Origin of the sequence: Actinoplanes sp. NPDC049118, assembly GCF_040648555.1 — a bacterium.
Taxonomy (GTDB): domain Bacteria; phylum Actinomycetota; class Actinomycetes; order Mycobacteriales; family Micromonosporaceae; genus Actinoplanes.
On sequence record NZ_JBEZDY010000005.1, the window covers coordinates 1 to 110,500 of the forward strand.

The 110,500-nt window shown below is 71.2% G+C and carries 110 protein-coding genes, 1 tRNA gene and 4 pseudogenes (1 of these 115 cut by a window edge); 49 read left to right on the top strand and 66 right to left on the bottom strand.

Annotation, left to right across the window (positions count from 1 at the left end; genetic code table 11):
* Positions 1 to 162: 162 nt before the first annotated feature.
* On the bottom strand, positions 163 to 2,160 hold the full coding sequence (locus tag AB0B58_RS08895; RefSeq protein ID WP_360219942.1) for a hypothetical protein: 1,998 nt from the start codon (positions 2,158 to 2,160) through the stop codon (positions 163 to 165).
* A 17-nt stretch (positions 2,161 to 2,177) separates the two neighbouring features.
* Complete coding sequence (locus tag AB0B58_RS08900; RefSeq protein ID WP_360219945.1) at positions 2,178 to 4,529, bottom strand: hypothetical protein; 2,352 nt, start codon at positions 4,527 to 4,529, stop codon at positions 2,178 to 2,180.
* Positions 4,530 to 4,901: 372 nt separating this feature from the next.
* On the opposite strand from AB0B58_RS08900, the gene AB0B58_RS08905 reads away from it, so the two are divergent.
* Entirely contained in the window at positions 4,902 to 5,186 is a 285-nt protein-coding gene (locus AB0B58_RS08905) for a hypothetical protein (protein WP_360219948.1), read from the top strand.
* A gap of 387 nt (positions 5,187 to 5,573) precedes the next feature.
* Here the strand turns inward: AB0B58_RS08905 and AB0B58_RS08910 are convergent, their stop codons facing one another.
* On the bottom strand, positions 5,574 to 6,359 hold the full coding sequence (locus AB0B58_RS08910) for a hypothetical protein (RefSeq protein WP_360219951.1): 786 nt from the start codon (positions 6,357 to 6,359) through the stop codon (positions 5,574 to 5,576).
* A 1,020-nt stretch (positions 6,360 to 7,379) separates the two neighbouring features.
* Here AB0B58_RS08910 and AB0B58_RS08915 point away from each other — a divergent pair.
* From AB0B58_RS08915 to AB0B58_RS08925, 3 genes are read left to right on the top strand one after another with little or no spacing between them, the layout of a single operon-like run.
* A complete protein-coding gene (locus AB0B58_RS08915) occupies positions 7,380 to 7,652 on the top strand; it encodes a hypothetical protein (RefSeq protein ID WP_360219954.1) in 273 nt (90 codons plus the stop codon).
* 25 nt (positions 7,653 to 7,677) lie between these two features.
* Positions 7,678 to 7,881: a hypothetical protein gene (locus AB0B58_RS08920; protein WP_360219957.1), complete on the top strand. Its 204-nt coding sequence runs from the start codon at positions 7,678 to 7,680 to the stop codon at positions 7,879 to 7,881.
* Entirely contained in the window at positions 7,881 to 8,327 is a 447-nt protein-coding gene (locus AB0B58_RS08925; protein ID WP_360219960.1) for a hypothetical protein, read from the top strand. Before AB0B58_RS08920 ends, AB0B58_RS08925 begins: the two co-directional genes overlap by 1 nt.
* A 207-nt stretch (positions 8,328 to 8,534) precedes the next feature.
* Here the strand turns inward: AB0B58_RS08925 and AB0B58_RS08930 are convergent, their stop codons facing one another.
* Both AB0B58_RS08930 and AB0B58_RS08935 read right to left on the bottom strand, forming a co-directional pair.
* Entirely contained in the window at positions 8,535 to 9,896 is a 1,362-nt protein-coding gene (locus AB0B58_RS08930) for a hypothetical protein (RefSeq protein ID WP_360219963.1), read from the bottom strand.
* A 158-nt stretch (positions 9,897 to 10,054) separates the two neighbouring features.
* On the bottom strand, positions 10,055 to 10,252 hold the full coding sequence (locus tag AB0B58_RS08935; protein ID WP_360219966.1) for a hypothetical protein: 198 nt from the start codon (positions 10,250 to 10,252) through the stop codon (positions 10,055 to 10,057).
* Between the two features lie 166 nt (positions 10,253 to 10,418).
* On the opposite strand from AB0B58_RS08935, the gene AB0B58_RS08940 reads away from it, so the two are divergent.
* The 8 genes from AB0B58_RS08940 to AB0B58_RS08975 all read left to right on the top strand — a co-directional run bounded on the left by AB0B58_RS08940 (position 10,419) and on the right by AB0B58_RS08975 (position 15,804).
* On the top strand, positions 10,419 to 10,877 hold the full coding sequence (locus tag AB0B58_RS08940; protein ID WP_360219969.1) for a hypothetical protein: 459 nt from the start codon (positions 10,419 to 10,421) through the stop codon (positions 10,875 to 10,877).
* The gene (locus AB0B58_RS08945; RefSeq protein WP_360219972.1) at positions 10,874 to 11,242 is read left to right on the top strand and encodes a hypothetical protein; all 369 of its coding nucleotides are present in this window, start codon (positions 10,874 to 10,876) and stop codon (positions 11,240 to 11,242) included. The genes AB0B58_RS08940 and AB0B58_RS08945 overlap by 4 nt, the downstream gene beginning before the upstream one ends.
* Entirely contained in the window at positions 11,239 to 11,469 is a 231-nt protein-coding gene (locus tag AB0B58_RS08950; protein ID WP_360219975.1) for a hypothetical protein, read from the top strand. The genes AB0B58_RS08945 and AB0B58_RS08950 overlap by 4 nt, the downstream gene beginning before the upstream one ends.
* Positions 11,466 to 11,867 (top strand): helix-turn-helix transcriptional regulator, encoded by a 402-nt coding sequence (locus tag AB0B58_RS08955; protein ID WP_360219978.1) that lies wholly within the window; start codon positions 11,466 to 11,468, stop codon positions 11,865 to 11,867. The genes AB0B58_RS08950 and AB0B58_RS08955 overlap by 4 nt, the downstream gene beginning before the upstream one ends.
* A gap of 408 nt (positions 11,868 to 12,275) precedes the next feature.
* The gene (locus tag AB0B58_RS08960; protein WP_360219981.1) at positions 12,276 to 14,045 is read left to right on the top strand and encodes a replication initiator; all 1,770 of its coding nucleotides are present in this window, start codon (positions 12,276 to 12,278) and stop codon (positions 14,043 to 14,045) included.
* A gap of 126 nt (positions 14,046 to 14,171) precedes the next feature.
* Positions 14,172 to 14,378: a hypothetical protein gene (locus AB0B58_RS08965; RefSeq protein WP_360219984.1), complete on the top strand. Its 207-nt coding sequence runs from the start codon at positions 14,172 to 14,174 to the stop codon at positions 14,376 to 14,378.
* Entirely contained in the window at positions 14,375 to 14,557 is a 183-nt protein-coding gene (locus AB0B58_RS08970; RefSeq protein ID WP_360219987.1) for a helix-turn-helix domain-containing protein, read from the top strand. The genes AB0B58_RS08965 and AB0B58_RS08970 overlap by 4 nt, the downstream gene beginning before the upstream one ends.
* Entirely contained in the window at positions 14,557 to 15,804 is a 1,248-nt protein-coding gene (locus tag AB0B58_RS08975; RefSeq protein WP_360219990.1) for a site-specific integrase, read from the top strand. Before AB0B58_RS08970 ends, AB0B58_RS08975 begins: the two co-directional genes overlap by 1 nt.
* Positions 15,805 to 15,867: 63 nt before the next feature.
* Here the strand turns inward: AB0B58_RS08975 and AB0B58_RS08980 are convergent.
* The 6 genes from AB0B58_RS08980 to AB0B58_RS09005 all read right to left on the bottom strand — a co-directional run bounded on the left by AB0B58_RS08980 (position 15,868) and on the right by AB0B58_RS09005 (position 22,013).
* Positions 15,868 to 15,941 (bottom strand) — tRNA-Ala (locus AB0B58_RS08980).
* A 71-nt stretch (positions 15,942 to 16,012) separates the two neighbouring features.
* The gene (locus AB0B58_RS08985; protein WP_360219993.1) at positions 16,013 to 16,795 is read right to left on the bottom strand and encodes a hypothetical protein; all 783 of its coding nucleotides are present in this window, start codon (positions 16,793 to 16,795) and stop codon (positions 16,013 to 16,015) included.
* A gap of 180 nt (positions 16,796 to 16,975) precedes the next feature.
* Positions 16,976 to 17,617, bottom strand: coding sequence for a GNAT family protein (locus AB0B58_RS08990; RefSeq protein ID WP_360219996.1), 642 nt, complete (start codon positions 17,615 to 17,617; stop codon positions 16,976 to 16,978).
* Complete coding sequence (gene glp, locus AB0B58_RS08995; protein ID WP_360219999.1) at positions 17,617 to 18,927, bottom strand: gephyrin-like molybdotransferase Glp; 1,311 nt, start codon at positions 18,925 to 18,927, stop codon at positions 17,617 to 17,619. The genes AB0B58_RS08990 and glp overlap by 1 nt, the downstream gene beginning before the upstream one ends.
* Positions 18,924 to 19,841: a UTP--glucose-1-phosphate uridylyltransferase gene (locus tag AB0B58_RS09000; RefSeq protein WP_360220002.1), complete on the bottom strand. Its 918-nt coding sequence runs from the start codon at positions 19,839 to 19,841 to the stop codon at positions 18,924 to 18,926. The genes glp and AB0B58_RS09000 overlap by 4 nt, the downstream gene beginning before the upstream one ends.
* A 51-nt stretch (positions 19,842 to 19,892) precedes the next feature.
* Positions 19,893 to 22,013, bottom strand: a complete 2,121-nt coding sequence (locus AB0B58_RS09005; protein ID WP_360220005.1) for a diguanylate cyclase — start codon at positions 22,011 to 22,013, stop codon at positions 19,893 to 19,895.
* 81 nt (positions 22,014 to 22,094) lie between these two features.
* Between AB0B58_RS09005 and AB0B58_RS09010 the strand changes: the two genes are divergently transcribed.
* The 3 genes from AB0B58_RS09010 to AB0B58_RS09020 all read left to right on the top strand — a co-directional run bounded on the left by AB0B58_RS09010 (position 22,095) and on the right by AB0B58_RS09020 (position 23,946).
* Positions 22,095 to 22,700 carry a 5-formyltetrahydrofolate cyclo-ligase gene (locus AB0B58_RS09010; protein WP_360220008.1) on the top strand — a complete coding sequence of 202 codons (606 nt, stop codon included), beginning with the start codon at positions 22,095 to 22,097 and terminating at the stop codon, positions 22,698 to 22,700.
* Positions 22,701 to 22,768: 68 nt separating this feature from the next.
* The gene (locus AB0B58_RS09015) at positions 22,769 to 23,176 is read left to right on the top strand and encodes an FmdB family zinc ribbon protein (RefSeq protein ID WP_360220011.1); all 408 of its coding nucleotides are present in this window, start codon (positions 22,769 to 22,771) and stop codon (positions 23,174 to 23,176) included.
* A 125-nt stretch (positions 23,177 to 23,301) separates the two neighbouring features.
* Positions 23,302 to 23,946 carry a hypothetical protein gene (locus tag AB0B58_RS09020; protein WP_360220014.1) on the top strand — a complete coding sequence of 215 codons (645 nt, stop codon included), beginning with the start codon at positions 23,302 to 23,304 and terminating at the stop codon, positions 23,944 to 23,946.
* A gap of 374 nt (positions 23,947 to 24,320) precedes the next feature.
* Here the strand turns inward: AB0B58_RS09020 and AB0B58_RS09025 are convergent, their stop codons facing one another.
* Positions 24,321 to 24,503 (bottom strand): hypothetical protein, encoded by a 183-nt coding sequence (locus AB0B58_RS09025; RefSeq protein WP_360220957.1) that lies wholly within the window; start codon positions 24,501 to 24,503, stop codon positions 24,321 to 24,323.
* Between the two features lie 57 nt (positions 24,504 to 24,560).
* Here AB0B58_RS09025 and AB0B58_RS09030 point away from each other — a divergent pair, with 57 nt between their 5' ends.
* Positions 24,561 to 24,893: a translation initiation factor 2 gene (locus tag AB0B58_RS09030; RefSeq protein ID WP_360220017.1), complete on the top strand. Its 333-nt coding sequence runs from the start codon at positions 24,561 to 24,563 to the stop codon at positions 24,891 to 24,893.
* 121 nt (positions 24,894 to 25,014) lie between these two features.
* Here the strand turns inward: AB0B58_RS09030 and AB0B58_RS09035 are convergent, their stop codons facing one another.
* Entirely contained in the window at positions 25,015 to 25,494 is a 480-nt protein-coding gene (locus AB0B58_RS09035) for a DUF2231 domain-containing protein (RefSeq protein ID WP_360220020.1), read from the bottom strand.
* A gap of 204 nt (positions 25,495 to 25,698) precedes the next feature.
* Between AB0B58_RS09035 and AB0B58_RS09040 the strand changes: the two genes are divergently transcribed.
* Both AB0B58_RS09040 and AB0B58_RS09045 read left to right on the top strand, forming a co-directional pair.
* Entirely contained in the window at positions 25,699 to 26,133 is a 435-nt protein-coding gene (locus AB0B58_RS09040) for a Fur family transcriptional regulator (protein WP_360220023.1), read from the top strand.
* 41 nt (positions 26,134 to 26,174) lie between these two features.
* Positions 26,175 to 27,035, top strand: a complete 861-nt coding sequence (locus AB0B58_RS09045; protein WP_360220026.1) for an oxygenase MpaB family protein — start codon at positions 26,175 to 26,177, stop codon at positions 27,033 to 27,035.
* On the opposite strand, the gene AB0B58_RS09050 is transcribed toward AB0B58_RS09045, so the two are convergent.
* The 7 genes from AB0B58_RS09050 to AB0B58_RS09080 form a co-directional block, all read right to left on the bottom strand.
* Positions 27,027 to 27,860, bottom strand: coding sequence for a PD-(D/E)XK nuclease family protein (locus tag AB0B58_RS09050; protein WP_360220900.1), 834 nt, complete (start codon positions 27,858 to 27,860; stop codon positions 27,027 to 27,029). The genes AB0B58_RS09045 and AB0B58_RS09050 overlap by 9 nt on opposite strands.
* 89 nt (positions 27,861 to 27,949) lie before the next feature.
* On the bottom strand, positions 27,950 to 28,567 hold the full coding sequence (locus AB0B58_RS09055; RefSeq protein WP_360220029.1) for a MarC family protein: 618 nt from the start codon (positions 28,565 to 28,567) through the stop codon (positions 27,950 to 27,952).
* A 52-nt stretch (positions 28,568 to 28,619) separates the two neighbouring features.
* Entirely contained in the window at positions 28,620 to 29,471 is an 852-nt protein-coding gene (locus AB0B58_RS09060; protein ID WP_360220032.1) for a PHP domain-containing protein, read from the bottom strand.
* Between the two features lie 43 nt (positions 29,472 to 29,514).
* Positions 29,515 to 30,423 carry a PH domain-containing protein gene (locus AB0B58_RS09065; RefSeq protein WP_360220035.1) on the bottom strand — a complete coding sequence of 303 codons (909 nt, stop codon included), beginning with the start codon at positions 30,421 to 30,423 and terminating at the stop codon, positions 29,515 to 29,517.
* Between the two features lie 9 nt (positions 30,424 to 30,432).
* Positions 30,433 to 30,591, bottom strand: a complete 159-nt coding sequence (locus AB0B58_RS09070) for a hypothetical protein (protein ID WP_023562582.1) — start codon at positions 30,589 to 30,591, stop codon at positions 30,433 to 30,435.
* A 130-nt stretch (positions 30,592 to 30,721) separates the two neighbouring features.
* The gene (locus tag AB0B58_RS09075; RefSeq protein WP_360220039.1) at positions 30,722 to 31,390 is read right to left on the bottom strand and encodes a DUF6758 family protein; all 669 of its coding nucleotides are present in this window, start codon (positions 31,388 to 31,390) and stop codon (positions 30,722 to 30,724) included.
* Between the two features lie 103 nt (positions 31,391 to 31,493).
* Positions 31,494 to 32,135 carry a TrmH family RNA methyltransferase gene (locus AB0B58_RS09080; protein ID WP_360220042.1) on the bottom strand — a complete coding sequence of 214 codons (642 nt, stop codon included), beginning with the start codon at positions 32,133 to 32,135 and terminating at the stop codon, positions 31,494 to 31,496.
* 466 nt (positions 32,136 to 32,601) lie between these two features.
* Between AB0B58_RS09080 and trxA the strand changes: the two genes are divergently transcribed.
* Both trxA and AB0B58_RS09090 read left to right on the top strand, forming a co-directional pair.
* On the top strand, positions 32,602 to 32,958 hold the full coding sequence (gene trxA, locus AB0B58_RS09085) for a thioredoxin (protein WP_184988854.1): 357 nt from the start codon (positions 32,602 to 32,604) through the stop codon (positions 32,956 to 32,958).
* A gap of 114 nt (positions 32,959 to 33,072) precedes the next feature.
* Positions 33,073 to 34,917 (top strand): annotated as a pseudogene (locus AB0B58_RS09090) (intein-containing Rv2578c family radical SAM protein); the annotation flags it as partial.
* Positions 34,918 to 35,157: 240 nt separating this feature from the next.
* Here AB0B58_RS09090 and AB0B58_RS09095 read toward each other — a convergent pair.
* Positions 35,158 to 36,399, bottom strand: coding sequence for an FxsB family cyclophane-forming radical SAM/SPASM peptide maturase (locus AB0B58_RS09095; protein ID WP_360220047.1), 1,242 nt, complete (start codon positions 36,397 to 36,399; stop codon positions 35,158 to 35,160).
* Positions 36,400 to 36,671: 272 nt separating this feature from the next.
* On the opposite strand from AB0B58_RS09095, the gene AB0B58_RS09100 reads away from it, so the two are divergent.
* Both AB0B58_RS09100 and AB0B58_RS09105 read left to right on the top strand, forming a co-directional pair.
* Positions 36,672 to 37,079, top strand: coding sequence for a CoA-binding protein (locus AB0B58_RS09100; protein WP_360220049.1), 408 nt, complete (start codon positions 36,672 to 36,674; stop codon positions 37,077 to 37,079).
* 112 nt (positions 37,080 to 37,191) lie between these two features.
* Positions 37,192 to 37,695 (top strand): DUF4190 domain-containing protein, encoded by a 504-nt coding sequence (locus AB0B58_RS09105; protein WP_360220052.1) that lies wholly within the window; start codon positions 37,192 to 37,194, stop codon positions 37,693 to 37,695.
* A 47-nt stretch (positions 37,696 to 37,742) separates the two neighbouring features.
* Here the strand turns inward: AB0B58_RS09105 and AB0B58_RS09110 are convergent, their stop codons facing one another.
* Positions 37,743 to 38,690: an SDR family NAD(P)-dependent oxidoreductase gene (locus AB0B58_RS09110; protein WP_360220055.1), complete on the bottom strand. Its 948-nt coding sequence runs from the start codon at positions 38,688 to 38,690 to the stop codon at positions 37,743 to 37,745.
* A gap of 178 nt (positions 38,691 to 38,868) precedes the next feature.
* Here AB0B58_RS09110 and AB0B58_RS09115 point away from each other — a divergent pair, with 178 nt between their 5' ends.
* Entirely contained in the window at positions 38,869 to 39,366 is a 498-nt protein-coding gene (locus AB0B58_RS09115) for a DUF4190 domain-containing protein (RefSeq protein WP_360220058.1), read from the top strand.
* 14 nt (positions 39,367 to 39,380) lie between these two features.
* On the opposite strand, the gene AB0B58_RS09120 is transcribed toward AB0B58_RS09115, so the two are convergent.
* Complete coding sequence (locus tag AB0B58_RS09120) at positions 39,381 to 40,007, bottom strand: hypothetical protein (RefSeq protein WP_360220061.1); 627 nt, start codon at positions 40,005 to 40,007, stop codon at positions 39,381 to 39,383.
* Between the two features lie 72 nt (positions 40,008 to 40,079).
* Positions 40,080 to 41,015, bottom strand: a complete 936-nt coding sequence (locus AB0B58_RS09125) for a DMT family transporter (protein WP_360220064.1) — start codon at positions 41,013 to 41,015, stop codon at positions 40,080 to 40,082.
* A gap of 122 nt (positions 41,016 to 41,137) precedes the next feature.
* On the opposite strand from AB0B58_RS09125, the gene AB0B58_RS09130 reads away from it, so the two are divergent.
* Positions 41,138 to 41,836, top strand: a complete 699-nt coding sequence (locus tag AB0B58_RS09130) for an HAD family hydrolase (RefSeq protein WP_360220067.1) — start codon at positions 41,138 to 41,140, stop codon at positions 41,834 to 41,836.
* Between the two features lie 20 nt (positions 41,837 to 41,856).
* A complete protein-coding gene (locus AB0B58_RS09135; protein ID WP_360220070.1) occupies positions 41,857 to 42,357 on the top strand; it encodes a hypothetical protein in 501 nt (166 codons plus the stop codon).
* Positions 42,358 to 42,373: 16 nt separating this feature from the next.
* Here AB0B58_RS09135 and AB0B58_RS09140 read toward each other — a convergent pair whose 3' ends face one another.
* Entirely contained in the window at positions 42,374 to 43,246 is an 873-nt protein-coding gene (locus AB0B58_RS09140) for a PhzF family phenazine biosynthesis protein (RefSeq protein WP_360220073.1), read from the bottom strand.
* Positions 43,247 to 43,273: 27 nt separating this feature from the next.
* Between AB0B58_RS09140 and AB0B58_RS09145 the strand changes: the two genes are divergently transcribed.
* The 3 genes from AB0B58_RS09145 to AB0B58_RS09155 are packed head-to-tail and all read left to right on the top strand — an operon-like array spanning position 43,274 to position 46,278.
* Positions 43,274 to 44,584: a magnesium transporter MgtE N-terminal domain-containing protein gene (locus tag AB0B58_RS09145; protein ID WP_360220076.1), complete on the top strand. Its 1,311-nt coding sequence runs from the start codon at positions 43,274 to 43,276 to the stop codon at positions 44,582 to 44,584.
* Positions 44,581 to 45,105, top strand: a complete 525-nt coding sequence (locus AB0B58_RS09150) for a DUF1003 domain-containing protein (protein ID WP_360220079.1) — start codon at positions 44,581 to 44,583, stop codon at positions 45,103 to 45,105. Before AB0B58_RS09145 ends, AB0B58_RS09150 begins: the two co-directional genes overlap by 4 nt.
* A gap of 21 nt (positions 45,106 to 45,126) precedes the next feature.
* A complete protein-coding gene (locus AB0B58_RS09155; RefSeq protein WP_360220082.1) occupies positions 45,127 to 46,278 on the top strand; it encodes an Mrp/NBP35 family ATP-binding protein in 1,152 nt (383 codons plus the stop codon).
* An 84-nt stretch (positions 46,279 to 46,362) separates the two neighbouring features.
* Here the strand turns inward: AB0B58_RS09155 and AB0B58_RS09160 are convergent, their stop codons facing one another.
* Positions 46,363 to 46,782, bottom strand: coding sequence for a preprotein translocase subunit TatB (locus AB0B58_RS09160; protein ID WP_360220085.1), 420 nt, complete (start codon positions 46,780 to 46,782; stop codon positions 46,363 to 46,365).
* 77 nt (positions 46,783 to 46,859) lie between these two features.
* Positions 46,860 to 48,125: a trypsin-like peptidase domain-containing protein gene (locus AB0B58_RS09165; protein ID WP_360220088.1), complete on the bottom strand. Its 1,266-nt coding sequence runs from the start codon at positions 48,123 to 48,125 to the stop codon at positions 46,860 to 46,862.
* Between the two features lie 260 nt (positions 48,126 to 48,385).
* On the opposite strand from AB0B58_RS09165, the gene AB0B58_RS09170 reads away from it, so the two are divergent.
* Positions 48,386 to 48,994, top strand: a complete 609-nt coding sequence (locus tag AB0B58_RS09170; protein ID WP_360220091.1) for an O-methyltransferase — start codon at positions 48,386 to 48,388, stop codon at positions 48,992 to 48,994.
* Here AB0B58_RS09170 and AB0B58_RS09175 read toward each other — a convergent pair.
* Together AB0B58_RS09175 and AB0B58_RS09180 are read right to left on the bottom strand one after the other, a co-directional pair.
* A complete protein-coding gene (locus AB0B58_RS09175; RefSeq protein WP_360220094.1) occupies positions 48,984 to 50,396 on the bottom strand; it encodes a leucyl aminopeptidase family protein in 1,413 nt (470 codons plus the stop codon). The two genes, AB0B58_RS09170 and AB0B58_RS09175, sit on opposite strands and share 11 nt — an antisense overlap.
* Before the next feature lie 76 nt (positions 50,397 to 50,472).
* Positions 50,473 to 50,640, bottom strand: coding sequence for a DUF3117 domain-containing protein (locus tag AB0B58_RS09180; RefSeq protein ID WP_015625691.1), 168 nt, complete (start codon positions 50,638 to 50,640; stop codon positions 50,473 to 50,475).
* Between the two features lie 290 nt (positions 50,641 to 50,930).
* On the opposite strand from AB0B58_RS09180, the gene AB0B58_RS09185 reads away from it, so the two are divergent.
* From AB0B58_RS09185 to AB0B58_RS09195, 3 genes are all read left to right on the top strand, one after another.
* On the top strand, positions 50,931 to 51,743 hold the full coding sequence (locus tag AB0B58_RS09185; RefSeq protein WP_360220099.1) for a PaaX family transcriptional regulator C-terminal domain-containing protein: 813 nt from the start codon (positions 50,931 to 50,933) through the stop codon (positions 51,741 to 51,743).
* Positions 51,740 to 52,528 carry an enoyl-CoA hydratase-related protein gene (locus tag AB0B58_RS09190; RefSeq protein WP_360220102.1) on the top strand — a complete coding sequence of 263 codons (789 nt, stop codon included), beginning with the start codon at positions 51,740 to 51,742 and terminating at the stop codon, positions 52,526 to 52,528. Before AB0B58_RS09185 ends, AB0B58_RS09190 begins: the two co-directional genes overlap by 4 nt.
* 134 nt (positions 52,529 to 52,662) lie before the next feature.
* Positions 52,663 to 53,460 (top strand): serine protease, encoded by a 798-nt coding sequence (locus tag AB0B58_RS09195; RefSeq protein ID WP_360220105.1) that lies wholly within the window; start codon positions 52,663 to 52,665, stop codon positions 53,458 to 53,460.
* A gap of 66 nt (positions 53,461 to 53,526) precedes the next feature.
* On the opposite strand, the gene AB0B58_RS09200 is transcribed toward AB0B58_RS09195, so the two are convergent.
* The 5 genes from AB0B58_RS09200 to ndhC form a co-directional block, all read right to left on the bottom strand.
* On the bottom strand, positions 53,527 to 54,084 hold the full coding sequence (locus AB0B58_RS09200) for a hypothetical protein (protein WP_360220108.1): 558 nt from the start codon (positions 54,082 to 54,084) through the stop codon (positions 53,527 to 53,529).
* A gap of 196 nt (positions 54,085 to 54,280) precedes the next feature.
* Entirely contained in the window at positions 54,281 to 54,883 is a 603-nt protein-coding gene (locus tag AB0B58_RS09205; RefSeq protein ID WP_360220111.1) for a DNA-3-methyladenine glycosylase I, read from the bottom strand.
* Positions 54,884 to 54,917: 34 nt separating this feature from the next.
* Complete coding sequence (locus AB0B58_RS09210) at positions 54,918 to 55,415, bottom strand: SRPBCC family protein (RefSeq protein ID WP_360220114.1); 498 nt, start codon at positions 55,413 to 55,415, stop codon at positions 54,918 to 54,920.
* Positions 55,412 to 55,948: a DivIVA domain-containing protein gene (locus AB0B58_RS09215; protein WP_360220117.1), complete on the bottom strand. Its 537-nt coding sequence runs from the start codon at positions 55,946 to 55,948 to the stop codon at positions 55,412 to 55,414. Before AB0B58_RS09215 ends, AB0B58_RS09210 begins: the two co-directional genes overlap by 4 nt.
* Positions 55,949 to 56,031: 83 nt before the next feature.
* Positions 56,032 to 56,409 carry an NADH-quinone oxidoreductase subunit A gene (gene ndhC / locus AB0B58_RS09220; protein ID WP_360220120.1) on the bottom strand — a complete coding sequence of 126 codons (378 nt, stop codon included), beginning with the start codon at positions 56,407 to 56,409 and terminating at the stop codon, positions 56,032 to 56,034.
* 199 nt (positions 56,410 to 56,608) lie between these two features.
* On the opposite strand from ndhC, the gene AB0B58_RS09225 reads away from it, so the two are divergent.
* The gene (locus tag AB0B58_RS09225) at positions 56,609 to 58,462 is read left to right on the top strand and encodes a 2-oxoacid:acceptor oxidoreductase subunit alpha (protein WP_360220123.1); all 1,854 of its coding nucleotides are present in this window, start codon (positions 56,609 to 56,611) and stop codon (positions 58,460 to 58,462) included.
* On the top strand, positions 58,455 to 59,516 hold the full coding sequence (locus tag AB0B58_RS09230) for a 2-oxoacid:ferredoxin oxidoreductase subunit beta (RefSeq protein ID WP_360220126.1): 1,062 nt from the start codon (positions 58,455 to 58,457) through the stop codon (positions 59,514 to 59,516). Before AB0B58_RS09225 ends, AB0B58_RS09230 begins: the two co-directional genes overlap by 8 nt.
* Before the next feature lie 13 nt (positions 59,517 to 59,529).
* Here the strand turns inward: AB0B58_RS09230 and AB0B58_RS09235 are convergent, their stop codons facing one another.
* Entirely contained in the window at positions 59,530 to 60,492 is a 963-nt protein-coding gene (locus AB0B58_RS09235) for a potassium channel family protein (RefSeq protein ID WP_360220903.1), read from the bottom strand.
* Positions 60,493 to 60,733: 241 nt separating this feature from the next.
* On the opposite strand from AB0B58_RS09235, the gene AB0B58_RS09240 reads away from it, so the two are divergent.
* Positions 60,734 to 61,240 (top strand): phospholipase, encoded by a 507-nt coding sequence (locus AB0B58_RS09240; RefSeq protein WP_360220129.1) that lies wholly within the window; start codon positions 60,734 to 60,736, stop codon positions 61,238 to 61,240.
* Positions 61,241 to 61,298: 58 nt separating this feature from the next.
* Here AB0B58_RS09240 and AB0B58_RS09245 read toward each other — a convergent pair whose 3' ends face one another.
* Positions 61,299 to 64,205: an adenylate/guanylate cyclase domain-containing protein gene (locus AB0B58_RS09245; RefSeq protein WP_360220132.1), complete on the bottom strand. Its 2,907-nt coding sequence runs from the start codon at positions 64,203 to 64,205 to the stop codon at positions 61,299 to 61,301.
* Positions 64,206 to 64,759: 554 nt separating this feature from the next.
* The gene (locus AB0B58_RS09250) at positions 64,760 to 64,975 is read right to left on the bottom strand and encodes a zinc ribbon domain-containing protein (protein WP_360220135.1); all 216 of its coding nucleotides are present in this window, start codon (positions 64,973 to 64,975) and stop codon (positions 64,760 to 64,762) included.
* A gap of 119 nt (positions 64,976 to 65,094) precedes the next feature.
* On the opposite strand from AB0B58_RS09250, the gene AB0B58_RS09255 reads away from it, so the two are divergent.
* The 3 genes and pseudogenes from AB0B58_RS09255 to AB0B58_RS09265 form a co-directional block, all read left to right on the top strand.
* Positions 65,095 to 66,660: a murein transglycosylase gene (locus tag AB0B58_RS09255; RefSeq protein ID WP_360220138.1), complete on the top strand. Its 1,566-nt coding sequence runs from the start codon at positions 65,095 to 65,097 to the stop codon at positions 66,658 to 66,660.
* 81 nt (positions 66,661 to 66,741) lie between these two features.
* Complete coding sequence (locus AB0B58_RS09260; protein ID WP_360220141.1) at positions 66,742 to 67,764, top strand: GNAT family N-acetyltransferase; 1,023 nt, start codon at positions 66,742 to 66,744, stop codon at positions 67,762 to 67,764.
* 143 nt (positions 67,765 to 67,907) lie between these two features.
* Positions 67,908 to 70,238, top strand: a pseudogene (locus tag AB0B58_RS09265) (endonuclease); the annotation flags it as partial.
* Positions 70,239 to 70,278: 40 nt separating this feature from the next.
* Here AB0B58_RS09265 and hemB read toward each other — a convergent pair.
* The 8 genes from hemB to AB0B58_RS09305 form a co-directional block, all read right to left on the bottom strand.
* Positions 70,279 to 71,268 carry a porphobilinogen synthase gene (gene hemB, locus AB0B58_RS09270; protein ID WP_360220144.1) on the bottom strand — a complete coding sequence of 330 codons (990 nt, stop codon included), beginning with the start codon at positions 71,266 to 71,268 and terminating at the stop codon, positions 70,279 to 70,281.
* A gap of 110 nt (positions 71,269 to 71,378) precedes the next feature.
* Positions 71,379 to 72,965 (bottom strand): uroporphyrinogen-III synthase, encoded by a 1,587-nt coding sequence (locus AB0B58_RS09275; protein ID WP_360220147.1) that lies wholly within the window; start codon positions 72,963 to 72,965, stop codon positions 71,379 to 71,381.
* Positions 72,962 to 73,891 (bottom strand): hydroxymethylbilane synthase, encoded by a 930-nt coding sequence (gene hemC, locus AB0B58_RS09280; protein WP_360220150.1) that lies wholly within the window; start codon positions 73,889 to 73,891, stop codon positions 72,962 to 72,964. Before hemC ends, AB0B58_RS09275 begins: the two co-directional genes overlap by 4 nt.
* Entirely contained in the window at positions 73,888 to 75,183 is a 1,296-nt protein-coding gene (locus AB0B58_RS09285; RefSeq protein WP_360220153.1) for a glutamyl-tRNA reductase, read from the bottom strand. Before AB0B58_RS09285 ends, hemC begins: the two co-directional genes overlap by 4 nt.
* Entirely contained in the window at positions 75,180 to 75,920 is a 741-nt protein-coding gene (locus AB0B58_RS09290) for a redox-sensing transcriptional repressor Rex (protein WP_360220156.1), read from the bottom strand. Before AB0B58_RS09290 ends, AB0B58_RS09285 begins: the two co-directional genes overlap by 4 nt.
* 258 nt (positions 75,921 to 76,178) lie before the next feature.
* Positions 76,179 to 76,820 carry an HAD hydrolase-like protein gene (locus AB0B58_RS09295; RefSeq protein ID WP_360220160.1) on the bottom strand — a complete coding sequence of 214 codons (642 nt, stop codon included), beginning with the start codon at positions 76,818 to 76,820 and terminating at the stop codon, positions 76,179 to 76,181.
* Positions 76,821 to 76,829: 9 nt separating this feature from the next.
* The gene (locus AB0B58_RS09300) at positions 76,830 to 77,078 is read right to left on the bottom strand and encodes a glutaredoxin family protein (RefSeq protein ID WP_360220163.1); all 249 of its coding nucleotides are present in this window, start codon (positions 77,076 to 77,078) and stop codon (positions 76,830 to 76,832) included.
* Positions 77,075 to 78,580, bottom strand: coding sequence for an AMP-binding protein (locus AB0B58_RS09305; RefSeq protein ID WP_360220166.1), 1,506 nt, complete (start codon positions 78,578 to 78,580; stop codon positions 77,075 to 77,077). Before AB0B58_RS09305 ends, AB0B58_RS09300 begins: the two co-directional genes overlap by 4 nt.
* Positions 78,581 to 78,981: 401 nt before the next feature.
* Between AB0B58_RS09305 and AB0B58_RS09310 the strand changes: the two genes are divergently transcribed.
* Both AB0B58_RS09310 and AB0B58_RS09315 read left to right on the top strand, forming a co-directional pair.
* Positions 78,982 to 79,836, top strand: coding sequence for an ECF subfamily RNA polymerase sigma factor, BldN family (locus AB0B58_RS09310; protein ID WP_360220906.1), 855 nt, complete (start codon positions 78,982 to 78,984; stop codon positions 79,834 to 79,836).
* Positions 79,837 to 80,017: 181 nt separating this feature from the next.
* Positions 80,018 to 80,860 (top strand): annotated as a pseudogene (locus AB0B58_RS09315) (DUF5667 domain-containing protein); the annotation flags it as partial.
* Between the two features lie 366 nt (positions 80,861 to 81,226).
* On the opposite strand, the gene AB0B58_RS09320 reads toward AB0B58_RS09315, so the two are convergent.
* The 5 genes from AB0B58_RS09320 to AB0B58_RS09340 all read right to left on the bottom strand — a co-directional run bounded on the left by AB0B58_RS09320 (position 81,227) and on the right by AB0B58_RS09340 (position 85,092).
* A complete protein-coding gene (locus AB0B58_RS09320) occupies positions 81,227 to 82,339 on the bottom strand; it encodes a lysophospholipid acyltransferase family protein (RefSeq protein WP_360220169.1) in 1,113 nt (370 codons plus the stop codon).
* The gene (locus AB0B58_RS09325; RefSeq protein WP_360220172.1) at positions 82,336 to 83,424 is read right to left on the bottom strand and encodes an NAD-dependent epimerase/dehydratase family protein; all 1,089 of its coding nucleotides are present in this window, start codon (positions 83,422 to 83,424) and stop codon (positions 82,336 to 82,338) included. Before AB0B58_RS09325 ends, AB0B58_RS09320 begins: the two co-directional genes overlap by 4 nt.
* Before the next feature lie 69 nt (positions 83,425 to 83,493).
* Complete coding sequence (locus AB0B58_RS09330) at positions 83,494 to 83,595, bottom strand: 30S ribosomal protein bS22 (protein ID WP_007465623.1); 102 nt, start codon at positions 83,593 to 83,595, stop codon at positions 83,494 to 83,496.
* Between the two features lie 175 nt (positions 83,596 to 83,770).
* Positions 83,771 to 83,983, bottom strand: a complete 213-nt coding sequence (locus AB0B58_RS09335; RefSeq protein ID WP_125803603.1) for a helix-turn-helix domain-containing protein — start codon at positions 83,981 to 83,983, stop codon at positions 83,771 to 83,773.
* A 188-nt stretch (positions 83,984 to 84,171) separates the two neighbouring features.
* Entirely contained in the window at positions 84,172 to 85,092 is a 921-nt protein-coding gene (locus AB0B58_RS09340; RefSeq protein WP_360220176.1) for a proline dehydrogenase family protein, read from the bottom strand.
* Between the two features lie 78 nt (positions 85,093 to 85,170).
* On the opposite strand from AB0B58_RS09340, the gene AB0B58_RS09345 reads away from it, so the two are divergent.
* The gene (locus AB0B58_RS09345; protein WP_360220179.1) at positions 85,171 to 85,707 is read left to right on the top strand and encodes a CGNR zinc finger domain-containing protein; all 537 of its coding nucleotides are present in this window, start codon (positions 85,171 to 85,173) and stop codon (positions 85,705 to 85,707) included.
* Here AB0B58_RS09345 and AB0B58_RS09350 read toward each other — a convergent pair.
* Positions 85,694 to 86,515, bottom strand: a complete 822-nt coding sequence (locus AB0B58_RS09350) for a sugar phosphate isomerase/epimerase (RefSeq protein WP_360220182.1) — start codon at positions 86,513 to 86,515, stop codon at positions 85,694 to 85,696. The two genes, AB0B58_RS09345 and AB0B58_RS09350, sit on opposite strands and share 14 nt — an antisense overlap.
* A 112-nt stretch (positions 86,516 to 86,627) precedes the next feature.
* On the opposite strand from AB0B58_RS09350, the gene AB0B58_RS09355 reads away from it, so the two are divergent.
* Entirely contained in the window at positions 86,628 to 87,503 is an 876-nt protein-coding gene (locus tag AB0B58_RS09355; RefSeq protein ID WP_360220185.1) for a hypothetical protein, read from the top strand.
* Positions 87,504 to 87,519: 16 nt separating this feature from the next.
* Here the strand turns inward: AB0B58_RS09355 and AB0B58_RS09360 are convergent, their stop codons facing one another.
* Positions 87,520 to 88,203, bottom strand: a complete 684-nt coding sequence (locus AB0B58_RS09360) for a response regulator transcription factor (protein WP_360220188.1) — start codon at positions 88,201 to 88,203, stop codon at positions 87,520 to 87,522.
* A gap of 30 nt (positions 88,204 to 88,233) precedes the next feature.
* Positions 88,234 to 89,532 (bottom strand): ATP-binding protein, encoded by a 1,299-nt coding sequence (locus AB0B58_RS09365; RefSeq protein ID WP_360220909.1) that lies wholly within the window; start codon positions 89,530 to 89,532, stop codon positions 88,234 to 88,236.
* Positions 89,533 to 89,749: 217 nt separating this feature from the next.
* On the opposite strand from AB0B58_RS09365, the gene phoU reads away from it, so the two are divergent.
* Complete coding sequence (phoU, locus tag AB0B58_RS09370) at positions 89,750 to 90,397, top strand: phosphate signaling complex protein PhoU (protein WP_360220191.1); 648 nt, start codon at positions 89,750 to 89,752, stop codon at positions 90,395 to 90,397.
* Positions 90,398 to 90,463: 66 nt separating this feature from the next.
* Here the strand turns inward: phoU and AB0B58_RS09375 are convergent, their stop codons facing one another.
* Complete coding sequence (locus tag AB0B58_RS09375) at positions 90,464 to 91,222, bottom strand: phosphoglyceromutase (protein WP_360220194.1); 759 nt, start codon at positions 91,220 to 91,222, stop codon at positions 90,464 to 90,466.
* Positions 91,223 to 91,358: 136 nt separating this feature from the next.
* Here AB0B58_RS09375 and AB0B58_RS09380 point away from each other — a divergent pair, with 136 nt between their 5' ends.
* A complete protein-coding gene (locus tag AB0B58_RS09380; protein WP_360220197.1) occupies positions 91,359 to 92,690 on the top strand; it encodes an MFS transporter in 1,332 nt (443 codons plus the stop codon).
* Between the two features lie 369 nt (positions 92,691 to 93,059).
* Here the strand turns inward: AB0B58_RS09380 and AB0B58_RS09385 are convergent, their stop codons facing one another.
* Both AB0B58_RS09385 and mshA read right to left on the bottom strand, forming a co-directional pair.
* A complete protein-coding gene (locus AB0B58_RS09385) occupies positions 93,060 to 93,557 on the bottom strand; it encodes a YbjN domain-containing protein (RefSeq protein ID WP_360220200.1) in 498 nt (165 codons plus the stop codon).
* A pseudogene (gene mshA, locus AB0B58_RS09390) lies at positions 93,551 to 94,923 on the bottom strand (D-inositol-3-phosphate glycosyltransferase). The gene AB0B58_RS09385 and the pseudogene mshA overlap by 7 nt, the downstream one beginning before the upstream one ends.
* Positions 94,924 to 94,998: 75 nt before the next feature.
* Here mshA and AB0B58_RS09395 point away from each other — a divergent pair.
* Positions 94,999 to 95,760, top strand: a complete 762-nt coding sequence (locus AB0B58_RS09395; RefSeq protein WP_360220203.1) for an SDR family oxidoreductase — start codon at positions 94,999 to 95,001, stop codon at positions 95,758 to 95,760.
* Positions 95,757 to 96,518 carry a class I SAM-dependent methyltransferase gene (locus AB0B58_RS09400; RefSeq protein ID WP_360220206.1) on the top strand — a complete coding sequence of 254 codons (762 nt, stop codon included), beginning with the start codon at positions 95,757 to 95,759 and terminating at the stop codon, positions 96,516 to 96,518. The genes AB0B58_RS09395 and AB0B58_RS09400 overlap by 4 nt, the downstream gene beginning before the upstream one ends.
* Before the next feature lie 58 nt (positions 96,519 to 96,576).
* Here the strand turns inward: AB0B58_RS09400 and AB0B58_RS09405 are convergent, their stop codons facing one another.
* Together AB0B58_RS09405 and AB0B58_RS09410 are read right to left on the bottom strand one after the other, a co-directional pair.
* Positions 96,577 to 98,142: a DNRLRE domain-containing protein gene (locus AB0B58_RS09405; RefSeq protein WP_360220209.1), complete on the bottom strand. Its 1,566-nt coding sequence runs from the start codon at positions 98,140 to 98,142 to the stop codon at positions 96,577 to 96,579.
* A 173-nt stretch (positions 98,143 to 98,315) separates the two neighbouring features.
* A complete protein-coding gene (locus tag AB0B58_RS09410) occupies positions 98,316 to 98,717 on the bottom strand; it encodes a response regulator (RefSeq protein WP_360220212.1) in 402 nt (133 codons plus the stop codon).
* 272 nt (positions 98,718 to 98,989) lie between these two features.
* On the opposite strand from AB0B58_RS09410, the gene AB0B58_RS09415 reads away from it, so the two are divergent.
* On the top strand, positions 98,990 to 99,199 hold the full coding sequence (locus AB0B58_RS09415) for a hypothetical protein (RefSeq protein WP_360220215.1): 210 nt from the start codon (positions 98,990 to 98,992) through the stop codon (positions 99,197 to 99,199).
* A gap of 94 nt (positions 99,200 to 99,293) precedes the next feature.
* The gene (locus tag AB0B58_RS09420) at positions 99,294 to 101,114 is read left to right on the top strand and encodes a HAMP domain-containing sensor histidine kinase (RefSeq protein ID WP_360220218.1); all 1,821 of its coding nucleotides are present in this window, start codon (positions 99,294 to 99,296) and stop codon (positions 101,112 to 101,114) included.
* A 3-nt stretch (positions 101,115 to 101,117) separates the two neighbouring features.
* On the opposite strand, the gene AB0B58_RS09425 is transcribed toward AB0B58_RS09420, so the two are convergent.
* From AB0B58_RS09425 to AB0B58_RS09435, 3 genes are all read right to left on the bottom strand, one after another.
* Complete coding sequence (locus AB0B58_RS09425) at positions 101,118 to 101,936, bottom strand: SRPBCC family protein (RefSeq protein WP_360220221.1); 819 nt, start codon at positions 101,934 to 101,936, stop codon at positions 101,118 to 101,120.
* Positions 101,937 to 102,010: 74 nt separating this feature from the next.
* On the bottom strand, positions 102,011 to 102,739 hold the full coding sequence (locus tag AB0B58_RS09430; protein ID WP_360220224.1) for a hydrolase: 729 nt from the start codon (positions 102,737 to 102,739) through the stop codon (positions 102,011 to 102,013).
* A gap of 136 nt (positions 102,740 to 102,875) precedes the next feature.
* Complete coding sequence (locus AB0B58_RS09435) at positions 102,876 to 104,435, bottom strand: methyl-accepting chemotaxis protein (RefSeq protein ID WP_360220227.1); 1,560 nt, start codon at positions 104,433 to 104,435, stop codon at positions 102,876 to 102,878.
* Between the two features lie 208 nt (positions 104,436 to 104,643).
* On the opposite strand from AB0B58_RS09435, the gene AB0B58_RS09440 reads away from it, so the two are divergent.
* Positions 104,644 to 105,471 carry a peptidoglycan DD-metalloendopeptidase family protein gene (locus AB0B58_RS09440; RefSeq protein ID WP_360220230.1) on the top strand — a complete coding sequence of 276 codons (828 nt, stop codon included), beginning with the start codon at positions 104,644 to 104,646 and terminating at the stop codon, positions 105,469 to 105,471.
* Positions 105,472 to 105,492: 21 nt separating this feature from the next.
* On the opposite strand, the gene AB0B58_RS09445 is transcribed toward AB0B58_RS09440, so the two are convergent.
* The 5 genes from AB0B58_RS09445 to flgK all read right to left on the bottom strand — a co-directional run.
* Positions 105,493 to 107,637 (bottom strand): glycosyltransferase, encoded by a 2,145-nt coding sequence (locus AB0B58_RS09445; RefSeq protein WP_360220233.1) that lies wholly within the window; start codon positions 107,635 to 107,637, stop codon positions 105,493 to 105,495.
* A gap of 88 nt (positions 107,638 to 107,725) precedes the next feature.
* Positions 107,726 to 107,968, bottom strand: coding sequence for a carbon storage regulator CsrA (csrA, locus tag AB0B58_RS09450; RefSeq protein WP_360220236.1), 243 nt, complete (start codon positions 107,966 to 107,968; stop codon positions 107,726 to 107,728).
* 96 nt (positions 107,969 to 108,064) lie between these two features.
* Complete coding sequence (locus tag AB0B58_RS09455) at positions 108,065 to 108,463, bottom strand: flagellar assembly protein FliW (protein WP_360220239.1); 399 nt, start codon at positions 108,461 to 108,463, stop codon at positions 108,065 to 108,067.
* A gap of 403 nt (positions 108,464 to 108,866) precedes the next feature.
* Entirely contained in the window at positions 108,867 to 109,751 is an 885-nt protein-coding gene (gene flgL / locus AB0B58_RS09460) for a flagellar hook-associated protein FlgL (RefSeq protein ID WP_360220242.1), read from the bottom strand.
* 10 nt (positions 109,752 to 109,761) lie between these two features.
* Positions 109,762 to 110,500: the 3' portion of a flagellar hook-associated protein FlgK gene (flgK, locus tag AB0B58_RS09465; RefSeq protein ID WP_360220245.1), read on the bottom strand. 650 nt of this gene lie beyond the right edge of the window; 739 of the gene's 1,389 nt are visible here — the last part of the coding sequence; the start codon falls outside the window, past its right edge; it ends in the stop codon at positions 109,762 to 109,764.

The following is a 110,500-nucleotide window of genomic DNA, read 5'->3' on the forward strand; positions in this document are numbered from 1 at the left end:
AACGCCGCCACGATCAGATCCACCATCGGCCGCCGACCCTCCAAGTTGATCACCGAATGCTGCCGGGGCAGCACGCAGAGTCGCAGACTAGCGGGCGGCGGCGATCCCCACGACATCCCCAAAGCTCGGAAGCCGCCCTGGTCACCCGATCGGCTGTCTTGGTCACTTGGTGAAGGTGAAGTACTTCCACCCGCCGTAGGTGGGGTGGTTCAGGCTGTCGCCCGAGGTGCCCGGGAGGTAGGCGGCACGCACCCGGTACCGGACACCGGTCTTGTGCGTCCCGGTGAGGGTGTAGGTCGATTTGCCCGCCGAGTTGAGCGCGCGCTTATAGTCCCGCCATTGGCGCCACCGGCCGCCGGAGTAGTACTCGAAGGACAGCATCTGGGTGCGGCCCGGGTGGTAGGTCATCGTCGTGGTGAACACCGGGTTCACCGACTTGCGCACGTGGTAGTACGTCGTCGAGCCGATCTTCGCGGTCCGGTACGCCTTCGCCACCGTCGTCGCGGCGCTGACCTTGGTCTTCAGGAGGGCCGTGACGGTGCGGGGCGCGTACCGCGAGTCGCCGGCGAAGACCGCGCTGACCGTGGTGTTCCGGGTCGGTTTCAGGCTCACGGTGACGTTGCCCGAGCTGTTCACCGTCGCCGTCTTGAGCTGCCGGTTCCCCTGGTCGGAGCCGTACGGGTTCGCCCAGATCGCCACTGTCCGGTTGCGGAAGGTGGTGCCGAGGTGAGCGGTCAGCGTGACCGTGGCGCCGTACGCGTTGACCGTCCCGTTCGGGGTCAGCGTCAACGCGGGCATCGCCTGGGACACGGCGACCCGGGCGCTGGCGGACGAGGCCTTGTGATCGCCGTCGCCCGCGTACGAGACGGTGTAGGTGACCGTGCCGCCGGCCGGCGGATGATCGGTGAAGCTGAAGGCGCCGTTCGCGCCGGTGACGACCGGCGCGAGCGCCACGCCGTTCGGCGACTCCAGGTCCGTACGCCGAACGGAGAGCACGCTGCCCGGCGGGAGCGATCCGCTGATCGTGCCGGTGACGGTAAGGGCCGCACCGCGCGTGGCACTCGCCGGCGCGCTGAGCCGGATCGCCGTCTCGGTCTTGGTCGGCGAGTCGATGACCCACAACGACTCCTCGCCGAGGACCGAACTGGTGATCGCGACCAGGCGATCCCCGCCCGGCTCCCAGGCCAAGCCGGCCAGGCCGCCACTGAAGGAATCGGTGGGAAGGTAGACCTCCCGCGCCACTGTGGTCGAACCGCCCGGGACGAGAAGCAGGTGGGCGAAGCCGGCCGTGTACGCCTTGCCGGTCGCAAGCCAGCCGTTCGAGGCCACGTCCAGGTCGATCGAGCCGTTCATCTCGATCGTGCCGGCACCGGAGAGGTTCTCCGCCGACAGGAACCCGATCCCGTTCGCGCCGCCCACCGCGAGTCGGCTGCCGTCCGCGGAGAACTCCAGTCCGCGGAAGTTGATCACATCGTCGAAGGGGAAGAGGCCGGTGGACGCGATCCGCTCCTCCGTGTCCCCGGAGACGTCGTACAGAGCGACCGGGCCGCTGGTGATGCCCGGCCCGGCGGAGACCGCGACCAGATCCGGATCGGTGGGGCTGGCGGCGATCAGCAGGGCACCACCACCGGACCACGGGTTGTAGTCACCGTGGTCGTGGAGCCGCGCGTTTCCGCTGTTCAGGTCGAGCACGCCGAAATTGGAGCCGGTGACGGTGTACCAGAGCCGGCTGCCGATCAGTGCCAGCCGGCTCGGGGCGTCCTGAAGCCGGTAGCTGTCGATCTCGGCGAGCGTGTCCGCCCGCAGGGCGACGATCTCGACCTTGTCGCGGACCGCGACGTAGACGGTGCCCGAGTCGGCGGAGAGCACGATGCCGTCAGCCCCGGGCAGGTCGCCTACCTGGGCGGCGGTCGTACCGTCGTAGTTCAGCGCGACCAGCCGGCCGGCGCTCGGATCGCTGACCAGCACGTGTCGGTGCACCGGGTCGACGACGATGTCGTTGATCGAGGTGAAGTCGGTCGTCCGGTGGCCGGGCGGGGCCGGCACACCGATCGGATCGGCCGCCGCGTCGGCGGTGCCGGTGACAACCCCGTCGAAGAAGCCGACGACCCCGATCAGGACGGCGGCCGCGACGACGGCCCGGACGGTCCTCTTGTTCACGGCGAACCCCATTCCCGTCACTTCTTGATCTTTACGGTCGCCGAGACGGCCCGGCCGTCGTAGTGACCGGTCCGCTTGACGACGACGGTCAGGGTCAGCTTCTTGCCGGACCAGGACTTCTTCAGCTTCAGCCGCCCGGCCGTTGCGACGAGTTTGCCGTTGACGCGCCACTCGTACCGGTAGGAGGTCGGCTTGGGTGACCAGGCGCCCGCCGAGATCGTCACCGTCCTACCGACCTTGACCGTCCCGACGATCTTCGGCTTGGCGGTCGCCTTCGGCGCCACGCCGTAGCCGACGGTGAGCGCGGCGGAGGTCGCCACGTTCTCCCTGTGGTTGGCGTGGCGGCCGGTCACGGTCACCGTGAGGCGCTTTCCGCGCAGCTCGGCGGGGATCGTGTACGACGGAGCGGTCGCCCGGGCGATCGGCACGCCGTTCGCGGCCCACTGGTACTGGTAGTACTCCACCGCCGGGCTCCACACGCCGGGATTCACGGTCACCTTGACCCCGACCGCGGCCTTGCCGGAGATCGACGGCTTGGTCGCCACCGCCAGCTGCGTCGGCTGCACCACCACGGCTTCGTCATAGGTGGAGGTCCGTTTCGGCGCCGAGTAGGACGTCGCCTCGAGGTCGTACCGGCCGGGCTCGACACGGGTCAGGTCGATGTCGACCGTGTACAGGTCCCGGTTCGGAGAGACCGAGCGCACCACGATCGGGGTCACTCTCTCGCCACCCCGGCTGAGCCACAGGGTGTCCTGCTGGTGCAGGGCGGTGCCGGAGATGGTGAAGGTCGCCGTCGACCCGGTCGTCAGGACGTATGGGGCAGGACTCCCGAGCCCGAAGGAGGCGTGGTTGCAGAGCCTGACAAGGGTGACGCACGCCGCCTCAGCCCGGAAGGGCCCGGCCCGCTCCGCGAGGAACGCGACCAGGGCACGGTTGCTGACCTGGGACGGCTTCGGCGAACAGGCCCAGGTGGTGCCGTCCTGGTTGCACCGGACGATCCGGCCGTCGCCGTTGATCACGTACGGCTCGGCGTTCTCCGTCGTCAGCCGGAACTCGTCGTAGAGCCCGGTCGGCACGGAGACACAGTGGGCCCGGTCGTCCGCGCCCAGCGTCCCGGTGACCGGCCCGAAGCCGTACGCGGTGGTGTCCGTGATGATGCCGCAGTCCGCAGGCGCGGAGTAGTCGAAGCCGACCGCCCAGGTGTCCAGCCGGTAGGTGGCCGGCTTCGCGGCGGCCACGATGACCTCGGTGGACGGCACCATGCAGGGAAGCGCCGGGCAGGTGTACAGCTCGCCGTCCGGGCCGAAGCGCCCGATCGTGGGTATGTCTCCGCCGCCCTGCACGCCGATCCACGAGTTGGCCGGGACCCGGTAGCACCGCACGTCGCCGGAGATGCTGATCGAGCCCGCGGTGGCCGGCCCGCCGAACGCCGTGGAGGCCGGCGCCGCGCAGCTCTCGCTGATTCCGGTGACCTGGCTGATCCGGTACCGCCCGGAGCCGGTGGCCGAACGCACCACGACCATGTGCCGGGCGCCGCCCAGCTTGCAGCCGAGCTGCTGGTACGCCGCGGCGGCCGTGTCCTGGCACACCACCCTGCCGTCGTAGTCGTAGACGGAGAGCCAGGCCGTGCCGTCGCCCTCGACCCGGTCCAGGGTGAGGATCTCCTCGCTGCCGGAGCCGCCGGCCGGAAGGTCGAAGCAGGTGACGAAGTCGGTGCCGGAGAGCGGGACGGTCGCGTGACCGGGAGCGCCGGGTACCCCCGGCGACATGTCGGCGCACTCGTTCGCCCCGGTCGTCCGCTGCACCGCGAGCCGGTACTCACCGGTCGTCCGCGGGTCCTGGGACACCACGATCAGCGAGACCGGCCCGGGGACCTGGGGCTCGCAGCCGTACACGTCGGTGACGTTGCCGGGGGTACACGGCCGCGCGTCCCAGTCCCGGATGAGCTGCACCATCGGCCTGTTCGGGTCCCCAGGTGCGAGCGTGACCTGGTAGCGGCCCGGGACGTCGGGCAGGTCCAGGCAGCGGACCTCGCCCTGATTGGCGAACGTGCCGCGGTACGCGGTGCTGAAGCCCTGCGCGGTCACGGCCTCGCAGCCGGGGCGGTTCAGGTCGACCACGGTCGCGCGGAAGGGCTCGGTGTACGGCTCGGCCGCGCCGGGCTCGGCAACCAGGTAGTAGGTGCCGGCACCCAGATCGCACCAGGCGACGGCACAGCGGAGGCTGTCGCCTTCGTAGACCGCGCTCGCGAGGGTCTTGTTGTCGGCGTCGGCCGCCCGGGCCAGGTACACCCCGCTTGCCGCGACGCTGAACCGCCGGCAGCTGCCATCCTGGAGGCGGTCGGCCGGAGCCTCGCCGAAACCTGTCATCGAAGTCACGGCACAGCCCGCCGGATTCACCGGCATCCGCGCCGGCGCCGGCGCGGAGGTGGCGGCATCGGCCGTCCTGGCCAAAAGGAAGCTCGGAACGGCAACCGCGAGCGCCATCCCAGCCGCGATCACCAGTCTTGCTGCCCGACCAGTACGCCAACGCCTCACGACGCTCTCCCCCGCTCATGATCCACAACCCGAGGATCTTCGCAGCGGCGCCGAACAACACCAATCCCTGTCTCACTAAATGGGAAGGGCCAGGTGGGAGGCGGCGACGACCCCGTTCCGTCGCTACATCGATGAGTACCCGCACTCATCTGGATCGTCGCCATGGAGCTCCGCAGCCTGGACGGATAGGGTGCCCGCGTGCCAATGACCGAGGACGACCTGCGGGCAGTCCGCAACAAGCCCGAATACAAGGCAGGGGTCTGGGCATTCCGGGTGATGCTGGCCGTACTGGCGGTGAACGTCGCCCTCTGGTCGATCGATGCGGGCCGCCTACTCTCGGGCCTGTTGTGGCTCGCCTACCTGGTGGCCGCGATCTACGGCTTCGTGCAGTTCGACCGCGCGGGCATGCGCATCTCCGGCCTCTCCGAGGATGTCTGGAGCCGTCGCAAGACCATCTACACGGACGTGTTCCGGCTCGGCCGACGGTAGCGACACCTGTTACCGGTCGGCGCACGGGATAGGGCGAATTGCACATTCACCTACCTGCGCCCCGCCGATCACCCGGCCCGTCGCGCCGCTGTCCACGACCAAGCGCCTACGTGCACTGGTGGCCGAAGAAGAATTGACGGCGGAACATCATCGACTCGGCCCTGAGGCTTCAGCGAGCCAGAATCGACCCCGACTCATACCGAACCTGCGCCCACCGGCCGAACCGGAAACGACAAGCGCTACCACCGCACCGCGGGGCTTCCGGCCAGCGTGCGGCCGTACATCAACCCCGGCAGTACAGGTGATCTTGGCGTGCCCGGTAGCAGCCCGAAAGGCCCGGGGCTACGAACCCCGGGCCTTCCGTGTGCGAAGTGCTTAAGTGCAGTCCTACTGCCGGGTCCAGGTCCAGTCCTTGATCAGCACCTCGTGCTGCGGGCCCCACGTGGCCGTGGACCCGGGCCAGAGGGAGATCGCCTCCGCCTGCAGGCGTGCCGAGACCTCGGTGCCCCATCCGCTCTTGGGCGTCTGTGAGTACGGCGCCGAGATCTGGGTGCCGTCGATGGAGAGCTCCACCCGCTGGCCGCTCGGGTCCACGAGGAAGGAGACCTGGTGCCAGGCCGTGTCCGGCTTAAGGTAGCCGGCCGCCTGCCAGGAGCTGCCGGTCCATACCCGGATCTTGCCGAAGTTCGCGTCCCACGGATTGAGTAGCCACTGGAAGGCGGTGCCGTGGTCGACCCGGGTGTTCAGGCCATCCCAGACGAACAGGCCACCCTCGACGGTCTGGGCGTTGCGGGGGCCGCCGGCCGTGGACGGCACGAAGGGCATCTGGAAGGAGTAGCTGGCCTGGTGGACGAGCGTCATCATGGACGGGTCCGTGACCGGCTTGTACGTGATGTTGTGCGCCATGATCCCGCGGTTGAGGATGTTGGCGCGCAGTCGGGAATCAGTGCTGCGATGTTCGGCGGTGATGTCGGCGTCGTTCACCGGCGTCTGGCCGGCCGCCGCATAGACGCCGTCACCGACGACGGTCGTCCAGCCCGACAGATCGGTACCGGTGTCGGTGACCGGCGTCGTGGAGGCCATGGCGGGCGCCGACAGGCTCGTCGAGGCGGCCACCGCGAGGGCCGCCGCGCCCGTGCCCAGCAGCATGAGGAAGTGTCGTCGGCCGCGCACGGCCGACTGGTTCAGGTTAGGCATGGGTCACTAATCGGCAGGCGGCCCAGCACGCAGTAGATCCTCGCCCTGTGACCCTTGCCCCGGCGCCTACCCCCTCATCGAGGGCCCGCAGTGCGCTTGCGGCGGAGCTCTGCCGGTCACGGCCGGATTTGAACCGACGGACTCTTCGTTCCCGGATGAGGGCAGGATCATGGCTCGACGTCGAGGTGTGGCTATATGACCTGCTCATAGCGTTGGTCGCCGACGGTCTGGGTAGGAACATCATCGACTCGGCCCTGAGGCTTCAGCGAGCCAGAATCGACCCCGACTCATACCGAACCTGCGCCCACCGGCTGAACCGGAAACGACAAGCGCTACCGAAACGACAAGCGCTACCGAAACGACAAGCGCTACCGAAACGACAAGCGCTACCGAAACGACAAGCGCTACCGAAACGACAAGCGCTACCACCGCACCGCGGGGCTTCCGGGGGCTCGGCCCCCGGAGCAGACAAGACGAGTGGCCCCGGTCCGCGCAACCCGCGGACAGAGGCCACCCAAACACTCGTGGAGCTGTGGGGATTTGAACCCCATACACCTCGTGACCAGCGGGAACGCGGCACAGTCGGGCACATCGGGCCGCTGAGCTGCCCGCGTGTTGCCATTGACTGACATCGTTTTACACCCGTTTCCGAGCGCTGTTGTGCCCGAGTTGTGCCCGATGATCTTTACCAGCAAGGGCTAGAGGCTTCCCGGGGCGCGGGCTCTGCCCAATCGGGCCGCGCCGCCGGCGGCAAGCACGCTCCATCGCTTGCCGCCGGCGGCGCGGTCTGATTGCCTCAGGCGCGTCTCGGGAAGCCTCCTCCCGAGCGCCCGCCGGAGGCATGTTCTTCCGGCTGGCCGCAGGCCGCCCCCGGCGGGGCCGCCGGAGGCATGGTCGTTGGGTCACATCCGCACCAACCCTCGCCCGAAAGGGTGGTGACCCTGTGCGCACAGCGCGTTAACGTCGGCCCCCAGGCCGAAACGGGCAAGGAGGGACATGGGCGCACTTTGGATCGCGAAGGTCCTCATCAGTGCGCCGACCGAAGAGAAGATCAACTCCAAGCACGGCATCACCGCAGATCAAGTCAGCGATGCGGTCACATGCATCGAAGGTCTTGACTACGTGCACCACAACGACGAAGTTCGTGGATGGCGCTGGCTAGTGAAGACACGGATCCAAGACCGCCCAGCTCTGGTTGTGCTGTACGACGCGAACGACCCGATGGGGGACGTTTACCGGCTGGGTAGTGCCTATTTCACCGATCGGTAGGCGACTCACAGGTAAGGAGTGCATCATGAGCGGCATGAGTCAGGATGAAGACTTCTACGAGGAAGACGAGCAAGTCGACGACCTCTTGGCGGCCTTCGACTCGGCGGCCGAGCGAGGGAAGACCCAGCGCCCTACGAACGGGCAGACCCACTGGCTTAACCTCGTCGGTATGGCATCCCGCATCAACGTGCAGCAGTCGGGTAACACCGCGAACCTCTTCGCCGCCTGATGGCGTCACCTCTCGACATCCAGCTCATCCTCTGCGACGCGGCCCAAGCCGATCCGACTACAGGCAAGGTCCACATGCTTGGGGCGGGCTGGTCCCGGGCTGGCACGCCTGTGTCTCACGCCATCGTCGTTCTTGCGAAGGTTCCGTGGGATCGGGCGAACCAGCGGATCCCACTCACCTTGACCCTTCGCGAGCAGGACGGCGATCCGGTGTCGTTCGTGATTGATGGTCAACCCCGGCCGGTCCGCTTCGAGGGCGCTATTGAAGTCGGCCGCCCGGCAGGCGTCCCTCCAGGCAGCCCTCTGGATGCGTCATTCGCCCTTAACGTGTCCCCACTACCGCTCAAGCCGGGGCGCTACGACTGGCTGCTTGAAGCGCCGCAGGTGGAGCGAACCGCCTCCTTCACTGTCATGGCGCCGCCGACGGCCGAAAACTTCACCTTCTGACCCTTGAACTGAGCCCCAGTCCGCCCCGCTATGCGCCGGCAGGCTGGGGCTTCGTCGTGTCCGGCGGAGCTTCACGTCTGCGCGGTCGGGGTCGACGCCGGGAGCGCAGCGGCAAGGCGTCGATCCCCGAGCCGCGCCTTGAAGACGTATAGAAAGTTCTCACCGCCGTACGCGGCTCAACGCGGCTCAACGCGGCTCAAGGCGGCCCTACGCGGCAAGGCCAAGCAGGTCCCGCGCGTGGACGTTGAAGCGCTGCACCTCGGGGACGTCGGCGAAGGGAGCCATGCGCTCTTGGAGATCGCGCACGGTGGCGATCGCGCGGGACGAGTTGACGGACGCGGCGAGGTCGACGACGAGCGTGGCCTTGGATGCGGCGGCCTCGACGTGGGTGCGCTCAAGCTCGGCGATCGCTAGGGCTGCCTCGCTCAGCGCTCCACGCCGTGCGCGGCCCTGCTGTCGGGCGACGGCGGCCGACTCTTCCGCGAACGTCTCGATCTGGTCGGGCTCTCCTAGGTCGCGGAAGCAGTGCGCGGCCTCGCCGAGGAGGTAGGGCGTGTCGATGAACTTGGCCCAGGTCGGCTCGTTCTCATGCGTGACCCTGCCGAACGTCTGCTCCGCCTGCGTGACTGCTCGCGTGGCGGCTGCGGAGTCGCCCAGCGCTGCGTGGGCGCGTCCTTCGAGGATGTGGAGGTCGGCGAGGCACGCGAGCGATTCACCCTCGACAAGGCCTCGCCGCCCCGCGCGGGCAAGCATGAGGGCCTCCCTGGGATGTCCCAGCAAGTTCGCCTGGTCTGACATGCCCGCCAGGACGTGGGCGCCAAGAGCTGAACTCTTTGACGCCTGGGCGAGGCGGAGTGCCTGGATTAGGTACCTCTGGGCTAGGCCGTGCTCACCGTCGTCGTATGCCATCCACCCGACGAGGTAGGACTGTTCGGCCGCAGCTTCGTAGAGCGCGCGCTGCACAGGGGCTTCGTGGTCGCGCTTTAGCAGCGGGAGTACGTAGCTCTGCATGTACTCGACCAGGGCGGTCCGGGCGTGTCCGCCCCCTCGCATGACGTCCATGTCCTGGAACAGCGCGAACATGTCACGGATGCCGCCGACCTGGCGCATTCCGATCTGGCGGGGACCACGGTCGGTGACTGTCTCGTCGAGCGTTGCGAGCAGCCAGTCCCGGCTAGGTGCTCCGAGTGCGGCCAGCACAAACGGGGCGCGGATGATGTTCCGTCGCTTCACGTCGGCCCTTCCCAGGTCGATGATCGTGTCTACCGTCGCGCGAGGGCTGTGTGCGTATTCCAGTCCTCGGGCGGCCAGGGTCTGTTCCTCCATCATGCCCAGATCAGATGGCGTGATCCGTCGGCCGAGGCGTTCTGATAGCGCGCGGGCGAGCAAGACAGGGACGGGCGAGCGAGGTTTCTCGCCTCGCTTGATCCAACGGTTCACGGCGGTGTAGTCGTAGCGCAGTGCGATTCCCTCAGCTAGACCGAGGTCGTTGACCCTGCGGGCTAGGCCAGCCCAAGAGAACTCGGACTCCTGGACTAGTGCAGCGAGGCTGTCGTTCTGTTCGCTCACGTGACGTTCCTCTCGTGACCGGCCCTCGTCTGACTCGACGCTACCGCCTACGGCGGCGAGACGGGTACCGGCACGTGGCCGCACGAACTTCACATGGGTCTTCACATGGTGGCAGCGAAGTCCCGGCGAGGTTCGCTTATAGCCATGATGGACAGCCGCTATCGCAGGCCTCGCACCACCGTTTTGACGGTAGCGGGCGAGACGCCCGCCGCGTCCGCGATCTCGGGGACGGAGTGCTCACCCGTCAGCCGAACCTCGCGGATGAGCTTGTCGCGCTCCCGCCGCAGGTCGTCTAGCGCGGCGGTGGCGTCGCGTACCCGCGTTGCAAGTTCGCGCAGCTCATCCAGGGTTGGCATGCGTCAAAGCATACCGGATGTCCGTCTACCGAATAAACGGCTAGTTGACTAGACGGCTATCCGCTAGCCGGTTAGCCTATAGCCAAGGCACGAAGAAGGCCCCGACGGGCTGCAACCCGTCGAGGCCGGTGCATCGATCGATCGTCCTAGCGAAGGGAGTCAGCCGATGCTGTCTCAAGGTACCTCTCCCAAGTCCCGTGACCGAGTCGGAGCGGGCAACGCCCCGGCGCTGTTCGAGTGCGCCGAGTTGGTGGAGTCGCTGCGCGCTGGTGAGCTGGCCGTGGCGCTGGACGCTTCGGGTCTGCCGCTGGTCCGGTCCATGTCGGCCGATGAGGTCGTGTGGATCGCGTCGGTGGGTGTGGCCCGGATCGGGCTGGCCGAGGTGAGGGCGCGGGACATCCGTGACCGCCGCCTGAACCTGGACCTGCTCGACGACGTGATCACGCCGGAGACCCGGACGGCGCGTCAGCGCCGGATCTGGTCGTCGCTGTCGCGCCGCAAGCTGGCGCTGGGCCTGAGCCTCTGGTTCGGCTCCCGGCACGCCATCGCCGCGTTCCGCGCGGCGAACGGCATAACCGGTGGTGCTGCGGCGCCGTCTGTCGACTCGCTGGCGGTGGCGGCATGACCGAGCAGCGGCGTCTGGATGTCACGCGTCTGCGGGATGTTCTGTTCGGGCTCACCTACGGCGAGATTGCCGTGGCGGTGGCCGCGTCGCCGGTCGACGGCGGCTCACCGGTCGACGCCGTCCGGGCCGGGCTGTCCCTGCTCGGCTATGCCGAGGTGGCGACACGCAATGCCGCGTCGCTGCGTCTGGTCAAGGCCATGCACTCTGGTCTGGACCGCCGGTCGCGGCGTGCGGCACGTGCCACCCACGCGCTGATGTGGGGCGGTGCGTCCGGTTTCGGCCGCGCGCACTCGACCGCTGAGCGGTTCTGGCGTCAGTACGACCCCAGACTCAGCCACGGCGGTTCTGTGGCGGTGGCGGCATGACGGAACTGCGTCTGCTGCGCCTGTCCCGCGGCTGGGACCCCGTGCAGTTGATCGGCCGAATGAAGATCGCGGCTGCTCGTGACGGGGTCACCCTGCCTGCGGTGTACCTGCTGGTCCGGCTGGTCTTCCTGTGGGAAAACCAGCGCAGCACGGTGCCCGGCTACTACGTGGGACTGCTGCGCCGTGTCTACGGCGAGCGTCCCGCCCTGGTCGGTGGTGCCCGATGACGGTCACCACCGACACCGCGCCCCGTGCCCTGACGGGCTGGGCGGCGCGTGACGACAGCCCGGAGGAGTTCCCGGGTGTCCAGCACGTGTGGAAGCGCCGGCGCCTGACGGCCGGTCTGAAGCAGTCCACCGTGATCCGTCGACTGACCGAGCTGGCCGCCCGGGAGGGCGTCAGCATCGCCGCGCCTGCCTCTCTGAAGACGATGTTGTCGAAGTGGGAGAACGGCGCCACCATGAGCCCCTCGTATGAGGAGCTGCTGTGCCGGATCTACGGCATCCGCTGTACCCGACACACGCGGCTGCGGCCTGCCCGCTACCGCAACAACGCCATCTATGACCGCCTGCTGCACGCGGTGCGTGCCCAGGAGTGCCCGCTGACTCAGCCGGGACTGCGGTGACCTGATGGCCCTTCGAGCTGCCGCCGCCACCTGCCAGACCACCGCGCCCGGGGCCGGAGTCTGCCCCGTCTCGGCCGCGTCGCTGGCTGCTGCCGTGCAGGCTGTGAGGTTCCGGCCGTCGGCCGGGTGGCCGCTGGTGCCGAGTCTGGCCCGTCCCGCCGCCGACCTTCAGGTCATCGGGCCGGACGCTGCACAGACCCCCGCACCCGCCGTGCCACCCGCCACGACGTACCGGCTGCCTCGCCGTGCCTGCTCCGGTCTGCTGCCCGCACCGTGTGCCCGGAGCGGGGCCGGACCGTCGGCTCCTGTGTCGTGGGTGTGTGCTGACCGGGACCGTGTCGGCTGCTCGGTGGCACCTGTCGTTGTCCGCACCGTCACCGGTACTCGCAGCAGCCTGGATATGTTGCGATGACCGCCTCGACGCTCAGCGCTGTACCCGAAGCTTCCGCTTCGGGTGCGGCCCCGTACGCCGAGCCGGACCCTGCCCAGCGCCTGGAATGGCTGTCCCGCTCCACCGACGTCCGTCTCCAGGCGGTCGCCCGCGCCGCCCGGCCGGACTACCCGGCCTGGTTGTCGCACGTCCAATCCGCGTCCGCATGCATGCGGCCGGTCCGGCTGGCCGGGACCATCGCCACGATCGAAGCCGCCACCGGCCGCGTCCTCGCCGAGCGTGCCACCGCGGACATGCCGGACGGGGTGATCTACAAGCCCTGCGGCAACCGCCGCGAGAGTGTGTGCCCGTCGTGCTCGGACCGGTACAAGCGCGACGCGTACCAGATCATCCGGGCTGGTCTGGTCGGTGGCAAGGGCGTGTCCGAGCAGGTCGCGCATCATCCGGCGGTGTTCCCGACGTTCACCGCGCCGTCGTTCGGTGAGGTGCACTCCCGCAGGGTCAAGCGGCACACCTGTGCCCGCCGGGCGGGCTGCGACTGCCGTCCGGAGCCGTGCCACGCCCGCCGCGAGATCGCGGTGTGCCCGCACGGGGTGCGGCTGGTGTGCTTCGCCCGGCACGGCGCGGAAGACCGCAACCTCGGCTCGCCGCTGTGCATGGACTGCTACGACTACGACGCCCAGGCCGTGTGGAACCTGATGGCCGGCGAACTGTGGCGGCGGACCACCATCGCCATCAACCGTTACCTGCGCCGCGTCGCCCGCGAACGCGGAATCCCTGACGTGGCAACGGTTTCCGCGTCGGGCAAGACGCGGATGGTGGCGCCGGTGCGGCTGGAGTTCGACAAGGTCGCCGAGATGCAGCGCCGCGCCGCCGTGCACCTGCACGTGATCCTGCGCCTCGACGGCGTCGACCCCGCCGACCCGGGCGCGGTCGCGTCGCCTCCGGCGGGGATCGCCGCGCAGGACCTGGTCGACGCCGTCGACCACGCCGCCGCCACGGTCGGCTTCACCACCGGCCCGCACCCGGCCAACCCCGGCGGTTGGCACATCGGCTGGGGCGACCAGGTCCTGACGAAGGTCATCAACTCCGGCACCGACGGCGGGGTCACCCACGCCCAGGTCGCCGCGTACCTCGCCAAGTACGCCACCAAGTCGACCGAGGTCACCGGCCACACCTCCAACCGGCTCAGCGACAGCACTATCACCCTGTACGCCGACCCGGACGGCAGCCACACCGAGCGCCTCATCGACGCCTGCTGGCGCCTCGGCAGCTTCCGCACCGACCCCGAACCACCCGCGGCGCTGCCCAGGGCGCGGCGGGCCGAGACTGCCCCGGCCGGACCGTTCGGCCCGCTGCGCACCGATCCGAACTGCGGCGGCTGTACCCGCTACCGGGTCTGCCCGACCTGCGCGGCCGAGCAGGCCGCCGCCGCCGACACGGCCCGCCGCACCCCGCCCGGGCCACCGGCAAGCCCGTACCTGAAGCTGCGCCGGTGGGCGCACATGCTCGGCTACGGCGGTCACTTCCTGACCAAGTCGCGCCGCTACTCGATCACCTTCGCCCTGCTCCGGGACCAGCGCGTCGTGTTCCGCCGCGCCCAGAGCACCGGGCCGGAGCGGACCGAGCCGGTCGCCGAGCCGACGACGCTGGTCGTCAACTTCCTCGCCTTCGTCGGCGCGGGATGGCACACCACCGCTGACGCGCTGCTGGCGAACACGTCGGCGGCGATGGCCCGCGAGCACCAGCAGACGGCGCGGGAGTCCCTGACTACCCCCGCCGCATGACCGGCGTTTCACCGTCAAGCCCGCCTTGACGGCCGTCCCTTGACAACTCCATAGCGGCACACCCACCACGGCCTACCCGGCCCCCGTCACTCCAGCACCGACTCAACCCGCAGGAAGGACCCGTTCATGCCCTACCGTCCCCGGCCGCTACTCGCGGTCCGCCTCATCGGCCCCGCCAACGTCGTCGCCGCACAGAAAGCGCATCTGCTCGCTCACCTCGCCGGAACCTTCGGCGACCGGGCGACCTGCCGCGCCAGCACCCACCCCGCCAGCCACGCCAACGAGATCCGCGTCTACCTCACCGTCACCAGAAAGGAGGCCCCGCCACCATGACCACCACCACGCCCGACCTCTGGTCGATCAGCCGCACCTCGCAGTACCTCGGCATCCCGGTCGGCACCCTCTACCAGTGGCGGCACCGCCGAATCGGCCCACCTGCCCGCAAGGTCGGCCGCCACCTGCGCTACGACCCCGCCGACGTCTACGCCTGGTTCCGAGGGCAGGCCGCCTGATGCCGATTGACGATCTCTGGTACCTCAAGGAGCGCGGTCCGGACAAGAAGCGGCTCAAGTCCCGGCGATACGGCCGAGGCAAACGTTGGCGCGTCCGCTATATCGACGCAGCCGGCGGAAGCCGGGAGCGGCTGTTCGACCGCAAGACCGACGCGGAAGCCTTCGACCTGGAGGCCCGGACGGGCGCCGCCCCGGAGACGCAGCTGAACCAAGCCGACCAGCGAACCACGTACCGCGAGTACGCCGAGCGGTGGCGGCTATCCCGCAGCGTCGGCCAGGCACTGGACTACCAGCGGCATCTCGACTCCCGACTCCGGCATCACCACTACCCGCACTTCGGTGACCGGCCCATCCGTTCGCTGAACGTGACGGACATCTTGGAGTGGATCGCCAAGCTGATCGCGGGCAATGCCGCGCAGCTGTCCATTCGGACGTACTTCGACGTCTTTAACAACGTCATGAATGCCGCGCTGGCCGACAAGGTCATCCTCCACAACCCGTGCCAGTCGATCAAGATAAGCACCATTCTCCGAGGGCTATCGCTCGCCCCGAAGTGGGTGCCCACGACCGATCAAGTCGTGGCGCTGCTCGACGTGGTACCGCCCAACTTCCGCCTGGCGATCCTGCTGGGCGCGGGCGAGGGTACCCGCTTGGGCGAGGTTCTCGGTATGGAGGCGGGTGACCGCTGTGTGGACGACGAAAGCGGCGTCGTCCACGTCGTGCAGCAACTCCGCTTCCACAGGAGCCACTACGGCGGGTTCTACCTCGCGCCCCCGAAGTCCGGATCGGTCGGTGACGTCGACCTGGACGACGCGGTCTCTGCCGCCTACGCAGATCACGTCCGCGACTACCCGCCGGTTGCGGTGGATCTGGTGGACATCACCCGAGGCACGCCGGACCCGGGCAAGCCGCCGACGCGGCGGGTGGTCCGGCTGCTGTTCACCGACGACCAAGGACGTCCGATCCACGATCAGGCGTGGGCGAGGCTCTGGCGGGTCTGGCGCGACGCGGCGGGGTGGCCTGTGGGAGCCACGTTCCACTCCCTGCGGCACTACTTCGCGACGCTGCTCATCGCGTCGGGCGCCGACCCGGTCGACGTACAGAAGGCTCTCCGACACGCCGGTCTCCGGACGACCTTGGAGACTTACGTGCACTGGTGGCCGAAGAAGAACCGGCGTCGCAACGTCGTGGGCTCAGCTCTGGCGGGTGCACGGCGAGAGCTACCCGGCAGGCCAGATCGGGCATGAGTTGTGCCCAATCTGTGCCTAACGATCACTGGCCAGTGTTTCCGCTGGCCAGGAGATTACAAGTGGAGCTGTGGGGATTTGAACCCCAGACCCCCTCGATGCGAACGAGGTGCGCTACCAGACTGCGCCACAGCCCCCCGGCCCCGTAGGACCGCAGCAAGGCTAACAGGTCTCCCCACCGCCCCGCGAATCACCCTCCCAAAGATCATCAAGCCGGATACGACGACCCCCGGCCGCCCGCCTCGTATGCCCGGCCGCGCAGCCCGCCGCCGCGCCGGTAGGACACCGAGCCGCCGTTGACCGCCGCCGGCAGGTCCGACGGGTCGCGGTCCAGGCCCATGGCGGCCCGCCGCACGGCTTCCTTCTGTGCCGCCAGCCGGCGCTGCGCCTCCCGGCGGGCCGCCGCCCGGCGGGCCTGTTCCCGGCGCACCTCCGCCTGCCGCGCCGCGAGCCAGGCCGCCTCCCGGGCTTCGAACCGGCGGCGGCGCTTGTCCGCGATCGCCCGGTTGCGCAGGTGTACCAGGTACATCCCGAGCAGGGTGCCGGTGACGGCGAAGCCGATCCAGAAGCCGGGGCCGACCGCGAGCACGCCGATCAACTCGATCACGTTGAGCAGCAGCAGCGCAGCGAACACCCGCCGCCGCCGGACGACTGCGGGTGTCTGCCTGCGGCGTACGGGTGGACGGCGCGCCGGCCGACGCGCCGGGACCAGCCGCAACCGCCGGGAGGGCTGTGCGGGGGCGGGGGCGGCCGACACCGGCGCAGGATCACCCGTTAGGGTCCGCGACGTAACCGCGTAGCGGCGTCCGGGGTTTACCGGTCGGCGTCCGGGCACAGTGCGAAGCCGACGGCGGCGCTGAAGCACCCGAGCCGTCGACGACGCCCGCTCCGCCGCCAGGCGCTCCGTGGCATCGTACCGGCGCACGAGCGCGGGTGCGAGGGCGAGCAACCCGGCCGCGGCGAGGACGGCGAGGAGCACCGAGGTCGGCACCCTCACCCCTCCCGTCAGCCTCGAAGGGCGTCCGGGCGGCGACCCGGGCGCACAAAAGTCCCAATCTCCCCGAGGTTACGGGCGGGAGCTGCGGAAATCGCCGCGCCGCGCCGGGGCGGTACCGTCCTGATGATCATTTCGGCACATCGACCGCGGGGCGTGTCGCGGGTGGGGGCGGGGTTACCCGGCGTTGGCGCGCAGCCGCCGCCACCTGGCCACCAGGCCGCCCTCGGCCGCGACTTCCTCGCTGGTCATCGCGAATCCCAGGTGGTCGCGCCAGGCGCCGTCGATGTGCATGTAGCGCGGGTGGTAGGCCTCTTCGCGGAAGCCGAGCTTCTCGACGACGCGGCGGCTGGGCACGTTCTCCGGCCGGATGTTGATCTCCACCCGGTGCAGCCCACCGGCGCCGAAGGCGTGATCCACTGCCAGCGCCAGCGCCGTCGGGATCACCCCGCGTCCGGCCACCCGCGAATCGACCCAGTAGCCGACGTACGCGGAACTGAACGCCCGCCGCACGATGCTGCCGAGATTGATGTGGCCGACCAGCCGCTCGCTGCCGTCGTCCTCGCGGAGGCAGACGACGAAGGGCATGCTGTCGCCGCGCCGGGCGGCGCGTTTCATGTCGCGGTAGACGTAGAGGTACGCACGGGGGGAGTTCATCTCGGACCAGGGTCCGGGCGGCGACGACTCCCAGGGGCTCAGCCAGGCCTCGTTGGCGATCCGCACCTCGGACCATGCCTGCGCGTCACCGCGGCGGTACGGCCTGAGCAGCACGGATCCGTCCGCCAGGACGGCAGGCCATCCGGGCATGGACCCCAGCATCATCGCCTCCGGTCGAGCAGCAACACGTCGACGGTCGACCCGGCAGCCGCCGAGGTGACCCGCTCGCCGAGCACCAGCAGACCGTTTGCTTCGGCGAGGCCGGACAGAGTGTACGGCCCTCCGGCGAGCGGCTGCACGGTGTAGCCGCCACCGCGCCGCTCAGCTACGTGCGCGGGGCGGAACTCGCGCAGCCCTCCGGGCGAGGAGACGGTTTCCAGCAGGTGCGCCTTCACGCTGGGCCGGAACACGGGCTCGGCGCCGGCCAGCAGCTGGATGACGGGCCGGGCCAGCACCTCGAAGCCGATCAGGGCCGCGCCGGGCTCGCCGGGCAGGCAGACGACGGGAACCTCCTCGCCGCCCACCGTACCGAAGCCGAGGGTCGCGCCGGGGCAGAGCGCCACATCGGTGAACCCGACGGTGCCCCGGCCGTGGTCGCGGCGGGACAGGACCCTGCGCAGCATGTCGCCGGGGCCGGTACCCGTTCCACCGGTGGTGATGATCAGGTCGGCCCGCAGCGTCTGGTCCTCGAGCAGCCCGCGCAGTCCCTCGGGGTCGTCGTCGCAGATCCCGATCCGGTACGCGAGCGCGCCCGCCTCCACGGCCGCGGCGGTCAGGGCGTGCGAGTTGGCGTCGACGACCTGACCGGGCTGACTGGGCCGGCCGACGTCGACAAGTTCGTCGCCGGTCGCCACCACGACGACCCTGGGACTCGGCCGAACGACGACGTGCCCGATGCCCGAGGCCGCGAAGACCGCCACCATCGCCGGGGTCACGTAGGAGCCGGCGGGCGCCAGCACCCGGCCGACGGGCAGCTCCTCGCCCGAGCGCCGCACGCCGGAGCCGCGCTTCGGCGCGTACAGGATCTCCACCGCGGCCATGCCCTGGTCGGTCCAGTGCACCGGCACGACGACGTCGGCGCCGATCGGCAGCGGCGCGCCGGCCGCCACGGAGAAGCAGGTGCCGGGGGTCAGCCGTACCGGCCGCCAGCTCGCCGCGCCGAGGTCGCCGACGACGTTGAGGCGGACCGGCCGCGGCCCGCCCTCGAACGTGCCGAAGGACGGGTGTGACCCGATCCGCCCGGCGGCGGCAAGGTCCTCCCAGCGAGCCGCGTACCCGTCGATGGCCGACTGGTCGAAGGCCGGGTACGGATGCGGGGCGAGCACGTCGTTGGCGAGGACGTTGCCGTGCGCCTGGGTGAGGTCGAGGTCGAGCGGAGGCAGCGCCCGCAACCTGCGCAAGACACTGCCCAGGTATTCGGCGAGAGGCATCAGCTCGTTGGCGGCCGCCTCGGCATCGGCCGTAGCGGTCATCCCTTGGCACCGCCGGCGACGAACTCGCCGAGCCACGCCCGGAACTCCGCGCCCAGGTCCTCGCGCTTCGCGGCGAGCTGCACGACCGCCTGCAGGTAGCCCAGCGGCATGCCGGTGTCGTAGCGGTGGCCGCGGTAGATGATCCCGTGCACCGGCGTGCCGTCCGCCAGCAGCGCGGCCATCGCGTCGGTCAGCTGGATCTCGCCGCCGCTGCCGGGCTTGGTGTCCTGGATCGCGTCGAAGATCTTCGCGGGCAGGATGTAGCGGCCGAGGACGGCCAGGTTGCTTGGCGACTCCTCGGGCGACGGCTTCTCCACGAGCCCGGTCACCTCGACGATGTCGTCGCCGCCGATGGCGGAGGGCGCCACCGAGGCGATCCCGTAGCGGGAGGTCTCCTCGGGCTTGACCTCCATGAAGGCCAGCACGATGCCGCCCGTCTGCGCCTGCAGGTCGAGCATCGCCGGCAGCAGCGGCTTGTCCTCCTCGACGAACTCGTCGCCGAGCAGCACCGCGAACGCGTTGTCGCCGATGTGCGAGGCGGCGACGCCGACGGCGTGGCCGAGCCCGAGCGGCTCGCCCTGGCGGCAGGTGTAGATGTCGGCGAGCTCACTGGTACGCCGTACGGCGGCCAGCCGCGCGAGGTCGCCCTTCTCCTCGAGCCGGGCCTCGACGTCGGGCCGCCGGTCGAAGTGGTCCACCATCGAGGTCTTGCCGCGGCCGGTCACGAGCAGGACATCCGTGATGCCCGCGGCGGCGGCCTCCTCCACGATGTACTGCAGGACCGGGCGGTCCACAACGGGCAGGAGTTCCTTGGGCACGGCCTTGGTCGCCGGCAGGAAACGGGTGGCGAGCCCCGCTGCCGGAATGACGGCCTTCACCGCTCGACGGCCGCTCGCATGGGCCTTCGTCGTCATCTGAGAGGTCACCGTACCTTCGCTCGATTCGTGCCCGGACATGCCGCGAGACTATCGGCCGCGACCCTGCCGCGGCGGCTGTGGCCCGCCGGACGCGCCTGGCGCCGCCACGTCTGTACCAGTGACATGATCGAAATGCCCTTCCGGTGCGCCCGTCGAAACCGCGGCGTCCGTCACACCTGCCGCGGGCAGCGGCACGGTCTCGGCCAGGCGATAGGTGTCTCTTCCGGCATTCTTCGCCGCGTAGAGGGCGTCGTCAGCCGCATCGAGGACCTGCTGCGCGGTGGTCCCGTGCTCGGGATAGACGGCGATGCCGATCGAGACGCTGATCGCGACCCGGTCGACGGGCTGCCCGGTCGCCGAGTCCTGCCGGCGGGGGTCGATGGGCACCGGGATCTCGCGCACGGCGGCACCGAGCCGTTCGGCGACTATCACCCCGCCGTACGCGTCGGTCTCGGGCAGCAGCACCACGAACTCCTCCCCGCCCTGGCGGAAGGCGACGTCGACCTCGCGCAACCCGATCCGGATCCGCCGGGCGAACTCGCCGAGCACGGTGTCGCCGGCGGCATGCCCGTACGTGTCGTTGACGTCCTTGAAGTGGTCCAGGTCGAGCACGAGCACGGTCAGCATCCGGCCGAACCGGCTGGCCCGCTCCACTTCGCGGCGCAGTGACTCGCGCAGGCAGCGGTAGTTCCAGAGTCCGGTGAGCGGGTCGGTCAGGGAGAGCCGCTGCGCCTCCTCGTGCACCCGCACGTTGTGCACCGCCACCCCCGCCTGCCCGGCGAAGGTCCGCAGCGTGAGCAGGTCGGCGTCGTCGAACTCGTCGCCGCCGAGCCGGTCGTAGAGGGCCAGTACCCCGAGCGTGGCCGGCTGCCCGCCGGCCATCGCGGCGCCCGGCACGAGCGGGTCGCCGACGGTCGCGGGTGCGCAGATCGGCACGGCAACGTACGTGCGGCAGGCCGGCTCGTCGAGGATGCCCGCGCCGAGGCCGCGGACGCCCCGCCGGGGCTCGCCGCTGGCCGCGACCGCGCCGAGGACGCCGGCGCCGGGCGTCAGGCGCAGCGTGGGCAGGTCGGCCTCCGGCACGTCCCAGCGCCCGGTCAGCCCTTCGGCGCAGCGCGCGACGAGCCGGCCGTCGACCGGGTCGAGCAGCAGCACGATCCCGGCCCGCGCCCCGGTCGCGGAGAGCGCGGTCTGGAGGATGACCTGGAGGATCCGGTGCAGGTCGTGTGTGCTGGACAGGGTGTCGCCGAGGATGGCGAGATGGCCGCGCAGCTGGTCGCGGCTGGCGGTGAGCGCCTGCACGTACGCCTGCAGCTCGCGGGTCATCCGGTTGAACGTGCCCGCCAGCTTGCCGAGCTCATCGTCCCGGCCGACCGGCACCCGGGTGCCCAGCTCGCCGTCGGCCACCTTGCCGACCGCCCAGGCCAGCTCCTCGAGCGGCCGGGTGGTGGAGCGGGCCAGCTGCCGGGCGACGACGACCGCGACGCCGGCGACGACCGCGACGCCGAAGATCAGGAATGCGTAGAGGGACATCGGGTCGGAGTCCGCCACCGAGACCGCGAGCGGCAGCGGCTGGCCGGGCTCGGCCGGGATTCCGCGCACCGACCGGTGCCCGCGCGCGGTCCGGTCCTCGGGCAGCGCCGCCGCGACCCGCCGGCTCACCCGGTACGGCTCCGAGCTCAGCGCCGGCCCGGCACCCGGCCCGTCGCCGGCGAGCAGCGTGACGGCGACGCCGCTGGAGGCCGCCAGCCGGTTGACGAAGCCCACGTCGAGCTGCTGGGCGGCGGAGACGGTGACGTCGCCCTGGCGGGCCCGGGCGACGATCGCGGTCGCGACTCCGCCGGCGACCGGCGCGGCGCAGTCCCGCTGGCCGGCGGGAACGCCGCCGCCGATCCGGATCTCGGAGGCGAGGCCGCGGGTGACGAGCTGGTCGGCGGCGTGCCGCCGGTCGGCCTCGGGCAGCACGGCGACCGCGTCGGCGGCGGCCTGCAACTGCCGGCACACGGCACCGATGGCGGTGCGCACCGTCGTCGCGGCATGATCGAGCCGCTCGACCGTCCGATCCCGGCTCACCGTGGCGACGGTCATCCCGACAAAGAAGGACCCGAGCAGAACCGGACCGAGCACGACCGCCAGAAATGCGGTAGTGAGTCGGCCACGCAGAGTCACACGTCCTCCTGGAAGTGGCCTTCTTTGGAGCGATGCTGACATAGTGTGCACCGTTTGCCGGTTTTCAAAAGGGGGTGTTGCATGCCGGATTTCGCCAGTGAAGCGGAAAAATCAAGAACCGCGAAGATTGCGCTGCGCGATCAACTCCTCGCCGCGCGTAGATCACTACCCCCGGAATCCCGCGCATCGGCCGCGGCGGCGGTCCAAGCCGCCCTCCAAGATCTCGTACGCGCACAGTCACCCACGATCATCGCCGGCTATGTCCCGGTAGGTCCTGAACCGGGCGGCGCCGACCTGCCGGAGGTTCTGGCGGGCCGGCTGATCCTCCCGGTGCTGCTCCCGGACAACGACCTCGACTGGGTCCGCTACGAGGGGCCGGAATCCCTGCGGCCGGGACCCCGCGGCCTGCGGGAGCCGGTCGGGCCCCGCCTCGGCCCGGAGGCGGTGGCGAGCGCCACGCTGCTGGTGGTGCCGGCCCTGGCGGTCGACCGCTCCGGCCTGCGCATGGGGCGCGGGGGCGGCTCCTACGACCGGGCACTGGCCCGCGCCGCGAACGCGTACTCCGTCGCCCTGCTGCACGACGGCGAGTTTCTGCCCTCGGTACCGGCCGAACCGCACGACCGCCGGGTGCGCGCCGTGATCACACCGGCCGAGGGCCTCAGCGAGACGGTGGACTGGACGAAATAAACTCCGATGACGGAGCATTGGCACTCCTAGACCACGAGTGCCAAGCCAGCGAGTATCACGGAGGACCAGTGCCCACGTACCAATACGCCTGCACCGAGTGCGGTACCCCACTCGAGGCTGTGCAGTCCTTCTCCGACCCGGCGCTGACCGACTGCCCGAACTGCAGCGGCCGGCTCCGCAAGGTCTTCAACTCCGTGGGCATCGTCTTCAAGGGCTCGGGCTTCTACCGCAACGACTCCCGCACCGGAAACGTGAGCGCCGAGAAGGCGGCATCGTCCACCTCCTCGGAGAGCAAGTCGGACTCGTCGTCGACCGCGGCATCCACGTCCGGTTCCTCGTCGTCGACGTCCTCGGCGCCGGCATCCTCGAGCTCGTCCTCGTCCTCGTCCTCGTCGGGCTCGTCGTCCTCGTCCTCGTCCTCGGGCTCCGGCTCGTCGGGCTCGGGCTCCGCGAAGGCGGCGAAGTCCTCCTCCTAGCAGGCCCCGCGCCCGCTGTGTAGTTGTCCACATCCCGGGGTCGTCCACAGGACGGCCGCCGGGATGTGCCGCATCCGCCTACCGTTCTGCCCGACGACGCACCCGGGGCGGTCAGGAGGCGGACGATGCGCGGGGAACCACGACTGGACCCGGTCCGCTGGCGCCGCCCGGGCCGGGCGGCGCTGCTGAGGCCGGCGGTGGTCGCGGCCCTCCTGGCCACCGCGGCGATAGTGGTGTGGTCAGGACCACAGGGCTGCGCCCCGACCCCGGCCGCCGGCGCGTCGCGCCCGGCGGCCCTACCGGCCCGGACGGGCGCGGACTGCCCGGCGGACTCCGGGAGATTCGACCGGCCGGCGTCCCCGGAACCCGCGGGCGTCGCCGATTCGGACCCGTTCGGCGCCGCCGGCGAGCCGGGCCAGGATGAGCCGACCAAGGATGACCCGGCCCCGGACGACCGGTCCACGGCCGGCGCACCGGCGGCCCGAGACCGGCCGGGAGTGCCGGCGGGAACGGTAGGAGTGCCGATCCGCCTCGCGGAACCGGCCGCCCTCCGGCTGCTCCGCCCGGGCGACCGCGTCGACCTGTTCCGGCTGACCGGCGCCGGACAGGCCTCGCCGGCCGTGGCCACCGCCGCCCTGGTCCTCGACGTGACGGGGGCCGACGACCCGGCGACGGGCGGGCTGCTGCTGGCCCTGACCCCGGCCGAGGCGCAGCGCACCGTGGCGGGCGCGGACCACGGCTACGCGGTCCTGATCCGCCCGGACGGCTGACCATGCCACCGCCTCGCGCAGACGCCACGCGCCCCGGGCAAACCCCCGAACCTCAGACGGCCAACCGCGCACCCCGGGCGTCCGCCGCGCTTCGCTGCCCGCCGGGGACCGCGAAGTGGGCACGGCCGCCCGGCCCGACGGCCATCGCCAGCCAGGCTGTGCGCTCGGCCCAGATCCCCTGAGCTCCGGCACGAACTTGGATCAGCCCCGACGCCGAATCAGACCCGCCAGCCTTGGCCATGCCCCTCCGGAACGGACGGGCGCAGCGCAGCCCTCAGCACACCAGACCCCCTTGGATTGGACCGGCGCAGTCCGGCCCCGGTGCGGGTCAGGCCCGCACGGATCGGACCGGCGCAGTCCAGCCCCCGCGCGGGTCAGCCCCAGTGCGGGGGCCGGTCCTCCAGGAGGCGATCATCGTTCGAGTCTTCGCCGCTGAAGCCCCAGCCCCGCTCGGTGTCGTCGCGGGTCTGATCGGGCAGCAGCGGCATCTCCTCGGACTCGAGGTCAACCGTGCGCTCGGCGTCGGCATCACGTTCGGGCTCGTCCAACATGTCCACGGTATGAGGGTAGGCCGCGTCGCGATGCGCCGTCGGCACCGGATGGATGTAGCGTCGATGAACGTGAGCGCCCCGACCGGTTCCGACGACGACGCATATTGGCAGCGCCCCGATGCCGAGCCGGAGCCCTTCGGTGCCGGCCGCCCGGTGCCGGCGCCCGATCCCACGCCCACCTACCAGGGACCGCCGCGCACGCCTCCGCCGTCGCCGCACTGGCGTCCGCCGATGCTCCAGAAGCCTCCGCCGCCGCGATCCATGCCGGGCCAGAACAACGACGTCCTCGACGAGTCCGAGGGCTCGGCGCGCACCGTGACCTACGGCATCGGCCTGGTGGCGGGAGCTATCGCCGTGATCCTGATGTGCCTGCTCTGCGCCCGCGTGATCTTCTGACCGGCACGGGTACCGGGCTTTCGGCGGCCGCAACCGAGCGGCCGAAGTCGTGTTCGGAGATCGGGGCCGGGGAGTTACCGTCCCGGCCGCCACCCCACATGGCGGCCGGGACGGTGGACCGTCAGGACGTCGTTCCCCAGACTGCCTGGGCTCCGGAGTCGCCGGTCCTGAACACGTAATAGCCGGAAATCACCGCGAGCGCCACCATGATCACTGCCAGTCCGAGTTCGGCTGCGCGGGGTAGCGGGCGGCTCGCCTTGCGACTGGCCAGCACGACCATGATGAGGGTCACAACGCCGAGGCCGAGCGAGAAGTAGAAGGTCAGCGTGCCGAAGCCCATGTGTTCGTCGATCGCCTCCAGGGGCGGGCCGCTCAGGCCGTTCGCCACGAGGCGGTCGTGCAGCTTCGTGCCGGACAGCATGGCCACCGCGGCCGACGCCGGCGCGGCGATCGCGAGCAGGACGGCGGCCCAGCCGATCTTCGATCGCCACCGCGGCAGGACCGCGTAGGCGATCGCGGCGAGGGCCAGCAGCGGCACGAACACCACCGCCGCGTGGACCACGAGAGCATGAACGGGCATGCCGTTGATCTGGTCGAACACGGCTACCTCCTTGGTTCGTTCGGGGATCGGGTCCGCCAGCCTAGAGATATCTGACGCCGCAAACACCCCCCCTGTCTCCGCCTACGCGCAGTGGACCACTCCGGTTCACCGGCCGTGCCGATGTTGCCGAAACGTGCCCTATCGCAGGCCACAGCCGTGCGCACGGAGGTTGAGCCGGCCGGATCGGCGTGTTGTCATGGTGTGATGTCGACGGGTGAGCAGCTGCTTCGCGCAAACGGCATGCGCGTGACGCGGCCGCGGGTGGCCGTGCTCGACGTGCTGACCCAGGGCGGCCATCTGGAGGTCGAGGAGATCACCCGGCAGGTCCGGGACCGCCTCGATTCGGTCTCCACCCAGGCCGTCTACGACGTGCTCGGCGCGCTCTCCCGGGCCGGCCTGGCCCGGCGGATCGAGCCCGCCGGCAGCCCGGCGCGCTTCGAGGCCCGGGTCGGCGACAACCACCATCACATCGTCTGCCGCAGCTGCGGAACGATCGAGGACGTCGACTGCGCCGTCGGCGAGCGCCCGTGCCTTGACCCGGGCGTCGCGCACGGCTTCGAGGTGGACGAGGCGGAAGTGACGTTCTGGGGGTTGTGCCCCTCCTGCCAGCGCGAACGCCGCGCCGATCGCGCAGCCTGAACCTGTTCAACTTTCCCGCCCGGCGTGGCACGCTGGACCCCATGGACAGCTCCCCGGACGTGGGACTCTTCGGCCCGGCCTCGGTCACGTGGAAGGTGCACAACGAACCCATCGTGACGATGGGCGGTCTGCGCTCCCTCTACCTACAGGCGCTGCACCCGCGCGCGGTGGCGGCGGTCGCACAGAACTCCGGCTACCGCGCCGATCCCTGGGGCCGTCTGAACAGGACCTCGGAGTACGTCGGCACCGTCCTCTACGGCAGCACGGCCGAGGTCGAGGCCGCCGCGAGTCGCGTCCGGCGGCTGCACGCCCGGATGTCGGCCACGGACCCCCGTACGGGTGAGAGATTCCGCGTCGACGAGCCCGACCTGCTGCGCTGGGTGCACGTGGCCGAGGTGGAGTCGTTCCTGACGACGGCCCGCCGCGCCGGCCTGAGGCTGACCGACGAGGAGGTCGACGGCTACTACACCGAGCAGCGGCGCGCGGCGGAACTCGTCGGCCTTGACCCGTCGACCGTGCCCGGCACGGCGGCCGAGGTCGCGGCCTACTACGAACGGATGCGACCGGAGCTCGGCATCACCCGGGAGGCAGCCGAGACGGCCCTGTTCCTGACCGTGCCGCCGGTGCCGAGCGTCTGGAGCAGCCGGGCGATCCGGCTGGGCCTCACGCTCGGCCCGGCCCGCTGGGCCTATCTCGGCATCGCGGGCACGGCCGTCGCGCTGCTGCCCGCCTGGGCCCGCCGGATGTACGGCGGCCTGGGCTGGCCGACCACTGACATGTCGGCGGACCTCTCGGTCCGCGGCATGCGCCTGCTCATCGGCGCGATCCTGGCCGCGGTGCCGAAGCAGTACCGGGTCACCCCGATGCGCCGCGCCGCGCTGGAGCGTGCGGGCCTAGCCTGACGCGCGCTCGAGATGCTCCACGGCCGCCCACGGATCTTTGGCCTGCGCCTGCTGCCCCGCCGGACAGGTACGCCGGAAGTCGCACCAGCCGCAGAGCGTGCCGGGATTGGTCGGGAACTCCGCGTCGGGATCTCCCCCGGCCGCCACCGCCTTCTCCGCCGCGATGATGTCCCGCGCCGTGTCCTCCGCCCGCGCCACCTGCCGCGCCAGCGACTCCTCGGTGTGCTCGTGCGCGGCGACCGTGCCCGTCGGCAGGTGGTGCAGCTCGACCCGGTGACACGGGCGCCGGAACACCCGCTGGGCCGCGTAGGCGTAGAGGGCCAGCGCCTGCGAGCCGCGGGCGTCGTCGGCGTCGAGGCCGGACCGGCCGGTCTTGTAGTCGACGATGACCGCCTCGGGCCCCTGCTCGCCGGCCCGCGAGTCGATGCGGTCCGCCCGGCCGTTGAAGGCCAGCAGGGCCGTCTTGGTCGCCACCGTCCGCTCGACGCCCAGCGGCTCGTCCTGCGGATCGAGGCCGGTCACGTAGGTCTCGAGCCAGCCGAGCGCCTTGCGGTAGGTCACTCGCTCCTGATCGACGTCGCGGTAGCCCTCGCGCACCCACGTCGCCTTGAGCAGGGTGGGCAGGGACTCCGGGACGCGGCGCTCGGGCGGCACCGAATACCAGTTCTTCAGGGCCGTGTGCACGCTCGCGCCGAGCGAGTTGTGCGCCCAGGGCGGGCCCTTCTGCGGGGACGGCCGATCAACGTAGGTGTAGCGGTAGCGGCGCGGACAGTCCGCATACGCGCCGAGCTTGCTCGGCGTGCAGACGAAGAGCCGCTCGGGCATGCCGGCGAAGCCCAACTGCTCGGGCACCGCGGCCGATCGGGGGGAGGTCCTGGGCACGTGGTAATCCTGCCAGCATCCTCCGACAGGAATCAGGGCGCCGCGGCGTAAAGCTCCACGAAGGCCGCCACGGAGTCGGCGATCAGCTGCACGGCGATGGCCGCCAGCAGCAGGCCGGCGATGCGGGTCAGCACCTCGATGCCGCCCGGGCGCAGCAGCCTGACGATGCCGCCGGAGAAGCGCAGCACGAGCCAGACCGTCAGCATGACCGCGAAGATGGCGAGGCCGATGACCGTGTAGTCGTCCATCCCGTCGGCGCGTTGCACGAAGAGCATCGTCGCCACGATCGCGCCCGGCCCGGCCAGCAGCGGCGTGCCGAGCGGCACCAGCGCCACGTTGGTCGTCCCGCCCTGCTCCGAAGGTTCGTCGGTCTTGCCGGTGAGCAGCTGCAGCGCGACCAGGACCAGCAGCAGACCCCCGGCGCCCTGCAACGCGGGCAGCTGGACGTGCAGGTAGTCGAGCAGCGTCTGGCCCGTCACCGCGAAGATCACGATGACGCCGAGCGCCAGCAGCACCGCCTGGGTGCCGGCGCGGATCCGCTCCTTGGCCGGCAGCGTCCCGGTCAGGGCCAGGAAGACGGGCACCATGCCCGGCGGGTCGACGATCACCAGGAGAGTCACGAAGGCCTCACCGAACAGCTTCAGGTTCACGAGATCAACCTAGGGGGCCGTCCGCGCATGACGTGCTCGACTGCGTCGATCGTCACCCCAGGGCCGGGACGCCGGTCGCGGCGGCGACGATCTTGGCGTACGCGTCGGGAGCAGTGCCGAACGCACCCAGCCGGACCGTCTTGTGGCTGCCGTGGAAGTCGGAGGAGCCGGTGGCGACCAGGCCCAGCCGCTCGGCGAGGGCGCGCACGTGCGCCCGCTGCTCGACGGTGTGGTCCTCGTGATCGGCCTCGAGTCCGAAGAGGCCCGCCGCCGCCAGCTCCACGATCAACTTGTCGGGGACGATGCGGCCCCGGACGGTCGCGTTCGGATGGGCGAAGACCGCGACCCCGCCGGCGGCCCGGATGGCCTGCACGGCCTCGAAAACATCAAGATCCGCTTTCGGTACGAAGTAGCGGGCGCCCAGCCAGCGCGAGGCGAACGCCTCGTCGGTGGTGCGCACCAGCCCGGCCCGGATCAGCGCCTGCGCGATGTGCGGGCGGCCGACCGAGCCGCCGGCCGCGTAGCCGTGCACCTCCGGCCAGGAGATGTCCACGCCGTCCGCGCGCAGCAGCTCGACGATCTGCTCCGCGCGCTGCTCCCGGTCGGTGCGCAGCCGGGCCAGGTCGGCGGCGAGGGCGGGCTCCTCCGGATCGAACAGGTACGCGAGCATGTGCAGCGGGATCGCCGGCTCCACTCCGTACCAGCGGCAGGAGAGCTCGGCACCGCGTATCAGGGTCAGGCCCGGCGGCCGGGCCGCCGCGGCCTCCGCCCACCCGCCGGTGGTGTCGTGGTCGGTGATGGCCATCACGTCGAGGCCCGCCTCGAAGCCCGCACGGACCAGTTCGGCCGGGGTCAGTGTGCCGTCACTGGCGGTCGAATGGCAGTGCAGGTCGATTCTGGTCACTAGAAAACGCTACCGGGTGCGCCCGGCGGCCCGGTTGCGGACGTCAGGCGTCGTCGCCCGCGTCACCGTCCTTGCCCAGCCGGGCCTCGACTGCCTGCGGTTCGTACATCTCCTCGACGACCCGCAGGTAGAGCTCGTTCGGGTTCGGCAGGTACTTGACCTCGCGCAGCGCCTGGTCCTGGCCGGCCGACTCCAGCACGAACGTGCCGTAGCTCAGCATGCGCCCGAGCGCGGACTGCTCGTACTTCATGTCGGTGACCCGCAGCAGGGGCATCATGGCCACTTTGCGGGTGACTATTCCGTTGACGACCATGACCCGCTTGTTGGTCAGGATGAACCGGTCGAAGTACCAGTCGCCGATCCGCCACGCGACCCAGCCCATGACGCCCAGCCAGACCAGCACGGCCACGGTGACCATGCCGTCGACGTTCTGCCGGGTCAGGAAGCCCGCGAGGTAGCCGAGCAGCAGGGTCGCACCGACGCCGATCAGCAGCGGGGTCGACAGGCTGACCCAGTGCCGTTTCCACTCGCCGCGGTAGCGCTCGGTCGGGAAGAGGTAGCGCGAGACCAGGGTGGTCGGCTCGTCCTCGAGCGGCAGCACCCGGCGCGGTCCACCCGGGACACCGGATCCGTCGCCGCCGAGGCCCTGAAGCTCCTCCTCGGTGAAGACGGGAGCCTCGTATTCGCCCGGATCGCGGTACTCGTCGTCGCGCGGGTCGGTGCCGTAACCGCCGTAGCCGGCGCTGGGCGAGTAGCCGGCGTCCGGCGAGTAGCCGGCGTCGGGGGCGTAGCCCGCGTCGGGCGAGTAACCGGGTCCGGGCGTGGCCGTGCCCTGGACGTACTCGGGACCGTCGTCACGGAACGCCGGATCGTCGTAGCCGAAATTCTCGTCGTCGTCCCGAGGGCGGCGCGCACCCTCATCGTCAGGTTGCCGCGGCTCGCCAGGACCCATCAGGTGATGTTAAGCGACGAGGTTGGTGAAGAACGTTCCGAAACCGCGGGCAATGTCGCCGATCGTGCTACCCAGCGACTCGAACACGGCAGCGGCAGAGTTCGGGTTGAACGCAATGAAGAAGATCAAGAATGCGATGCCAAGCCAGGTGAGAACCTTCTTGATCATGGCGGGCCTTCTCCTCCGTTGCGGGTGACGGTCATCGCCGCGGCAATACTCACGGTATCAGTTTCGTGGCTCAGTGTGAACAATGTGGCCGTAAAGCCGATACCGGTCCCCGCAGGTCAGACCATTCGGATCAGGCCCGGCCGTGCAGGTAGGGCGACGGCGCTCCGTACACGAGCTCGGACGGCACCCCGTCGGACAGGTCGTGCAGGACGACATGCTCGGCCAGGAAGTAGCCCGCGCTTGCGGGCCACGCTACCGCATAGAGCCACATTCCTTTGGCCTCACTCACATAGGCGCTTCGATCTTCCGGGGACTTGACACACCACAGTGGAGTGGGGTGCCCGCCGACCCTGATCTTGGCGTGCGGGCCGGAGTGTCCACCCGGGTCCGGGCCGCCCATCGCCTCGGCGATGAGGTAGCCGGGGTCGATCCCGGCGATGCCGGCGAAGCGGGTGCCGAGCCCGACGCCGGGACGCTCCGCGATCAGCACCAGATCGGCCGGGCCACCACCGAGCGGCTCCGGCCCGCTGCATGACAGCGCGGTCGCCTTGACGCCGTCGCGGTCGTCGCCGGCCCAGCCGACCCCGGTGACCATCCAGCCCGGCGGCAGCGGCCACGGGCACCAGAGCGGCATGTGATCGACCGTGGGCGCCGACTGCCGGAGCACGCTCTCGATGATGTCGGGGCCGATGTGCTCGGCGACGTGGAACGGGGAGATCTCGCCACAGTTGTCGCAGCGCCATTCGCTGTGCATCAGATCCGGCGGCCGGACCTGCGCAGCACAACGGGGGCAACTCACCGTGACACCCACCCTCTAACGGTGCGGGTCGGCAGGGCCCCCGTCAAGCGAATCGGCAGAACCCGGGCGCTGGGCGCGGTTCATTCATCCGAGCTGATGATCATCACTCGGGTGGCGGGCCGGCGTGAGCGCGGATCCAGGCGTGCATGGCGATGCCGCTGGCCACTCCGGCGTTGATCGAACGGGTGGACCCGTACTGGGCGATCGAGAAGACGGCGCCGCACGCCGCGCGCGCGGCCGCGGACAGCCCGGGCCCCTCCTGGCCGAAGATCAGGACGCAGTCGCGCGGCAGGGTGGCCGTCTCCATGGGCCGCGACCCGGGCAGGTTGTCGATGCCGACGATCGGCAGGCCGGCGGCCTCCGCCCAGGCGGTGAACCCCTCGATCGTCGGGTGGTGGCGCACGTGCTGGTACCGGTCGGTGACCATCGCGCCGCGCCGGTTCCAGCGCCGCAGCCCGATGATGTGCACCTCGGCCGCCAGGAACGCGTTGGCGTTGCGGACCACGGCGCCGATGTTGAAGTCGTGCTGCCAGTTCTCGATGGCGACGTGGAAGCCGTGCCGGCGCCGATCGAGATCGGCGACCACCGCCTCGTGCCGCCAGTAGCGGTACCGGTCGACGACATTGCGGCGATCGCCCTGCGCCAGCAACTCAGGGTCGTAGTGCTCGCCCTCGGGCCACTCGCCCGGCCAGGGACCGACACCGACCTCGGACTCGTCCATCGCGACGGGGTTTTCGACGACCATGGTCCAGGAGGCTAACCAGGGGCCTCGGGGCCACACCTGGGGGGAGACGCAATGAGCGGCGGGGCCCTCCCCGGCGCCCGCCGCCCACGCTCTGTTGGGAGAGAGTCTGCCTTACCCTGCGTATCTATGTGAAGAGATTTCGTGAGTGACTCAAGTCACATTTAACATTGTTACCTATTACCTTCGGTGGTGACCTGTTCGTTATCTAGCTGAAGCTGGGGGTCCCGAGACCGCCCAGGGAGGCCGCAGCTGTCGCAAACTGGACGCTACACGCCGCTTTACGATTGAGAGCGCTCTCCCTACTTTGAGTTACGATGAGTCGCCCAAGGTCAACGCCCCGAGCCGGAAATGGTGCCGCAGGCCACGTGTCACCCGGTCCGAGCCCGGGAATCATCGAGGTGGACGATGGGTTTGCACCGCACGTAGGCCCCTTTCCCGTGGCCTTCTTCCCGTGGACGGAGAGATCATGGCGACAGTCGCGCTGACCGCAGAGAACTTCGACGAGGTGACCGGCAAGGACGGCATCGTCCTTGTCGACTTCTGGGCCAGCTGGTGCGGGCCCTGCGTCCGCTTCGCGCCGACCTACGAGCGGTCCTCGGAGAAGCACACCGAGATCACCTTCGGCAAGGTCGACACCGAGGCCCAGCAGGAGCTTGCGGCGAAGTTCCAGATCAGCTCGATCCCGACGATCATGGCAGTGCGCGACGGCGTCATCGTCTTCTCTCAGCCCGGCGCCCTCCCCGAGTCGGCGCTCGAGTCCCTGATCGACCAGGTCGAGAAGCTGGACATGGACGACGTGCGCAAGCAGCTCGCCGCGAAGTAACCACCGACACTCGGGTCGTCAGCGCCGCGGACCGGACGGTCCGCGGCGCTCCCTTTTGGTGGGTTCTCCGGTACCGGGTGGACAGTCGATCGAACGTGTGTTCGAATCTTCGCCATGCGATGGTCACACCTGTCGGCCTCCACCGACGACGACTCGCTCCCGAACGCAGCGCCGGCGGCCCCACCCCTGCCGCTGGCGCTGCCCGGAGCGACCGTCCGCACGTTCGACACGCCCGGCTTCGCGGGCATGACCTTCTACGAGATCCGCGCCAAGTCCCTGATCAACCGGGTGCCCGGCGCCTCCCGGGTGCCGTTCGAGTGGACGATCAATCCCTACCGGGGCTGCTCACACGCCTGCTCCTACTGCCTGAGCGGCGACACCCCGATCCTGCTGGCCGACGGCTCGACCCGCCCGCTCTCGCAGCTGCGGGTCGGCGACGCGGTGCTCGGCACGATGGGCGCCGGACCGCACCGGCGCTACGTGCCCACCACGGTGCTCGACCACTGGACCACGTCGAAGCCCGCCTACCGGGTCACCCTGGCGGACGGCACCCGCCTGGTGGGAAGCGGCGCACACCGCTTCCTCACCGACCGCGGCTGGCGGCACATCAGCCCGGCGGAGCCCGGGCTGCCGGCCCTCGCGGTCGGCGACCGGATGTCAGGCGTGGGCCGCTTCGCCGAGGCGCCGAAGGAGTCCCCCGACTACCGCACGGGCTATCTGTGCGGCCTGGTCCGTGGCGACGCGGGCGCGCTCGCCGGATCCCGGGAGGGCGACGCCTGGATCCGCGCGGACGCCTACCTCGAGGACATACCGATGCACGTGGCGCTCCGCTGGCCGGAGGAGCCGACGGGCGGCTGGCATCGCGGCTTCCTGGCCGGCGCGTTCGGCTCGACGGGGCACGCGGACCGCCTGGCCGTCGTCTTCACCAGCCGCGACCGGGGCTTCCTCGACCGCATCACGGAGGCGCTGACCCACCTGGGCCTGCCGAGCCGCCGCCCGCCCAACGTCCAGCTGGGCGGGGTCCACTCGGTCGAGACGGCCCGCGACCTGTGGGCGGCGCTCCGCTTCCGACACCTGACCGGGGTCAGCGACGCGCCCCTCGACGCCTCGGGCATCGGCGTCCGCGGCGAGGCCCAGCTGACGGTCGCCGACATCGAGGACCTCGGCCTCACCCTCCCGCTCTACGACATCACGACCGGCACCGGCGACTTCGTTGCGGACGGCGTGGTGAGCCACAACTGCTTCGCCCGCAACACCCACACCTACCTGGACCTGGACGCCGGCCACGACTTCGACTCCAAGGTGGTCGTCAAGGTGAACGCGGGCGACCTGATCCGCCGCGAGCTCGCGGCACCGAGGTGGCGGGGTGCCTCGATCGCGATCGGCACCAACGTCGACGTCTATCAGCGCGCGGAGGGCCGCTATCGGCTGATGCCGCAGATCCTGGCGGCGCTCCGCGACTTCGCCAATCCCTTCTCGATCCTGACGAAGGGCACCCTGCTCCTCCGGGATCTGGACCTGCTGAGGCAGGCGGCGACGGTGACGGACGTGAGCCTGTCGATGTCGATCGGCTTCGTCGACGAGCGGATGTGGCGTGCGGTGGAGCCGGGCACACCGAGCCCGCGGCGCCGGCTGGACGCGGTCAGCCGGCTGACGGACGCCGGCTTCTCGATCGGCGTGCTGATGGCTCCGATCCTGCCGGGCCTGACCGACACGGAAGAGTCCATCGAGGACACGGTGGCGGCCATCGCGGCGGCGGGCGCGGCGAGCGTGACGCCCCTGCCGTTGCACCTGCGCCCCGGGGCGCGGGAGTGGTACGCGGCCTGGCTGACCCGGGAGCATCCCGAGCTGGCCGCGCGCTATCGGGACCTCTATCAGGGCGGCTCCTACCTGCCGCAGGTGTTCCAGCACGAGATCGGCGCGCGGGTGCGGATGGCGGCCCGGCGCCACGGGCTCCACCGGGCGGCGGACGGCGAGGCGCGCACGGCGCGAGTCAACGGCGTCCCGGCGGCGGACCGCCAGGACGCCGACGCGGCGGGCCGCCAGGACGCCGGCACGGCGGGCCACCAGAGCGCCGGCACGGCGGACAGCGCACCGGAGCACGGCACCGGCCGCAAGGCGGAGCCCCGGCAACTCACCCTGTTATAGGGCGCCGAGCCAGCCAGCCAGCCAGCCAGCCGGCCCGGCGTCGGGTGGCGGTCACCGGCCGCTCAGCCGGCCCAACCGGTGCAGATCGGCGGAGAGCCGCCGGCGGATGTGCCCGATCAGCACCCGCATGTCGGCGCAGTAGACGGTGGGATTGCGAAATCCCTCGCCCGGCCGGTAGCGGTGCGCGTAGTGCCCGCCGCCGCAGATCCGGTGGATCGGGCAGTCACCGCACTCCTCTCCGAGCGCGGCGAGACCGATCTGGCGGGCGACGAAGCCCGGATGCCCGAGCGCGGTGCCGAACGAGTCCGTCAGCACGTTGAGGCCGGTGTCGCACGCACCGGAGTACGCGCTCTTGAGCGAGTCGACCTGCTCTATCGCGCCGTCCGACTCGACCACCGCGACGGCCACCGGGCTGAGACCGACCTGGTCGGAACGGCTGGACCCGCCCAGCAGCAGGGTCATGATCTCCTCGAAGAGCCGGACCCGGGTCTCCCGGCGCGGCGCGCCGTACCAGCGGTCGAAGACCACGGCGAGCCAGTCGCCGTGCGGAGTCGCCTGCGCCGGCGATCTGGGCGGCGGTACCGCCCAGTTGGCGTGTGGCAGCAGAAAGTCGATGGCGGGCGGGGCATGCTCGAGCAGCCCGGTGTAGGTCGAGACCGGATCGGCCGCCGGGTTCACGGCGCACAGGAGGCCCGCGAAGCACGACCGGAACCGCGCGCTGCCCAGCAGCCCCACCGCGCGGTCGACGGCTTCGAAGCTGCCGCGACCGCCGCGGAACCTGCGGTGCAGATCATGGTCCTCCGGCCGGCCGTCGACACTCACCCCGATCCTGACCCGCTCCCGCGACAGCCGGGCGAGCGTGGGCTCGTCCAGGGTGACGGCGTTCGTCTGCATGCCGACGGAGAGCTCACAGCCGCCCGGCATGGCGCCACGCAGGTCGGCGATCAGCCGCAACAGCCGGTCGGCGCCGGCCAGCAGGGGCTCGCCGCCGTGCAGGATCACACTCACCCGGTCCAGGCAGTGCTCGCGCGCGTGCTCGCCGATGCGACCGCCGGCGGCGTTCCAGACCTCGGGGGACATCACCGCCGGCCGGCCGCGCCAGCTCTGATCGGCGAGTTCGTAGACGTAGCAGTAGTCGCAGGCGAGGTTGCAACGCTGATGCACCTTGAGGACGAATTCCCGAATGGCGGTGGGCCGCCATCCCGTCCGCCGCAGCGCCTGCACGTCGAGCAGGTCGTAGGGCCACGGTGGGTGGTCGGGCGGGATCGGCGAACGCCGGGCAGAGGTACTCATCAGAATGCGTCTCCCCGCAGATCGCCGAAGTGCGCCGTCAAGCACCGATCCCTTGTCGAGGGTCGCGCGGGCCCGGCATCCGGGAAGATCTCACCGGCCCGTCGATCGGCCGCGCTTTCCACATCGTGGCCTCCCCACACAAACGGTCGAATCGCGAGCCATCGCCGTGCGGCGCCGTTGCCACCCCGTCGTGAACCTACGCCGGTACGCGGTTGCGGTGACGCGTGGCGACCCGGCGCGGGCCCGGGCACGGCGTGGATAGAGTCGAGGGCATGAGGAGCGCACAGCAGATCCTGGCCGAGGCGAACGTCATTGCCGTGGTCGGAGCCTCGCGGGACCCGGCGAAGCCGGCGCACGGCGTGCCACTGCAGATGCTCCGGCACGGGTGGAAGATCATCCCGGTCAACCCGTTCGTCGACGAGGTCTTCGGGATCAAGACCGTGCCCACGCTTGCCGATCTGCCCGAGGCGGTGGATCTCGTCGACATCTTCCGGCCCGCCGCCGACGCGGTGGAGGTCGTCCGGCAGGCGGTTGCGATCAACGCGCCCGCCGTCTGGCTGCAGACCGGTATCGTGTCCGCGGAGGCCCGCCGCATCGCCGCCGAGGCCGGGATCGACTATGTCGAGGATCGCTGCCTCGCCGTCGAGCGGGCGGTCGGAAACCTCAGCAGGATCGCCTGATCGGCGCCCGAACGATCACGACATACGCCCGGGTCGTCCAGACACGCGGAATCGGGGCCCCCGATCTACCCATCGGCTAGTACGGTGCCGGGGTGAACGAGGAGGACCTTAGATGACTTACCCGCCCGCCGGTGGTACGCCGGACCCATATCAGCCCCAGCAGCCCTACGGGCAGCAGCCGGGCTACGACCCCACGTCGCCGTACTCGCAGGACCCGTATGCGGCCCCGGCCAGCGGCGCACCCTCGAGCGGGCAGCCATACGGCCAGCCGCCGTACGGCGCTCCCTCCAGCGGGCAGCCCTACGGCCAGCCGCCGCCCTACGGCCAGCAGCCCGGCTACGGCCAGCCCTATGCGCAGCAGCCCTACATGGGCGCGGCGCCGACCAACACGATGGCCATCCTGAGCCTGGTGTTCGCCTTCGTGTTCTCGCCCGCCGCGATCGTCATGGGCCACGTCGCCAAGAAGCAGATCCGCCAGTCCGGCGAGTCCGGCGAGGGCCTGGCCACCGCCGGCCTCTGGCTCGGCTACATCTTCACCAGCCTCTACGTGCTGATCTGCGCGTTCTACATCGTCGTCGCGGTCGTTGCGATCGGGTCGAGCAACACCACCTACTGACCGGGCGGCTCGCCCGGTGGACGGCTCCGTCCACCGGGCGAGCCGGCTCAGCGGAACTCGGCCTCGCGGACGCTGTTGCCGCCGTCGACCACCAGCATCTGGCCCGTGATGTACGACGCCGCGGGCGAGCACAGGAAGGCGATCGCCGCCGCCACCTCGTCGGGGGTGCCGGGCCGGCCGATCGGCGTGCCCAGGCCCTGCTTGATCTCTGTCACCGTGGACGCCGCCGTGTAGATCGTGCCCGGCGCCACGCAGTTGACGTTGATGCCGTCGGCGACGAGCTCCATCGCCAGCGCCCGGGTCAGGCCGACCACGCCCGCCTTCGCCGCGGCGTAGGCGGCCTCGGTCGGCAGGGCGTTGATCGGGCCCGCAGTCGCGGCGAGGTTGACGATGCGGCCCCAGCCCTGCTCGGACATGCCGCCGACGAACGCCCGGCTGCACAGGAATGCCGTGCTCAGGTTCCGGTCGATCTCCGCCCGCCACTCGTCGTAGGTGAGCTGCGCGACCGGGCGGAGCACCTCGGGGCTCGTGCGGCTGGCCAGGCCCGCGTTGTTCACCAGGACCTGCACGTCGCCGAGCTGGTCGACGACCGCGTCGGCGAGCGCACCCACCTCGGCCTCGTCCGTGAGATCCGCCACAAAGCCCGTCACCCCGAGCTCGGACGCCCGCTCGTGGATGCGCCGCGTCGTCGACACGATCGCGACGCGGGCGCCCAGGTCGCGCAGCCGGCGCGCGGTCGCGTACCCGATGCCGTCCGGGCTGCCCGCGCCCGTCACCAGGGCGACCTTTCCGTCGAGCCGCAGGGTCACGGGGCCCTCCTCGGCCTCGGCCGCGGTGTCGTCCGGTGCGAGTCCGGTCTCGGCGGCCGGATCCGGACCCAGGTCCTGCTCGGACTCGGAACTGGGCGCGGCAGACCGGGGCCGGCGGCCGGCGGCGGGGCGGGTGGCATCCCGCCTGGACCGGCTTCCGGTGGCGGAACGGGCGTCGAAGACCATGCGGCGATCCTGCCCGCTCCCGCGTGCCGGGGCAAACATCCTCGGCCGTGGCGCACGCCATTGGCGCTCGGCGACCGCACCCCGCGCACAACCGGGCACCCCGCGTACGCGGGGACTGCGGGCCGTGACAGCTGCCTCTACCCTTGCGGGCGAAGACGACGCGCCGGAGGAGGCCGCCATGACCTACCCACCGACGCCCGGTCCGGACGGCACCTACCCGCCGCCGCCGGATCCACCCGTGCAGGCCTACCAGCCGCCCCAGCCCTACGCGCCGCAGCCGTACGCCTACGGCGCCCCGGGCTACGGCACGCCGACGCAGCAGCCCGGCTACGGCCCGCCGGCCGGTTACGACTACGGCTACCCCGGCAGTCCGTACTCCCACCCGGCCGGGCCCTACGCGGGTGCACGGCCGACCGAGGGCATGGCCATCGCCTCCCTTGTCGTGTCCTGCGCCAGCGTGCTCGGCCTCTGCCTGTGGGGCCTCGGCGCAGTGCTCGGCATCGTCGGCGCGATCCTCGGCCACGTGGCCCGCCGCCGGATCCGCGCGTCCGGAGCGGGCGGCAGTGGCCTGGCCCTGGCCGGGATCATCGTCGGCTGGACCATGGCCGGCCTCGCGCTGATCGGCGCCGCATTCCTGATCTTCTTTGCGGTGGCGGACTCCAACTCCAGCTATTAGGACCCGGCCCCGGGTCAGCCGCCGGTCCGGGGCGTCGTCGGTACGGCCATCGGAACCACGGGCCCCTGCTCGACGAAGACCAGCGGGGCGTTGCGACCGTAGCGGCGCGGCAGCTCGATGCGGGCCAGGTCCACGTCGCGGGTGCCGACCTCCACCCCGGCGCCGTCGTAGCGGGCCACGACGCTGGAGATGTGCACGCCCTCGGCGCCCCAAGCCGCCAGGTCCGCCACGATCCGGTCCTGCCACCCGGTCAGGTCGGCCAGGCTGTGCAGGGCGTCACGGACCACGATGCACATGTTCTCCGCGCTGAACCGGATGAAGTCGTCGAACTCCGCGGACGGCACCCGGTAGACGATCACCCGCACATGTTGCTGGTCGACCTCCAGGCCGGCGTAGCTCGCGGCGTGGTCGGCCCGGCCGCCGGTGTCGATCCGCGCGATGGCCGCCGCCAGCGGCGCGGGCGTCGCCGGCAGGATCCGGCCGCCGACGTTCACGGTCTCGGCGGCGCGCGTGAACTCACATCCCGCCGTGGTCCAGCCGCCGGTCAGGCCGGGCAGCGGGAGGTCGGGCTCGTCGCACGCGCTCGTCACCAGCACCGCCCCGAGCAGCAGCAGGCGGAGCCGGTATCGATCGCGGCGCATCTCATCCCACCTCTCTACCGCGTGGCGCGACGGCACGCCAGGGTGCGACGACGCCCGCAGGGTTCAACGACATCAGCGATCCTCGGGATCCGCGCCGTCGGCCAGCGATGCCGTTGCCGCCCGCCGCCGTACCCGGGCGTCGCCGAGCACCACGACGGCCACCCCCGCGACCAGCAGCCCCAGCCCCGGAAGCGCCGCGGCCCGGGGCGTCTGGCCCAGCCAGGCCCAGGCCAGCAGGGCCGCGCCCGGCACCTCCAGCAGGATGAGCACGCTCACCGTCGTGGCCGAGGTCCGGTGCAGCGCATAGTTGAACATCGAGTGCCCCAGCAGCTGCGCGCCCACCACCAGCGCCAGGATCGCCGCCCAGGTCTGCTCGTCGTACCCGTGCAGCCGCACCCCGCCCACCACGCAGACGACCAGCAGCAACGCCGCGCAGGTCCCGTAGCAGACCCAGGTGTACGTCGTCGTGCTCAGCCGCGTCCGCGCCCGTTCCCCGAACGCCGTGTACACCGCCGCCGCCATCGCTCCCACCAGCGCCAGCAGGTCGGCCAGCACGGCCTGCGTTGACACCCCGACGTCGATGCCGGTCGCCCATGCCGCACCGGCCACCGCCAGCCCGATTCCCACCCAGCCGGCGGTCGACGGCCGCCGGCCCTGAGCGGCCGCGATCAGCCCCTGCCAGACCGGCTGGGTCGCCACCAACGCCGTCGCGGTCGCCACCGAGCCCAGCTGCACGCTCGGCATCCAGGTCGCGAAGTGCAGCGCCAGTGCCAGCCCCGCCAGCACCGCGAAGACGCCGCTGCGGCTGCGCAGCGTCACCAGCTCGAACCGGCGGGGTCCCGCCGTGATCGGCGTGAGCGCCACGAAGGCCAGCCCGTTACGCCAGAACGCCACTGCCAGGGCCGGTGCGGCCGCGAACGCGATCAGCGGCGCCGACGAGGACACCGCGAGGACCGCCACGGTCAGGGCCGCGACCGTGGGCAAAGCGGGCGTTGAACGCATATTCATCCCCCGCAGTCACTTCTTGCTTATCCGCAGAACAGCTCGTCACGTTTTGTTGAACGCAAAGTGATGCAGTCGTTACGCTCGCCGCCGACGCATTCGTCAAACCCCATGGAGAGTGGTCTTCGATGCCCGCGTACCAAGCGGTCGTGTTCGACTTTTTCGGCACGCTGACCCGCTCCATCCGGAGGGGCCCACAGCACGCCGACATCGCCAGAGCACTCGGCTGCGATCCCGACGCGGTGCTGAGCGTCCTCGACCGCACCTTTCAGGTACGGGCACGTGGTCATCTCGGCTCCGCCGAGGCCACCTTACGGTGGGTCACCGAGCAGGCCGGCGGCAGCCCGCAGACCGCGCAGCTGCAGGCCGCGGTGCCCGCCCGCGTCGACGCCCTGAAGGCCGACACCAGGATGCGCACCGACGCGGAGAGCGTCCTGCGGGCCATCAAGCGCCGCGGCCTGCGTACCGCGCTGATCAGCGACTGCACCCACGAACTGCCCGCGTTCCTGCCGAGCATGCCGATCGCGCCGCTGCTCGACGTGAGCGTCTTCTCGGTCGAGGTCGGCCGCTGCAAACCCGACCCGCTGATCTACCTGGAGGCCTGCTGGCGGATGCGGGTCGCACCCGAGGACTGCCTCTACGTCGGCGACGGCGGCAGCCGCGAGCTCACCGGCGCGGCGGCGGTCGGAATGACACCCGTCCGCCTGGCCGCGCCGGACCTCGCCGATCATCTGGTCTTCGACGCGGACGAGTACTTCACCGGGCTCAGCGTGCCGTCGCTGACGGCGGTCGTGGACCTGCTGGATCGCGTACCGGCGCTGACCTGAGCGCATGCGAGGATGGCCCGGTGACGACCGAGCTGGTGGCTGAGGCGATCAAGAAGGCCGGCATCGCCTGGATCAGCGTGGCCGGCGGGCCGTACCGCGGCCTCTGGGTCATGCCGCTCGACGGCACGCTGATCGTGGTCTGCGGCCCCGGCGAGCAGGACGCGCCGGACCTGGCCGGTGCGGCGCGCGCCGCCGTGCGCCTGCGCGGCGACAACGGCGGCCTCATCGTGATCGTCGAGACGCTGGTCGAGCGGCTCGCGCCGGGCAGCGAGGCCTGGACGGAGATCGCGCCGCAGCTGGCCGGCAAGCGCCTGAACGCCTCGGGCACCGCGGACGAGGTGACCGCGCGCTGGGCGGAGACCGGCTGCGCGGTGCTCCGGCTGACGCCGGCGGACGAGCCGCCGATCGCCGCGCCCGACCTGCCGGCCGACTCGGCCGCGGCCCCGCCCCGCGAGACGCCGGCGCGCGTCGTGGTCCGTAACCCCTTCCGCCTGCACCGGGCCGGCAAGCGCAAGCTCTGACGATCCGGTCGATCGGCTAGCCGATGAACGGCGGCACGGCGATCTCGCCGCGCGCCACCGGCACGACGTGCCCGCTGACCGTCGCGACGCTCGCCGAGCCACCCGCGGCCGTCACCGTGCACCGCAGCAGGGACGGCCGGTGCATCTCGACGCCCTGATGAACCGTGTAGGACGAGGTCCCGTCGCCGGGCAGCAGGCCGTTCGCGACCAGCCACACGCCGAGACCCAGCGCCGCCGAGCCGGTGGCCGGGTCCTCGGGCACGGAGACGCCCGGGCAGAAGACCCGCGCCTGAGCGGTCCGGGTCCCGGCGTCCCAGGCGAACACGCTGATCCCGGTGACCTTCAGGGCGCGGCCCCGCTCGGCGTCGGCCCAGGCCCGCGCGAGGGCGTCCCGGCGCACCGGCAGAAAGACGAACTCCAGCCCGCATCCGGCCGGGGCGGGCTGCGCCGCCCCACCCGCGAAGTCGTCGTCGGCGAGCCCGACCAGATCGAGCAGCCCGCCGACCGGCAGCGCCGCGCCGAGGGTCGGCGCGCCGCCCGTCAGGGTCGCGGAGGCGTCCGTCACCGAGACCGGCAGCAGGCCCGCGCCGCACTCCTGCACCAGCTCCCCGGGCCCGGCCAGGCCGCGCCGCGCCGCGGTCACGGCGGCGCCGATGCTCGGATGGCCGGCGAAGGGCAGCTCGGTCTCCGGGGTGAAGATCCGCGCCCGGTACGTGCCTCCGGCCTCGGGCGGCAGCACGAACACGGTCTCCGAAAGGTTGAACTCGCGGGCCAGCAACTGCATCTGGTCCCCGGCGAGCGCCTCGGCCCCGAACACCACCGCCAGCGGGTTTCCCGCATAGGGCCGGTCGGTGAACACGTCCACGATCTCGTACGCCACGGTCGACATGGTTCGACGCTAACTTAGGCTGGGGCGGTGACCATGGGGAGCAGGGTTTACCTAGCGCGGCTCGCGGCGCTGCCCGTGTTCGACCCCAACGGCGACCGGGTTGGCCGGGTACGCGACGCCGTCATCCGGCTCCGCACCACGAACCGGCCGCCGCAGGTCGTCGGCCTGGTCGCCGAGATGGCGCTGCGCCGGCGGATCTTCCTGCCGATCGGGCGGGTCACCTCGATGGACGCGGAGGCCGTCGTCCTGAGCACCGGCATGCTCAACCTGCGCCGCTTCGAGAAGCGGCCGAACGAGCTGCTGGTGCTCGAGGAGGTGCTCGACCGCCGGGTCACCGTCGAGCCCGAGGACCGCCAGGGGCAGGGCCAGCCCGGCACGGTCGTCGACCTCGCCATGGAGCTCAACCGCAACAACGAGTGGCTGGTCACCCGGGTCGCCGTGCGCCAGTACACCGGGCGGCTGGCCCGGCGCGGGCACACGTACCAGGTCGACTACGACCGGATCCGCGGGCTGGTCGGGCCGACCGACACCCAGGGCACGTCGAACCTGGTCGCCCTGCTGGAGCAGATGCGCCCCGCGGACATGGCGAACGCCCTGCAGGACCTGCCGGACGCCCGCCGCAATGAGGTCGCCGCCGCGTTCAGCGACCGGACGCTCGCCGACGTGCTCGAGGAGCTGCCCGAGCACGACCAGGTGGAGATCCTCGTGCACCTGAACCGGGAACGGGCCGCCGACGTGCTCGAGCGGATGGACCCGGACGACGCCGCCGACCTGCTCGCCGAGCTGCCGAAGACGGAACAGAGCGTGCTGCTCGACCTGATGGAGCCGGAGGAGGCGGCCCCGGTCCGGCAGCTGATGAAGTACACCCCCGGCACGGCCGGCAGCGTGATGACCTCCGAGCCGGTCATCCTGACGCCGGACACGACCGTGGCGGAGGCCCTGGCCCGAATCCGCGAGCCGGAGCTGTCCCCGGTCGTCGCGGCGCAGGTGTTCGTGGCCCGGGCGCCCTCCGCGACACCGAGCGGCAAGTACCTGGGCATGGTCCACTTCCAGCGGCTGCTGCGCGAGCCACCCTCGTCGATGCTGGGCGGCCTCCTCGACAGCGACATCGACCCGCTGCGGCCCGAGACCGGCCTCAGCGAGATCACCCGGCGGATGGCGACGTACGACATGGTGGCCATGCCGGTGGTCGACGGCGCGTACCGGCTGGTGGGGGCGGTCACCGTCGACGACGTGCTGGACCACTCGCTGCCCCGTGACTGGCGTGACCGCGACACCCATGACGACGAGACCCCGGCGATCCTGCCGGGTACACAGAACCCGGGGGCGGACGCATGACCGAGCCACGCCGGGATCGGCTGGACCAGCCCGTCGAGCCGGGCCGGGTACGCCTGCCCCGCTTCGACCCCGAGGCCTTCGGCCGCTGGTCGGAGAGCATCGCCAGATACATGGGCACGGCCAAGTTCATCGTCTACATGACGCTGGTCATCAGCGCCTGGTTCGCCTGGAACACCCTCGCGCCGGTGCGCCTGCGCTTCGACCCGTACACGTTCACGTTCCTGACCCTGGTGCTGTCCCTGCAGGCTTCCTACGCCGCACCGCTGATCCTGCTCGCGCAAAACCGGCAGGCCGACCGGGACCGCCTGACGATGGAGGAGGACCGCCGGCGCGCGGCGATGCAGAAGGCGGACACGGAGTATCTGGCCCGCGAGATCGCCTCGCTGCGGATCGCCGTCGGCGAGGTCGCGACCCGTGACTTCCTGCGAACGGAGCTGGCCCGGCTCGCGGACGAACTGGACGAGGCCGCCCATCGACGGCAGAAGCTGGAACGCAAGGAGTGGGAAGAGGAGCGGACCTGACACCGACGTAGCATGGTCGGCATGTCCGCACCCGCCCCCACCCTCGAGGACGCCGTTCAGGCGGCCCTGGCCACCGTCGACGACCCCGAGATCCGCAAACCGATCACCGAACTCGGAATGGTCAAGGGCTTCACCGTCGCAGGCGCCAGCGTGAAGGTCGAGCTGCTGCTCACGGTCGCCGGTTGCCCGCTTCGGGACAAACTGACCGCCGACATCACCGCAGCGGTCACCGCCATTCCCGGCATCACCGCCGTGGAGATCGACTTCGGTGTCATGACCGAGGAACAGCGCAAGGCCCTGCAGGCCACGCTGCGTGGCGGCGGCGCACAGGCCGCCGAGCCGGTCATCCCGTTCGCCCAGCCGGGCTCCAAGACCCGGGTGTACGCGGTGGCCAGCGGCAAGGGCGGCGTCGGCAAGTCCAGCGTCACCGTCAACCTGGCCGCGGCCCTCGCCCGGCGCGGCCTGTCCGTCGGCGTGGTCGACGCGGACATCTACGGCCACTCGGTGCCCCGGATGCTCGGCGTCGACGGCCGGCCCACCCGGGTCGAGGACATGATCATGCCGCCGCAGTCGCACGGTGTGAAGGTCATCTCGATCGGCATGTTCACCGCCGGCAACGCCGCCGTCGTCTGGCGCGGGCCGATGCTGCACCGCGCGCTGCAGCAGTTCCTCGCCGACGTCTTCTGGGGCGATCTGGACGTGCTGCTGCTCGACCTGCCGCCGGGCACCGGCGACGTGGCGATCTCGCTGGCCCAGTTGCTGCCGAACGCCGAGATCCTGGTCGTGACCACGCCGCAGATGGCCGCCGCCGAGGTGGCCGAGCGGGCCGGGGCGATCGCCCTGCAGACACACCAGCGCCTCGTCGGTGTGGTGGAGAACATGTCCTGGCTCGAGCTGCCCGACGGCACCCGCATGGAGGTCTTCGGCTCCGGTGGCGGCCAGACCGTCGCCGACTCGCTGACCAAGACCGTCGGCGCCTCGGTGCCGCTGCTCGGTCAGATCCCGCTGGACACCCGGGTGCGCGAGGCCGGTGACGCGGGCACGCCGGTCGTGCTGGCCGACCCGGAGGCCCCGGCGGCGAAGGCCCTGGACGCGGTGGCGGACCGGCTGGCCATCCGGCGCGAGTCGCTGGTCGGCAAGCCGCTCGGGCTGATGGTCAACGCCCGGCGATAGGGCTCAAGTAGCGAACTTGCATGGGTTTTCCGCTGCGGGTTGGCTCAGTAGCGAACTTGCATGGGTTTTCCGCTGCGGGTTGGCTCAAGTAGCGTCGACGTCGAACGTGTGCGGCGCCGTGGTGGGCTTGTCCGCCGCGGCGCCGTCGCCGTCACGGCGGGCCCTGAGATCGGCGGCGGAGGCGACCTCGCCGAGCTCCGACTTCACGCCGTTCAGGTCGCTCTTGACGTCGTCGAAGAGGCCCTGCAGCGGCTGGCGGATCGCCATCTCGTCCTCCTCGCTGAGCAGATGCTTGCGAATGAAGGCCTTCGGGTGCAGGTCCTGAAGCTGGATGTCGGTGCCGAGCTCGCGGCTCAGGTCGGAGGTCGCGTTCTGCGCCATGGCCCGCAGGCCGCGCAGCATCCGCAGGCCGTCGCCGATCACCTTGGGCAACCGCTCACCGAAGATCAGCAGGGCGAGCATGAGCAGCCCGCCGATCTCCCACCAGTTCAGGTTCTCGAACACGGCCGGCCTCCCTCGTCCCGTACGGGGGCAAGACTACGCACGTTCGCTGTGCGACGCCGCCCGCCCATGAGGGCGCTTCACTTCGCGTCGGCCGCCAGGGTCACGGAGGCCGTCTGCGTCTTGGTTCCGCGGCGGTACTCGACCGCCACGACCGACGACGGCGCGTACTTGCGGACCAGGGCGATCAGGTCCGCGCCGTCCTCCAGCGGGTGTCCGTCGATCTTGGTGATGACGTCGCCGGACTTCAGGCCAGCGGTCGCGGCGGGGCCGCCCTGCCCGACCGAGCGCAGCCGGGCGCCGGTCGAGCCGGTCGACCCGCCGCTGCCGCTTGTCGACACCTCGGCGCCGATCACGGTGCGCCGGGCCTTGCCGAAGTCGATGATGTCCTTGGCGACCCGCTTGGCCTGGTTGATCGGGATGGCGAAGGCGAGGCCGATGTTGCCGGCCTCGGTGTCGCTGGCGCCGACGGACCGGATCACCGAGTTGACGCCGACCACCCGGCCGGCGGCGTCGACCAGCGGGCCGCCGGAGTTGCCCTGGTTGACGGCCGCGTCGGTCTGTATCGCCGCGTAGTAGCGGACGGTGCCGCCCGGGTCGCCGGCCTGGATCGTGCGGTCCAGGGCGCTGACGATGCCGGAGGTCACCGTGTTGACCAGTGCCAACGGCGAGCCGAACGCCAGCACGGGGTCGCCGACCGCGATCGAGTCGGAGTCGCCGAGCTGAACGACGGTCAGATCCTTCTTTGCGACCTTGATCACCGCGATGTCGGACTCGGGGTCGCGACCGACCACCGTCGCGGACGCCGACGAGCCGTCGCTGAACGACACCGAGATGGCGCCCTCGGAGCCCTCGACGACGTGGTCGTTGGTGATCACGTAGCCGTCCGGGGAGACGACGAAGCCGGAGCCGATCGCGCCGGTGACCCGGACCGTGACCACGCTGGGCATCACCTGCTCGGCCACGCCGGCCATCGAGTCGGGTGCCCGCTGCGCCGCCGACGGGGCGGCCAGGGGCGCGCCGCCGAGCTGGGTACCGCCGCCGACCCCGCTGTGGGTGGCGAAGACGTAGCCCAGCGTGCCGCCGAGGCCCCCGGCCAGCAGGGCCGTGACCAGACAGATCAGCAGGATCGGGGCCATCGACCGGCGCGGCGCGTCCGGGTCCGGCACCCGCTCCGGCTGGGGGCCGCTGCTCACCGGCGCGGACGGCACCACGACTGCCGACGGCGCGTACGGATCCCGCCACGGATCGGCCAGTGCGTCGGACCACCACGGCGAACCCGCCGGCGCTCCGGGCGTGGCGGGCGGCGGCGGTTGAGGCTGGCGCCAGTTCCAGCCGTCGGTCACGTCGATGCCTCCACTCGTCGTACTGGAACCCCCGGGCTCCGCGTCCAGGATGACACGGATCGGCGACGATCATCCGGTGAGTCGGACGTCGGTTGCCGGTCGCCGCTTTTCGGCGGCGAAGTCCCCGATGCGCGAAGGGTGGGCATCGCTCTACGCTCATACCCGATGTGCACCGGTTCCGGACCGCTCATCCTCTTAGCCAGACGGAGGTCGTCATCGTCACCGAAGCCCGATCGCCCGGCGCACCCACCGCGCAGTCGATGCGGTTCGCCGAGACCTACGTCGCCGAGGACATCGTCCTGCAGACCGCGCGCAGCCTTGCCCAGGAGGTCGGCCTTGCGGCCGTGACCCCCGGCGCCGGCGCCGTGCTCAGCCTGCTCGCGGCGGCGGGCAGCGCCAAGGCGGTAGTCGAGATCGGCACCGGTACGGGGGTGAGCGGCGTCTGGTTGCTGCGCGGCATGCGGGCCGACGGGGTGCTGACGACGATCGACGTGGAGAACGAGCACCAGCGCATCGCCCGCCGGATCTTCCAGGAGGCGGGTTTCGCGGCGTCCCGCACCCGGATCATCACCGGCCGCGCCCTGGACGTGCTGCCCCGCCTCGCCGACGGCGTCTATGACCTGATCTTCGTGGACGCGGACGCCACCGAGTTCGGCGCGTGCGCCGAGGCGGCGCTGCGGCTGCTGCGCCCGGGCGGCGTGCTGATCGTGAACGGCGCGCTGGCCGGCGGCCGGATCAGCGACCCGGCGGCCCGTGACGTGGACACGATCACGATCCGCGAGACGGTCAAGGCCATCCGCGAGTCCGACGACTGGACCCCGGCCCTGATCCCCACCACCGCCGGCCTCCTGGCCGCGGTCAAGCGCTGAGGAGATACCGGAGCAGGGTTCGCACGCCCCAGCCGGTGGCGCCCTTGGTGAGGTCGGACTCGTCCTGCTCCGCCCAGCTCGGCGCCGACATGTCGAGATGTGCCCAGCGGTCCGCCCGGTCGCCGAGGAACTCGCGCAGGAACAGCGCCGCGACCACCGAGCCCGCGCCCTGCGCCGGCGAGCTGTGCCGGTCGGCGATCTCGCTGCGCAGGTGCTCGACGTAGTCGTCGGGCAGCGGCAGCCGCCACATCTGCTCGCCGGCGGCCGCGCCCGCGGCCGCCAGGGCGTCGGCGAGGTCGTCGTCCTGGCTGTACAGGGCGGCCGTGCGCTTGCCGAGGGCGACCGAGTTGGCGCCGGTGAGCGTGGCCAGGTCGATCACGACGTCCGGGTTCAGCTCGGCTACCGCGTAGCCCAGCGCGTCGGCGAGCACCAGGCGGCCCTCGGCGTCCGAGTTGGTCGACTCGGTGGTCGCGCCGTCCCACTGGGTGATGACGTCGCCCGGGCGGAAGGCCGAGCCGCTGACCGCGTTCTCCGCCAGCGGCGCGAGCGCGGTGACGCGTACCGGAAGGTTCAGGTCCGCGGCCGCCAGGGTCGCGGCGATGATCGCCGCCGCGCCCGCCATGTCCTTCTTCATCAGCTTCATGCCGTCGGTGCTCTTGATGGAGATGCCGCCGGTGTCGAAGGTGATTCCCTTGCCCACGAGGACCACATGGCGGGACGCGGCCGGCGGGTTCCAGGCGAGTTCGACGAGCCGCGGCGGCGTGGCCGAGCCGCCGCCGACCGCGAGGATGCCCCCGAAGCCCTCGGCGGCGAGCTGCTCCGGCCCGCGCACGGTGACCGTCACGCCCGGGCGTGTCGCGGCCTCGGCGACGACCTGGTCGGCGAACCATGCCGGGTTCTTCACCGCCGCGGGCGTGTTCGTCAGGTCGCGGGCGAGCCAGGTCGCCGCGGCGGTCACCCGGGCGGTCTCGAGGCTCTCCGCGTACGCGGCGGCGTCCGCGGTCGTGAGGGTGACGGTCGCGGAGCGTGGCGGTTTCGGTGCCTCGCGGAAGCGGTAGCCGCCGAGCCAGAGTCCCTCGGCGAGGCCGCGGACGGCGGCGGGGGTGACCCGGTCGGGCAGCGGCACGTCGAGGGGCTCGTCGCCGGCCGCGGTCCGGGCGACGGCCGCGCCGGCGGCACGCCAGCCGGCCTCGTCGCCGGCGCCCACGCCGGCCAGCAGAAGCTTCGCCGGGGTGCGCAGCGGGCGCGGCAGCACCTGCACGGCACCGGCCCTACCTGCGTCTTCGGCGGTACGCACCAGCTCGGCGGTCTCCTCGTCGCCGCCGGCGAGCACGCCGGAGTCGTCGACGGGTAGCACGCGGGTACCGGGGCTCCCGGTGGCTGACAGGCCGATCGCGAACACTGGAGGATGACCTTTCCTCAGGACGTGGAAAGCCCGCCGGTACGGCAGGTACCGTACCGGCGGGCCACGTGAAACGTCAGCCGGCGATCGCCTTCAACGCGTCACCAAGCGCGTTGGCCTCGTCCGGAGTCATCTCAACGACGAGACGGCCACCACCCTCCAGCGGGACGCGCATGACGATGCCGCGCCCTTCCTTGGTGACCTCCAGCGGACCATCGCCCGTCCGCGGCTTCATCGCCGCCATCTTGTCTCCCCTCAGACCTACATCAGGGTCGGTGGGTTACCCCACAGCCACTTCGTCAACGTCCCGTGCTCAGCCCCACGGGGCGCCGTACCTCGTTTCCGACCGGCGGAGTCGCCCCCGCTGGACCGACCCGAGACCGTAGCGCTGCGAGCCTCGCCCAACGTCACGCGACGTGGCCCACCGTGCCGATCAAACATTTTCCCTGATGAACACCGGCGAACCCAAACCCAGCCCGGACTGATGTGACAGCGTCTAGCATATCGTCTTTCCTGCTGTCACAATGTGCGGTCATGCAGGCGCGGTCGGCACTCTTCGACCTCTACGGCGACTATCTGCGCCCGAGAGGCGGCCGCGCGCCCGTCGCAGCCCTCGTCAAACTGCTCGCTCCGGTGGGGATCGCGCCGCCGGCGGTGCGTACCGCGGTGTCCCGGATGGTGCGTCAGGGCTGGTTGCACCCTATGCGACTGGTGTCCGGTCCGGGCTACGTGCTGACGCCGAAGGCCGCGCGCCGCCTCGACGAGACGGCGGCCCGGATCTACCGGACCGGGCGCAACGGCTGGGACGGACGCTTCGATCTGGTGCTGACGCACGGCCCGGTGCCCCGCCGCGAAGCCAAACGCCTGACCTTTCTGGGCTACGGCATGTTGAGCGAACTGATCTGGGTCGCACCGCGGGCCGCGGACGAGATCGACGCGTTGCTGGCCGACGCCGGGGTCGGCTACGAGCGGTTCAGCGCCAGCCACGCGGCGGGCTCACCGGGCGCGGCCGAGGTGGTCGGGCGGGCCTGGAACCTGGCCGAGATCGGCAAGGCGTACGAGGACTTCATGGCGGCGCAGCGCCCGATCGTCACGGCGGTCAATGCCCGCAGCACCGACGAGGAGGCGTACGCGGTCCGCTTCCAGCTCGTGCACGCGTGGCGCTCGTTCCTCTTCCTCGACCCGCAGCTGCCCGCCGCCCTGCTGCCGGCCCGGTGGCCCGGTTCCAGCGCCGCGACGTTCTTCGACCGGCATGCCACCCGGCTGCGCCCGGCGGCCGACCGCTTCGTCGAGCGCTGCCTGGCCTCGGCATCGCGCGGCGGCCGTGTGGGATTCTCTGAGCCATGACCGATTCCCTTCTCGTCGACCGCACCGATGCCGTCGTGACGCTGACCCTGAACCGGCCCGACGCGATGAACGCGCTGGACATCGACCTCAAGGAGGCGTTGCGCGACACCCTGGCCTCGATCGAGGTGGACAAGTCCGTCCGCGCCGTGGTGCTGGCGGGCGCGGGCACCGCCTTCTGCGTCGGCCAGGATCTGCGGGAGCACGCGCGCGACCTGGACAAGGGCGCGACCGAGCTGGACACCGTGCGGCAGCACTACAACCCGATCGCCCAGCGGCTGGCCAGCCTGCCCAAGCCGGTCGTCGCGGCCGTACGGGGCACCGCGGCCGGCGCCGGCGCCTCGCTGGCGCTGCTCGCCGACTTTCGGGTCGGCGGCCCGCGCACCACGTTCCTGATGGCGTTCGCGAACGTCGGCCTGGCCGGCGACACCGGCATCTCCTGGTCGCTCCCGCACCTCGTCGGCCGCGCCCGCGCCCTCGAGCTGCTGCTGCTCGCCCAGCCCGTACGCGCGCAGCAGAGCCTCGACTACGGCCTGCTCACCCAGCTGGTCGAGGACGACGAGCAGGTGCTGCCGACCGCGCAGGAGTTCGCCGCCCGGCTCGCCGCGGGCCCGACGGTCGCGTACGCGGCCATCAAGCGCGAGCTGTCCATCGGCACGGCCGGCTCGCTGTCGGACGCGCTGGCCGCCGAGGCGCAGGCGCAGGCGATCTGCGGTGCGACCGCCGACCACAAGGCCGCAGTGAACTCGTTCGTGGCGAAGCAGAAGCCGGTCTTCGACGGACGGTGATTCTTACGGCCGGATATGGCCCACGGTATGAGTATTTCGGGATATCCCATATATGCCGGTGAATGTTTGACTCTCACCCAACAAAGAAGGAGTGCGCCCCACCCCCGGGCGCACCTTCGGCTGGGGAGGTCTGGATGGCAAGGTGGCGCAGATTCCTGGGCGCGGCGGCGGCCGCACTCACGGTGGCCTCGATGGGCACCCTGATGCAGTCCTCGCCCGCGTCGGCGGCCGACGACGGCCCGCAGATGGTCGTCGGCGGCAGCCGGGCCACGCAGGGCGAGTTCCCGTTCATGGTCCGCCTGTCGATGGGCTGCGGCGGCGCGCTGTACAGCCCGACCCTAGTGCTGACGGCCGCTCACTGCGTGAGCGGCACCGGCACCAACACGTCGATCACCGCGACGATCGGGGTCGTCGACCTCAACTCGTCGAGCCGGGTCACCCGTAAGTCGAACTACGTGTACCGGGCGCCCGGCTACAACGGCAACGGGAAGGACTGGGCCCTGATCCGCCTGGCCAGCCCGATCACCGGCTACGCGACGCTGCCGATCGCCACCACCACGGCGTACGACTCGGGCACGTTCACGATCGCCGGCTGGGGTGCGGCGCGCGAGGGCGGGTCGCAGCAGCGCTACCTGCTGAAGGCGACGGTGCCGTTCGTCAGCGACGCCACGTGCAACTCGAGCTCGATGTACAACGGCCAGATCATCGCGAGCAACGAGATCTGCGCGGGCTACACGGCCGGTGGCGTCGACACCTGCCAGGGCGACTCCGGCGGCCCGATGTTCCGCCGCGACGCGTCCAACGCCTGGGTACAGGTCGGCATCGTCAGCTGGGGCGACGGCTGTGCCCGGCCGAACAAGCCCGGCGTGTACACGCAGGTGAGCTACTTCGCCTCGACGATCGCCTCGGCGGCTACCAGCCTGGGCGGCTGACCCCACGATCGACACGTCGCGGGCCCGGAGCTTCAAGCTCCGGGCCCGCCGCGCGTGTCCGCCGGATCAGTCGTCGTCCTCGTCCTCCTCCGGGTCGAGGTTGGCCTCCTCGCCCAGCACGAAAGCCTGCATGGCCAGCTCGTCGCCCGACGGCGAGACGAACGTCGGCAGCTCCGCGGGCCCGAGCTCCAGCACGTACGACCAGAACTGGCGCACCGCCTCGGCCGGCGTCGCCGCCTCGATCGGCAGGTCCAGGCTGACCAGCCAGGTCCGCCGGTCGCTCCGGCCGCCCAGCCGGGCCGCGAGCCGCCGGAACAGCTCCTCGTCGACCTCGGCGACCGGCTCGGCGAGCTTGAGCTCGTCGGCCGGCACCGGCTCGTCGAACGAGCGCCGGGTGTAGTTGACCACCAGCTCGGGTACGCCGTGAGCGCCCCGCCGCGACGGCGCCGCCGCGACGGCGCCGAGCGCCACGACCTGCGGCGCGTCCTCGCCGGCCACGAGGAGCACCTCGTCGCCGGTCCCCGGCTGCACTCCCGGCAGGCCGGCCACGGTCAGGGTGTCGTGATGGAACAACCGCTCGGTTGCCCATCGATCCGCCGGAATGATCACCGCCCATTGCGCCATGCGCACCATCTCATCACGGGCCACCCGGGAGCCCTCCGCTGACTCGCGCGGACGTGGCACACACCGCCGCGCCCGTCGGAGGACCTGCACGTCGCCCCGCGAGCCCACGTGCATGTCCCTCTGCCACGCGCGGCTCACACGCCCCTCAGCGGCAAGCTGGGCCGCCGTAACGGCCGATCCTGGCGCGCGGCGTGGGTCAGCCGGACGCCGGCGCCACGAAACAGCCGGCGAGGTGGTCGTCGACCATTCCGGTCGCCTGCATCAGGGCGTAGGCGGTCGTCGGGCCGACGAACTTGAAGCCGAGTTTCTTCAGCGCCTTGGCCAGGGCCGTCGACTCCGCGGTGATCGCCGGGACGTCCGCCCGGGTCGCCGGGCGGGGCCGCGGCGCGGGCGCGTAGGACCAGAGCAGGGCCGTGAGGCCGTCCGGCAGGTCCGCGGCCACCCTGGCGTTGTGCAGGGTCGCGTCGACCTTCATCCGGTTGCGCACGATGCCGGTGTCGGCCATCAGCCGGGCGGCGTCCCGCTCGGTGAAGGCCGCCACCGCCGGGATCGAGAAGTCCGCGAACGCGGCCCGGAAGGCCGGCCGCTTGCGCAGGATGGTGATCCAGGAGAGCCCGGACTGGAACGCCTCGAGCGACATCCGCTCGAAGAGCGCGTCGTCGCCGCGGACCTGCCGGCCCCACTCGAGGTCATGGTAGGGCCGGTAGTCGGGCGTGCTGCCGCCCCAGGCGCACCGGGCACGCCCGTCCGGCCCGATCACCAGCCCGTCGGTGCCGGGCTCGCCGATCACATCCGTCATGCGGACGACGGTACGAGGCACCCCCGACAGAAAATCAGCGGAGGCGGCCCTCTTCGACGAGCCGGCCGAACTTCTTCAGCGCGCCCTTGAGGCTGAGCTTCGATCCCGGCCAGAGCACCGGCCAGGCCAGCCGCCCGGCCGCGCCCGGCGGCAGGTGGAACCACTCGTGCATGACCACCTGGGTCCGGTCGCCGCCCATCGCGGTGCACCGCATCGACCCCGGACCGCGCAGCACCTTGCCGCAGTGCACGACCCGCAACTCGTACGGTGCGTCGACCCGGACCACCCGCATCTCGTCGCGGAGCCCGGCCGGGCCGACCCCGGTGATCGCCTCGATCAGGCTGCCCTCGCCGCCGTCGCCCTCGACCACCCGCACCTTGGTGAAGGGGATCCATTCGGACTGCCGCTCCCAGTTCATGAACGCCGCGAAGACCCGGGGAGCGGGCGCGTTGACGATGACGGTCGCGGTGACCTCGCCGGTGCCAGGGCGCGCCGCGTCGTCGAGGCCGCCGACCGGCCCGGTCTCGCTCATCGGCGCTCCGCCGGCTCCCCGTCGCCGGCTTTGCGCCCGGGCGCATCCTCGACGTCGGCCGCCGGCTCGGCGGTCGCGGCCGGCTCAGCGGTGGCGGCCGGCTCGGCCGGCTTGTCGGCGGCGGGCGGAATCTCGGGAAGCGCGCCGTCGGGCCGGGCGGCCGGTGGCGGCGGCGCGACGGCGGCCTCGCGGGCCCGGCGCAGCACGTCGGCGTCGGCGGTCCGGCCCTCGCGCAGGGCGGCGACCTCGGCCTCCAGGACGCCGATCAGCTCGCCCTTGTAACCGATGTCATAGGCCGCCCGCTGCAACGCCTGGTCGACCTGGCCCATCCGGTAGCCGCGGAACGCGGTGTCGAACCTGGTCCGCAGGATGTCCTCCTCGCCGAGCGGGCGGTCGCCGGGCAGCGCCAGGGACCTCCCGTCGGGTTCGACCGGCGTCAATCCGGAGTCGCCGCCGCTCACCATCACGGTCACGCCGAAGACGATCGCCGCGACCACGAGCGCCACGACGATGAAAAGGAGAAGCTGACCCATGGGCACGATCGTGGCACGACCGCTGCGGCGTGGCGAGCCCGCCACCCCGCAGGCGGGTGATCCCCCCGCTCGATCGAGGGGTGTCAGGTCCAGGTGAGGATCTTCTTGCGCCAGGCGTAGGCGATGCCGAGCGCCAGCACGGCCACGAAGACGGCCATCTCGACCGCCGTCACCAGGCCGAACCCGGGCCGGTCGAAGACGACCGCCCAGGGGAAGAGAAATACGGCCTCCACGGCGAAGAGCACATAAAGGTACGCATAGACGTAATAGCGGATCTTCGCCTGCGCCCAGTCACCGCCGACCGGGTCGACGCCACTCTCGTAGGTCGTCCGCTTACCCGCCGGTTCGGCCGGGTTCGCGGGCCTGAGCAGCCTGTTCGCGCCGAACGCTCCGACGAAGACGACCACGCCGGCGGCCAGCGCCAGCCCCAGCGTCGCGTACGAACCCAGATACCCGTCCACGGCCGCAGCCTAGCGAACCGAAGGGTGGACTCAGTTGGCTCAGGCAAGCCTTGCCTGGCTACTGTGGTCAACGGTCTGAAGTCGGACAGCCACCCGTACCCACGGTGGTAAGGAGCGCCGACGTAGGCTGGAAGTGACTATTGCGGGCCGGCTCATCGACGTGCGTACCCGCCGGCCGGCTCCCTCAGGAGGTTGGAACGTGGCCGCTCCCGCGAAGCGTGTCGAGCAGCTTGATCGCGTGGTCATCCGGTTCGCCGGGGACTCCGGTGACGGTATGCAGCTCACTGGTGACCGGTTCACGTCCGAGACCGCGCAGCTGGGCAACGACATCTCGACCCTGCCCAACTTCCCGGCGGAGATCCGGGCACCTGCGGGCACCCTACCGGGCGTCTCGAGCTTCCAGGTGCACTTCGCCGACTACGACATCCTCACGCCCGGCGACTCGCCGAACGTGCTCGTGGCGATGAACCCGGCGGCGCTGAAGGCGAACCTGGCCGACCTGCCGACCGGCGCGGACATCATCGTGAACACCGACGAGTTCACCAAGCGCAACCTGACCAAGGTCGGCTATTCGGTGAGCCCGCTCGAGGACGGCTCGCTGGACGGCTACGCCCTGCACCCGGTGGCGCTGACCTCGATGACCATCGGGGCCCTCGCCGAGCTGGGCGTGGCGAAGAAGGACGCCGAGCGCGCCAAGAACATGTTCGCCCTCGGCCTGCTGAGCTGGATGTACTCGCGCCCCTTCGAGTCGACGATCCGGTTCCTGGAGAACAAGTTCGCCAAGCGCCCGGACCTGGTCGCGGCGAACAAGGCGGCCTTCAACGCGGGCTGGAACTTCGGTGAGACGACCGAGGACTTCTCGGTTCGCTACGAGGTCAAGCCGGCCAAGATGCTGCCGGGCACCTACCGCAACATCACCGGGAACGCCGCCCTCGCGCTGGGCCTGGTGGCCGCGGGTGTGCGCGCCAAGCTGCCGGTCTTCCTCGGCGCCTACCCGATCACCCCGGCGTCGGACATCCTGCACGAGCTGTCGAAGCACAAGCGGTTCGGCATCACCACGATGCAGGCCGAGGACGAGATCGCCGCGATCGGCGCGGCCGTCGGCGCCGCGTACGGCGGCGCGCTCGGCGTCACCACGACCTCGGGCCCCGGCGTCGCGCTCAAGGGCGAGACGATCTCGCTGGCGATCGCGCTCGAGCTCCCTCTGGTCATCATCGACGTGCAGCGGGCCGGGCCGTCGACGGGCATGCCGACCAAGACCGAGCAGGCCGACCTCAACATGGCCCTGTACGGCCGGCACGGCGAGGCGCCGCTCGCGGTCATCGCGCCGAGGTCGCCGTCGGACTGCTTCCACGCCGCGATCGAGGCGGCCCGGATCGCCCTGAAGTACCGCACGCCGGTGATCCTGCTGTCGGACAACTACGTGGCGAACGGCTCCGAGCCGTGGCTGCTGCCCGACGTCTACGACCTGCCGGACATCTCGGTCCCCTACACGACCGAGCCGAACGGCGATGACGGGCGCTTCCTGCCGTACCTACGCGACCCGGAGACCCTGGCGCGGCCGTGGGCGATCCCGGGCACCCCGGGCCTGGAGCACCGGATCGGCGGCCTCGAGAAGGCCGACAAGACCGGCGACATCTCGTACGACCCGGCCAATCACGAGTTCATGGTCCGGATCCGGGCGGAGCGCATCGAATCGATCCCGGTGCCGGACGTCGAGATCGAGGACCCGGACGAGAACGCCCGCGTGCTGGTTCTGGGCTGGGGCTCGACGTACGGCCCGATCGGCGCCGCCTGCCGGTCGCTGCGCCAGCGCGGCCTGCCTATCGCCCAGGCGCACCTGCGGCACCTGTCGCCGCTGCCGGCCAACCTGGGCGAGGTACTCAAGGCCTACGACAGGGTGATCATCCCGGAGATGAACCTGGGCCAGCTCGCCCACGTCATCCGGGCGAGGTACCTGGTCGACGCGGTTCCCTTCAACCAGGTCAGCGGCCTGCCGTTCACGGCCGCGACGCTGGAGAACATGCTCGAGGACGTGGTCAAGAATGGCTAGCCCGACACTGAATCACCGCAATCTGGCGCTCACCCCGGTGAAGCTGACCGCCAAGGACTTCAAGTCCGACCAGGAGGTCCGCTGGTGCCCCGGTTGCGGTGACTACGCGATCCTGGCGGCGGTACAGCAGTTCATGCCGGAGCTGGGCATCCCCCGGGAGAACACGGTCTTCGTGTCGGGCATCGGCTGCTCGTCGCGCTTCCCGTACTACATGAACACGTACGGGATGCACTCGATCCACGGCCGCGCGCCGGCCATCGCGACCGGGCTGTCCGCGTCCCGCCCCGACCTGTCGGTCTGGGTCGTCACCGGCGACGGCGACGCGCTCTCGATCGGCGGCAACCACCTGATCCACGCGCTGCGCCGCAACGTCAACCTCAAGATCCTGCTGTTCAACAACCGGATCTACGGCCTGACCAAGGGGCAGTACTCGCCGACCTCGGAGCTTGGCAAGATCACCAAGTCGACGCCGGCGGGCTCGGCGGACTCGCCGTTCAACCCGCTGTCGCTGGCGCTGGGCGCCGAGGCGACGTTCGTGGGCCGCACGATCGACTCGGACCGCAAGCACCTGCAGTCGGTGCTGCGGGCGGCGGCGGAGCACGAGGGCTCGGCGTTCGTGGAGATCTATCAGAACTGCAACATCTTCAACGACGGCGCGTTCGAGCTGCTCAAGGACTCGGACACCCGCGACGACCACCTGATCCGCCTGGAGCAGGGCCAGCCGATCACGTTCGGCGCGCAGGGCCAGTACTCGGTCGTCCACCCGGCCGGCGGCTTCGGCCTGTCGGTGCGCGACAGCTCCGACCTCGGCGGCGAAACCCCGGTCGTGCACGACGCCACCGTGGACGACCCGGCCTACGCGTTCGCGCTGAGCCGGCTGTCGGGCTCGGACCTGGGCACCACCCCGATCGGCGTGTTCCGCAACGTCCAGCGCCCGTCTTACGACGAACTGATCCAGAAGCAGCTGGAAGACGCCAAGGCCCAGATCACCGGGACGCCCGACCAGATGCTCGGCGAGCTGCTGAACGCCGGCGACACCTGGACGATCCTGTAGGCCCGAGGCACGCCTAGGCCGTCACGCCGACGCCGTTCTTCTCCTCGTCGCGGATGTAGATGAGCATGTCGCCGGTCTCGATGGTCATGGAGTGCTCGCCGCCCAGCGGCACCACCTTGCCGCGGCGGATCAGGGCCACGACCAGCGTCTGCAGCTCGCGGGGGTTGCGGCCGACCTCCGCACGCTCGGCGGAGCGCATCGCAAGCGCCATGCCCTGACCCGGCGTGAGCAGATCCTCGACGACGTCGATCAGCGGCGGCGCGGTGGTGGTCATGCCGAGCAGCCGGCCGGCGGTCGAGGACGTGACGATGACGTGGTGTGCGCCGCTCTGCTTGAGCAGGGCGGCGTTCTCCTGTTCGCGGACCGCCGCGATGATCCGGACCTGACCCGCGGTCAGCTGCCGCACGGTCAGGCTGATGAGCACTGACGCCTCGTCGGTGTCGGTGGCGATGATGACCGACTTGGCCTTCCGGACGTCGGCCTCCTCGAGCACCGCCGAGCGGGTGGCGTTGCCCTCGATCGCGACCAGGCCGTGCGAGGCGGCCTGGCGCAGCGCGACGTCATTGCTCTCCACGACGACGATGCGGGACTTGTCGTAGCCGGTCTCGAGCAGCGCACTGACCGCGGCGCGGCCCTTGGTGCCGTAGCCGCAGACGATGATGTGGTCCTTCAACTTTCGCCTCCACCGGGTGACCCTGAGGCTGTTCCGGTACTGGTCCGTCAGCACTTCGAGGGTCGTGCCGACGAGGATGATCAGGAAAAGCACCCGCGCCGGTGTGATGAACACGATATTCATGAACCGGGCCTCCGGCGTCACGGGCGTGATGTCGCCGTAGCCGGTGGTGGAGAGCGAGACGACCGCGTAGTAGAAGCTGTCGAGCAGCGTCAGCCCGTCCTCGTTGACGTCGCGATAGCCGTCCCGGTCCAGGTAGATGACGCCGACGGTGAGCAGCACGAGGGTGATGGCGGCCGCCATCCGGACGCCGAGCGCGCGCAACGGTCCCTGTCGGACCAGCGGTAGTCGAATCACTGGACGGCCGTCTGCACGTTCACACCATAGCGGCCCCAAACCACAGCGCTCTTTAGAACATCACATGACAGACCTGTTACGGAATACTCATTAGTAACTTGAGTCATCGTTAAGGAAAAGTCCATCGACCTGCTTGTATGCCGAAACCTTGGGCTCGAACACTGGCGGCCTACCGCTGGAGGTTTTGATGAATCGGTTCGTCCGCCGTTTCCTCGTCGTCCTGATCTCAGCTGTCGCCCTCCTCACACCCTCCGCCGCAGCCACCGCGGCAACGGAGAGCAAGGCCTCCGTCCTGTCCCGATGGACGCAGACCACCGCAGCCAGCACCGACTCCTGGAACAGCGCCCGGCTCAACCGCTCACCGTGGGCGAGCTACGGCTTCGACTGGTCCACCGACTACTGCTCGTCCAGCCCGGACAACCCGCTGGGCTTCGACTTCCAACTGTCGTGCTGGCACCACGACTTCGGGTACCGCAACTACAAGGACATCGGCGCCTTCGCCGCCAACAAGGCCCGGCTGGACAACATGTTCTACGCCGACCTGAAGCGCAAGTGTGCGACGTACAGCTCGGTCGTGCGGCCCGCGTGCCTGAGCCTCGCATGGACGTACTACCAGGCCGTGAGCGTCTTCGGATCGCTCGAGGCCGTCAACCCGTCCGACATCGACCGCGCCCGGGCATTGATCGACAAGTAGCTCCCACGATCGACAGGTTGCCGGCGGGCCCCGGATCCACCTCCGGGGCCCGCCCTCGTCAGCCCAGGGTGTGCGCGAAGCGGGCCGAGCCGTCCTCGAGGTCGGGGTGTTCGACGGCGAGGGCCGTCGCGACCGCCCGGGCGAATCCGTTGTCCGCGCCTTCGGCGTAGGCCACGTCGAAGGCGGCGTCGCCGAGCCTCCGGCGCAGCGCCGCCTGCTGCGCCGACCAGAAGGCACCGAACTGGGTGGCCCGCCGCGCGCCGCGCACCGACTCGGCACCCCCGAAGAGGATTGTCGCGGTGGTGGGATCGCCACCGACCGCGCAGCGGACCGCGATGGCGGCGACGGCGGCCGCGGCCGCGCCCCGGAATCCGTGCCGTAGCCGCGATCGCAGTGCGACGACCAGGTGGTCGTGCGCGGCGACCAGATCACCGCGGCGCAGGGCCACCATGCCGAGCAGCCAGTCGACGGTACGGCTGCCGCGGTCCTGCGGCCGCCCCGCCTCGAGCTGGCGGGCACCGCCGAGCAGCTCGGCCGCCTCGTCGACCGCGTCACGCCGCCAGAGCAACTCGGCGAGCGCCACGACCGAGGGCAGCGCGGCGCCCGGCACGCCGGTCCGCTCCGCCAGGGCGATGACGTCACGGCAGACCCGCTCGGCCTCGGCCAGCCGTCCGGCCCCGACCAGCGAGATCCGGTGGCCGGCCAGCGCGCGCACGAGCAGGGCGGGCTGATCGGTCTCGCGGGCGACGGCCTCGGCCCGGTCCAGGAAGCGAATCCGCTCCTCCGGGTCGTCGGCGAGTCCGGCATGGACGAGGTACGCGTTGGCCAACTCGGCCGGAGCGACGTGCTCGCAACCGGTGCGCCCGTACAGCCGGAAGAGCAGATCCCGGCCGGCCCGCGCCCCGCCGTGCTCACGCCACCAGGGGTCGAGCGCCCCGGCGAGCCGCAGCCCGGCCCGGACGCTGCCGCCGGTCGCGGACCAGCGCAACGCCGCCTGCCACTCGTCGACATAGGGCGCGAGTTCGGTGAGCGACACGGTCCGCGGCTGCCCGTCGGTGTCGACGGCGACGCTCTCCAAAGTGTGCAGCGACCAGGCGACGTGCCGGTCCCGCGCGGCGGGTTCCTCCCCCGCCGCGACGAGCCGGCGGGTCGCGTACGCCCGGACCTGCTCGGACATCCGGTACCGCGGCCCGGCGACGACCTCGATCAGCGAACAGTCGGCAAGCTCGGAGAGCGCGCCGAACGCATCCTCGCCGGACCACTCGACGGTGCCGAGCTCGACCGGGCCGGCGAAGACGGCCAGCCGCCGCAGCAGCCCGGCGGCGGAGTCGCTCAGGCCGCGGTAGGACCAGTCCAGGTTGCCGGTCAGGCTCGCGTGCCGCCCGGTGCCGAGCCGCCCGGCGTCCAGCGCCGCGATGGGATCGTCGAGGCGGGCGGCGAGCTGCGCCGGCGAGAGCAGGCGAAGCCGGTCCGCGGCGAGCTCGATGGCGAGCGGCGCGCCGTCCAGCTTCGAGGCGACCCGGGCCAGGTCGGCGGCCTCGCCGTCCGGACCGGGACGGCCACCGCGCGCGGCCTCGGCCCGCGCGGTGAGCAGGGCGAAGGCGTCGGCGGGGGCGAGCGGCGGTATCCGCCAGACCAGCTCACCTGGTACGCCGAGCGGAACTCGCGAGGTGGCCAGCACGTCCAGCCGCCGGCAGCCGGCGAGCAGGCGCTGCACCAGGTCCCGGGCGGCCGGATGCCGGGCCTCACAGGTCTCGAGGACGACGAGCATGCGGCCGCCGCCACAGCGCTCGATGATCGTGTCGAGCACCGGCCGGGCGGGCTCGGGCCGGACACCCATGGCGGCGGCCAGCGCCGCCTCGGGCCCGTCCTCCGCGAGATCCACCACCCAGACCCCGTCCGGGTACGCGGTGAGCAGCTCCTCGGCGGCGGCGTGTGCCAGCCGGGTCTTGCCGGCGCCACCCGGACCGGCGACGGTGACGAGGCGGTGCCGGCCGACGAGATCGCGCAGCTCGCTGAGCTCCGGATGCCGCCCGACGAACGGGGTGAGCGGGGCCGGCAGGTTGTGCGCGGGAGCGCATGGGGTGCGGGGGCGCGGAAAACTGCGCTCCAGGCCGGCGGCGGCGAGCTGGAACAGCCGCTCGGCGTCGTCGAACCCGCGCAGCCGGAAGGGTCCGAGGTCCAGCAGGTCGATGGTCTCGGTGCGCCTGGCGGTCACGATCTGCGCGACCCGCCCGGCCACCGTGCCGCGCCCGGCCCAGTCGAGGGCGGACCCCTCCGCGGAACCGGGACCGCGGGCCGGGACCGCCGAGGCACGCGGATCGCGGGCCGCGGTCGCGCGGGCGGCCACCGAGGTGCGTACGGCCGCCGCGGCGGCGTACTCGCGGGTGGCGATCGCGCAGCCGGACACCGAGGTGCGGGTGGCCGCGGCCGAGCGGGTGGCCGCGCGGCCGGACACCGGCGCGGCGCCCGCCAGGACGTGTTCGCCCTGGCCGGAGGCGGCGCTCGGACCCGGCTCCGGCGAGGGGCCGGAAACGGCGGAGGCCGTCGCCTCCGAGCAGAGGACCTGGCCGCCGTGTGCCGCGGAGGCCACCCGGGCGGCGCGGTGGACCTCGGCGCTCGCGTACTCGTCGCCGATCGGCGTGGCCCAGCCGGTGTGCAGACCCATGCGTACGCGGGGAACCGCGTCCGCGCTCGGCCACGGGTACGCGGCCAGTGCACGCTGCGCAGCGACGCACGCCGCAACGGCGGCCCCCGCGTCGCGAAAAGCAACGAAGAAGGAATCACCCTCCGTGAAAAGCTCGACGCCGGCGTAATTGCTCAGCGCTGCGCGCACCACGTCTCGATGCGCGTTCAGCACGCTGCCATAGCCTTCGCCAAGCATCCGGGCGAGCCTCGTGGAGCCCTCGATGTCCGTAAACATGAAGGTCACCAGCCCACTCGGCAGCTCGGTCCGTCCCGACACGGTAAGAACCTCCGCCCCCTTGGGAAGTCGCGCTTCGTGCTGCGCACCGCATTCACACGGCACATCGTAGGAACGGTCGGTAACCACCCGTCCGCCACGGCCAATCCCTCAAGGGCGACCCACGGCCTGGTCATCGACGTTCACGCACGGCACTACGCGTGACGTAACGACGCGGTTCACGTTCGAGTTGCGCTGCGGCCGGTCAGTTCCGCCGATCCGTTCGGATGTCCCCGCAAGAGTCACGTTGTGCGACTCCAGCAGGTCACCCGTAGATCACCACAGCGTTACGTCAATGAACCACCCATACTCGACGGAACAAGAGATCCTCAAGCCCTTCGCTCTGATACCGGACGATCCTGATACCGGCCGAACGGTCGGATCTCCACGACGATCGCGCGCCGAGTTCGTCGGCGGCGGCGCCAATGTCCGGATTTCTCTACCGGAAGGGTGCCTCCGGTGACCGATCGCGATGGAGTGGGCGATCGGTCCGGTGAGAGCGGGCAGAGGATGAGGTGTGAGGCCGGGCGGCGAGGTGGGCGCTGCCGGCCGGCGATTCAGCAGCCGCAGGAGCCGCCGCAGCAGCCTCCGCCGCCGCCCGCGGCCGGGGCCGACGCAGCGCCGCCACGTCCGGTGACCGCGACCGTCGTCAGCAGCTTGACCGTCTCGGCGTGCCCCCGCGGGCAGGTCGCCGGTGCGCCGGACTCGGCCATCGGCCGGTTCATCTCGAAGGTGTCGCCGCACGCGCGGCAGCGGTAGTCATAACGCGGCATACACACAGCGTATGGCCTGGGTATGACACTTTGCCGCCCTGGCTCCCCCGTTGTGACCCACAGGCATCGGACAAGGTCCATGGAACGACACCTGGCCGCCGCCCGGTATTCTCGTCCGCGTGGCGGACGGGCAGGAGACACCCTCGGCGCGGCGTGGGCAGCGGCCCCCGGCGCCGCATCTCGACGGGCCCCTCGGCAGCTCCGGCGCGGCGCCCGCGGACGAGCCCTCCGCGACCGACGGCAGCGACGATCGGGCGGCGAAGACCACCGGGTCCGCGCCCGCGTCGGACTCCCCTGCGGTCGGCGAGCCGGAGCAGGCGAGCGACGCCCCGCCTGCGGCAACCGGGGACGCGTCGGGCGACGATCGGACCCCGAACCCTGCCACGGACACCACGACGCCGGTGAGCGACGCCGAGGCCCCTGACACCCGCCTGGCGAAGACCGCGGGTAAGGAAGCGGCAGGCAAGGGCACCAAGGGCGAGGCGACCGCCGCCGAGCCGAGCGCCGGCGAGACGGCCGGAGGCACCGCGAGTAGCGGCGAGGACAAGAGCAGCCCGGAAAAGACCAGCCCCGAGTCCGGCCAGGAGAAGACCAGCCCGGAGCCCGGCCAAGAGAAATCCGGCCAAGAGAAGACCAGCCCGGAGCCCGGCCAGGAGAAATCCGGCCAGGAGAATGACGGCAAGGACGGCGCCGGCGAGAAGGCGGCGCCTACCGCCGCGGCCGTCGCCGCCGCCTCGAAGGGCCGGACCACCCGGGTCCTCCGGGCCGCCAATCCCGTCCGGGTCGCCCGGAACACCGCCCGCAGCACCTCCGCCTGGGCCAAGCGCCCCAGCGGCCGCCTCATCCTCCCCGCGGTCATCGCCGCCCTGCTGCTCGGCGCCGCCGGGACGGCCGGCGCCTACCTCGTACCCCAGGCTCTGCAGGCCGTGCCGACCCCGAGCGTGACCCCGGGCTTCGGCCAGGACGCCGGCGCCTCCGCGGGTCCCGTGGTCGCGCCCAGCATCAGCGGAGTTCCCGGGCTGCCCGGTTCCGTCTCCGCGCCCGTCGTCGGCGGCACCCTGCCGGGCGCCCCGCCGACCGTCGCCGGCCTCGGCAACGCGCGGCCCGCCGACGCGCTGTCGGCCTGGGCACAGCAGGCCGGCACCCGGGCCGGCATCCCGGTCGTCGCCGCGCAGGCATACGGCTACGCCGAGCTGGTCGTCGCCCGCGCCACCCCGACCTGCCACCTGACCTGGACCACCATCGCCGCGATCGCGAAGGTCGAGTCCTCGCACGGCAGCGCCAACGGCGCCGTGCTCAGCGTCGACGGCTCCGTCGCCCCCGCCATCTTCGGCCTGCCGCTGGACGGCAAGGGCGGCCGGCAGCTCATCCGGGACTCCGATCAGGGCGCCCTCGACGGGGACGCGCAGTTCGACCGGGCGATGGGCCCGTTGCAGTTCATCCCGCAGACCTGGACCGCGATCTCCGCCGGCAATGGTGTCGATGCCGACAACAACGGAATCTCCGATCCCAACGACATCGACGACGCATCGCTCGCCGCGGCCAGGTATCTGTGCCAGGGCGGACGCGACCTGTCCAAGCCGGACGCCTGGTGGGACGCCATTCTGTCCTACAACGCCGTCCGGCCCTATGCGCAGAAGGTGTTCGATGCCGCCAACGATTACGGGCAACGCAGCCGGGTATGAACAACAACCCACAGTGACGAGTCGCGTACATTTGACCGCCCGGCACTTCCCTGAAGGTCCAGATACCGGCAAGCTGTACGGGTGAGGGTGCGTGAGTGGGATCCCCGGGCCGCGTCGGCGGGGGAGATCCGGTCGCTCGTGGAGACGCTGAACGCGGTGCTGGCCGCGGATCTCCCCGACGATCCACCGTGGCAGGACGTGCAGGTCGTCGACTATCTGGCGGAGACCATGCCGGGCGAGCGCCGGATCAGCTGGGTCGCCGAGGACGACCGGCTCGCCGAGGGCGAGAGCGCCATCTTCGGCCACGTCAGCATCCTGCTGCTCGGCGACATCGGCGTGCTCGAGGTGCTGGTCCACCCCGATCTGCGCCGCCGCGGGCTCGGCCAGCAACTACTCGCTGTCGCCGCCCGGCGGGCCTATCTGGAGGGCTTCTCGTCCATCGGGGTCGAGGCGATCGGCGACACCCCGGCCATCGCGTTCTACACGTCGATGGGCTTCGAGCGGGAGTATGTGGAGACCCGCAGCGTTCTGAACCTGTCCAGGGTGGACTGGAACGCCCTCGGCACCATGGCCGGCGGAATCAGCCCCGGCTACCGGATCGAATACCACCCCGGCGGCCCGCCGGCCGAGCTGGTCGAGGCCTACGCGCAAGCCAAGCTGGAGGGCCAGGACGGCGACGACAGCGACCTCGACCTGCGGCCGAGCTCGTCCGACCCGCAGCGCCTGAAGGACAGCCTCGACACGCTGCACCGGCGCGGGCTGAAGCCGTACATCGTGCTGGCGCTCCACGAGGCGACCGGGACGGTCGCCGGGCTGACCGAGGTGGTCGTGCCCGCGCAGCACCCGGAGCGCGCCGACCAGTACGACACCATCGTCGTCCGGGAGCATCGCGGCTACGGCATAGACCGGGCGATCAAGGCCCGGATGCTCTTCGAACTGCGCGCGGCGGAGCCCGGGCTGCGCGAGGTGCAGACCTGGAACGCGCAGCACAACGAGTCGATGCTGAAGGTCAACGCCGAATTGGGCTTCCAGTCCGACCGAGATTGGTATGAATACGGCGCCGACGTTGCGCAACTGGTACAGAGACTGGAACCCACGGACTGACCTGGGGCTTTAGGGTCGGCGTACCCCCTAATAAGCTCCGCTGTGGAGGCTCCGTGCGTTACCACCGCATATTGCCGTTAATCGCTGTCCCGATGGTGACGGCGCTACTCATACCGGGTGTCGCCCGGGCCGCCGCCGACCCGCTCACGGTCGGCGCAATACAGGGCACCACGACCAACGCGGAGAACCCGCGGACGGATCGCTCGCCGCTCGCGAACGCGTCCGGCAACGGCACCAGCAGCACCCTTTACGAGGTGCGCGGGGTCGTCACCCAGCGCACCCTGGCCCGGACGGCGGCCGGCGCCGACCAGAACGGCTTCTTCCTGCAGAGCCGCAAGGGCACCGAGGACGGCGACCCGACGAGCTCCGACGGCATCTTCGTCTTCATGGGCACCTTCACGTCCCTGATCGGCGGCTACGTGCCGACGGTCGGCGACGAGATCGTCGTGCGCGCCCGGGTCTCCGAGTACTTCTCCATGACCCAGCTCTCCGGCGCCTCCCTGGTCACCGAGCTGGCCTCGGACGTGCCGATGAGCGAGGTGCAGGTCGACGACGCGGCACCGCCCGCCGACCTGGGCGCCGCCGAGCGCTTCTGGGAGCGCCACGAGGGCATGCAGCTGAAGGTTCGCGCCGGCTCCGGGGCCGTCTCGGGCCGCAACGTCTTCAGCGGCACCGCCGACGCCGAGACCTGGGTGGTCGACCGGGACGACCCGCTGCTCGCCCGCGCCGACCCGTACGCCCGCCGCGTGTTCCGCGACGCACACCCGCTGGACAACAAGCCGGGCACCGTCGACGACGGCAACGGCGACCGCATCCTGCTCGGTTCGATGGGCGTCAAGGCGACCGCCGGCGACAACGGCGCGATGCTGCCGCCGGCCAAGACCTTCGACGTGCTCTCCGCCGACGCCGTGGGCGGCCTCTACTACGCCTTCAACAAGTACGGGATCCAGCCGGCGACCGCCGAGTTCACGCCGGGCGCCGACCCGTCGCGCAACAGCCCGCCGAGGGCGGCCGCCCGCAACACCGAGTTCGCCGTCTCCACCTACAACGTGGAGAACCTCTACGACTACCGCGACGACCCGTTCGACGGCTGCGACTTCACCGGCAACTCGGGCTGCCCCGGCGTCAGCCCGCCGTTCGACTACGTGCCGGCGACCGAGACGGAGTACCGGGAGAAGCTCGGCAACCTGGCCGACCAGATCGTCAACAGCATGCACTCGCCCGACGTGATCCTCGCGCAGGAGGCCGAGGACCAGGACGTCTGCACGGTCTCCGGCAGCGCGCTGGCCTGCGGCGACACCAACAACGCGGACGGGCAGCCGGACACCCTGCAGGAGCTCGCCCTGACGATCGCGGGCAGCGGCGGCCCGGCTTACGCGGCCGCCTACGACCGCAGCGGCGCCGACGCCCGGGGCATCACCGCGGGGTTCCTCTACCGCACCGACCGGCTGTCGCTGGCCGCGGCGGACGCGGGCGACCCGGTCCTGGGCTCGGCACCGCGGGTGGAATACCGGGGCACCCCGCTGGCGGGCAACGCCGACGTGTCCAACCCCAAGACGCTCAACGCGGTGCTGCCGGCGGACGTGGACCGGTCCACCGGCGTCGACGGCTCGAACGTCTTCACCCGGGCGCCGCAGGTGGCGCTCTTCGACGTCAAGGCCGGGCCGGAGTCGTCCGAGCACTTCCAGCTCTGGGCGATCAGCAACCACTACTCGTCGGGTCCGGACGGCCGGATCGGGCAGCGCACCGAGCAGGCCGCGTACGGCGCCGCGATCGCCGCGGCGATCGAGGGCGGCCACGCGCACGCGCGGATCGCGTACGGCGGCGACCTGAACGTGTTCCCGCGGCCGGACGACCCGGTTCCGGCGAACCCGGGTGACCAGCTCGGCCCGCTGTACCGGGCCGGCCTGCACAACCTCTGGGACGACCTGGTGGCGGACGCGCCCTCGTCGGCGTACTCGTACGTCTTCGACGGCTCGGCGCAGACGCTGGACAACCTCTTCGTGAACGACGCGCTCTACGGCGACCTGATCGAGATGCGCGCCGCGCACATCAACGCCGACTGGGCCGCCGCCGACGAGGCGAACGGTTCGAAGGGCTCCAGCGACCACGACCCGCAGATCGCCCGTTTCCGTTCCCGGGCGGCGCTGAAGGTTGCGGACGCGAGCGTCGTCGAGGGCGATCGCGGCACCACGTCGCTGGCCTTCCCGGTGACGCTGTCCCGGCCCTTGAGCCGGCCGATGACCGTCTGCGCGACCGCGCTGCCGGGCACGGCGCTGCCGGTGATCGACTTCGAGCCGTACCTGGGTTGCAAGGTCATCGCCGCGGGCGCGACCGGCGCGGTCTTCTCGGTGCAGGTGCGCGGCGACAAGTGGAAGGAGTCGGACGAGAGGTTCACGCTCGCGATCGCGGGCCTGGAGGGTCTGCGTCTGACCGACGCCTCGGCGACCGGGACCATCAAGAACGACGACTGATCGGGAACACGGAGAAGGGGGCCCCTCGGGGCCCCCTTCTTCAGTAGCGCTCGCGCAGCAGCTGGGCGGCCTCGATCGCCCAGTAGGTGAGGATGATCTGCGCGCCGGCCCGCTTGATCGAGGTCAGCGTCTCCAGCATCACACCCTGGCGGTCCAGCCACCCGTTCGCCGCTGCCGCCTCGACCATCGCGTACTCGCCGGAGACCTGGTAGGCGGCGACCGGGACGTCGACGCGGTCGCGGACGGCGGCGATCACGTCCAGATACGGCAGGGCGGGCTTCACCATGACGATGTCGGCGCCCTCGGCCACGTCCAGCTCGACCTCGCGCAGCGCCTCGCGGACGTTGCCGGGGCTCTGCTGGTAGGTGCGGCGGTCGCCCTGCAGGGTCGACTCGACGGCCTCGCGGAACGGGCCGTAGAAGGCGCCCGCGTACTTGGCCGCGTACGCGAGCACGGTGACGTCCTGGTGGCCGGCGTTGTCGAGGGCCTTGCGGATCACGCCGATCTGGCCGTCCATCATCCCGGAGGGGCCGACGACGTGCGCTCCGGCCTCGGCCTGCGCGACGGCCATCTGACCGTAGAGCTCGAGGGTGGCGTCGTTGTCGACGGTCCCGTCGGCGGCCAGGACGCCGCAGTGCCCGTGCGAGGTGAACTCGTCCAGGCACAGATCGCCCATGATCACGGTCGAGTCGCCGACCTCGGCGATCAGGTCGCGGAGGCCGACGTTCAGGATGCCGTCCGGGTCGATGCCGCCGGAGCCGGTCTCGTCCTTGCCGGCGCTGTCGGGCACGCCGAAGAGCATCAGGCCGCCGACGCCCGCGCTGACCGCCTCGTGCGCGGCCTTGCGCAGCGACTCGCGGGAGTGCTGCACGACGCCCGGCAGCGAGCTGATCGCGCGGGGCTCGGTCAGGCCCTCCTTGAGGAACAGCGGCAGCACCAGCTCGGCCGGCGCGACCCTGGTCTCCTCGACCAGCCGCCGCATGGCGGCCGTGCGGCGCAGGCGCCGCGGACGCACGTCGGGGAACGACATGCCAACTCCCTCAGCCAGGCCGGCCGCGTGAGCCGGCGGGACCGGACCGGTCGGTCAACCGGTCCCGGCGTGACCGGGGCCGGCCGCGATGGCCGGCCCGGTCCGGATCGTCAGCGGAAGCGCAGGGCGGTCGGGCCCTGGACCTTGGAACCGCGGCGCTGCTTGGCCGGCATCGCGGCGAGCTTCTCGCGAAGCTCGACCGCGTACGACGCCAGCGCCTCGACCAGGTCGCCGACCGACGCGTGCTGCGGCTGGACGTCGACGCGCAGGCCGAACTCCGTCGCCGTCTCGGCGGTCTTCGGCCCGATCACCGCGACGACCGTGCGGGCGTGCGGCTTGCCGGCGATGCCGACCAGGTTGCGGACCGTGGACGACGAGGTGAAGAGCACCGCGTCGAAGCCACCGGACTTGATCGCGTCGCGGATGTCTGCCGGCGGCGGCGCCGCGCGGACCGTCCGGTACGCGGTGACGTCGTCCACCTCCCAGCCACGCTCGATGAGGCCCGCGGCCAGCGTCTCGGTGGCGATGTCGGCGCGCGGCAGCAGCACCCGGCCGACCGGGTCGAGGATCTCGTCGTGCGGGGAGAACTCCGCCAGCAGGCCCTCGCTCGACTGGTCGCCGGCGGGGATCAGCTCGGGCTGAATGCCGAACGCGCGGACGGCGCCGGCCGTGGCCTCGCCGATACAGGCGATCTTGACGCCGCCGAAGTGCCGGGCGTCCAGGCCGTGCTCGGCGAACTTCTCCCAGACCGCGCGGACCGCGTTGACCGAGGTGAAGACGACCCAGGCGTACCGGCCGTCGACCAGGCCCTTGACGGCCCGCTCCATCTGCGCCGGGGTGCGCGGCGGCTCGACGGCGATCGTCGGCACCTCGCACGGGATGGCCCCGTACGCCCGCAGCCGGGCGCTCATCGCACCCGCCTGCTCCTTGGTGCGCGGTACGAGCACCTTCCAGCCGTACAGCGGGCGGTTCTCCCACCAGCTCAGCTTGTCGCGCTGGGCGACCTCCGCGCCGACGGTGAGCACCACCCGGCCGGTGAAGCCGAGCGCCGCGGCGACGAAGCTGTCCACCGACGAGGTGGTCGTGTACTGGGTCTCACCGGTGCCGTCGCCGGTCACGCCGACCGGCGTGCCGGGCTCGATGCCCGCGGCCAGCAGGCCGTCGCGGACGGCGGCGAGGTCACCGGCGTCGACGGCGACGGCGAACGAGCCCTTGACCGCGGCCGCGGCGAGCGCGTCGAAGTCCAGGCCGGCCACGTCGTCGATGTCGGCGGCGGTGCGTACGCCGGGCAGCGGCACGCCGGCGTAGGTGGCGACGCCCTCGGCCTGGCCGAGCCCGGGCACGACCTCGAAGTGCACGGCGGTCCGGGCCACGGCCTGGACCTCCTTGACCACGGCCTCGTGACCGAACGGGTCGCCGGCGACCAGGTGCACGGCGGACAGGCCGGACTTGGCCGCGGAGAGCAGCACCTTGGCGACGTCGCCGGGTGCGCCCTCGGCCGGGCTGAACTGGGTGTCGTCCTTGGCCTCCGCCCGGATGGCCGCGAGCAGCGATTCGGGCACGCCGCGGTCGTAGATGACCTGATCGGCCTCGGCGAGGGTGTCGTGCGCCCGGCGGGTCAGCAGACCCGGGTCGCCGGGTCCGGCGCCGACGAACGCGATGCGCCCTGCGGACTTACGGGCGGTGCGGGTGGTCATTCTGTGCTCCCCATCAGGGTGTCGGCGCCGGCGTCGAGGAGATCGGCGGCAAGCGCCTTTCCGATCTCCGCCGCGTCGGCGGGCGTTCCGGTGCGCGACAGCCGGACAGCTCGAGCCCCGTCCGGGCTGATCACCGCACCGCGCAGGTAGATCTCATCGCCTTGCTCGCCTTCGGCGAGTTCGGCGTGTGCCGCGACCGGCGCGGAGCAACCGGCCTCGAGCGTGGCGAGCATCGCCCGTTCCGCCGTGACGGCGGCGCGGGACGGTGCATGGTCGAGTGCGGCCAGCAGCTCGACCAGATCTGCGTCGTCGGATCGGCACTCGATCGCCAGCGCACCCTGTGCGGGCGCGGGCAGCATGAGCATCGGGTCCAACGTCTCCGTGATCTCGGCGGCACGGCCGAGACGCGCCACGCCGGCCCGCGCCAGGACGACCGCGTCGAGGTCGGCCTCGGGGCCGAGCACCCTCGCGATGCGGCTGTCGACGTTGCCGCGGATAGGCGTGACCTGCAACTGTAGGCCCAAGGCATGCAGTTGCGCGATTCGGCGCACCGCGCCCGTACCGATCGCGGAGCCCGCCGGCAGCTCGGTGAGGGTCAGGCCGTCGCGGGCGATGAGCGCGTCGCGCGGGTCCTCGCGCTGCGGGACCGCCGCGATGTGCAGACCCGGGTGCGGGTGCGTCGGCAGGTCCTTGTACGAGTGGACCGCGAAGTCGATCTCGTTCGAGATCAGGGCGTCGCGCAGCGCGGAGACGAAGACCCCGACACCGAGCTGGGCGACCGGCGCGGCGGAGCGGTCGCCGGCGGTGACGATCCGGACCAGCTCGACCGGGCGGCCGGTGGCCGCGGTCAGCGCGTCGGCGACGAGCTGGGACTGAGCGAGCGCGAGCGCGCTGCCACGGGTGCCGAGGCGGAGTGTGGCGTTCACTCTTGTCCTCCGATCTCGGGTACGGCGTCAGCCTGTGTGGCGTGCGGCACGTCTAGGTCGAACAACTCACGCAGCAGCGCCGCGTACTGGTCGCCGCCGGGCTCGGCCGCGAGCTGCCGGACCCGCACGGTCGGCGAGTGCAGCAGCTGCTGGACGACCCGGTGCAGGGTACGGGAAACATCGGCCCGCTGCTCCTCCGTGAATTCCGGCCGGCGGGCGGAGAGCTTGCGCAGCTCGCCGCTGACCACCTCGTCGGCCCGGGTCCGCAGGGCGGCGACGGTCGGCGCGATCTCGGCGCCGCGCAGCCAGGCCATGAAGTGGTCGACCTCGGCCGCGACGATCTGCTCGACAGCGGCGGTCTCGGCGGCCGCCGGCAGGGTGCGCCGGCTCGTGGCCAGGCCGTCGATGTCGACGACGGTGACGTTCGGCAGGTCGGCGACCTCGGGCGCCACGTCCCGCGGCACCGCCAGGTCGAGCACGACCAGCGGCTTCTCCCGGCCGACGAGGGCGGGCGCGGTCAGCACCGGCTCGGTGGACGCGGTCGCGCAGACGACGATGTCGGCCGCGGCGATCGCCGCGTCCAGGGCGGCGAACGGCACGGCCTTGGCGCCGTACGCCTCGGCGAGGCGCTCGGCCCGGGCGGCGCCGCGGTTGGTGATCTGCAGCGGCCCGACACCCGATCGGGTCAGGGTGGCCACCGACAGCGCGCCCATCGCCCCGGCGCCGACCACCAGGCCGGTACGCCCGGCGAGCTCGCCGTCGAAAGTGGCGGAGGCCACCTCGAGCGCGGCGGTGACGACGCTCTGCCCGGCCCGGTCGATGCCGGTCTCGGCGTGCGCCCGCTTGCCGACCCGCAGCGCCTGCTGCATGAGCTCGTGCAGCAGCCGGCCGGCGGAGTCGGACTCGGTCGCGGCGTGATAGGCGTCTCGCAGCTGCCCAAGGATCTGCGCCTCGCCGACGACCATCGAGTCGAGCCCGGCGGTGACCCGGAACGAGTGGCGCACGGCCGCCTCGTCGAAGTGCACGTAGAGGTGGGCGGCGAGGTCGTTGGCCCCGATGCCGGAGTGCTCGGCGAGCACGTTGCAGACGTCGCCGAGGCCTCCGTGGAAGCCGGTGACGGCCGCGTAGACCTCGACCCGGTTGCAGGTGGAGAGGACGACGGCCTCGCCGATGTATGGCTGGGCGACCAGTTTCTGGAGAACGGCCGGGATGTCGCTTCCGGCGATGGTGAGGCGTTCCAGGATGTCGACCCCGGCGGTCCGGTAGGACGCGCCGACGCTGAGCAGGTTCACGAGCCGACCGCCTCCTGGTTTCCCGGCTGCGCCGAACGGCCGCCGGGTATCGCCGTGAGTGACGCCTTGCGGTGCTCGTGGAACGACAGGATCTGCAGCTCGATGGCCAGATCAACCTTACGCACGTCGACACCCGGGGGCACGGACAGCACGCAGGGCGCGAAGTTCAGGATGCTGGTGACGCCCGCGGCGACCAGATCGTCCGCGACGGCCTGTGCCGCACCCGCGGGGGTGGCGATCACGCCGATGGTGATGCCCTCCTCGACGACCGCCCGGCCCAGCTCGTCTATGTGCCGCACGGTCAGGCCGCCCAGCGGCTTGCCGACCTGTTCGGCGTCGGAGTCGAACAGGGCCACTATGCGGAAGCCGCGGCTGGCGAACCCGTCGTAGCCGGCCAGCGCGTGGCCGAGGTTACCGACGCCGACCAGCGCGACCGCGCGGCGCTGGTCCAGCCCGAGGATGTACTCGATCTGGTCGATCAGCAGCGCGACGTCGTAGCCGACGCCGCGGGTGCCGTAAGACCCGAGGTGGGAGAGGTCCTTGCGGAGTTTGGCCGAGTTGACGCCCGCCGCGGCGGCGAGGCCCTCGCTGGACACCGTCTCGGAACCGGACTCCGCGAGGTTGTGCAGAGCGCGCAGGTATTCCGGTAGCCGCGCGATCGTCGCCTCGGGAAGATCCGGGAAGGCGGGAACTGCACCGGTATTACCCGGCGTGCTTCCGTGACGCTGCTGACTCATCTGACTCCGTGCCGACGAGGCGGACCTACGGTGAGCCCTGCTGCAGGTCCGGTACCGGTGGCGCCTGCGTGGACCGGCTGTGATAGCGGGGCTCGTCGGAGTCACAGAATAGGCGCTTGTGAAGGCGTGCACAAATCGCGATCTTGGCTGGAGAACTGGACAAAGATCGAGTCGGCATGCTATCGCCGTCGACTCCTGTCGAGTATTACCAGTTACCGCCCCGGTGTGCCAGCGAGGTCGTATTGCCGACGACGAGCATCACAGCGTCCGGGCGATCCGCACCGCCTCGAGCAGGGTGTCGGCAACCGGCCGGCCGCTGGCGCGCAGCCGCGACGGGTCGGTGAACCCGCCGGTGTAGAGCACGCACACCCCGCCGACCGACTCGGCGGCCTCCGCGTCGTCGAGCGAGTCGCCGATCAGCACCACCTGGTCGCCGGGCACCTGCTGCTCGGCGAGGTGCCGGGCCAGGTGGCCGGCCTTGAGCCCGCCGTCGACCTCGGTCGGCCGCCCGTCGATGCGGGTGAACATGCCGGCCAGGCCGTACGTCTGCACGGCCGGGACCAGCTCGTCGTGGAACCACATGGAGAGCAGCGACTGACCGCCCGGCCAGGCCCTGATCGCGGCCTCGGCGTCCGCCGCCAGCGAGATCGTGGTCAGCCCGACCCGGTAGGCCTCGTGGAAGATCCGGTCGAGCTCCTCGAACTCCTCGGCGTCGACGGCCCGCTCGAGAATCTCCGCGTAGAACTCGGCGACCGGCCGGCGGAACCGCCGCCGGTGCTCGTCGGAGTCGACGCTGCGGCCGCCGACGGCCGCGAACGTGTGGTTGGTCGACGAGACCACCAGCGAGAGATCGTCGAGCAGCGTGCCGTTCCAGTCCCAGACAAGATGAGTGCGAGCCACGGCGCGAGGTTACAGGTGAGGTGCCCCCTCGGGTCTACCGAGATCTCGCAGCAGACGATCTTCCTCGACCCGCCAGTAGCCGTGCTCCCGGCCGTCGAGCAGCACCACCGGCACCCGGTCGCCGTAGTCGCGCTCCAGCTCGATCGACTCGGTGACCTCCACCCGGGTCCACTGACCGGGAGCGATCCGGTCCAGGGTCTGCTCCGCGACCTCACAGAGGTGGCAGCCGTCCCGGCTGATCAGGGTGATCCGGGTCATCGCAGGGCTCCCTTGCGTACCTTGCCGATCGCCGAGTGCGGCAGCTCCGGCACCAGTTCGATCCCGGTCGGCAGCTTGAACCGGGCGAGCTGACCCGCGCAGTAGACCTGCAGCTCGGCCGGGGTCGGCGGGGGGTCGAGGGCGGGCACGACATAGGCGTACGGCGCCTGCCCGGTGAGGCTGTCGGGTACGGCGATCACGGCCGCCTCGGAGACGCCGGGGTGCGAGCCGAGGACCCGCTCGATCTCGGCGGGGTAGACGTTGAAGCCGTTGACCAGGATCAGCTCGCCGATGCGGTCGACCAGCACCAGGTCGCCGTCGGCGTCCGCGTACGCGATGTCGCCGGTGCCCCACCAGCCGTCGGCGTCCGGACCGTCGCGCCCGTCCGGCCAGTACCCGGAGAAGAGGTTGTCGCCGCGCACCACGATCTCGCCGGGATCGGTGCCGCCGCTCACCTCAAGATCCAGGTCCAGCTCGTCGGAGGATTCGGCCGCGACGTCGCCGTCGCTCCACAGCACGGCGCCGTCCGCGGTGCGCAGCAGCAGGGAGACCCCCGGCAGCGGGCGGCCGATCGAGCCGACCTTCTCCCGGTCGCTGACCGCGGTCGTGGTGAGCACCGGCGCCGCCTCGGTGAGGCCGTACCCGATCATGACGGTCCTGCCGGTCGCGTCCGTGAAGCGCGCCGCGTCGGCCGGCTCGAACGGCGCCGCGCCGCACACCGCCGTGCGCACGGTCGACAGGGCCTCGCGCGCGGTCGGCACGACGGACCACGCCGAGTACATGGATGGCACCCCGACCACGGCCGTGACCTGGTGTTTCGCGATAAGTTCGAGCGTCGCCTCCGCGTCGAAGCGATCCACCAGCACCCCGCAGGCGCCGTGGTGAGCGATCGCGCCGAGGCCGGTGTTGAGCCCGTATGCGTGGAAGAACGGGATCGCCAGCAGCACCACGTCATCGCCGCCGAGCACCGGCGGCTCGATCCGCGCCAACTGGTCGTGATTGGCGGCGAGCGCACGGTGGGTGAGCATCGCGCCCTTCGGCCGCCCGCTCGTCCCCGAGGTGTAGAGCAGGACCGCCAGGTCGTCCCCGGCGACCGGGTGCGGCGCGGCCCGCTCCCCGGATTGCAGCGACGCCACCGGTACGGCCAGAGCGTCGGACAACCGCAGCCGGCCCAGCACCGCGTCCTCGGCCACCACCCGAACGGCGCCGCAGTCCGTCAGCGCGAAGGTCAGTTCGTCGGCCGTGTAGCCGGGATTGAGCGGAACCGCGACGAGTCCGGCCCGCAGGACCGCGAAATAGACGACGGCGAAATCGACCGTGTTGCCGAGTACCAGCGCGACGCGATCGCCGGGCGCGGCGCCGACGGCGAGACGGCCCGCGGCGGCCTCGACGCGTTCGTCCAGCTCAGACCAGGTGATTACGGATTCGCCGGCTATCAACGCCGGTGCGTCAGGTCGATGTTGCGCGGATGTGCGGACCGGGTCCCGAGCACTGTTCTCCACGACGCCTGAGTCTGGCATACGAGGCACTCGATCGGGTCGCCGGACACCATGTCCGGGCCCCCACCGGCCTGTCCTACATCGTGACAGATGTTCTTGATGCGATTTCTGTGCCAGTTCGGGATATTTTCGCGCAGCGCACACGTTGTGCGACTCCGCGTGTTCGATCTCCGCAATACTTCCGGTCTGTGTAACGGAGTCCACATCCGTGGGTGAGGTTGACCTGCCATGCGCGGGCCGCCCCACCCCCTTTTGTTGTGGAGCGGTTTTCAGAACCCCTCATCGACGGCCCGCCGGGTCAAGGAGGCGCAGTGAGTCATGTGTACGCCGGCGATCCGTACAGCCGCGACGTGTTCGCGGCGCGCCTCGCGCTCACGGAGGGCCTGAGCGCCCTCCGGAGGGGCATCGACGGCACGATCGCGTACGCGATCCGCAGCGACGGACCCAAGCGGACCCGGAACCGGCCGCACATCAACGAGTCTCCGAGCCGGCTCCTGCCGCCCACCGGAAACGCGAAACCGGGCAGCGGGCGGGTCGCCGTACCCGGACGCCCGCAGGCGCCGCAGCAGGCCGGACCGGACCGGCGGGGCGCGCCCGAGGCTGACGCCACCGTCGTCGTACCGACGCAGAGCACGACCGGCCCGCCCAGCGAGTCCGAGCCACCCAAGTATCCGGCGCGGCCGGACCCCGGCGACGCGGCCGCCGAGGTGTGGGCGCTGGTCGAGCGGGCCCAGGCCGGCGAGTCCGCCGCCTTCGGCCTGATCTACGACCGGTACGTCGACACGGTCTTCCGCTTCGTCTACTTCCGGGTCGGCAACCGGCAGCTCGCCGAGGACCTCACCTCCGACACCTTCCTGCGCGCGCTCAAGCGCATCGGCAGCTTCACCTGGCAGGGCCGTGACCTCGGCGCCTGGCTGGTCACCATCGCCCGCAACCTGGTCGCCGACCACTTCAAGTCGGGCCGCTACCGGCTCGAGGTGACCACCGGAGACGTGCTCGACGCCGACCGCGAGGACCGCGGGCCCGAGGGCAGCCCCGAGGCCGCCGTCGTCGACCACATCACCAACGTGGCGCTGCTCACCGCGGTCAAGCAGCTCAACCCGGAGCAGCAGGAGTGCATCGTGCTGCGCTTCCTGCAGGGCTTCTCGGTGGCCGAGACCGCGCAGACCATGGGCAAGAACGAGGGCGCGATCAAGGCCCTCCAGTACCGGGCCGTCCGGGCACTCGCCCGGCTGCTCCCCGACGGGTTCCAGTGGTGACGGCAATTCATCCGATGTCGATCTCTGCGGGCCCCAGCGGCCTGTTGGTACCCGTAACCGCTCCCGCCGGTCGTGCGTTTGTCCGGGTGCGACCAGTGGTGGGCTTCCGGCCCACCGGTTCCGTCGCGACCGTCGGCGAGATCGCCGACGATTCAGTCACGAGCGAGGGGAGGTGCACACGGTGAGCTTCAATATCTTCGATCGCCGGAGCGCCGAGCGCTTCGCGGAGCTTCTCGACGAGACCAACGGCGGCCTCCGCCACCACACCCGAGGCCAGGCTGACGAGCAACTCGCCGAGCTGGTCGCCATCGGGCATAGCCTTTCCGCGGCACGGTCCGGGGTCCAGGTGGATCTCGAGTTCCGGACGGGGCTGCGAGCGATGCTCGTGGCCACTGCCGAACGGGACGGCATCGGGGCGACCGCAACCGCCACCGCGCAGGAACAGGCCGAGTGGCAGAAGAGTGCCGAACCGGTCCGGAAACTGTTCGGCCGCCGGATCCGCGCCCGCGGCGCGATCGTCATCGGCGTCGCCGCCGGTGCCATGGCCGTCTCCGGAATCTCCGCCGCGAGCGAGAACGCCGCACCGGGCGATGCCCTGTACGGCGTCAAGCGTTCGACCGAGCGCGCACAGCTGGCCATGGCCGGCTCGGACGTCACCCGGGGTCAGCTGTCGCTGACGTTCGCCCGCAACCGGCTCGCCGAGGCGGCCGCGATGGAGGGCGACGACCCGGGCTTCGGCGGCGTCCTCGACGACATGGACAACGACACCCGGCAGGGCGTCAAGCTGCTCACGTCGGCGGCGGTGGCCCGCAAGGACAGGACTCCGCTGAACTCCGTCGACACCTTCGTCGACAGCCAGCGCCGGGTACTCACCCCGAGGCTGGAGCGGCTCGACGCGGGCAACCGCGAGCGGGCGCTGGCGTCGCTGGGCCTGCTCGACTCCGTGCACGAGCGCGCCGAGAACCTGCGCGCCGGGCTCAGGTGCGACACGGTGACGCAGTCCGGCAGCGACGCCATCGGGCCGAAGCTGCGTGAGTGCGCGACCGGCGCCGCGACCTCCACGTCCCCCGGTAGCCAGGGGCACGGTCAGAAGGAGGCGACGACCGGCAGCGGCGACAAGGGCAAGAAGGCCAAGCCGCGGACCAGCGGCAGCCCCACGGCCGACCCGGCCACCGGCGGCGCGCCCGGTTCCCGGAACCTCGACCCGTCGGCGGACCCGTCGATCCTGCCGGCGCCGCTGAACTCGGACGGCACGGACAACACACCGGCCGAAGAGGACAAGGGCCTGCTCGGCGGCATCCTGGGTGGGATCTTCGGAAGCTGATCGGGCGCCACGTGGCGAGGGGCGGTGTCGGACTGCAGGAGTCCGGGCCGCCCCTCGCTTTTCAGGTTAGCGGCCGAACGGGTCCGGGCGCTTCTCCAAAAGGGAATGAATCGTTGCCTGAATCGTCTCGCGCACCTCGTCGGCGAGGTTGTAGACGACCATCGGATCGTCCGCGTGCTCGGTGAGGTGCGCGGTCGGGATCGGCGGGCAGAACTCGATGAGCCACTTGCTGGGCAGCGGGACCAGGCCGAGCGGCCCGAGCCACGGGAACGTCGGCGTCACCGGGAAGTACGGCATGCCGAGCAGCCGGGCCAGCGGCTTGAGGTCGGCGATGATCGGATAGATCTCCTCGGCGCCGACGATGGCGACCGGGATGATCGGGGTGCCGGTGCGCAGCGCCGCGGAGACGAAGCCGCCCCGGCCGAAGCGCTGCAGCTTGTAACGCTCCGAATAGCGTTTACCGATGCCCTTGAAGCCTTCGGGGAAGACGCCGACCAGCTCGCCCTCGCGCATCAACCGCTCGGCGTCCGGGTTGCAGGCCACCGTCGCGCCGGCCTTACGGGCCAGTTCGGACAGCACCGGCATGCGGAACACCAGGTCGGCGCCGAGCAGCCGCAGATGCCGGTCCCGCGGGTGCTGGTCGCGCAGGGCGACCGTGAGCATGAGCGCGTCGAGCGCCACCGTGCCGGAGTGATTTCCGACGACGAGCCCGCCGTCGAGGTCCGGGACGTTCTCGATGCCGAAGACCTCGGTGCGGAACCAGTCCCGGTAGAGCACTTTGAGCATCGGGTGGAAGACGGCGTCGGTGAGCTCGGGATCGAAACCGAAGTCGTCGATGTCGTAGGCGCCGGCCAGGCGCCGCCGGAGGAAGGCGAGCCCGCTCGCCACCCGCTGGTCCCAGACGTCGACCACGCCGGCGGGCGCCGCCGGCAGTTCCGGCGTCGCGTCCGCCGCGGGCAGTTCCGGCGTCGCGTCCGCCGCGGGCAGCTCGGTGGCGTCCGGTTCGGTCGGCTCTGTGGCGTCCGGCCCGGTCAGCTCCGGGGCCGGCGGTCCCTCGACCGCGGCGCGGGCGGGCCGCCGGCCGGGCCGCCGCCCGTTCAACCGCTTCGCCGGTACGGCGACCGGCAGCTCGAAGTCGGTGTGCCCGGGCAGCGCCGCATGAAACTCGTCCTGTGTCATGACTGCACGTGCTCCTGGTCCTGCGTCGCCGCGGCCCGGACCCGGCGGATGCCGTCGAGGATGGCCCGCTCGGCGGCGGCCAGCCGGTCGGCGCTCAACGACGCGCCGTTGCGGTGACCGTTGATGAAGTCGTCGAAGGCGGCCGCGGTGGTGCGCGGCGTGAACCCGAACTCCTTGACCAGGCGGCTCGTGTCGACCACCCGGCCGTGCACGAACAGGTCGATCTGGTCCAGTCCGATCTGGCCGACGCCGACGTTGCGTGCGACCGCGGCGAACGACGAGAGCGTGCCCTCGGGCAGCGGCAGCGAGATCCGGCCGGCCCGGCGCACGGCCTGGGAGAGCGAGAGGACGCCGTCGCCGGCCACGTTGAAGGTGCCCGGGTGGTCCTCGACCACCGAGCGGTGCAGGATCTCCAGCGCGTCGTCGACGTGCACGAACTGCAGCCGGGCGTCGCGGCCCAGCACGGTCGGTACCAGCGGCTGTGCGAAGTAGCGGGTCAGCGAGGTCTCGGCGGTCGAGCTGATGAACGGCGCGAACCGCAGCACGGTGGCGCCGATCTCGGGACGCCGGCGGCGGAAGCCGCGCACGTAGCCCTCGATGTCGAGGATGTCGCGGGCGAACGACCCGCGCGGCACGGCCCGGGGCTCGGTGTCCTCGGTGAACACGGCCGGGTCACGGAACGAGGCGCCGTACGCGGCCGTGGAGGAGCGCACCACCAGCTTGCGCAGCCGCCCGGCGCCCTGCGCGCCGGCGAGCAGCTGCATCGTGCCGATGACGTTCTGTTCCTTCATCGCCATGCGCCCGCCGCTGTGCGGATCGGGCGCGCTGGTGACCGCCAGATGCACGATCGCCTCGGCGCCCAGCTCGGCGAGGACGCTCGCCGAGGCGCGCGCGTCGGCCTGGATCAGCTCGACGTCCGCCAGCAGGCCCGACAGGGCCGGCGACGGTTCGTGCGGATCCAGGCCGATGACACGTTCGATGCGGGGGTCCGCGGCGAGCCGGGACGCGACGCGGGCACCGAGGAAACGACTCACCCCGGTGACCACGACGACCCTCGGCGGGGCCGCGGGCAGAGACGTCACCACGGGCGCGCCTTTCGCATGCGGCGGTGCTGGAGGCAGGTGAGCGGGCCGGGTGTCATGCCCGGCCGGTCATCACTTGCCGAGACGGCGACGCTGGACGCGGGTCTTGCGCAGCAGCTTACGGTGCTTCTTCTTCGCCATACGCTTGCGACGCTTCTTGACCACGGAGCCCATACGAAATGCCTCTCGAAACCATGTGGGGCCGGTCCCTGCGCACCCGCAGGCACACCCGACCGAGCTTGACGGCGGCTCGCCCCGCACTGGCGCCGATTGGACGCACGCAGATGTCAGGGGGCGAACCGCTCCAGCGTAGCGGCCCGGCGGACCCAGGACCAACACGGCCCCGGGGTCACGCGGTTTGGCTGAACGCTCCGCGCAGGTATGTGTGGACGGCGTGCTCCGGCACGCGGAACGAGCGGCCGACCCGCACGGCGCTGAGTTCACCGCCGTGGACGAGCCGGTAGACGGTCATCTTGGAAACCCGCATGAGCGCGGCGACCTCGGCCACGGTCAGGAAGCGCACCTCCGCGAGGCGCTCCTCGGCTTGGGCTGGACCCGTCATCTCCTCGCACCGATCCTTTCGCAGGCGCCTCCGCCGCGGCCGGTCAGGCCTTGCGCCGCGGCGGGCGGGCGCGCGTGTCATCAGTACGGTATCGAGACTGCTGTGACCAAGGCGATGCGTTCCGTGAAATAACCACAAAAAGTCAAGCCGACACGCCACATGAGGCGCGTTTTACCCCGAAAGATGACTTACTTCCTACTAACGAGGGCTTTACCGAAGAACGCCACATTTGCCGGGCGCTCGGCCAGGCGGCGCATCATGTAGCCGTACCACTGGTCGCCGTACGGGACGTAGACGCGCACGGTGTGGCCGACGGCGGCGAGCCGGGCCTGCTCCTCCGGGCGGGTGCCGAAGAGCATCTGGAACTCGAACTCGTCGGACGAGCGGTCGAACCAGCGCGCCCGGTCCTCGGCGATGGCGATCAGCCGCGGGTCGTGCGTCGCGATCATCGGGTAGCCGTTGCCGGACATCAGGATGTTGAGGCAGCGCACGTAGGCCTTGTCGACGTCGAGCGCCGACTGGAACGCCACCGACTCGGGCTCGGCGTAGGCGCCCTTGCAGAGCCGCACCCGCGACCCCGCGGTGGCCAGCTCGCGGCAGTCCCCCTCGGTCCGGCGCAGGTAGGCCTGCAGCACCGCCCCCGTCGCCGGGTGGTCCTTGCGCAGCTCGGCGAGGATCTCCAGCGTCGAGTCCGTGGTGGTGTGGTCCTCGGCGTCCAGCGTGACCGTGGTGCCGGCGTCGGCGGCCGCGACGCAGATCTCCTGCGCGTAGTCGTAGGCCATCCGGTCGTCGACCTTCTGCCCGAGCGCGGACAGCTTCACGCTGACCTCGGCCGCCGGGGTGAGGCCCGCGGACTTCAGCCGGCCGAGCAGAGTCAGGTACTGATCGCGGGTGGCGGTCGCCTGCTCCGCCGTGAGGGTGTCCTCGCCCAGGTAGTCCAGGCTGATCGCGAGGCCGTCGTCGGCGAGCTCGCGGCTCGTGCGCAGGGCGTCGTCGACGCCGTCGCCGGCCACGAACCGGCGGACGATGCCCTTGGTGACCGGGGCGGTGGAGACGAGCCGCTCCATCCGGGACGACCCGGCGGCGGCGAGAATGACGGAACGGAGCATGGACCGAGCGTATCGTTCGTGGCCGCGCCAGTCGCCGCGGAGCTGTGTAGTCGCCCGAGGTGAGGCTACGGTTATCGGGTGAACTTCGATGCGTACGCGCGTACGGCGGTCGAGCTCGTCAACGCCGGGCTCGGCGACCTCGACGGGCTCAGATCCCTGTTCCGCGAGGATCTTGCCTGGATGCGCGACGAGGTCGCAGAGAAGGACCTCGGGTCCTTCCGCCGCGCACAGCGCCGGCTGCGCGACATCTTCGAGTACGGCACCACGGGCCGCGACACCGAGGCCGTCACCGAGCTGAACGCCCTCCTCGAGGCGTACCCGGTGCAGCCGCGCATCTCGGGGCACGACGCCTCCGACTGGCACATGCACGTCACCAGCCGCGGCGCGTCCGTGAGCTCGGAATACCTGGCCGGCGCCGTCTGGGGCCTGTCGGTCTGGCTGTGCGAGTACGGCAGCGCCCGCTTCGGCATCTGCGCCGACGAGCGCTGCGGCAACGTCTATCTCGACACGTCGTCCAACAACTGCCGGCGCTTCTGCTCCGAGCGCTGCGCGACCCGCTCACACGTGGCGGCGCACCGCGCCCGCAAGCGCGCCGCGACCCTCACCCCCGCGTAGCCGCCGGGGTCGAGGACGCGGCCGGCGCCAGGTGGTGCCGGGCGAAGGCGAGCGACTCCCGCAGGTCCGCCTCGCGGACCGCGCGGCTGGTCACCTTGCGGGTGGAGACCTCCAGCGCCACCGAGCCCCGGAAGCCCCGGCCCTCCAGCGAGCGCAGCAGCTCGGCGCAGGGCTGGTTGCCCCGCCCCGGCACCAGGTGCTCGTCGCGGCCCTCGCCGGTGCCGTCGCCCAGGTGGACGTGCTTGAGGCCCGGGCCCATCCGGTCCGCCATGACCAGCGAATCCGTCCGCGAGGCTGCGGCGTGCGACAGGTCGAGCGTGTAGGCGTCGTAGCCGGCCTCGGTCGGATCCCAGCCCGGCACGTACGGGACGAAGTTCCGCCCCGCCATCCGCACCGGGTACATGTTCTCGATCGCGAAGTTCGTGTCCGGGTGCCGGACCTGCACCTTCGCCAGGCCGGCGGCGAAGTTGCGGGCGTAGTCGCGCTGCCAGGTGAAGGGCGGGTGCACGACAACGGTCGGCGCGCCCAGCGTCTCGGCCAGCCCGGCCGCGCGGTTGAGCCGCTCCCAGGGATCCGGGCTCCACACCCGCTGGGTCACCAGCAGGCAGGGCGCGTGCACGGAGAGGACCGGCACGCCGTAGTGGGCGGCGAGACCCTTCAAGGCGCCCGCGTCCTGGCTGACGGCGTCGGTCCAGACCATGACCTCGACACCGTCGTAGCCCAGCGTCGCCGCCATCTCGAATGCCGCGGCGGTCGGCTCGGGGAAGACGGAGGAACTGGACAGGAGAACGGGGACACGGAAGGCCACCGGTCAAGGGTAGACCCGCCGAGCACACCTGCCAGGTCCTCCGTCGGTGTAAACAGTGGCAAACCAGGCGGCCGGGGCGGACGTAGTCACCCACGCGCGTACGCTGTCGCAGGTGAGCCGCCGCACCCAGATTCGCATCGTGATGGACGAGGCGGCTGCCGCCCGCGCCCGCGAGGTACCCCTCGACTTCCCCCGGGAATGGATCGAGTTCACCGATCCGGCCGACGACCAGCACGTGGTCCGCGCCGACCTGACCTGGCTGCTGTCCCGGTGGACCTGCGTCTTCGGGTCGGCCTGCCACGGCATCATCGCCGGCCGCCCACAGGACGGCTGCTGCTCACACGGCGCGTTCTTCACCGACTCCGACGACGAGAACCGGACCAGGAACGCGGCGGCCAAGCTGACGCCCGAGACCTGGCAGCACTACCGGCGCGGGTTCAAGAACTACACCGAGATGGACACCGTCGACGGCTCCAAGCCGGCCCGGCGTACGGCGACGCAGTCCGCCGACGGGCCGTGCGTGTTCCTCAACGACGCCGACTTCGCCGGGGGCGGCGGCTGCGCGCTGCACGCACAGGCGCTGCGCGACGGCGTGCACCCGCTGACCTACAAGCCGGACGTGTGCTGGCAGCTGCCGGTGCGCCGCGAGCAGGACTGGACGAAGCGGCCGGACGGCAGCAAGTACCTGCTGTCCACGCTTACCGAGTTCGACCGGCGCGGCTGGGGACCCGGCGGGCACGACCTCGACTGGTGGTGCACGTCCTCGCCGGACGCGCACGTCGGCACCGAGCCGATGTACCGGTCGTACGGGCCCGAGCTGATAGCCCTGATCGGCCAGGACGCGTACGACGAACTGGCCCGGCTCTGCGACATCAGGCTGCGGTCGAAGCTGGTCGCGCCGCACCCGGCCACGGTCGCCGCGGAGGCGGCCCGGGCGCCGGGCAAGCGCGGCGGGCGGGCGCCCGCGACGCCGCCGAAGCAGCCCTGACCGCCGCACCGCGGACTCACGGCTCGAACTTGTAGCCCAGACCACGCACGGTGACGATGTAGCGCGGGGCCGACGGCTCCGGCTCCACCTTGGAGCGCAGGCGCTTCACGTGGACGTCCAGGGTCTTCGTGTCGCCGACGTAGTCGGCGCCCCAGACGCGGTCGATCAGCTGGCCGCGGGTCAGCACCCGGCCGGCGTTGCGCAGCAGGAGCTCGAGCAGTTCGAACTCCTTGAGCGGCAGCTGAACCGACGTACCCTCAACGGTCACCACGTGCCGTTCCACGTCCATCCGGACCGGGCCCGCCGCCAGCGTCGGCGTCGTCACCTCGGCCGGCTCCGCACCCTGCCGGCGCAGGACCGCACGGATCCGGGCGACCAGTTCGCGCGGGGAGTACGGCTTCGTGACGTAGTCGTCGGCGCCGATCTCCAGTCCGACGACCTTGTCGATCTCGCTGTCCCGGGCGGTGACCATGATGATCGGCACGCTGGAGCGCTGGCGCAGCTGCCGGCACACCTCGGTGCCGGACATCTCGGGCAGCATGAGGTCCAGCAGGACGATGTCGGCGCCGGTCCGGTCGAACTGCGTCAGCGCCGAGGTTCCGGTCGGAGCGACCGACACCTCGAAGCCCTCCTTGCGCAGCATGTACGACAGGGCATCGGAGAACGACTCCTCATCCTCGACCACGAGCACGCGAGCCAATGGGGGTTCCTTCCTTCGGGGGCGGCCTGGTCAGGCCGAAGGGAGCCCGGCCGCGCCGGACTCGATCTCAATCGCCGGGGGTAACGGCATAGGTACCTCCGGGGGGCGCGCCGGTAGGCGCAGGGTGAATGTCGAGCCACCGCCGAGCGTGCTGGTCACCTCGACGCGACCGCCGTGGTTGGTGGCGATGTGCTTGACGATGGCCAGGCCGAGTCCGGTGCCGCCGGTGGAGCGCGAGCGGGCCTGGTCGGCGCGGTAGAAGCGCTCGAAGATCCGGTCGACGTCGTGCGGTGCGATGCCGATGCCCTGGTCGGTGACGTCGATCTCGATCCAGTCCTCGTCCTCGCGCATGGCCAGCACCACCTCGGTGTCCTCGCCCGAGTAGGCGATGGCGTTCTCGACGAGGTTCGTCACCGCGGTGGCGACCTGGCTGTCGCTGCCGTAGACGGTCGCACCCCTCGGGCCGGTGTACACGACCTCGATGCCCTTGGCCGACGCCGTGGTGCGGGTGCGGTCGACCACCTCGGCGATCACCCAGTCCAGGGCGACCGGCTCCGGGGTGGGCAGCGGCTCCGCGCCCTGCAGCCGGGTCAGCTCGAGCAGCTCGTTGACGAGCCGGCCCATCCGGGCGGACTCGTGGTGGATGCGCTCGGCGAACCGGCGCGCGGCGACCATGTCCTCGGACCGCTCCAGGGCCTCCGCGGCCGGCAGCTCCGTCGCGTCCAGCAGCGCCTCGGCGAGCAGCTGGAGCGCGCCGATCGGGGTCTTCAGCTCGTGACTGACGTTTGCGACGAAGTCCCGCCGTACCCGGGCCAGGCGGTGCGACTCGGTGACGTCCGCGGCCTCGATGGCGACGTGGGTGGCGTTCAGGGCCACGGCGCGCAGGTGCAGCCCGAGCGGGGCGTGCGCGGCGCCCGCGCGGCCGCGGGGCAGGTCGAGCTCGACCTCGCGGCGCATGCCCGTGCGCCGCACCTGGCCGGCCAGGGTACGCAGGATCGGGTGCGCCGCGATCGTCCCGGGTGCACCGCCGGAGCGCAGCAGCCCCATCGCCCGCGCGGCCGGGTTGACCAGTACGGGCTCGTCCTCGGCGTCGAGCACGACGACGCCGACGCGCAGCGAGTCGAGGCTCTTGCGACCGAGGCCCTTGAGTCCGTGTTTGCCCGTACGCTCGTCGTCGGTGTCGATCTCTCGTCCCCCCTCGGCCGGCCGGGCGGCCGGTGTGTTGTCGCTCGCGCGGCCGGCCGAGCCGGCCCAGCGGGCCCTGGACAGCAGGAACCCGGCCACCACGCCTATGGCGAGGGCGGCGAGAACGAGGGTTGTGCCGGACACCGGATTCACGCTGCGATCGTAGGGGCATTGTTTACCTGGACCGTACGGCTAACCGGACATAACCGGCGCGCTTCGAACAATGTTCACCACCAGGCCCGGCGTCGTTCACCGCCGTTCATGTTCAGGCTGCCGTGCACCCCTAGCGTTGCCCATGTAAGCCCTGCTCACAAGGCTGCCGCCCCCGTAGGGCCAGCCCCGAACCCCGGGACGAGAAATCATGCGCGAGGAGTTTCAGTCCGACCTGACGGAGGTCAGTCGCCTGCTGGTGACCATGGCGGAGTCCGTGCGCGCCGCGATGCGCAAGGCGACCACCGCCCTGCTGAAGGCCGACCGGGAGGCTGCCGCCGCGGTCATGGAACGCGACGCCGAGGTCGACGAGGTCTACCGCCAGGTCGAGGCGAAGGTGGCGGACAGCATCGCCCGGCAGGCGCCGGTCGCCTCCGACCTGCGGACGCTCATCACCGCCCTGCACATCTCCGCCGACCTCGAGCGGATGGGCGACCTGGCCGAGCACGTCGCGAAGACCGCGCTGCGGCGGCACCCGTCGCCGGCGGTGCCCGCCGAACTGCGGCCCGTCTTCCGGCAGATGGGCGAGGCTGCCGACCGCATGGCCGAGAAGATCACCGCCGTCCTGGCCAACCCGAACGCCGACCTGGCGGCGGAGCTGGAGAAGGACGACGACGCCATGGACGAGCTCGAGCGCGATCTGTTCAAGGTGCTGCTGCACGACGACTGGCCGTACGGCGCGGAGACCGCGATCGACGGCGCCCTGCTGGGCCGCTTCTACGAGCGGTACGCGGACCACGCCGTGAACGCGGGTGAGCAGATGATCTACCTGATCACCGGCGAACCGGTCACCGGCTGACCGACGGACGCGAAACGCCGGGACACCACGGGGGTGCGTCCCGGCGTTTCGGCTGTCCGGTCCGGGTCAGCGGCCCTGGCTGGCGACCGCCGCGGCGGCCTCCTTGGCCAGTTCCGGGTCGAGGTACGCGCCGCCGGCGGTGACCGGGCGCAGCTCGTCGTCCAGGTCGTAGCGCAGCGGAATGCCGGTCGGGATGTTCAGCTTCGCGATCGCCTCGTCCGAGATCTGGTCGAGGTGCTTGACGATCGCCCGCAGCGAGTTGCCGTGCGCGGCGACCAGCACCGTCCGGCCCGAGAGCAGGTCCGGCACGATCGCGTCGTACCAGTACGGCAGGGCGCGGGCGAGCACGTCCTTGAGGCACTCGGTGCGCGGCTTGAGCTCCGGCGGCAGCGCCGCGTAGCGCGGGTCGGCGAACTGCGAGAACTCGTCGCCGTCGGCGATCGGCGGCGGCGGCGTGTCGTATGAGCGGCGCCAGAGCATGAACTGCTCCTCGCCGTACTCCTCGAGGGTCTGCTTCTTGTCCTTGCCCTGCAGCGCGCCGTAGTGGCGCTCGTTGAGCCGCCACGAGCGCCGCACCGGGATCCAGTGCCGGTCCGCGGTGTGCAGCGCGATCTCCGTGGTCCGGATCGCGCGCCGCAGGACGCTGGTGTGCACGACGTCGGGCAGCAGGCCGTGCTCCTTCAGCAGCTCGCCGCCGCGCCGCGCCTCGGTCTCACCCTTGGCGTTGAGGTCGACGTCGACCCAGCCGGTGAAGAGGTTCTTGGCGTTCCACTCGCTCTCGCCGTGCCGCAGCAGCACAAGGGTCCCCACAGTCATGCCCTCCATCCTGCCGCAGACCGGGCGCGGGTGTCCGCTGACCCCGGGGTGGCGACCAACACGTGGAAATCCTGCTGCGCCGGCGGCCGAAGATCCGTAACTTGTAAGGCTGCGAAGGTTGTTCGGTGCTTACGGAGGTTCAGGCGTGCGCGAATGGTTACAGCAGGCTGCCGGCGGCCTCCCACGGCAGTTCTGGTTCCTCTGGACCGGCACCCTGATCAACCGACTCGGCTCGTTCGTCGTCGTCTACCTGGCCATCTACCTCACCGGGCAACAGCACTTCAGCCAGAGCCAGGCGGGTCTCGTGCTGGGTGCGTACGGGGTGGGCGGCGCGGTCGGCACGATGACCGGCGGCGTGCTCACCGACAGGTGGGGCCGCCGGCCGACGATGCTGACGGCGCAGTTCGGCGCGGCCGGGCTGATGCTCGGCCTCGGCCTCGCGCAGGGCTTCTGGCAGATCCTCGTGGGAGCGCTGCTGCTGGGCGTCTTCGCAGAGGGGGTCCGCCCCGCGTTCCAGGCCATGATGGTCGACGTGGTCCCGGACTCCGACCGGATCAGGGCCTACTCGCTGAACTACTGGGCGGTCAACCTGGGCTTCGCGATCGCGGCCGTCCTGGCCGGCCTCGCCGCCCAGTTCGACTACCTGCTGCTCTTCCTGGTGGATGCCGGGACGACCCTGGCCACGGCGCTGATCAGCCTCGTCTTCCTGGCCGAGACCCGCCCGTCCCGCACGCCGCAGGCGCCGCGGACGAAGGGCGGCCCGGGGCTGGGGACGATCTTCCGGGACCGGATCTTCATGACCTTCGTGGCGCTGAACTTCTGCATCGTCCTGGTGATCATGCAGCACGTCTCGACGCTGCCGATCGCGATGAGCGCGGACGGCCTGGGCCCGGCCACCTTCGGCTGGGTGATCGCGGTCAACGGCCTGATGATCGTCGCGGGTCAGCTCTTCGTCCCGAAGCTGATCGAAGGCCACGACCGGTCGCGGGTCCTGGCCCTCTCCACCCTGATCATCGGCGTGGGCTTCGGGCTGAACGCCTTCGCCGGCACGGCCGCGCTCTACGCCCTGTCCGTGGTGATCTGGACCCTGGGCGAGATGCTCCAGTCCCCGTCGAACTCGGCGCTGATCGCGGAGCTGTCACCGGCACACCTGCGCGGCCGGTACCAGGGCGTGAACTCCCTGTCCTGGTCGGGGGGCGCGGCACTGGCCCCGGTCCTGGGCGGCTTCGTCCAGGAACACCTGGGCGGCGCCGTGCTCTGGCTCGGCTGCGCGGCGATCGGCCTGCTCGTGGCGGCGGGCCAGATCGTCTCGGGCCCGTCGCGCGAGCGCCGGGCCACGGCCCTGCGCGGGGCCGCCCTGGTGACCCCGGGCGCCGCCGCAACGGCCGTACCGGAGGCCGCCGGGGTCGCGCCGCCGCTCGCCGGGGCCGCCGTCGTCCCCCGCCAGGTCCCGGTCAAGGTTCCGGCCCTCGACTGAGCGCTCCGGTGACCCGAATCGGTCCGAATCGGATCGGCGCGAGGAAGCCGCCCCGAAGTGAACAACGGGCCGGACGTCTGATTCCCGCATCATCCGTGAGGTTGGAGTTGCCTCATGTGACGGTTCAGACAGATGGCAGACAGCCAACTGGCTTGTAAGCCTCGACCGGCCCAACTAGCGTGGTCGATGGACGCCGAGCCGTCAGTTCGGGGAACGGGTCGACCCTTTGGGTCGCCGCGGATCGGCGTTCGGGGACGGGTGGCATCAGCCGTTGGGGGACGGCGCAACCCGAGACCGGCGGTTAGTGCGGGCGACGCCTATGGGGATGGGCGTCGCCCGCCGCCGCCGGCGCTTTGTTTTACGGGCTGTCTACCGCTCGGGCCCGGGGTCCGCGAAGTGCGCGAAGGCCTGGAGATTGGCCAGGGACTCGCCGCGCTTGACCCGCCACTCCCACTCGCGGCGGATCGAGGAGCCGAAACCGATCTCCAGCATCGAGTCGAAGGACTCGTCCGCATACGTCAGGACCGCGCCGAGCAGCCGATCGAGTTCGTCCTCGTCGAGGCCCTTGAGGGTGACCCGGCCGGTGAGATAGACGTCGCCGGAGGCGTCGATCGAGAAGCCGACGCCGTACATGCGGGCGTTGCGGCGCAGCAGCCAGGCCCAGAGCTCCTCTCGCTTCTCGTCCGGGTGGCGCATCACGAACGCCTCGATGCGCAGCGCGTGCTCGCCGACGATGAGGTTGCAGGCCGTCTTGAGCTTGTGCGTCCCGGGCAGCGTCACCACCCAGGACGAGTCGCCGGTGGGCTCGCACGGCAACTCGCGCTCCGCGCAGACCCGCTCGATCAGCTCACCGACGTCAGTCACCATGAGAACGAGCCTGCCAGACGCGCCGCGATCAGCGCACGATGCTCGGTCACAGCCTCGCGGTATACCCGCAACAGCCCGTCGGCCGTCCGGTCCCAGGAGAAGTTCCTGGCGTGCCGGACGGCGCCGGCCGCCAGGAGCGCCCGGCGCGCCGGCGACAGCAGCAGATTCGCCAGCACCCGGCCCCAGTCACCCGGATCGTGGCCGGACACCAGCACCCCGCTCACGCCGTCGGTGACGGCCGTGACCAGGCCGCCGACCGCCGCGGCGACCACCGGCGTGCCGCAGGCCTGCGCCTCGAGCGCGACCAGCCCGAACGACTCGTTGTGCGACGGGACCGCGACCAGGTCGGCCGCCCGGTAGAGCCCGGCGAGCGCCTCACCGGTGCGCGGCGCGACGAAGCGCACCTTGGGTGAGACGCCGAGCGAGGCGGCCAGCTCGATCAGCGAGGTGGGCCGGTCCAGGCCGCTGCCGCTCGGGCCGCCGCAGATCACCACCGTCACGTCCACGTCACGCAGCGCCGCCGAGGCCAGCGCCCGGATCAGCACGTCCGGGCCCTTGAGCGGCTGGATCCGGCCGACGAACGCGATCACGTACCCCCGCTCGGGCAGGCCCAGCCGGCGCCGTTCCGCGGCCTGGTTGGACCGCGGGCGGAAACGCTCGAGGTCGACACCCGGCTGCACCACCGTGAGTCGGGTCGGGTCTGCGTCGTAGGAGCCGACCAGGTCCCGCGCCTCGAAACGGGTGTTCGCCACCAGCCGGTCCGCCTCCGCGATGACCTGCTCCTCGCCGATGACCCGCGAGTTCGGTTCCGGGCGATCCCCCTCGGCGATGAGGCGGTTCTTGACCTTGGCGAGGGTGTGCGCGGTGTGCACGTGCGGCACGCCCCAGCGCTCCCGGGCCAGCCAGCCGACCTGCCCGGACATCCAGTAGTGGGAGTGGATCAGGTCGTACGAGCCGGGCGGGCGGGCGGCCTCGGCCCGCAGCACGCCATTGGTGAAGGCGCACAGCTGCGACGGCAGCTCTTCCTTCGACAGGCCCTCGAACGGGCCGGCGGTGACGTGCCGCACGATCACGCCGGGCGCCATCTCGACGACCGGCGGCAACTCGCTCGACGTGGTCCGGGTGAAGATCTCGACCTCGACGTCGCGCTCGGCCAGCCGCTTGGAGACCTCGACGATGTACACGTTCATGCCGCCGGCGTCGCCCGTGCCGGGCTGCTCGAGCGGCGAGGTGTGTACCGAGAGGGTGGCGATGCGCCGGGGTGTCGGCCAGCGGCCTGCGGCCCGCAGCTCAGCCACGTCTTGATCCCTTCGAAAGGCGGTCAAACGTAACGGGAAACTGTTACGCCGTCGTTCATCTTCCCCATCTCCGAGGCCCCAACCCAAGGCCAGTAGGCCGGGGGTGACCCAGCTCTCCCGCACGGGTGAGGCAGGATCAAAGGATGGTGCAGAAGAACATCGCCGTCGTCACCGGGGCATCCAGCGGCATCGGTGCGGCGACCGCCCGACGGCTCGCCGCGGAGGGCTTCCACGTGGTTGCCGCGGCCCGCCGGCTGGACCGGCTCGAGAAGCTCGTCGCGGATATCGGCCCGGACGCCACCGCGGTCGCCTGCGACGTCACCTCCGACGCGTCGGTGGCGGCGCTCGCCGGCGCGGTGGCCGGCCTTCCCGCCCCGGTGACCCTGCTGGTCAACAACGCGGGCGGCGCGCGCGGGATGGACCCGGTGGCCGGCGGCTCGGTCGCCGACTGGCAGTGGATGTACGACGTGAACGTGCTGGGCACCCTGCGCGTCACGAAGGCCCTGCTGCCCGCGCTCGAGGCCAGCGGCGCCGGCACGGTGGTGACCATCGGCTCGACCGCCGCCTTCACGGTCTACGAGGGTGGCGCGGGCTACACGGCCGCGAAGCACGCACAGACCGCGCTGGTCGGCACGCTGCGCCTGGAGCTCGCCGGGCGGCCGGTCCGGGTCGTCGAGATCGACCCCGGCATGGTGCACACCGAGGAGTTCTCGCTCAACCGGCTCGGCGACCGCGAGAAGGCCGACGCGATCTACGCCGGGGTGCGGGAGCCACTGGTCGCGGACGACATCGCCGACTGCGTCGCGTGGGTCGCCACCCGCCCGCAGCACGTCAACATCGACCGCCTCGTGGTACGCCCGATCGCGCAGGCCGCACAGCACAAGGTGGCTCGCGAACCGAGGTGAAACCCGCCAGGAAGCCGCTCGGCGCCGTCACCAGGGGCACCACCAACCCCAACCGGCTGCGCCGGGTGGACGACTTCATCGCGTACCGGTGCGGGGACCCGCTCGCGGCCGCGGCCGTGCCGCTGGTCGTGGATCTCGGCTACGGCGCGACGCCGGTCACGGCCGTCGAACTGCGCGGCCGCCTCGCGGCGGCGGTCCGGCCGGACGTCGCGGTCGTGGGGCTGGAGATCGATCCGGCCCGGGTCGCCGACGCGCAGCCGTACGCGGACCCGCCGCTGCTCGAGTTCCGCCGCGGCGGCTTCGAGCTGGCCGGCCTGAGCCCGGTGGTGGTGCGCGCGTTCAACGTGCTGCGCCAGTACGCCGAGGACGAGGTCGCCTCGGCCTGGACGACGATGACCGGCACCGGCGCGCTGCTGGTCGAGGGCACCTGCGACGAGCTGGGCCGGATCGCGACGTGGGCGGTCGTGGACGCGGCCGGCCCGCAGACGCTCACCCTCTCGGCGCGACTGTCCGATCTGGACCACCCGGCGACGTTCGCCGAGCGGCTGCCGAAGGCCCTGATCCACCACAACGTGCCCGGTTCGCCCGTGCACGACCTGCTGTCCGGGCTCGGCGCGGCGTGGGACGCGTCGGCGACACCGTTCGGCGCCCGGCAGCGCTGGCTCGCCACGGTCGCGCGGTTCCGGGAGCGGTGGCCGGTGCTGGACGGCCCGGCCCGGTGGCGCCGCGGCGAGCTGACCGTGCCCTGGCCCGGATAGCCGACCGGGCCGGCCCGCAAGGCGGACCGGCCCGGTTTTCGGGGGGTTGGGTAAAGCCTTATCTGCCGAAACTCACCTTGAACATCGGATCAGCAGCAACTTTCTTGAACGCGGCCAGGCTGCTCGCCGTCGAGTTCACCGAGATGTCCCGGTCGCCCTCGTCGTCCCTGGCGGTGTCGAAGTAGACGACCGCCTTGACCGCGGGATGCGCCTTGAGCTCGGGGACGACGGTGTTGAACGCCGCCGACTTGTCGGTGATCGACTTGGTGCGGTGGTACATGCCCCACTCGGCAACCATGATCGGCTTCTTCGGGTGGTTCTTCACGGCCCAGTCGTACCAGCCGAGGCCGCCGCCGGTCGGCTGCCGGTCGAGGATGTCGCCCATGTCGCCGAAGTGGTAGTAGCCCTTCTCGACGCTGACGTAGGAGTCGAGGCCGATCCAGTCGACGTACGCGTCGCCCGGGTAGAGGTCCTTCCACCAGGGCTGCGCCATCCACTTCTCGTTGCCCATGTAGGCGATCACGTTGACGGCGTTGGTGACCCCGTTGGCGCGCAGGCGGGTGATGACGTGGCGGTACATCGCGGCGTAGTCCTTGGCCGTCATGCCGGAGGAGGCCGAGGTGGACACGTCGTTCTCCGGCTCGTGGTGCAGCGCGAGGAAGAACTTCTGACGATAGTTCTTCTTGACGTACTCCGACCACCTGTCGATCCGGGCGTTCTGCTCGCCGGCCGCGACCTTGGCCCAGGTGGAGTTGTAAGCGATCTTCCAGTTGAGCAGCAGCACCCGCGGGTTCTTCGCGTCCTGCGTCATGGCGATCTCGGCCTTGGTCGGGAACTGCTCGTCGCCCTTGTGGTAGGTGTGGAAGATCGACGCGGTACGGCCGGTCAGGGCCTCCCAGTCCTTGAGGGCCTGGTCGCGCGGGGTGTCGGTGAAGCCACCGGCGGCGGCGCCCCAGAGCACACCGCAGGACGGCACGAGCAGCGCGCCGGTCACGCACCCGGCCGGGGTGGTAGCCGGCGGGGTGGCCGCCGTCGTCGTGGTCTTCTTCGCGGTCACGACCAGCTCCGGGCCACCCGAGGTGGCGGTGCCGTACTCGATCGAGCGCAGCCGGGTCACGGCGGTCGTCGAGGCGGACTTGAGCGCGAACGCGTACGTGCCGGCCTTGGTGACCACCTTGGACACATCGAAGCTCAGCGTGGTGTCGGTGGTCCTCGGCTTGACCGAGGCGACCAGCGGGCCGAGCTTCGGTGCGTTCGCCGCGGTGATGGTCTTCTCCGACCACGAGTTCGCCACCGAGTAGACGCCGAGCGTCGCCGCGACCGGGCTGCTCTCCACCGGCAGGCGCAGCACCGCACGGGTGACCTTCGAGCCGGCCGCGACCCTCGGCGCGAACTTCAGGTAGGACAGCCGGGTCTGCCCCGACGCCCTGCCCACCACCAGCTTGTCGGCGGCGCCGAAGTTGACGGTCCTGCGCGAGCTCGAGGTGTACGCGTCGTCGCTGGTGTACGTGGTCGTCGTGCCGGTCGTCGTCGCCGCGTACGCCGCCGGGGTCAGCACGAATCCCCCGCCGGCGACCACGACGCCCGTCAGAGCGGCCCCGATGATCCCTCGCCTGGCCGTCACGTGATCTCCCCCGAACGTCAAACAGTTGCTGTCTGACGTTCAGGTTCGGCGCGGGCGGGTGCCGGCACGGAGCGCGGACGGGTGCAGGCAAGGTGTGACTCGGCCGATCGGCCACCGCCGCTACGAGAAAACGCCGCCGGACACGGGTCCGGCGGCGTTGTCTCGTGCGGTTGTCACATGGTGGGCGCCCGCTCGGCGAGTATCGCCCGCAGCGCCTCCAGCAACACCTCTGACGTGAACGGCTTCATCACCAGCCGGGCGTCCTCCGCGATCAGCCCCTTCGAGACGGCGATGTCCTTGGGCAGACCGGAGATGTAGACGACGCCCATCTCGGGGCGCAGGCCGGTCGCGGCCTGTGCCAGGTCGCCGCCGCCGACGCCGGGCAGGCCGAGGTCGGTGATGAGCACATCGATGACGCCGGGGTGTTCGCGGCAGACCTCGATGGCCTGCTCGGAGTCGCCTGCCATCAGGGTGGCGAAGCCCCGGCGCTCGAGCATCCTGCGCACGATGTCGCGCAGATCCTCCTCGTCGTCGACGACGAGGACCGTTGGACGCTCCTGCGGAACCTCCGACATTGGGGCCTCCTCGGTACTTGTCACAACACGCTATCGGTGGGTGGCCGCACCGGTACGGCTTTCCGGGCTTTCGGAGCACTGGCTTGCGCCCGCCCGGGCCGCCCTGACCTGCGGCGTCCGCTTTCGGCGCCCGTGTCCGGCCCGTCACCGCCGCTGGTTGCCGCCGGGTAGCAGGGTCCCGGCCGCGGCCCCCGGCGCTAAGTCGCCCCCGCCGCGGACCGATTTATCCCCTGTCAGGACCGCTGCAGTGCCACCGAGCCAGGAGAGCGATGATGACCACCATGCTGTCGCCCGAAATCGTCACCGTCCCGTCCCTGATCGACCGCTGCGACAGCTGCAGCGCCGCCGGCAAGGTGGAGATCGCCCTGACCAGCGGCGGCTCGCTGGTGTTCTGCGGGCACCACGCCAACAAGAACGCCGGGAAGCTGAATCCGGTCGCCGCCCGCATCACCGTCGAGGACGGCTTCGAGTGGGCGACGTAGTCTCACCCGGCGTGACCACTTGATCCCATCCGCCGCGATATGATCGCTCCCTCGCACTTGGGCCGAAACGCCCATATTTAGAGGGGTTCCACCGGTGCAGATCGCGGCGCTCGACGTGGGCAGGCTGTCCCGGTTCTTCGCCGGGTGCGCCGGGGTCGCGGTGGTAATCGCCGGCACCTTCAGCCTGCTGACCTCGCCGGTACCCGCGTCCGAGAACGTACTGACGTCGAGCCCGGCGGCCGCACTCGTGGCCGCCGGGCTCGCTCTGGTTCTGCTGGCTCCGGCGCGCGGCGGCACGGCCGTCCGCAGCGCGGGCTATCTCCTCGCGCTCCTCGCCGCGACGCTCGGCGCCGCCGCCCTGGATCGTCACCCGGCCGCCGGGGTCGCGACCCTGCTCGTCGGCCTGGCCCTGGCCTGCATCGACATCCGGCTCCGGCGCCCCGGCAGGGAGACCCGGTTCCGCGTGTCCGACCCGCTGCTGGCCGGCACCGCGATCATCGCCCTGGTCGCCATGGTCCCGCGGATGTTCGCACCGACGTTCCCAGGCGGCGGCGGACCGGACAGCGTCATGTCCCCCTACCACGGTGGCGCGCTGCTCGCCCTGGCCGTCGGCGCCGTCCTGGCCCGCCCCGAGTCGGGTCCGCTGCGCACCGGCGCCGCCGCCGGAGCCGGCAGCAAGATCCGGCACACGCTGCCCGTGCTCGTCGCGTTGCCGGTCGTCGCCGCGCTGATCAGCGCGCTCGCGGTCCGGACCGGGATCAGTAACCCGGCGGCCGCGATCAGCATCGGCGTGGTCCTCGCCGCGTTCGCCGTCCTGACCCTGATCGCCCTGCTGGTGCGCTCGCTCGAGAGCGCCGACCGCCAGCAACGCGATCTCGTCGCGGAGCTGCGGGAACGCCGGGAGTTCGCCGACACGCTCCTGCAGTCGATGAACGAGGCGGTGATGGTGCTCGACGCCAACCACCGGGTGATCGACGTGAACCGGCGCTGGCGGGAGCTGACCGGAAACACTCAGCCACCCGGCCCGGGACCGGCCGAGCTCCCGCCGGCGGGCACCGGGGACTGGGTGGTCCGGCACGCCGACGGCACCGACATCCCGGTGCTGGCCACGATGGCGCCGATACCGGACGCCGAGGGGCGGGCCCGGGCGTACGTGGCGACCTACGTCGACATCGCCGACCGCAAGCGCGCCGAGGACGAGCTGAGCGAACGCGCCGCCGAGCTGGAGCGCAGCAACGAGCGGCTGCGGGAGTCGAACGCCCGGCTGGAGGCGGCGCTCACCTTCAAGAACGATCTGACGTCGATGCTCACCCACGACGTGGCGCAGCCGATCAGCTCGATCGCCAGCCTCTCCGAACTGCTCTCCGCGGACTGGGCCGAGCTCGGCGAGGACATCCGCCTCGAGCTGGCGACGAAGATCGACAAGAACACCCACCGGCTCATCAAGATGATGAACGACCTGCAGTTGCTCTTCCGGCTGGACACCGGCTCGGTCACCGCGCAGCGCACCCCGGTGCCCGTGCACGATGTCGTCACCGCGGTCGTCGCGGAGCTGGACTGCGCGGACAACGTCGAGATCGTCATCGACGACGACATCTCCGCGCTGGCCGACCGGCAGCACCTCTGGCACGTGGTGCACAACCTGCTCAGTAACGCCATCCAGTACGGCGAGCCCCCGCTGGAGGTCCGCGCCGAGCGGAACGCCGAGTCCGTCGTGCTGATGGTGCGCGACCACGGCGAGGGCATCCCGGAGGAGCTGATCCCAAACCTGTTCGACCGGTTCATGCGCGGCGCCGGGCTCGGGCTCTTCATCGTGCGCCACCTCGTGGAGGCGAACGGGGGCTCGGTCCGCTACGAGCGGGCCGAGCCCCACGGCGCAAATCTGATCGTGACTCTCGAGTCGGCGTCCCTCTGACCGCTACCAGTCCTGGGAGCTGCCGCGCTCCTCCTCGCTGATGGCACCGTCGGTACGGCCGTCGCGGGCACTCATGGCCTTGCCGCCCATCGGTGCCGCGCCGCCCGCCGCTCCGCCGCTCAGCGAGTGGTTGCCGCCGATGCGGCGCCCGGGCGCGAGCACGTCGTCGAGGTCGGCGGCGCTGGTGATGCCGGGCGCCGAGGAGATGTCGACGTCGGTGCCGCGGTCGGCGTTGCTGAACTCGCCGGCGCTGGTGCCCCAGCCGGCGCCGGGCTGCGGGCGCCCGCCCTGTGCACGGGCCGCGACCGAGGCCGGGGAAGCCGGGTCGACCCGCTTGCCGCCGAGGACGTTGCCCGATGAGCTCGAAAGCCTCTTGGAGCTGACGCCGAGGTCGGCGGCGCCACCGAGCTGGCCGGTCTCCATCAGGCTCTTGAAGGTGTTCAGATCGGACTTGAGCTGACGGCTCAGCGTCGCCTGGCCGTGCCGGTCACTGGGCATCAGGTACGCGACGTCGGCCTCGAGCTGAGCGATAATCTGGGTGCGCATCTCACCCATCGGCCGCAGGGTGATCGTCTCCGCGAGCATCGGCCCCTCGGTGGTCGCCCAGGAGACCCGTTCGTCCATGGAGCACTCGGTGATCTGCGCGTCGAACTCCCGGCGGTGACCCTCGACCTCCATGACCCAGTGTGTCTGATCGTTGCCGATCCGGGTCACCTGCTGCACGCCGGTCATGAACTGCGGATAGTTCTCGAACGCCTCGAGTTGTTGGTACACCGCGTGTAGCGGGGCACCGATCTCGACGGCCTGCTGAACCATACTCATCGCATCTCTCCCATGCTGAAGTGCTGGCATGACTGAGAGTACGTATGTGATTACGGCACGCGTTTGGTTTCCGATCAGACCCGGTGCAGGTACTGCCAGCGGCCGACCTCGCCCGCGTACCGGGCGTCACTCGCCGCCACCAGGGCCACATCCGCCTCACGCAGCGTGGCCACCAGCCGGGGCGACGGGCTGCGCCACGCCTCGCTGATCTCGACCGCCGTACCGGTGAACCGGCAGGCGGCCGTGAGCGCGTCCAGGGTATCCGGGGTCAACAGGGCGTCGTCGATGCCGACCTGGGCCAGCAGGCTCAACGGCCGGGCCAGCTGCACCGGCGCGTACCGGGAAGCGCGCTCGATGCCCTTGATCGTCGCGGTGACGGCGGCCTCGGCGACCTGCTCCTGGGTGATCCGGCCGGCGGCGAGCATCGACCGTACGTCGCGCGGCGCCGTCAGGCCCTCGGCCAGCGGCAGCCGGGACACCGCCACCGAAACCACCTCGAGGTGACCGAGATCGGCCGGCCAGGCCAGCCAGCCGTCCGGCTGGACGACCTCGACCTCGGCGCCGACCCGCAGGCTCAGCTCGGTACGCCGGCGCGCGCGCCGGATGGTGTCCGCGTACGCGGGCAGCCACGTCGTCTCCGGGCCCACCTGGTCGGCGAACGTGACCGTGGTCAACCCGGCCAGGTCGGCGGCCGAAACGACGACACCGACGCTGTCCCGGCCCGCGGCGAAACCCGTGTGCACGTGGGCATCGGTCCGCAGATCAAGGGCGGCCGAAGGTGCGGCAAGGGTGGTGCCGTTCATGACCGATTCGCGCTCTGCACCCACTAGGACTCCCGAGACAGGTTCCGTCCGACGAGCTCATCTCGTCCTGGGAATACCTTGCGGCCCCGGCGTTGTGGGCCGGGGCCGTGCCAGGTGCAGTCAGGGTGCGCCGGTTTCAGAGCTTGAAGGCCCCGACCAGGGTGCGCAGCTCCTCCGCGGTACGGGCGACCTCGTCGCTGGCCTGCCGGCTCTGGGTGACACCGTGCACCGCGCTCGCGCTGGCGGTGGAGACGTCGCTGATGTTCGCGGCGATCCGGCTGCTGCCCGAGGCCACCTCGCTGATGCTGCGGCTCATCTCGCCCGTCGTCGCGGTCTGCTCCTCGACCGCGCTCGCGATCGCGGTCTGGAACTCGTTGATCTTCGCGATCACCTCGCTGATCCGGCCGATCACCTCCACCGCACCGCCGGTGTCCTGCTGGATCGCGTTCACCCGCGAGCCGATGTCCTCGGTCGCCCGGGCGGTCTCCTGGGCCAGCTCCTTGACCTCGGAGGCGACCACGGCGAAGCCCTTGCCCGCGGCGCCGGCCCGGGCGGCCTCGATGGTCGCGTTCAGGGCCAGCAGGTTCGTCTGCTCGGCGATGGCGGTGATCAGCTTGACGACGTTGCCGATCTCCGCCGACGACTCGCCCAGCAGGCGGACGGTCTCGGTCGCCCGCGCCGCCTCGGACACCGCGGCCGCGGCGATCTCGGCGGCCTCGCTGGTGCTGCGGGAGATCTCCCGGATGCTCAGGCCCATCTCCTCCGACCCGGCCGCGACGGTCTGCACGTTGCGGGAGATCTCCGCGGCCTCGCTGGATGCCGAGGACATCTGCGCGTCGGTGTCGCGGGCCGCCGTGGCGATCTGTGCGGCCACCGCCGAGAGCTCGGTGGCGGAGCCGGCCAGCGTCTCGGCGTTCTGTTCGATCGTGCTGAGCGAGCGGTGGATCGCGTCCAGCGCGCCGTCAAGCCCGACGGCCATGCGGCCGATCTCGTCCCGGGTGGTGATCCCGCTGCGCCGGGTGAGATCGCCCTCGGCCAGCGCCGCGACGATCTCCCCGAGCCGCCGCACCGGGCGCAGAATCGATCGCGCCAGCGGCACGGCCAGCCCGATGAGCAGCAGTAACGCGACGATGCCGACGATCCGGGCGGCCCAGGTGGTGGCGTTGACGGCGCTGTCCATGTCGGCGCGTTCCTGCTTGACCGCCGCGGCGACCTTCTCGTTGAGGGCACCGAGCTGGTCGTCCACCGCGCTGTTCCGCTCGGCGATCTGGCCGATGTTCGCCTGCGCGGCCGCGCCGCCGGCACCGGCCTGCGCGACGAAGTCCGCGATGAACGTGCCGAAACTGTCCACATCCGGGCGGATCTGCGCGAACTCGGCGGGCAGGTCGCCGGGCATGCCGACCGCCTCGACCGCGTCGGCGGCCTCCGTGGCCGAAGCCACGTCGTCGGCCACGTCCTGGGTGACGTCCTGGCCGAGGGCGGCGCGGTAGGCGTCGACCTTCAGCTCGCTCTGCCTGGTGTCCAGGTGGTTCAGCGCACCGAGGCCGGCCTCCAGCCGGCGCACCGTGTCGGCCTGGTCGACGACCTTGCTCTGGCCGGTCAACGCGATGTACCACATTCCGGCAATGCCCAGCGCGCCGACGGCCACGATAATGCCCAGCCGCTTGGCGATCCCCAGTTCCATCAATCGCGACACGCAAGTCCCCCCGAAAGCCAGCATTGCCCTGCGGGACGTCCGCACCGGAGGTCCGCGACCGGCGCCGCAGCGTCTGAGGACCATCCTTCAGCCGGATCGGTGTGTCCGGGGCCGAACCGGTTGTTTTGACGCACCGGTTCCGCAATCCCCGCGCACCCCTCCCGGCGTTCCCGGCTCGACAAACCTGTACGTCCGGAAGGGGTTCCGTGTGAAACGCCGACATACTCGCATCGCCACAGCCCTGCTCGCGGCCGTCAGCACCGTCGGCGGCGCCCTGAGCCCCGGCGCCGCCCCCGCCTCGGCCGCCGTCACCCCGATCGCGGGCACCGGCCGGGTCGTCACCGCCGGCACCCCGCTCAACGCGCGCAGCGGCCCGTCCGCGAGCAGCACCCGGACCGGCACCCTCAGGAACGGCGCGACCGTCTCGATCGTCTGCCGGGCCGCCGGCGAGTTCATCCGCGGCACCGTCAGGAACACCGGCTACTGGGACCGGCTCGACGACGGCAGCTACGTCTCCGACGCGTACGTCCGGCGGCGCGACTTCCCGATGCCCAGGTGCAGGACGACCGTGCCGATGCCGGCCGTCACCGGCGCCTGGACGCTTCCCGTCGACGCCGGGCTGGTCAGCGGCTTCCGCACCGGGGCACGCCCGGCGCACGACGGCGTCGACCTCGGCGCGGCCCGCAACACACCGATCCGCGCGGCCGCCTCCGGCACGGTGGTCAAGGTCGCCTGCAACGTCTCCTCGGGCAGCTGCGACGTCGACGGCAAACTCACGCTGACCGGCTGCGGCTGGTACGTGGAGGTCCTGCACGCGGGCGACATCGTGACCCGGTACTGCCACATGGTGCGCCGCCCGCCCGTGACGGCCGGCCGGCGGGTCGCCCGCGGCGCGATCCTCGGCCACGTGGGCTCCTCGGGCTCCTCCTCCGGCCCGCACCTGCACTTCGAGGTACACAACGGCTCCCCGGCGACGCGGGCGAACGCGATCAACCCGATCGCCTTCATGCGGGCCCGCGGCCTGTCGATCGGCTGACGCCGACACCACTTAGGAGGGTCACACCGATTCGATCGCGGACGCCACTCCGGGCGCGAGCGCGTGCAGCTCCTCCAGCACCGCGCCGGTCTGGTCGTCCGGCACCTGTGCCAGCGCCTCGGACAGCGGTGCGAGCGCCGCCTGGTCGCCGTACAACTCCAGCGCGGCGGCCGCGGCGAGGGCCCGCTCCCTGGCGGAGCGGTCGGTGGCGGCCGCCAGAGCCAGCAGCGGGCAGTACTTCGCCAGCCCCTGCTCCCGCAACCGGCCCGACCACTCGATGGCCCGGTTCAGCGGCAGCTGGCCGGCCAGCCAGACCACGACGCCGAAGAGCTGGGGATCGCCGGGGAAGCGTTCCCAGAGCGCCTCGACGACGGCCTCGGCGAGCGTGGGCGACACCGTGCGGGTGGCGTACAGCACCTCCCGGATGGCACTCTCCGGGATCAGCCTGGCCAGCTCGGTCAGATCCGAACCCGCGCCTTCCAGCACCTTGGCGATGTCGCCGAGCGGCAGTACCAGGCGTCCCTCGCGCAGCGCCGCGCGCAGGCAGTCGGCCGCCTCCGCCGACCGGCCGGTGGCCCTGAGGCTGATCACCTCGTACGGCGTCATCCGGCGGCGGCCGACCTCGACGCCAAGATCGTTGACGCCGGTTTCGGGCATGCCGCGGAGCAGCTCCAGAACCCGCTCGTGATCGCCCTCGGCGGTCCGTACGACGATCTCCGCCTGGTCCACCGTGACCTGCTGACGGGCGGCCGCGCTCAGTTCCGCGAGGGCCGCGTTCGCCTCCGGGAGGCGGTCCGTCTCCGCGCAGCAGCGGATCAGGATGCCGAGCAGGCCGACCCGGATGAAGGCCTCGGGGTTGGCGGCGAGACCGGACCTGCAGGCCTCGATGGCGCCGTCCGGGTCGCCCGCGTCGCGCTCCGCTCGGGCGAAGTTGTAAAGCGCCTCCGGTCCGTCGTTCTTGGCCAGCCCGGCGAGACGTAGGTTGCGCCGGACCTTGTCCTTGGTCGCGACGGTGGCGACGAGGTAGCCGGAGTGCGTGAAGGCGAGCGCTTCGGTGCGTTCGGTCTGCGGGGTCTCGCCGGTGATCCGGTGGATGACCTGTTCGTGCAGGCGACCGGTGTAGCGGTACTCGCCGGCACGGAACAGGCGCGGGGACCATACCGAGACGCCGCCGGCGCCGGTCTGGCTGTCGACGTGCACGAGAAGCGCGTCGACGCCCCCGCCGTTCCTGGCGAGTTGGTCCCGTAGCGCGGCAGGGTCGCCGCTGACGACCTCGTCGGCGTCGACGGTGAGGGCCCATCGGCCGTGGCAGTGTGCGAGGGCGCGGTTGCGGGCGTCGCCGAAGTGGTCGTCCCAGTAGCCCTCGATGACCCGGGCGCCGAGTTCGCGGGCGATCTCCCGGGTGCGGTCGATGGAGCCGGTGTCGTAGACCACGACCTCGTCGGCCACCCCGCGCAGCGCGCCCAGACAGCCGGCGATGACCGCTTCCTCGTCCTTGACGATGAGGCACGCCGACAGCAGCGGCGCGTCCGCCGGAGGCGCGGTCCGCAGCGCACACTGCCGACCGCCGAGGTGAGCGACCAGCGCGCTCTCGACCAGCACCAGCCGGCCCTGCTCGCGCAGCTTGTCGTACGGCATGTCCAGCGTGGGTCCGCCGGCGCGCTCCAGGGCCTCGCGGCGGACGGCGACGCAGACCGGACCGAGCCGGTCGACGTCCGTCAGGCCGCGGTGGTTCTGGCGCCACTGCCGGGCGTACGTCTTGAAGCCGGTCACGGCGGTCTTGGACTCGGGCGGCAACCTGACCCATTGTGGGCCGGCGCTGCGATGGCAGCGGGGGCCGGCGGCGACCACGCCGGGGTCGTCGAAGGCCGCGGCGACCGCCTCCAGCCAGTGTGGTGTCAGGACGGTGTCGCCGTCGAGCAGCATGACCACCGGGTGGTTGGTGGCGGCCAGCCCGGCCGACCAGCGGGCGGCCTGGTCCGGTGGGGTCTCGCCGAGGACCCTCAGCCAGGACTGTGCGTGTGCCTTGGCGGCCAGGTCGGGGCGTTGCGGCGGAAGCACGCAGACGACCTCGTCGCGCAGCCCGAGGGTGGGTCGCAGGCCGACCAGGAGGTTCTGGAAGTCGCCGGCGGTGCCGCCGGCGGTGACGATCACTGAGACAGGCACGCGCATCACCTCTGCCCGACCGGCCGTTCGGGCGGCCGAGAGCCGGCTTCCCGCAGGGAACCGGCCCTCGACGTGTCCAATCGTGTCATCAGTCCGGCTTCGCGGCCGGGCGGAGGCTGTCCGCCAGAGCCTGTACCGCCGCTTCGTCCGGTGACGCCGCCTCGCGGTTGGCTGCCTGCAGTTCCCGGTAGACCTCCTCGCGGTGCACCTGCACGTCGCGGGGAGCCTCTATGCCGATCCGGATGACGTCGCCCCGCGCCTCGAGCACGGTCACGACGACGTCATCACCGATGATCACGCTCTCGCCGGCCTTCCTGGTCAGCACGAGCATCGTGGCCGCCCTTCACCATCCGTGGACAGGACTTCGCGCACCCGCACCGAAGCCGCCGAAAGCGATCACCGCGCGGGCGACCGCGCCGGACGGGCGTCAGGCCATGCGGCGCATGATTGCGCGTACCGGCAGGCCGCTGTCCTGCAGGATGACCTGCATGGCCCGGCGGCTGTCGCGGTCCACGATGATCGGGGCGAGCAGGTTCGCCGAGGTCTCCTCGACGCCCGCGGTGATGACGACCATGACCAGCAGCCGGTCCGCGTCCTTGGTGTTGAGGGCGGCGAGAACATCGTTCTCGATCTCCGGGGCGTAGTCCGGGAAGAACGGCTCGGGTGGTGCCACCAGGAACCGGATGTTCGGGTCCTGGGTGGAAGTGAACGCGTAGAGCAGGCCCTGTTCGTTCAGGCGGACCAACACGAACTGCCGGTGCGCCGGGAAGCCGGCCATCGGAGAGGCCATGTCGATGGTCGGCATGTCCAGCCAGGCGTCGGTCATGGTGGCCCCAATCAGTCGGGACGCGGTGCTAGTACTCATGGTCACCTCAGGAAGTCGATGAGCGAAGGCTGATTCGCCTCGGCCCCGGCGGCCAAGGCGGCCTGATACGACGTCTGCTGGAGCTGCGTTTCCATGATGGTCTCCGGCAGAGAGATATCCTTGATATCGGATGGTCGCGTTGCCACAGACAACATTCGGCCCTCAGTGGAGTCCATCGTCTGTTCAATCACACTGTACCGGGATCCGATCTCCGAAATAGCCGGTTCACCGTTTTGCCGGCCCGGCGAAGCACGGACGCGAATCAGCGCAAGAAGGGATCGAAGGGCGACCGTTCGCCCTTCGATCCCTTCTGCACCAGTAGTAACACCCAGTTGACAAAAACATCAATTGACCCGGGCGTCACTCACCGCAAATAGTCGATGAGCGACGGCTGGATAACCTTGGCGGTCGCGGCCAGGGCGGCCTGATAAGCGGTCTCCTGCAACTGCATTTCCATGATCGTCTGTGGAAGGTCGATGTCCTCGACGTCCGAGATCTGCGATTTCAGGGTGACCTGCCGGTCCAGCGCGGACTCGCGCATCTGTGACAACCGGTTGTACCGGGCACCCACATCCGACAAGGTCTGCTTGATGAGGCCGCTCGCGTCGTCCAGCTTGCCCTGGCCGGTGCGCAGCGCCGTCACATCGTTGGCGCGCAGGCTCGCCGAGATGCCCTCGAGCACCGCGAAGAGCTGATCGGGGCCGGTGCCGAAGACGTCCGGGCCGGCCTCGCCGACGCGGACCTGTGCGTTGCTGCCCCCGGTGCGGAGCACCTCGCCGGTGTCGCCGAGGTAGGTGCCGGCGCTGTCGTACGCGGCGGACCCCGTCGTGGTGCCGCCGAAGACCGGCCGGCCCAGGTACGTGGTGTTCGCCGCGCCGATCATCGACGCCCGGATGTTGTCGATCTCGACGGCCAGCGCCTCGCGCGACTGCGGCGTCGACGTGCCACTCTGGCTCTGAACAGCCAGGTCCCGGGCCCGGTTCAGCTGGGTAAGCGACTGGGTGAGCGTGTTGTCGACGGTGTCGAGCCAACCCATGCCGTCGTCGGCGTTGCGGGCGTACTGCTCGTTGATCCGCGACTCTCCGCGCAGCTGCATCGACGACACCGTGCCGGTCGGGTTGTCCGACGGCCGGTTGATCTGCTTGCCGCTGGACAGGTGCTCCTGGATCTTGCCGCTGCGGGCGACGTTGCGCTGCAGGTTGGCCAGCACCCGGGTGGTGATGCTGCCGTCGGTAACCCTCATCTGCATGTCGTCCTACCTACCTTCCGACCAGGCCGGTGCGATTGATCAGCTGGTCGAGCATCGAGTCGATCGTGGTCAGCACCCGGGATGACGCCTCGTACCCGCGCTGGAACGTCAGCAGGTTCGTCATCTCCTCGTCGAGGTTGACGCCCGCCTCCGCCTCCCGGGCCGAGTCGATCTGCAGGGTGATGTTGCTCTGAATATCGGCACGGCGGCCGGACGTCTGAGAAGCGACGCCAAGATCGGCGATCATGTTCTGGTAGGCCTTGTCAGGACCGTCGACCAGCGAGCCGCTGCGCGACAGCAGGTCGGCCACCGACCCGTCGAAGGTGCCGGCGCTCGGCGCCGCACCGACCTGTTCCGGCTTGTCCATGTCGAGGGCGACGGCGATGGTGCTCGCGCTGTTGCCGGAGAAGAACGGCCGTCCGTTGACGCCGTCCAGGCCGAACGCCGCGGTGTGCGCGGCATTGACCGTGTCGGCGAGCTTCTTGGCCACGTCGTCGAGCTTGGCGGCCATGTCCGGGATCACGGTGGTGAGCGCGTCGACCATCGCGCCCATGCGCCCGCCCGAGTTGGCCGTCGTGCCGTTGTCCGTCCACCTCAGCTGCACGGGGTCGAGGGTCTGGTCCTCAAACCGCTGCGCCCCGGTCACCTCCACGCCGCGCGTGGTGAACTCGCTGACCAGGTTGGAGCTGCCGATGAAGACGTCCATCGCGCCGTTGGGTCGCTTCGAGGCGGTCGCGCCGACCATCTCG

Excerpts from the sequence above, each read along its gene's own strand:
- AB0B58_RS08900 (WP_360219945.1), bottom strand. The coding sequence starts at position 4,529 with ATGACAGGTTTCGGCGAGGCTCCGGCCGACCGCCTCCAGGATGGCAGC.
- AB0B58_RS08905 (WP_360219948.1), top strand. The coding sequence starts at position 4,902 with ATGACCGAGGACGACCTGCGGGCAGTCCGCAACAAGCCCGAATACAAG.
- AB0B58_RS08915 (WP_360219954.1), top strand. The coding sequence starts at position 7,380 with ATGGGCGCACTTTGGATCGCGAAGGTCCTCATCAGTGCGCCGACCGAA.
- AB0B58_RS08920 (WP_360219957.1), top strand. The coding sequence starts at position 7,678 with ATGAGCGGCATGAGTCAGGATGAAGACTTCTACGAGGAAGACGAGCAA.
- AB0B58_RS08925 (WP_360219960.1), top strand. The coding sequence starts at position 7,881 with ATGGCGTCACCTCTCGACATCCAGCTCATCCTCTGCGACGCGGCCCAA.
- AB0B58_RS08935 (WP_360219966.1), bottom strand. The coding sequence starts at position 10,252 with ATGCCAACCCTGGATGAGCTGCGCGAACTTGCAACGCGGGTACGCGAC.
- AB0B58_RS08940 (WP_360219969.1), top strand. The coding sequence starts at position 10,419 with ATGCTGTCTCAAGGTACCTCTCCCAAGTCCCGTGACCGAGTCGGAGCG.
- AB0B58_RS08945 (WP_360219972.1), top strand. The coding sequence starts at position 10,874 with ATGACCGAGCAGCGGCGTCTGGATGTCACGCGTCTGCGGGATGTTCTG.
- AB0B58_RS08950 (WP_360219975.1), top strand. The coding sequence starts at position 11,239 with ATGACGGAACTGCGTCTGCTGCGCCTGTCCCGCGGCTGGGACCCCGTG.
- AB0B58_RS08955 (WP_360219978.1), top strand. The coding sequence starts at position 11,466 with ATGACGGTCACCACCGACACCGCGCCCCGTGCCCTGACGGGCTGGGCG.
- AB0B58_RS08960 (WP_360219981.1), top strand. The coding sequence starts at position 12,276 with ATGACCGCCTCGACGCTCAGCGCTGTACCCGAAGCTTCCGCTTCGGGT.
- AB0B58_RS08965 (WP_360219984.1), top strand. The coding sequence starts at position 14,172 with ATGCCCTACCGTCCCCGGCCGCTACTCGCGGTCCGCCTCATCGGCCCC.
- AB0B58_RS08970 (WP_360219987.1), top strand. The coding sequence starts at position 14,375 with ATGACCACCACCACGCCCGACCTCTGGTCGATCAGCCGCACCTCGCAG.
- AB0B58_RS08975 (WP_360219990.1), top strand. The coding sequence starts at position 14,557 with ATGCCGATTGACGATCTCTGGTACCTCAAGGAGCGCGGTCCGGACAAG.
- AB0B58_RS08990 (WP_360219996.1), bottom strand. The coding sequence starts at position 17,617 with ATGCTGGGGTCCATGCCCGGATGGCCTGCCGTCCTGGCGGACGGATCC.
- glp (WP_360219999.1), bottom strand. The coding sequence starts at position 18,927 with ATGACCGCTACGGCCGATGCCGAGGCGGCCGCCAACGAGCTGATGCCT.
- AB0B58_RS09000 (WP_360220002.1), bottom strand. The coding sequence starts at position 19,841 with ATGACGACGAAGGCCCATGCGAGCGGCCGTCGAGCGGTGAAGGCCGTC.
- AB0B58_RS09010 (WP_360220008.1), top strand. The coding sequence starts at position 22,095 with ATGCCGGATTTCGCCAGTGAAGCGGAAAAATCAAGAACCGCGAAGATT.
- AB0B58_RS09020 (WP_360220014.1), top strand. The coding sequence starts at position 23,302 with ATGCGCGGGGAACCACGACTGGACCCGGTCCGCTGGCGCCGCCCGGGC.
- AB0B58_RS09030 (WP_360220017.1), top strand. The coding sequence starts at position 24,561 with ATGAACGTGAGCGCCCCGACCGGTTCCGACGACGACGCATATTGGCAG.
- AB0B58_RS09040 (WP_360220023.1), top strand. The coding sequence starts at position 25,699 with ATGTCGACGGGTGAGCAGCTGCTTCGCGCAAACGGCATGCGCGTGACG.
- AB0B58_RS09045 (WP_360220026.1), top strand. The coding sequence starts at position 26,175 with ATGGACAGCTCCCCGGACGTGGGACTCTTCGGCCCGGCCTCGGTCACG.
- AB0B58_RS09050 (WP_360220900.1), bottom strand. The coding sequence starts at position 27,860 with ATGCCCGAGCGGCTCTTCGTCTGCACGCCGAGCAAGCTCGGCGCGTAT.
- AB0B58_RS09065 (WP_360220035.1), bottom strand. The coding sequence starts at position 30,423 with ATGGGTCCTGGCGAGCCGCGGCAACCTGACGATGAGGGTGCGCGCCGC.
- AB0B58_RS09070 (WP_023562582.1), bottom strand. The coding sequence starts at position 30,591 with ATGATCAAGAAGGTTCTCACCTGGCTTGGCATCGCATTCTTGATCTTC.
- AB0B58_RS09080 (WP_360220042.1), bottom strand. The coding sequence starts at position 32,135 with ATGGTCGTCGAAAACCCCGTCGCGATGGACGAGTCCGAGGTCGGTGTC.
- trxA (WP_184988854.1), top strand. The coding sequence starts at position 32,602 with ATGGCGACAGTCGCGCTGACCGCAGAGAACTTCGACGAGGTGACCGGC.
- AB0B58_RS09095 (WP_360220047.1), bottom strand. The coding sequence starts at position 36,399 with ATGAGTACCTCTGCCCGGCGTTCGCCGATCCCGCCCGACCACCCACCG.
- AB0B58_RS09100 (WP_360220049.1), top strand. The coding sequence starts at position 36,672 with ATGAGGAGCGCACAGCAGATCCTGGCCGAGGCGAACGTCATTGCCGTG.
- AB0B58_RS09105 (WP_360220052.1), top strand. The coding sequence starts at position 37,192 with ATGACTTACCCGCCCGCCGGTGGTACGCCGGACCCATATCAGCCCCAG.
- AB0B58_RS09110 (WP_360220055.1), bottom strand. The coding sequence starts at position 38,690 with ATGGTCTTCGACGCCCGTTCCGCCACCGGAAGCCGGTCCAGGCGGGAT.
- AB0B58_RS09115 (WP_360220058.1), top strand. The coding sequence starts at position 38,869 with ATGACCTACCCACCGACGCCCGGTCCGGACGGCACCTACCCGCCGCCG.
- AB0B58_RS09120 (WP_360220061.1), bottom strand. The coding sequence starts at position 40,007 with ATGCGCCGCGATCGATACCGGCTCCGCCTGCTGCTGCTCGGGGCGGTG.
- AB0B58_RS09125 (WP_360220064.1), bottom strand. The coding sequence starts at position 41,015 with ATGAATATGCGTTCAACGCCCGCTTTGCCCACGGTCGCGGCCCTGACC.
- AB0B58_RS09130 (WP_360220067.1), top strand. The coding sequence starts at position 41,138 with ATGCCCGCGTACCAAGCGGTCGTGTTCGACTTTTTCGGCACGCTGACC.
- AB0B58_RS09140 (WP_360220073.1), bottom strand. The coding sequence starts at position 43,246 with ATGTCGACCGTGGCGTACGAGATCGTGGACGTGTTCACCGACCGGCCC.
- AB0B58_RS09150 (WP_360220079.1), top strand. The coding sequence starts at position 44,581 with ATGACCGAGCCACGCCGGGATCGGCTGGACCAGCCCGTCGAGCCGGGC.
- AB0B58_RS09155 (WP_360220082.1), top strand. The coding sequence starts at position 45,127 with ATGTCCGCACCCGCCCCCACCCTCGAGGACGCCGTTCAGGCGGCCCTG.
- AB0B58_RS09170 (WP_360220091.1), top strand. The coding sequence starts at position 48,386 with ATGCGGTTCGCCGAGACCTACGTCGCCGAGGACATCGTCCTGCAGACC.
- AB0B58_RS09180 (WP_015625691.1), bottom strand. The coding sequence starts at position 50,640 with ATGGCGGCGATGAAGCCGCGGACGGGCGATGGTCCGCTGGAGGTCACC.
- AB0B58_RS09185 (WP_360220099.1), top strand. The coding sequence starts at position 50,931 with ATGCAGGCGCGGTCGGCACTCTTCGACCTCTACGGCGACTATCTGCGC.
- AB0B58_RS09190 (WP_360220102.1), top strand. The coding sequence starts at position 51,740 with ATGACCGATTCCCTTCTCGTCGACCGCACCGATGCCGTCGTGACGCTG.
- AB0B58_RS09195 (WP_360220105.1), top strand. The coding sequence starts at position 52,663 with ATGGCAAGGTGGCGCAGATTCCTGGGCGCGGCGGCGGCCGCACTCACG.
- AB0B58_RS09200 (WP_360220108.1), bottom strand. The coding sequence starts at position 54,084 with ATGGCGCAATGGGCGGTGATCATTCCGGCGGATCGATGGGCAACCGAG.
- AB0B58_RS09205 (WP_360220111.1), bottom strand. The coding sequence starts at position 54,883 with ATGACGGATGTGATCGGCGAGCCCGGCACCGACGGGCTGGTGATCGGG.
- AB0B58_RS09210 (WP_360220114.1), bottom strand. The coding sequence starts at position 55,415 with ATGAGCGAGACCGGGCCGGTCGGCGGCCTCGACGACGCGGCGCGCCCT.
- AB0B58_RS09215 (WP_360220117.1), bottom strand. The coding sequence starts at position 55,948 with ATGGGTCAGCTTCTCCTTTTCATCGTCGTGGCGCTCGTGGTCGCGGCG.
- AB0B58_RS09230 (WP_360220126.1), top strand. The coding sequence starts at position 58,455 with ATGGCTAGCCCGACACTGAATCACCGCAATCTGGCGCTCACCCCGGTG.
- AB0B58_RS09235 (WP_360220903.1), bottom strand. The coding sequence starts at position 60,492 with ATGGCGGCCGCCATCACCCTCGTGCTGCTCACCGTCGGCGTCATCTAC.
- AB0B58_RS09240 (WP_360220129.1), top strand. The coding sequence starts at position 60,734 with ATGAATCGGTTCGTCCGCCGTTTCCTCGTCGTCCTGATCTCAGCTGTC.
- AB0B58_RS09250 (WP_360220135.1), bottom strand. The coding sequence starts at position 64,975 with ATGCCGCGTTATGACTACCGCTGCCGCGCGTGCGGCGACACCTTCGAG.
- hemB (WP_360220144.1), bottom strand. The coding sequence starts at position 71,268 with ATGTCGTTCCCCGACGTGCGTCCGCGGCGCCTGCGCCGCACGGCCGCC.
- AB0B58_RS09275 (WP_360220147.1), bottom strand. The coding sequence starts at position 72,965 with ATGACCACCCGCACCGCCCGTAAGTCCGCAGGGCGCATCGCGTTCGTC.
- AB0B58_RS09290 (WP_360220156.1), bottom strand. The coding sequence starts at position 75,920 with ATGAGTCAGCAGCGTCACGGAAGCACGCCGGGTAATACCGGTGCAGTT.
- AB0B58_RS09300 (WP_360220163.1), bottom strand. The coding sequence starts at position 77,078 with ATGACCCGGATCACCCTGATCAGCCGGGACGGCTGCCACCTCTGTGAG.
- AB0B58_RS09320 (WP_360220169.1), bottom strand. The coding sequence starts at position 82,339 with ATGACACAGGACGAGTTTCATGCGGCGCTGCCCGGGCACACCGACTTC.
- AB0B58_RS09330 (WP_007465623.1), bottom strand. The coding sequence starts at position 83,595 with ATGGGCTCCGTGGTCAAGAAGCGTCGCAAGCGTATGGCGAAGAAGAAG.
- AB0B58_RS09335 (WP_125803603.1), bottom strand. The coding sequence starts at position 83,983 with ATGACGGGTCCAGCCCAAGCCGAGGAGCGCCTCGCGGAGGTGCGCTTC.
- AB0B58_RS09340 (WP_360220176.1), bottom strand. The coding sequence starts at position 85,092 with ATGCTCCGTTCCGTCATTCTCGCCGCCGCCGGGTCGTCCCGGATGGAG.
- phoU (WP_360220191.1), top strand. The coding sequence starts at position 89,750 with ATGCGCGAGGAGTTTCAGTCCGACCTGACGGAGGTCAGTCGCCTGCTG.
- AB0B58_RS09375 (WP_360220194.1), bottom strand. The coding sequence starts at position 91,222 with ATGGAGGGCATGACTGTGGGGACCCTTGTGCTGCTGCGGCACGGCGAG.
- AB0B58_RS09385 (WP_360220200.1), bottom strand. The coding sequence starts at position 93,557 with ATGGTGACTGACGTCGGTGAGCTGATCGAGCGGGTCTGCGCGGAGCGC.
- AB0B58_RS09395 (WP_360220203.1), top strand. The coding sequence starts at position 94,999 with ATGGTGCAGAAGAACATCGCCGTCGTCACCGGGGCATCCAGCGGCATC.
- AB0B58_RS09410 (WP_360220212.1), bottom strand. The coding sequence starts at position 98,717 with ATGTCGGAGGTTCCGCAGGAGCGTCCAACGGTCCTCGTCGTCGACGAC.
- AB0B58_RS09415 (WP_360220215.1), top strand. The coding sequence starts at position 98,990 with ATGACCACCATGCTGTCGCCCGAAATCGTCACCGTCCCGTCCCTGATC.
- AB0B58_RS09425 (WP_360220221.1), bottom strand. The coding sequence starts at position 101,936 with ATGAGTATGGTTCAGCAGGCCGTCGAGATCGGTGCCCCGCTACACGCG.
- AB0B58_RS09430 (WP_360220224.1), bottom strand. The coding sequence starts at position 102,739 with ATGAACGGCACCACCCTTGCCGCACCTTCGGCCGCCCTTGATCTGCGG.
- csrA (WP_360220236.1), bottom strand. The coding sequence starts at position 107,968 with ATGCTCGTGCTGACCAGGAAGGCCGGCGAGAGCGTGATCATCGGTGAT.
- AB0B58_RS09455 (WP_360220239.1), bottom strand. The coding sequence starts at position 108,463 with ATGACCGACGCCTGGCTGGACATGCCGACCATCGACATGGCCTCTCCG.
- flgL (WP_360220242.1), bottom strand. The coding sequence starts at position 109,751 with ATGCAGATGAGGGTTACCGACGGCAGCATCACCACCCGGGTGCTGGCC.